Origin of the sequence: Sphingomonas qilianensis (assembly GCF_039614825.1) — a bacterium.
Lineage (GTDB): Bacteria > Pseudomonadota > Alphaproteobacteria > Sphingomonadales > Sphingomonadaceae > Sphingomonas > Sphingomonas qilianensis.
Window position 1 is genome coordinate 1 of the sequence record NZ_JBDIMF010000004.1, and the last position, 113,978, is coordinate 113,978.

Consider the following 113,978-nt stretch of genomic DNA (forward strand, 5'->3'; position numbering starts at 1 on the left):
TGACCCCCACCAAGCCACGCCCCTCTGCGCAAAAAAACCCCCCCCCCATCTCGCAGCAGCCGCCCGGCGATGCGCGGCGTGCCGCGCGCGCGGCGGGCAATCTCCTGTGCACCATCGGGCGTGATGCCCAAGCCGAGCAACCCGGCGGCGCGGGTGACGACGCGGACCAGTTCCTCGACGGTATAGAAATGCAGCCGCACCGGGATGCCGAAGCGATCGCGGAGCGGCGTGGTCAGCAGCCCCTGTCGCGTGGTCGCGCCGACCAGCGTGAAGCGCGGCAGATCGATCCGCACCGAGCGCGCCGAGGGGCCCTCGCCGATCATCAGATCGAGCGCGCGATCCTCCATCGCCGGGTACAGCACTTCCTCGACTGCAGGCGCGAGGCGGTGGATCTCGTCGATGAACAGCACATCGCCATCTTCGAGATTGGTCAGCAAGGCGGCCAGATCGCCCGATTTGGCGATCACCGGGCCGGACGTGGCGCGGAACCCGACGCCCATTTCACGCGCCACGATCTGCGCCAGCGTCGTCTTGCCGAGCCCGGGGGGCCCAAAGAACAGCACATGATCCAGCGCATCGCCGCGCGCCTTGGCGGCGGCGATGAACACGCGCAGGTTTTCGCGCGCCGCCTTCTGCCCGACGAAATCGTCGAGAGACTTGGGGCGCAATGCGGCATCGACATCATCGGGCGTGCGCGCGGGAGTGAGGAGGCGATCAGTATCAGTCACGGTGTTCACCCATGGCGCGCGGCACATCTCTTGCCTGATGCAGGATGCGAACCACCACAATGCCTGCCGGATCGAGCTGGTAATAAATACGGTGCGATCGGTAAGCGTAGCTGCGGATGCCATCACCCAAATCACGCTCGGCAATGTCGATCAGCGGGCTCCCGGCGATGACCCCAAACACCTCGCGCAACCCGAGCAAGTAGGCGCGGGCGGCCGCCGCGCCAAAGGCCGATTTACTGTAAATCCGGATCTTGCGGAGATCGCTCAGTGCCCCCGGCGCCATCCGTGCGCTAGGCACGGAGATCGGGATCCTCATCGATGATCTCATCGAGCACGTCCCTGGGGTCGCGATCGATGACGCCCGATGCCAGCCCCTCGTCGATCATCGCCTTAAGCCATTGCCGATCGCCAGCCGCTTCCGCCTGGTCACGGCGCACCAGATCGCGCAGATAGTCCGCCGCGTCGGCATAGCTGCCCTCTGACAAACGCGCATCGACCCAGGTCTGCAAGGCGGGCGGCATGGAAATCGAAAGCTGTGTCATTGCTGAACTATATCCCTTCAGCATTGCCAGGCCAACGCCTCGTGCAAGGCGGCGTCACTTCGCCGCCTTGCGCAGCGCCAGCCGAACCAGTGCATCGAGCGTCGCGCCAGCGCCCAATTCCTCTTCCGCCGCGGCCACCGCGGCATTGGCCTCGGCCGGGCGAAAACCGAGATTGAGCATCGCCGACACTGCATCCGCCCCTGCCCCGCTCGGCGCGGGCAGGCCCGGCGTGCCCAAGGCGACGCCGCCGATCTTGTCCTTCAGTTCGCGCACGATGCGTTCGGCAAGCTTGGGGCCGACGCCGTTGGCGCGCGCCACCATCGCCTTGTCCTGCGCGGCGATGGCGCGGCTGAGATCGGTGGGTTCGAGCGCGGAGAGGATCGCCAGCGCGACGCGCGCGCCGACGCCCTGCACGCCGGTAAGCAAGCGGAACCAGTCGCGCTCGGCGGCAGTGGCGAAACCGACCAGGCGAATGAAATCCTCCGCCACCAGCATCTCGGTATGCACCATGCATGCCTCCCCAACCGGGCCGATCGCCGACAAGGTGCGCGACGACGCGCCGACGAGATAACCGACCCCGCCGACATCGATCACGGCATGGTCGATATCGGTCGCGCTGAGGATGCCTTTGAGATGTGCGATCAAGCCTAGCCACCATCCGTCATGCCGGGCTTGTTCCGGCATCCACCGGGCCGCAAGCGCGACGCCGGGATCCTATGCGGCACGGTGGACCCCGGAACAAGTCCGGGCTGACGGCCGGTTATTGTGGGATGCGGCGCGCGCTGGCCAGATGATGTGCGTGGCAGATCGCCACCGCCAGCGCATCGGCGGCATCCGCACCATCGATCTTCACGCCCGGCAGCAATCGCGCGACCATCGCATGGACCTGCGCCTTTTCCGCCGCGCCGGTGCCGACCACCGCCTGCTTGACCAGTCGCGCGGCATATTCGCCGGGCGCGATGCCGTGGCGCGCCACCGCGCACAAGGCGACGCCGCGGGCATGCGCCAGCTTCAGGGTCGATTGCGGATTGGTGTTGACGAACACTTCTTCGATCGCCGCCCCGTGCGGGCCATGATCGGCCAGCAAGGCGGCAATCATCGCATCGAGATGCGACAGGCGACGGGCGAGCGGCTCCTTGGTGTCGGTCTTCAGCTTGCCGTTGGCGAGATGCGACAGGCGGTTGCCCTCGGCGCGGATCAGGCCCCAGCCGGTCGTGCCGAGGCCGGGATCGAGACCGAGGATGATCAAGAGGTTTTCTCGCGAAGGCGCGACGGCGCAAAGGTCAGAAATAAGGTTGGTTCGCGCGGAGACGCGGAGGCGCGGAGATGGTGCGTGGGGGGCGAAGGCTGCGCGTTAGCGCAATGAGAAGCTTGCCGGGCAGGGGAGGAGAGCATCGGTCGCAGACGCGCAAGGAGTAGAGCTTCCTTCTTCTCCGCGTCTCCGCGCCTCCGCGCGAACCCACCTTCTTTTCTGCCTTTTCTGCTTCCCGCCTTGGCACCGTCGCGTGAAATATTATTCGACCAGCGCAAGTCGCGAATGGCGTGCCATGCACCAAGGGCGTCATTGACACGCGACTTCGCCCCAACCCCTCCCCCGAAGGGAAGGGGTCTAGAACTGATCAACCCAATTTCTCCATCACCTCATCGGAGATTTCGTAATTGCCCCACACCGTCTGGACGTCGTCATCGTCATCCAGCGTGTCGAGCAGCTTGAACAATGTCGCGGCATCGCCCTCGCCCACATCGACCATGATCTGCGGCCGCCAGGCGAGCTTGGCACCATCGGGTTCGCCGAGCACCGGGGTCAGCGCCTTGACCACTTCGTGCAGCGATTCGTTCGAGGTCCAGATTTCGTGGCCATCCTCGCTCGACGTCACATCGTCGGCGCCGGCCTCCAGCGCCGCTTCGAACACCGCATCGGCATCGCCAGCGCTCGCCGGATAATTGATCAGCCCCAGGCGATCGAACGCATGGCTGACCGAGCCGCCGGCGCCGAGATTGCCGCCATTCTTGGCCACCGCCGTACGCACGTTGGTCGCCGTGCGGTTGCGATTGTCGGTCAGCGCCTCGATGATGAGGGACACGCCGCCGGGGCCAAAGCCCTCATAGCGGATTTCCTCATACGTCTCGGCATCGCCGCGCGATGCCTTGTCGATCGAGCGCTGGATATTGTCCTTGGGCAGCGAGGCCGCCTTGGCCGCGTTGACCGCCATGCGCAGCCGCGGATTCATGTCCGGATCGGGCAGGCCCATCTTCGCCGCAACGGTGATTTCGCGGCTGAGCTTGGAAAAGAGCGACGAGCGCTTCTTATCCTGCGCACCCTTGCGGTGCATGATGTTCTTGAATTTTGAATGGCCTGCCATGATACTCTCTTCGGCGAGTTGATGGCGCTGCTCTTAGCCCCGTGACGTGGCAGATGCCAACCCGTCGAGCTTCGCCTCCGCCGCGCGAACCATACGATCACCTGGGCATCGAATTAAGCCCGCCTTGCATCGCGGGCGCCGCATGTCCAAAATGCAGTGAGTGACCAGCGGACCCGAACTATCACAGAGTTTTTTGCCGCAATTGGTGGGCGATGTGATCGTCGCCGCCGAGCGGTTGAAAAGCCATGACGTGGCAGGAAATCGGCGAGATCTTGTCCGCACTACATTTGCTGCGATCGAAGGCGCTATCTGGACGATGCGAGAAAGCGTCCGCGAAACGACGGCGGGTGTTGGCCTCCTCACGCCCATGGCCGACATGGCGTTGCGGGAACTAACCATACACGTTGATGACAAGGGACGTGTGATCGAACAAGTCCGATTTCTCACCCTACCAACGGTCATCCGGCTGACGATCAATCAAGCGCAGCTATTGGACGAAACTTTCCAACCGTCATTCGGCGACAAGGGTTGGCAGGATCTACAGATCGCCATCAAGGTACGCCACCGCATCACCCACCCTAAGACGACGTCTGACTTGATGATCGCCGACAGCGACTTGAGCGCCGTCAGATCCGGCTTCTCCTGGCTATTGGCGCTGGTCGAGGAAACGCTGCTCCGAACGCTCGTAGCGAGCAAAATGCACGTGAAGTTAGGGAGGGAATTGCTGGATGAGCTGAAGCGCGGCGACCCGGCCGCGCTTCAGCTATACCATCAAAAATTGTCCGAACCTGACCCGATCACGTAGGCAGCTGAATACGATCAGATCATCCCGAGCGCCTGCATATATGTCTCGAGGATCATCTCCTCCTCCTGATATTCTTCTTTCTTCTTCTTTCGGATCGATAGAATTTTCCGGATCGCCTTGGGATCGTAGCCACGGCTCTTCGCCTCGGCCATCACGTCCTTGATATCGTCGGAAATCCCCTTCTTTTCTTCCTCAAGCCGCTCCGCGCGCTCGATCAACAATCGCAGTTCGTCTGCCGCGACCTTGCCGCCACCCATTCCTTCGCCACGCACGTCGGTCATCACATTTTCCCTGAAAGATCGAAAGACCGCGCCACAGAATTGCGGCGCCTGGTCATTGAGCAGCGGCGTTTATGAAACGCACAGCGTACGATCAATCGCTATCTCGGATTGCCTACGGCGACCACCCCGCGGTGCATGACGAAACCGACATGCTCCAGCACGCGGACATCGTCGAGCGGCGAGGTCGCGACGGCGATGATGTCCGCCGTCTTGCCCACCGTCAGCGTGCCGATGTCCGTGCGCCCGAGCAGATCGGCGGCGCCGACCGTGGCGGCACGAATCGCCTGCATCGGGGTCATGCCGGCGCCGACCATCAGCGCGAATTCCTGCGCATTGTCGCCGTGCTTGGAAACGCCGGTATCGGTGCCGAAGGCAATCTTCACGCCGGCGGCGATCGCGCGTTTGTGGCTCGCCAGCATCGCCGCCGCCGCTGCTTCCGCCTTGGGGATCGTCGCTGGCGGCAAGGCGCCGCTGCGCGCCTGGGCGAGTGCCGCGACCGGCGCCATCTCGGTCATCACCAGATAGGCGCCCTTCTGCTTGAACAGAGCGATCGCTTCGTCGTCCAGAAACGTGCCATGATCAATCGAATCCACGCCCGCCGCCAGCGCCGCCTTGGTGCCCTCGGCGGCATGGCTGTGCGCGGCGACCTTGCGGCCCATGGCATGCGCGGTATCGATGATCGCCTTCATTTCCTCGGGCGTCATCGCACGACCGAGCCCGCCGGCGACATTGGACAGCACGCCCCCGGTGGCGGCGAACTTGATCACTTTCGCGCCCAGCGCGATCTGCGCGCGCACCGCGCGGCGGCAATCGTCCGGGCCGTCGCAGAGGTTGATCTCGGTCGCGTGCACCGCATCGGCAAAGGTTTCGGCCAGACCATTGCCGCCATCGCCATGCCCGCCGGTGACCGAGACCATTTCGCCGGCATTGGTGATCGACGGGCCTGCGACATCGCCGGCATCGATCGCATCGCGCAACGATCGCACGCCGCGCGGATCGCCGCCCAGATCGCGCACCGAGGTGAAGCCGGCCTCCAGCGTGGTGCGCGCGTTGACCACGGCGGTCATCATATCGTCGAAGCGATCGCGGTTGAGCGCATCCAGCCGCGCGCGCATCGGATCGCCGCCAATGCCCCACAGATGGACATGCGCGTCGATCAACCCGGGCAGCACGAACTTGCGCGACAGATCGACCAGCGTCGCGCCGGCCTCGGGGGATGAGAAGCCGTCGCGGATTTCCGCGATCTTGCCATCGCGCACGATGATCGTGCTGTTGCCGCGGGGCGTGTCGCCGGGGCGATCGAGCAGCGTGCCAGCGTGGATATAGGTGACGGCGGACTTCGCGGTGTTTGGCGCGGGCGCGGTTTGCGCGCTGGCGATCGTCCCGGTGAGCAGCGCGACCGCTGCGAGCATGCCGAATTTCATGAAAAGCTCTCCCCTGTTGCCGCCTGTGTCGCGCGAGCGAGGGGAGTGGGTCAAGAGCAGGGCCAACGCCACGAGCGTCACCCCAGCGCAAGCTGGGGTCTCATGCGGTTCTCGCCCCACGATTGCCGGTTGAGATCCCAGCTTGCGCTGGGATGACGGGTGGTGGGCTCTTCAGGCCGGGTTTTTCTTCATGCTCTCCGCCATCCGCGCGAGTTGCTCGGGCGTCGCTTCCGCCTGATGCTCGGCTTTCCACTGCGCATACGGCATGCCGTAAATCACTTCGCGCGCCTCGTCCTTCGTCAGCGCGCCATCCGCTTCCTGCGTCCATTCCGACAGGCAATTGCGGCAGAAGCCGGCCAGCCCCATCAGATCGATATTCTCCGCATCGTCGCGGTGGCGCAGATGCAGCACCAGCCGGCGGAATGCCGCTGCGGCAACCTTGTCGTCAATCGTCTCCAGCGTGGGCATTTTTGCGTCTCCAAGGTTGATCGGTCCGAGATAGCCATTAGAGCCGACGCGGCAAGGCGAGGACGATTTATATGACCAAGGCAATCAGCCCCCGCGCACGCAAGGTTCGCGTGCTGGCCACATTGGGACCGGCGAGCAGCACGCCCGAAATGATCGCCCGCTTGTTCGAGGCGGGCGCCGATGCCTTCCGCGTCAACATGAGCCATGGCGATCAGGAATCGAAGGTCGCGGTGATCCAGGCGATCCGCGGTCTGGAGAAGATCTATGGCCGCCCGACCACGATCCTGGCCGATCTGCAGGGCCCCAAGCTCCGCGTCGGCAAGTTCGCCGCGGGCAAGATCGAGCTCGTCACCGGCAGCGTCTTCACGCTCGACCGCGACCCGACCCCCGGCGACGCGACGCGCGTGGAACTGCCGCACAAGGAAATCTTCGCGGCGATCGAGCCCGATGCGCGGTTGCTGCTCGATGATGGCAAGCTCGTGCTGCGCGTCACCGCGCATGATGAGACTCGTATCGTGACGCGCGTCGAGGTCGGCGGGCCGCTGTCCAACAACAAGGGGCTCAACGTGCCCGACGTGGTCATCCCGATGGCCGCGCTGACGCCCAAGGATCGCAGCGACCTGGCCTTCGCGGTCGATCAGGGCGTCGACTGGATCGCCTTGAGCTTCGTCCAGCGGCCCGAGGATCTGGCCGAGGCACGCACGCTGATCCGCGGCAAGGCGGCCTTGCTAGCCAAGATCGAAAAACCCTCGGCGATCGACCGGCTCGAGGAAATCATCGAGCAATGCGATGGCGTGATGGTCGCGCGCGGCGATCTCGGCGTGGAATTGCCGCCCGAAACGGTGCCGCCGCTGCAGAAGCGCATCGTCGAGGTATCGCGCCGGCTCGGCCGCCCGGTGGTGGTGGCGACGCAGATGCTCGAATCGATGATCGTCTCGCCCTCCCCCACGCGCGCCGAAGTGTCCGACGTGGCGACCGCGATCTATGACGGCGCCGATGCCATCATGCTCTCCGCGGAAAGCGCGGCGGGCGCGTGGCCGATCGAATCGGTGGCGATGATGAATTCGATCGGTCAGGCGGTGGAGGGCGACCCCACGCATGGCGACCGCGTGCATTTCACCATCACCCGCGCCGATCCGACCACTGCCGATGCGCTCGCCGAGGCCGCCAAGAACATCGCCGCGACGATCGGCGCCAAGGCGATCGTGTGCTTCACCACGTCGGGCTCGACCGCCCGGCGGGTAGCACGCGAACGGCCCGGCGTGCCGCTGATGGTGCTGACGCCCAAGCTGGAAACGGCCCGGCGGCTGGGGCTGCTATGGGGCACGCACGCGGTGCACACGCGCGACGTCGATTCGTTCGAGGATATGGTCGCCAAGGCCAAGCGCATGGCGCTGCGCCACAATCTGGTGAAGGCGGGTGACAGCATGATCGTGATTGCGGGCGTACCGTTCCGCACGCCCGGCTCGACCAACGTGCTGCACGTCGTGCGCATCATCGGCGACGAGCTGAAGGGTTATTCGGCCTAGGCCGATATGGCCAGCGGATGATCGAGCAGCTTGGTGTCCCGGGTCAGGAGTTTGACGCCGAGATATTGCGCGTGGATCAGCAAGAGCTCGTCGAACGGATCACTATGCGACATCGGCGTGTTCAGCGCCGTTGCGCAGACATCCCCCGACAAGGCCAAGAGTTCCAGCCCGTAGCTGCCGACATAATCCAGCGCCTCTGCCGGATCGAGCAGATCCCTCAGACGATGCGGGCTGCGGGCGAACTTTTCCTGTTTGATCCGTAATTCCAGGATCGAGGCGGCCGATACCAGCAGGTCGCTGCGCGACATCAATGCCATCTCGCCACGCCCGATCTTCTTCGGTGCCAGCACGAGCCAAGACAAAAAATGCGTATCGATCAACAATCTCACGCAGGCGAGACATCCTTGTCGGATCTGTCGAAATATATCCCCCAGAATTCGCGGCTTGCTGCATCGTCATCGAAATCTTCGAGCCATTTTTCATCGCGCGGGAGATGGTCATATTTGTCCAACCCAAGCTTTTTCCGGACCGCCTCATTATGCTCGAAATCGAAGCCGATCTTCTTCGCCTTCGGCGGGCCAAGCTCTGCCACGGTCTTTCCGTTACGCGTGATCAGCACCTGTTCGCCGCGCTCTGCCGCGTCGAGCGCGTGGGCGAAATTGGCGCGGGCTTCGCGGACGGACATTTTCATGTGACCACTCCAGATTGTGTACGCATTGTACACAAATCGGGTGGTCTAGACAAGAATACCCAAGTCGCTGAGATCGCGCCGCAAGATACTGCCGTGGGAAAATTGCAGCCCAACCATGCCGACCGCTTCCGCGCCGGCAACGTTTTCCGGGCGATCGTCGATAAACACCGCTTGGTCTGCCAACAGCCCGAATCGCTCCAGTGCCAGGCGGTAGATTGCGGCGTCCGGCTTGGTCAGCTTTTCATCGCCCGACACAACGATGCCGCGAAAGCGATCGAACACGTCCGCTTCGCGCGCGCGGAACGGCTGCCAGAATTCTCCGGAGAAATTGGTGATGGCATAAAGCGGCACGCCCGCCGCATCGAGATCGCACACAAGGTCGCGCATCCCCGGCATCATGCCGGTGATGCTGTCGGCAAAATGCGATCCCCAGCGCGCGATCAGCGCTGCGTGCTGGGGATGCGCGGCGGTCAGCTCGGCCGAAGTCTCGGCGAACGGGCGGCCGGCATCGTGCTGGAAATGCCACTCCAGCGTGGTCACATCGCGCAGGAATGCATCGAGCGCCCGATCATCGATCAGACGCTCGTACAGAACCCGGGGGTTCCACGCATACAGGACGTTGCCGACGTCGAAGACGACGGCAGACGGCCGGGGCAAGATCAGCCCTGGCGTGCCTTGAAGCGCCGGTTGGTCTTGTTGATCACATAGGTGCGACCGCGACGACGGATCACGCGGTTGTCGCGATGGCGGTCCTTGAGGGACTTCAGGCTGTTACGAATCTTCATGATCTGAATCGCTTCTTGATTCTGGTGTTCGGAAATGACGTGTTCGCCTATAGTCGGGGTGACATCAAGTCAACCCGCGCGGCCCACGGATCGTCGCGCGGGATAGAGCGTTACACCATCACAACAAGATTCCCCAGGCGGAGCATGAACACGATGAAATTTGCGGCATTAGGGTTGGCATTGGCCGCGGCGACGCTCGGCGCCTGCACCACCACGACGACGAGCGGCCCCGTCGATGTCACGCGTTTCCATCTCGGCGCGCCGCTTGAGCGTGGCTCGGTCACCGTCGAGCCGCTGCCCGGTGGTGCCGGCCCCAGTCTTGAATTCCAGACCTATGCCGATGCCGTGCGCGAGCAATTGCTCGCCTCGGGCTACACCGCCCCCGCCGCCGGCCCGGCGCAATATCTCGCCGTGGTGAGCTTCACGCGCGCCGCGCGGGAGATCGAGCCGCGTCGCTCGCCGGTATCGATCGGTCTCGGCGGCGGCGGGTTCAGCGGCGGCGGGCGCCGCGGCGGTGGTGGCGTGGGCCTCGGCGGCGGCATTTCATTCCCGATCGGCAAGGCCAAGGCGCGCGCCGCGGTGGCCACCGAACTGGCGGTGCAGATTCGCCGGCGCACCGACGGTACGGTGATCTGGGAAGGCCGCGCACAAACCGATGCACTCGATACTGCGCCGGAAGCGCAGGCCAATATGGCCGCGGGTAAATTGGCCCGCGCGCTGTTCCAGGGCTTTCCGGGTGAATCGGGCCGCACTATCACGGTAAAATGAGCATCACCATCAACGCCGCCTTCGATGGCGGCAATATCGATCTCGTCGCCATCACCGGCGACATGGTCGATCTAGCCATTCGCCGCGACCGGGAATCGGACTTCTTCCAGTGGTTCTATTTCCGTGTCGCCGGCGCGGCGGGCCGCACGCTGACCTTCCGCATCGTCAATGCCGGGCAATCGGCCTATCCGATGGGCTGGCCCGGTTACAGTACGCGCGCCTCGACCGATCGGCTGGCCTGGCGCCAGACGCCGACGCGTTATGCCGATGGCGCGCTCGAATGGGACTGGACCGGCTCGGACGAGCTCGTCTGGTTCGCGTATTTCGCGCCCTATACGATGGAGCAGCACGAGGCGCTGATCGCGCGCACCGCGGCGCTGCCCGGCGTTACGCACCGTGAACTGGGCGTCTCGCTCGATGGCCAGGCGATTGATTGCCTGACGATCGGCAACGGCCCCAAGCCGGTATGGCTGTATGCCCGGCAGCATCCCGGCGAATCGATGGCCGAATGGTGGATGGAAGGCGCGCTGGAGCGGCTGACCGATGCCGCCGATCCGGTCACGCAGGCGCTGCTCGCCAAGGCGACGTTCCACGTCGTGCCCAACATGAACCCGGATGGCACGCGGCGTGGGCATCTGCGCACCAATGCCGCGGGGGTGAATCTCAACCGCGAATGGCACGCACCCACGGCCGAGCGCAGCCCCGAAGTGCTGTGCGTGCGCGATGCCATGGACGTAAGCGGCGTGGCCTTCGCGATGGACGTGCATGGCGACGAGGCGATCCCGGCCAATTTCTTCGCCGGGTTCGAAGGCATCCCCAACTGGTCCGACACGCAGGGCGAGAAATTCTATGATTTCGGTCGCCGGCTGGAAGCGCACACGCGCGATTTCCAGACCGCGCAGGGCTATGGCAAATCGGCACCGGGCAAGGCCAATCTCAGCATGTCGACCAATCAGGTCGCCAACCGCTTCGGCGCGCTGGCCTTCACGCTGGAAATGCCGTTCAAGGATCATGATCCGAACGCGGATGCCGAATTCGGCTGGTCGCCCGCGCGCAGCAAGCAGCTGGCGCATAGCTGCCTCGAAGTGCTCGCCGACGTGATCGACGATATCTGACCGTCCCCCCAGCGAAAGCTGGGGTCTCGCGGTAACGAAGCGCCCTAGCGGCACGAGATCCCAGCTTCCGCTGGGATGACGAAGAAGGAAGCCCATGCCCACCCTAGTCCTGATCCGCCACGGCCAGTCCAGCTGGAACCTCGAAAACCGCTTCACCGGCTGGTGGGACGTCGACGTGACCGACAAGGGCATCGAGGAAGCGCGCGCCGCGGGGCGCCTGATGGCGGAAAAGGGCCTGGATTTCGATCAGACCTTCACGAGCCTGCAAAGCCGCGCGATCAAGACGCTCAATCTGGCGCTGGAGGAAATGGGGCGGCTGTGGCTCCCGGTGGAGAAGGATTGGCGGCTCAACGAGCGGCATTATGGCGGCCTCACCGGACTCAACAAGGCCGAGACCGCGGCCAAGCATGGCGATGCGCAGGTGCATATCTGGCGCCGCAGCTTCGATATCCCGCCCCCGCCGCTCGAGCCGGGCAGCGCCTATGATCTGTCGCAGGATCGCCGTTATGCCGGCATCATTATTCCTCAGACCGAGAGCCTCAAGGACACGATCGCCCGCGTCCTGCCGTATTGGGACGGCCGCATCGCCCCGGCGCTGAAGGACGGGCAGCGCGTGCTGATCTCGGCGCACGGCAATTCGCTGCGCGCGCTGGTCAAGCATCTGTCGGGCATCCCCGATGACGAGATCACCTCGCTGGAAATCCCCACCGGGCAGCCGATCGTCTACGAACTGGACGCCGACCTGAACGCGACCGACCGCTATTATCTGAGCGAGCGGTAGGCCCCTATCCCAATCGTCACCCCGGACTTGGTCCGGGGTCCACCAAGCGGCATGCGATGGCCGATGATGCCGATCGTCGAGATACCGGCACGGCAGACCCCGGACCAAGTCCGGGGTGACGACGGGGTTCGACCGGGTGGGCGTGTGCTCATGCAACCCCACATCGCCGTTGCCCTCGCCCCCCGCCCCCGCTAACCGCACATCATGACGCACCCCCTTGTCGGCATCATCATGGGCAGCACCTCCGATTGGGAGACGATGCGGCATGCCGCCGAGGCGCTCGATGCACTCGCCGTCCCGTATGAAACCCGCGTCGTCTCCGCGCATCGCACGCCGCAGCGCTTGTACGATTATGCGCTGCACGCCGATGATCGTGGCCTCAAGGTGATCATCGCCGGGGCGGGCGGCGCGGCGCATCTGCCGGGCATGGCGGCGTCGATGACGCATCTGCCGGTGCTGGGCGTGCCGGTCGAATCCAAGGCGCTGAAGGGCATGGATAGCCTGCTGTCGATCGTGCAGATGCCGGGCGGCATTCCCGTCGGCACGCTGGCGATCGGGCCGGCGGGCGCCAAGAATGCCGGGCTGCTCGCCGCCGCGATCCTCGCCACGTCGGATGCGATCCTGGCCGAGCGATTGAAAGCCTGGCGGCAGGCGCAGACCGACAGCGTGGCGCTCGATCCGGCATGAAGACCCCCATGACGGTGTTGCCCCCGGGCTCGACGATCGGCATTCTGGGCGGCGGCCAGCTCGGCCGCATGCTGGCCAGCGCGGCCGCCGAGCTCGGCTATCGCACGCATGTGCTGGCGCCCGACCGGCAGAGCGTCGCCGCGCAGACGGCGTCCAGCCTCACGCGCGCGGATTATCACAACCGCATAGTGCTGCGCGATTTCGCCGCCGCGTGCGACGTGGTGACCTACGAGTTCGAGAATATCGATGTCGTGCCGGTCGAATGGCTGGCCAATTACGTGCCCGTCCATCCCGGCCCCAAGGCGCTCCGCGTGTCGCAGGAGCGCGTCGCCGAGAAGACCTTTGTCGAGGGGCTGGGCGGGCGCCCGGCGCGCTGGGCGGCGGTCAACAGCCGCGACGAGCTGGAGGCCGGGCTGGCGCATACCGGCACGCCCGCGGTGCTCAAGACGGCGCGTTTCGGCTATGACGGCAAGGGCCAGACGGTCATCGCCACCGCCGCCGACGCCGACGCCGCGTGGGAAGCGATCGGCGGTCCCGCCGTACTCGAGGCGTTTGTCGACTTCACCCACGAATTCTCCGTGCTGATCGCGCGCCGGGAAGATGGCGCGGTGGTGCGCTATCCGGTGCCGCATAACGTGCATGAAGATGCCATCTTGCGCCGCTCCACGCTCCCCGCCCCCGCCGTGGTGCTGGCGCAAGCCGAGGAGGCGAGCGATCTCGCCGTGCGCATCGCCGAGGCGCTCGCGTATGTCGGCGTGCTGGCATGCGAGTTCTTCGTCGGGGCCGACGGCCCGGTGTTCAACGAAATGGCGCCGCGCGTGCACAATTCGGGGCATTGGACGATCGAGGGCGCGGTGACCTCGCAATTCGAGAACCATATCCGCGCGATCTGCGGGCTGCCGCTGGGCGATACCGCGCTCTCCGCGGGCAGCGTGGCGATGGACAATCTGATCGGCGAGGATGCCGAGCGCTGGGCGGAGATCCTGGCCGAGCCCGGCGCGCACCTGCACCTGTACGGCAAGGATCTGCGCCCGGGGCGCAAGATGGGGCATGTGACAAGGTTGAGCCGCTAAACTCCTCCCCGAGCTTGCCTCGGGGAGGTGGCACGCGCAGCGTGCCGGAGGGGTAGGCCACACCTGCAGCGCTGGCGGTAAGTACCCCTCCACCACCCGGCTGAAAAAGCCGGTTGGTCCCCCTCCCCGAGCGCCGCTCGGGGAGGAATAAGAAAAGGCCCGCCTCCTCATCGGAAGCGGGCCCTCTCAAGTCACCACGGCGGAAGTGGCTTATGCCACCCGCGTACCCGACATCGGGAAGCTGCCGAACGCGCCGGCACCGACGCTGCCGGTGATCGTGTCGCCATCGATCGTCGCGGTGCAATCCAGCGTCATCGGCATCGGCACGGTCATGTTCATCTTCCACGCGATCGTGTTGCCATCGACGGTGCCGTCGGTGATGTCGACCGAGCCCATCGCGCCGGCATTGCTGCCGGTGAAGGTGGTGCCATCGCTCTTGACCGTCAGCGTGCTCTTCTGATCGCCGAGCGGCGATTTGACGATCGTTTCGTAAGTGCCATCGACATCGGCCATCATTTCTCTCCCGAAGCTGGTGCGCCGCCCGCCACGGACGCCGCGGCAATCACCTCGACGGGCAGGCCGACACTGTCAAGCTGCGGCCGCACCGTCTTGGCATCGCCCACCACCACCCACACGATCTTCGTGGGGTCGATCGCCTTGCGTGCCGCAGCGTCAAGCTCCGCCCGCGTCAGCGCGCGATATTTTTGCGTGATCGTGGCGTAATAATCGTCCGGCCGCTTGAAGAGATCGTTCTGCTGCATCGCGCTCAGCACATCGCCCGAGGTTTCGAACGTGCCCGACAGCGCGCGTGTCGCGCCGTTGATCGAGCGTTCGAATTCGGCATCGGTCAGCGGCTTGGTGCTGACGAACTCGGCGATGTCCTGGCGCAGCGCCTTGATCGACTCGCCCGTCTTGTCGGCCTGGACTGGCGCGCTGATCACATAGGGCGCGCCATTCTCGCTGCGCTGAAAATAGCCGCTGACGCCGTAGGACCAATGCTTGCCCTCGCGCAGATCCATGTTGATGCGGCTGAGGAAGCTGCCGCCCAGCGCATCGTTGGCGGTGATCACGGCGAGCAGATCGTCGCTGCCGTTGAGCCCGGTGACGAGCCCGGCCGAGATTTGCGACTGCGGCGAATCCGGGCGATCGACCAGGATGATCTTGGGGCCCGCGGTGCCGCTGATCGGCCCGAACGTCTTGTTGCCCGCCAGGCCGGTGCCGGCCCAGTCGCCAAAGCGCTGATCAAGTGCCGTCTTGACGGTGGCGAGCGGCAGATCGCTGACCACGAAGATCTTGGCTTTCTCCGGCCGCAACCAGGCCTGCTGAAACGCCACCAGATCGGCGCGCGTCAGCGTCGCCACCGCCGCCGGATCGCCGCCGCCCGACGATTTGGCGTAGGGCGAGGCGGGGCCGTAGATCAGTTTGGGCAACACGCGGTTGGCAAGGCCGCCGGGGCTGGTCAGCTCCTGCGCGATGCCGGCCAGTTGCTGGTTCTTCACGCGCGCCACTTCGGCCGGCGCAAAGGCGGGGTTGCGCGTCACATCGGCGAACAGCGCGGTCGCCGCGCCGAGATTGGCGCTCGGCGCCGCCATCGACACATAGGTGCGATCGAGGCTCGCGCCGGTGCCGATATCCACGCCCAGCCGCTCGCGCGCCTCGGCCAGCTTGGTGGAGTCCAGCGTCGTCGTGCCCTCATCCATCATGCCCAGCGTCAGCTGCTGCGTGCCGAGCTTGCCCGCCACGTCCGCCGCCACGCCGGCATCGAAGCTGATCACCGCCTGCGTGATCGGCACCGCGCTGCGCTGCGCATAGACCAGCTCGATGCCGTTCCTGAGCCGCGTGCGCTCGACCTTGGGGAAGGTCAGCCCGGCCACCTCGCCCACCGCGGGCAGCGCGCCGCGCGTGCCCTTGGGCGCCGCCACCGCCGCCTCGACGATCTTGACCTCGGCCGGCACCTGCGCCTCGGCATAGGCATCGCGCGGGCCGTTGACGACCGACAGGCTGTATGACGGCCTGGTCAGCCACGTCGCCATCGCCTGCGTCACGCTGGCGGGCGTCTGCGCGGCGAGCGCGGCAAGCTGCTTCTTGTAGAAGCCGGGATCGTCCGAATAGAGCGCGCCCTCGGCCAGCGCGACCGCCTTGCCGCCAAATCCGCCGACCGATTCCAGCCCCTCGATCCGGTCCACCGTGGTCTTGGTGACATAACGGCGCACCTCATCCTCGGTCGGGCCGGTTTTAATGAAATCGGCCACGATCTGGTCGATGCGCTTGGCCACCGCCGCGGCATCCACGCCCGGGCGCACCACCGTATAGATGTCGAACGTGCCGACCTGCGCGAAGCTGGAATTGTTGACGCTGACCTGCACGGCAAGCTTTTCCTGCCGCACCAGGATGTTCTGCAGCCGCGAGCTGGACAACCCGCCCAGCACGCCCGCCGCCACGTCGAGCGCAGTCGAATCCTTGTCGTTGAGCCCCGGCACCGGCCACGAGCGCACCAGCAAGGTCGCCGCTACCCGGTCCTTCATCACCTCGGCCTTGGGCGCCGCCAGCGTCGGCACCGGCGCGTTGGGGCGCTGCGATTGCGGCCCGCGCGGGATCGCCGCGAAATTCTTCTCGACCAGCCGCTTGGCGGTGGCGAGATCGACATCACCGGCCAGCACCAGCACGGCATTGTTCGGTCCGTAATGATCCTTGAACCAGCCCTTCACATCCGCCAGCTTGGCATTGTCCAGATCGGCCATCGAGCCGATCGTGGTGTGGCCATAAGGATGATCCGCGGGGAACAGCCCTTCGTTCAATTTATATTCGATCAGCCCGTAGGGCTGGTTGTCGCCCGCGCGCTTCTCGTTCTGCACCACGCCGCGCTGCTCATCGAGCACGCTTTGCGTGATCGCGCCGGTCAGATAGCCCATGCGATCGGATTCGAGGAACAGCGCACGGTCCAGCGCCGCGGTCGGCACCGTCTCGAAATAATTGGTGCGATCGAAATAGGTCGTGCCGTTGAAATCGGTCGCGCCAACCTGCTTCAGCGGCTCGAAGAAATCGTTCGGCGCGTTCTCGCTGCCGTTGAACATCAGATGCTCGAACAGATGCGCGAAGCCCGATTTGCTCTTGGGCTCATGCTTCGAGCCGACATCGTACCATACCGACACCGCGACGACGGGCGCCTTGCGATCGGTATGCACGATCACGCGCAAGCCATTGGGGAGCGTGAACGTCTGATAGGGAATATCGACCTGTTTGACGAGCGCGGCGACCGGCGCGGGCGCGGCGGTGGGCGCCGCGGCAACGGGCGTGGCGAGCGCCAGCAGCGCCACGCCGGACAGAGCGAGGATCTTGTTCATGCAGCGAAACGTCCTTCAACGAAATGTACCGCCACAGCCTAGCATCCGGATCGCGCCGCGCAATCCGTGCGCCCATCTCCCGCGAGTGCGTCGCCCGACTGCAATTTTCGCTGTCCTACACGAACCTTGCAGGCTTACCCTTGGTCGGCCCGCGACTCGAACGGCCCGCCAATGTTGAGAAAACCCCGCCAGCGTCTCAACATTGACAACATTCGCGAACGTGTGACTGCTTGTGTTGCCCAAATACCACACTACATCACAGCGATACTCAACAGGGCAGACCCCAATGAACATCGAAAAATTCACCGATCGCGCGAAGGGCTTCCTGCAATCCGCGCAAACCGTCGCGATCCGCATGAGCCATCAGCGCATTGCGCCCGAACATATCCTGAAGGCGCTGCTCGAGGATGAGCAGGGCATGGCCGCGGGGTTGATCGCCGCCGCCGGTGGCGATGCCAAGAAAGCCGTCAGCGAGACCGATCTCGCTTTGTCCAAAATTCCCGCCGTCTCCGGCGGCGGCGCTCAGCAAACGCCGGGCCTGGATAACGATGCCGTGCGCGTCCTCGACCAGGCCGAGCAGATCGCCACCAAAGCGGGCGACAGCTTCGTCACCGTCGAGCGGCTGCTGGTCGCGCTGGCGTTGTCGCTCAATACCGTCGCCGGCAAGGCGCTCAAGACTGCGGCCGTCACGCCCGAAGCGCTCAACACCGCGATCAACGAAATCCGGGGCGGCCGCACCGCCGACAGCGCCGGCGCCGAGGACAAGTTCGATGCGCTCAAGAAATTCGCGCGCGATCTGACCCAGGCGGCGCGCGACGGCAAGCTAGACCCCGTGATCGGCCGCGACGAGGAAATCCGCCGCACGATCCAGATCCTCGCGCGGCGTACCAAGAACAATCCCGTGCTGATCGGCGAACCCGGCGTGGGCAAGACCGCGATTGCCGAGGGCCTCGCGCTGCGCATCGCCAATGGCGACGTGCCCGATACGCTCAAGGGCCGCAAACTGATGTCACTCGACATGGGCAGCCTGATCGCGGGCGCCAAATATCGCGGCGAATTCGAGGAGCGGCTGAAAGGCGTGCTCGACGAGGTGAAGGCCGCCGAGGGCGATATCATCCTGTTCATCGATGAGATGCACACGTTGGTCGGCGCGGGCAAAGGCGAAGGCGCGATGGATGCATCCAACCTGCTCAAGCCCGCCTTGGCGCGCGGCGAACTGCATTGCATCGGCGCCACCACGCTCGATGAATATCGCAAGCATGTCGAGAAGGATCCGGCGCTGCAGCGGCGCTTCCAGCCGGTCTTCGCCGACGAGCCGACGGTCGAGGACACGATCTCGATCCTGCGCGGCCTGAAGGAGAAATACGAGCTGCATCACGGCGTGCGCATCACCGATGGCGCGATCGTCGCCTCGGCCACGCTCTCCAACCGCTACATCACCGATCGCTTCCTGCCCGACAAGGCGATCGATCTGATGGACGAGGCCGCCAGCCGCATCCGCATGGAAGTGGAGAGCAAGCCCGAGGAGATCGAAAATCTCGATCGCCGCATCATCCAGCTCAAGATCGAACGCGAGGCGCTGAAGCGCGAAAGCGATCAGGCGTCACGCGACCGGCTGACCACGCTGGAGGGCGAGCTTGCCAATCTCGAACAGCAATCCGCCGAACTGACCACGCGCTGGCAGGCGGAGAAGGACAAGATCTCCGCCGAGGCCAAGCTCAAGGAACAGCTCGATGCCGCGCGGCTCGAACTCGAACAGGCGCAGCGCGCGGGCGATCTGGCCAAGGCGGGCGAGCTTTCCTACGGGCGCATCCCCGAGTTGCAGCGGCAGGTCGACGAGGCAGCGGGCGCGGCCAAGGGTGCGATGCTGCGCGAGGAAGTCACCGCAGATGACATTGCCGGCGTGGTCAGCCGCTGGACCGGCATCCCGGTCGATCGCATGCTGGAGGGCGAGCGCGCGAAGCTGCTCGGCATGGAGGAAGCGATCGGCAAGCGCGTGATCGGGCAGCAACAGGCGGTGCGCGCGGTTTCCACCGCGGTGCGGCGGTCGCGCGCGGGCCTGCAGGAAGCCAATCGGCCCTTAGGCTCGTTCCTGTTCCTCGGTCCAACCGGGGTGGGTAAGACCGAGCTGACCAAGGCGCTGGCCGAATTCCTGTTCGATGATCCGAGCGCCATGGTGCGCATCGACATGAGCGAATTCATGGAGAAGCATGCCGTCGCGCGACTGATCGGCGCGCCTCCCGGCTATGTCGGCTATGAGGAAGGCGGCGTGCTGACCGAGGCGGTGCGGCGCCGGCCCTATCAGGTCATCCTGTTCGACGAGGTCGAGAAGGCGCATGGCGATGTGTTCAACATCCTGCTGCAAGTGCTCGATGATGGCCGGCTCACCGATGGCCAGGGCCGCACGGTCGATTTCAGCAACACGCTGATCATCCTGACCTCGAACCTGGGGAGCCAATATCTGACGGCCATGCCGGACGGCGCGGACGTCTCGACGGTCGAGCCGCAGGTGATGGAAGTCGTGCGCGGCCATTTCCGCCCCGAATTCCTTAACCGGCTGGACGAGATCATCCTGTTCCACCGGCTGGGGCACAGCGAGATGGCGCCGATCGTCGATATCCAGGTCGGCCGCATCGGCAAGCTGCTGGCGGATCGCAAGATCACGCTGGATCTCACCGACGGCGCGCGCGCCTGGCTGGGCCGCGTCGGCTATGATCCGGTATACGGCGCACGCCCGCTGAAACGCGCGGTGCAACGCTATCTGCAGGACCCGCTCGCCGATCTGATCCTGCGCGGGGATGTTAAGGACGGCGCAACGCTGAAGGTCGAGGAAGGCGATGGGAAATTGCAGATCGCCGTGGCTTGATCGCCAATGCTAGTCAGCGACCTGCACGCGCAGATCATTTCCGCTGGCATCGGCCAGCGGGAAGAACTGCCGGAGCAACGCGCGTTCTTCGGGTTCGATATGTGGGTTCCACACGTCGAAGATCAGGATGGCACGCATCGCGTCCGAGCGGTTCCACGCTTCATGCTCGATTGTGTCATCAAACGCCCAGGCTTTGCCGACCTTCCAGTCCCGCATCTCCCCGCCGACGCGAAAGCTGCACCCCGGCGGGACGATCAATGGCAAGTGGATGATCGCGCGCACATTGCTCACCCCGGTATGCGCGGGCAAATGCGCGCCGGGCTTGAGGACGGAGAAGAATACCGTCGGCGCGCGCCCGGGCAGATCGCAGAGCGGCAATCGTTCGAGCGCGGTCACGGTCTGCGGGCATCGGGCGCACGCCGCCTCGTCTCGCCATCCGTTCTTCCACAGATGGAACGCGCCCCATTCCAGGCTGTGATTCAGCGGCGACCATTTATTGGCCGGCGTGCCGGGTTCCATCGCGACATAGGGAAGAAAGCTTGCCGCATCGGCAGCGACCAGCGCTTCGAATTCGCCACGGATGACATCCGTCTGCGCCTCAATTTCGCCGAGCCACGGGAAATGATCGCGATCAAAGAATTCGTCCGCTGGCAAAAACGGAAAATGCAGTCCGGCACACTGGTTGGCGTAGATCTGGCGCCGCCCCATCGTCGCATCGATACACGCATCAAAACGCCGTCGGCGATGTGCCGGCACTGCCGCGCGCGCGGCCGACAAACCGCTGTCGATGGCAGCGGCGAACGTTGTCCGCTGACGCATCACATAGTCTCGCGCGTGGTCCAGCAGGGCGTCGATGGCCGGGCCGCGATCGTCCAGCATGGCCGACATCGCCAACACGCCGGACCAGCGCTCCGCCGCGTGCGCGTCCTCGCCCATTCTCTCCAGCAGTTCGGCCATCCGCACCAGCGCCATGAAATGACGCTGATCAATCGCCAGCGCACCCTCCAGGGCGTCGCGCTCGCGCGCATCGTCCCGCGCGAGCCGGTAGGCGCGCGCCAGGTTCATAAACAATTCGGGAGAATGCGGGTCCGCACCGATTGCACGACCAAATAATTCTGCAGCACGCACCGGATTATTGGCCGCAAGTGCCTGCATTCCAAGTATATTAAGAGCCAGTGGTTGTTCACCGCCCCGCGCCAATACTTCATGACACAGACGGCCCGCTTCCTGCGCTCGCCCACCGCGCTGTGCCAGTACGGCGGCATCAAGGAATTGCTGCAGCTCTGACTGAATCATCGTTACCCCCGCAACGACTATATCTACCCGTCATTGCGGGACAATGCCCTTGGTATTTGCCAGCAAATATCGCATGATCAGCGGGACGATGCTGATCCCGACCAAAAGTGCGCCCCTTGCAACGATCGTGCGCGACGCGAACTGGTTGCCGCATCGCTACGATCCCGACCACGATGCGGTGCATTTCCTGCCCGTATCGCGCGCCATGCACCGGGCGGCGACGTTCATCACCGACGAGCATCTCCCCCCCGGCCTCGACCCCACGATCTTGCGCCGCACCGAGGCGATGGGCAGCGTACCCGCGGCAGCCCCTCTTCATTTCGTATTCCATTCCGCCTTTTGCTGTTCGACTATGCTGGCACGCGCTTTTGATCGCCCTGGCTGGGCAATGGGCCTGAAAGAACCAGTCATTCTCAACGATATCATCGGCTGGCGCCGTCGTGGCGGGCGCGGGCCCGATATGGCCAGCGTGCTGGACGATGCCTTGACCTTGCTTGCCCGCCCTTTCGGCACCGGCGAAGCAGTGATCGTCAAGCCGTCCAACGCGGTCCACGGCCTTGCCGCCGCGATGCTGGCGCTGCGCCCCGACTCCCGCGCTGTCCTGCTCTACGCACCGCTCCGCACCTATCTCGCCTCGGTTGCCAAGAAGGGCATGGATGGGCGGCTGTGGGTGCGCGTCCTGTTGCTTGGCCTGATCGACGATAAACTGATTGATCTGGGGTTCACACCACGCGACTATCTGGGCCTGAGCGATTTGCAGGTAGCCGCAGTCGGGTGGCTTGCGCAGCACATGCTGTTCTTGGCTATGATTGAACGCTTCGGGGCCGGGCGGGTTCGAACGCTCGACAGTGAAACACTGACGACACGTCCTGCCGACACTATGCGCGCCTTATCGAAATTATTTCGTCTGCCCTTATCCGATGCCGCCCTGCAGGCCATCGTGGCGGGGCCAGCCTTCACACGTCACTCGAAACTGGACGCAGCATTCGACATGTCCGCCCGCGCTCAAGAGGACCGCGCCGCGCAAGCCATGCACGCCGACGAGATCGAAAAGGTAGCGCAATGGACCGAGGCGGTGGCCCGAACATTTAAGGTGCCGATGGGAAGTCCAGCCACGCTGGACACGCGATGACGCCCGCAGATCCCGATCTTTCGGCTATCGCCCAGGCCGGTGTTGCGGCGTTGCGGAGAGGCGATGGACAGGAAGCGCGCGCGGCGTTTGAACGGGTCGAAGCGGCGGGACGGGCCACCCCGCAATTGCGCCTTTTTCTGGCGCAGGCATGCCAGATGCTTGGCGATCATCCGGCCGCCCACCATGCGCTGGATCAGGTATTGAGCGTTGAGCCGGATAATCTGTATGCGCTGATCCTGCACGGGGACCTGCATCGTAGCGCGGGCAACCCACGTGCCGCGGTGAGTTGGTATCAGACAGCGATCACGCACGCGCCCCGCGCTGGTTCGCTGCCGCCGGACCTGATCAAGGCACTGCACCGTGCGGAGGCCGCGGTGGCCGAAGAAAGTGCTAATTTCCAAGCATATCTCGACCATCAGTTCGTCGTTGCCGGCATTGCGCCGCCCCAGGTTTCCCCGCGCTTCGTCGAGGCGCTCGATATCCTTGCCAGCCGCGCCGCGCCGCAATTGCAGCGGCCGACCAGTTTCTATTACCCGGCGCTCGCACCGCGTCCCTTTTTCGATCGCGACGACTTCGCCTGGGTGACCGGACTGGAAGCCGCCGCTCCTGCGATTCGGGCAGAGTTGGCCGTGCTGCTGGCGGACAATGATGCGGTGGCGCCTTATGTCGTTGCCGATCCTAGCCGGCCGACGAAGCGCCACGTACTGCTCGACGACGATCGCTGGAGTGCCGTCCACTTGCTCCGCGATGGGGTACCGGTGCGGGAAAACGTCGCGCGCTGTCCGCGCACGATGGAGGCGCTAGCCACTGTCGGAATACCAACCATCCGGGGTCGCTCACCGACGGCGATGTTCTCCGTGCTGCGGCCACACACGCACATCCCGCCGCACACCGGCATGCTCAACACGCGGCTGATCTGCCATCTGCCGCTGATCGTGCCCGAAAACTGCCGGTTGCGGGTCGGCAATGAAACGCAGCAAGTGATGGCAGATCGAATGATGATCTTCGACGATTCGATCGAACACGAAGCATGGAATGATAGCGATGCGACCCGCGTGGTTCTACTGTTCGAAATTTGGCGCCCTGATCTCGATACAGCAGAACGCGCCGCGCTGACCACTTTATTTGAGGCAATCGGTCGCTACGCACCCGCACCGCACGATCAGGGCGGCGCCTAAGGCGCGCTCAATATGTACAGGCTGCGCCATTCCCCGCTAGACGGCACGTCGCGCCGCCCGAATTCTGGCGGATGTTATCCCGGTCGCGGTCCCAATCCGCTTTTGTTTTGCACACTCGCGTCTTGGCAACCAGCGAGCCTGTTTCGGTGAAGCGCTTGCACAGCAGTTTATCGCGGGGTTCGGCAGACTTTTCCGCCTCCTCGCGCTTCGGCTGTTCAGCCGACGCGGACGCCCCCATTACCAAGACCAGCGCGGCCGCCATCCAACGCCACATAAATTCCTCCTCTTGCAAAGCTTTGTCATTGTACGACAAGGCCCGGGCCTAAGAAAGACGGTTCAACATTCTATGCCACCGAACAAGCATCAAGGGCGGCCTGATCCAATTGCCGCGACGCGCCTGAAGATCGAGCAGTTGCTCGCGCGCAATGCCATCGCGGAGGCGGCGGCGGTGGCTGAGGCGGCATTATCGCGTAAGCAGGTCGATCCGATGTTCTTGAACCTTGCCGCCTGGCGGCGCGAGGAAGCGGGTGACTTTGGCGGCGCGCATCGCTTGCTTGGTCAGGCACTCGCGCTGGCGCCGGGCGATGTACTGGTGCTGGGTGCGATTGGCGCGGTGCTGCGCAAGCAAGGGCAGTTTGACGAGGCACTTGTGGTGCTCGACCGCACGCTTGCCGCCGCGCCTGGCCACGCCGCCGCCTGGCTCGAGCGCGGCTATGTCCTGGATGCGTTGCGCCACGACGAGAAAGCGCGCGATAGTTATGCACGGGCGGTCGCGCTCGACCCGAATATGGCGCCAGCGCTTGGCAAGCTTGCCGACGCAGCGGCCAAGTCGGGCGACGCGGCAACCGCACGCCCGCTGGCCGAGCGCGCGCTTGCGCTCAGCCCGCAGGAACCAGCCGCGGTCTGCGCTTTGGCCACGATCGAAATCGAGGCGCGCAATGGGGCGGCGGCAGAGCGTCTACTTTTGCCCTTGCTGGCCTCACCCATCCAGGATGAGGATCGCACCCGTGCCCTGACGCTGCTGGGCGACGCGCTTGATCGTCAGGACCGTACGAGCGCGGCATTCGGGCTGTACCAGCAAGCCCAGGTCAACTTCCGCACGCGCTACGCCGCCGATTTGGCGCCCTGCCCCGACCGACCATCGCATCGTCGCTTTATCGAAACGATCCGTGACCAGGTGCTGCGGGGCCCAAGCTTGGCGACATTGCCCCGTCACGCGCCAATCGAGGGCGAGGCGGACCGCCATGTGTTCCTGCTCGGTTATCCCCGCTCGGGCACAACGTTGATCGAAAACGTGCTGGCCAGTGCGCAGGATGTGGTAGCGCTGGAGGAACGCGATACGCTCGCCGCGACCGACGACGTGCTCGTCGCCAACGACGGCACCATGCCCGATCTCGACGCGATTGGGCCAGACAGGGTCGCGCAATTGCGGACGGCGTATTGGCGGCGCGTGCAGGATTATGCCGGCCCGGTCGCAGGCAAAACCTTCGTCGACATGAATCCGTTTAACGGCATCAAACTGCCCGTTATCGCCAGATTATTTCCCGCCGCTCGGATCGTCATTATGCGACGTGACCCACGCGATGTGGTGCTGAGTTGCTATCGCATCAATTTCACACCTAGCCCCGCGGCCTGGTCTTTCAGTGACCTGGAGGAAACCGCGCGGCATTATGCCGCGCTGATGGCGCTGACCGAGGCGGCCCGCGAACGATTGCCGCTGGCCTATCACGAGGTGCGCTACGACCGCGTCGTCGCCGATTTCGAGACCAGCATCCGCGCGCTCGCTGCGTTTATCGGGCTGGAATGGACCGATGCGTTCCGCGAGTTCGATCGCACCGCGCAAACCCGCGGTGTGCGCACCGCCAGCGCGACGCAGGTCCGCCGCGGCCTGTATGACGGTCGCGGACAATGGCGCCGCTATGCGGACGAACTGGCGCCAATATTGCCGATCCTGGCGCCATGGGTGGAGCGGTTCGGCTTCGAACAATGAATCGCCAATGCGGCGGCGCAGATTCGATCCAATACGGTCGAGTGAGATCCTGACCGCCTAGCGGTGCGCCATCGAACCGCGCCGCACGGCGGCAGTGGCTACCCCTGCAGTTGCAATCTGCAGCAGATAAAAAAGGGGCGAGCCGAAGCCCGCCCCTCCTTAAAGGACCATCGCTACGATCAGAACTTCAGACGGACACCTGCCGCAAAACGACGACCGATCGCATCGTAGGTCGACGGATAAGTGTTGCCGCTGTTGAAGGTGGTCGTGCCGATCGTGCCACCGACAATCGGCGGCTTCTTGTCGGCGATATTGGCCACGGTGAAGGTGAAGTCCATATTGTCGTTGACGCCGAACCGCACTGCCACGTCGAAGTAGTTGTAGGCAGGAATCTTGGAGAAATTATACGTTTCTCCATTCAACGAGCCACCAACGATCGTGCCGTTGAAAATGGTTCGGCCACCCTCAGCCTGCATACCGTCAATATGGCGCCACAGCAGCGACACATCGGCTGGCCCGAAGGTCAGCGTGGTGCGCTGGTTCCAGCTGAACTCCGGCTGCATTGACCCCGGAGTCGAGTTTGGACCCGCCGATGCGGGTGAACCGCAGTTCGTACCATACAGACCAACGCAGCTCAGACGCGTCGTATCGTCGCCGGCCACCGAGTAGAAGATCGAGCGATTGGTCCAGTTCCCCTGGAAGCTGAAGTTAAGCTTCGCAAAGCCGAGATCGCGACGATAGTTTACACCGAGATCGATGCCGTCGGTCAGCACCGAGCCCAGGTTGCTCGGCAGAATGAGCAGGCCTGGCGTGGTGGCGGCGTCGCCGTCGAGCGCGCCAGTGTCCGGATTGCGGCGGATGACCGTGCATGCCGCTGACGTAGCGCTAGCGGCGGTGATGTTACCGAAGCAGGCGTTATAGGCCACCAGCGCGGGCGGCTGCGAAATCGCATCCTTGATCTTGATATGGTAGTAATCGACCGTGATCGACAGGCCCGGCACGACGTTGCTGGGCTGAAGAACCACACCGAGCGTGTAGGAATCGGATTTTTCAGGTCGCAGCGCGATATTGCCACCGCCGGTGAAGTTCGCCTGAGACGCGGTTGGCCGTTCGATATTGCCGATCTGCGCTGCGGTAGCGCCCTGCGCGAGGCAGACCGCGCGCAAGTTGGCGTTCGTCACGGGGCCTGTGCCGGCGCAAGCATCGACCGACAGGTTGGTCAGCGCAGTGCTGATCGGCGAGAACAGCTCGTTGATGTTCGGCGCGCGAACGGCGTGCTGGTAGTTGCCGCGGATCTTCAGACCGTCGACCGGCTCCCAGCTACCGCCACCCTTATAAGTGGTAGTGTTGTAGCCGTCGCTCAGATCGGAGAAAACGTTGTAGCTCGAATAGCGGATACCGCCCTCGACCGTCAGGCTCTTGAAGAACGGCCGGTCCGAAACCAGCGGTGCGATCAATTCGCCATAGCCTTCATAGACGTCATAGCCGCCCGCATAGGTCGGTGCAGCGCCACCAGCGCCGCCCAGTTCGCCAGGGGTCTGCGACAAGATATCCGAATCCTGCGAGCCCCTATACTTGCGATACTCGGCGCCCGCAGCGAAGCTGATCGGCTGCGATGCGAATGGGGATGCAACACCGAAATCGCCCGACAGCAACGCGTGGGCCTGGGCCAGCGAGGTGCGGTTGGTCGAGGTGCTGTTCGCGGTAAGATACTGAACCTGCGACGGCGTGATCGAACCGTCTGCACCGAACAGGTTGAGCGGCACGCAGCCGCCAGCGGCAGTGATATCCGCACCGCCCGGTGCGCCGCCGAGGCAGGTCGTGGTATTGGTCGCGAACGCTGCCGAACGCGCGCGCGACGTCAGCACATAGTTGCGGATCGTCTGCTGGTTTTCGGACTCACCGTAATTGCCGCCGACATCAAGGCTGAGCGCTTCGGTGAGGTTGATCTTCGCGCCCACCTTGAAGTCGAACACCTGCGTGACATAATCGGAGATACGCGGGCCGACTTCGCTCGTGCGACGGTTTGTCGCCACCGTGAAATAGCGGAAGTTCGGGTCGGTGATCGATGTCGCAGTTGCGGCAGCGGCGCACTCGGCGGCGGTCAGCTGCGCCACACGAACGTTCTGAGCGTTGAACGTCGGGTTATTGGCGCAGAAGGTTCCGCGTGCAGCCGCGGGCAGATACGGGTTCGAGAAGGGCACGGCGAGCGACGAACCGAAGATACCCGATGGCGCAATGATCGTGCTGACGGTGTTCTTCGAGAACAGCCCACGGCCATATACTTCGATCTTATCGGACACTTCGTAATGCCCGGCGCCGTACATGTTGAAACGCTGGAACGGTGTCTGAAAAATGTTATATGGATTGAAGTTGAACGGCACGACCGGGGTCTGCAAGGCACCCGTCGTCGGGTTGATCTGCTGGTTGCCCTGGCCCGTGACGGAGAAGCGCGACGGGACGGTGGTGCCCGAACCGCCGATGCCGCCCGAGGTCGAGGTGTAGTTGTTGACCGAGAACTTGCGTGCGCCCTGATAGATCGGGTCGGAATTCTGATAACCGACCGAGAAGACCACGTTGCCGCGGCCGTCATCGAAGTTCGAACCCAGCGTCAAATCGACGCGAGTCTGCTCGCCATCGCCCTGCCCGGTGATCTGCTCGCCGACATTCAACTCCATGCCCGAAAAGTCCGAACGGGTGATAAAGTTGACGACACCCGAGACGGCGTCCGCACCATAGGTGGTGGCAGCGCCGCCGGTCAGCGTGTCGACGCGCTCGATCAGCGCCAGCGGAATGTTGTTGAGATCGACGCGACCGACCGTGCTCGAGGGAGAGATACGCGAACCATCCAGCAGCACGACGTTACGGAAGTTACCGAGACCACGAAGATCGGCATACGACGCGCCGCCATTGCCGTTATTGACCTGTGCGCCGATCGACGGAACCACGCCCGGCAGATCGCGCAGGATCTGCTCGGCGTTGTTGGACTGGCGAAGGTTGATTTCTTCCTGGCCGATCACCGCGACCGGGCTCGACGAAACGAGGTTGGGATTACGGATCAGCGTGCCGGTGACGACGATGTCACCCTGCGTGTTCTCGTCCGCCGGTGGCGCCGATTCCTGGCTCGAAATCCCAGCGGCGGGTGCCGCGGCGTCGGTACTCTGCACCCCCGTCTTGGGCTGGCTCGCCGGATCGGCGTCCTGCGCGAAGGCCGGGCTGGCGGCGAATGCCGCGCCGACCAGCAAAGTCGAGGTCAAGAGGCGCGAACGATAGGATGCGAGCATGGATTTCCCCTTTGAGTGATCCGGTTGCGGATCATCGACCGACGTGACGCCGGTCCGATGTGCTCGATTAATCGACTTATTGCGCGAACGGCAACGGGATCGTTACGAAAGTAACAAATTTTGTCCCATCTGTATCATCTACGCCACAGTGAGGGGATGCGCTTGTCTGCCAGGGCGCGCATCCATAAACCGGCGCAAGACCAAGGGGAGATGACGCGTGCATAAAAGAACAGCCCTGATTACAACGACGTTACTGTGCTGCAGCAGTGCCGTCGCGGCCCAGACGCGCTCCTCGGACGGCGTTTTACAATCCTTTACATCATGTCGCGCGATTGAAACGGCGGCGGCACGGCTGGAATGTTTCGACAAAGCGGCGGCAGCGCTGGAGGGTGCGGTCAGGGCGAAGGAAATCACCATCGTTGATCGGCAAGAGGTCCGCCAGGCGCGCCGTTCGCTATTTGGATTCGCGATTCCGCGGATCGGCCTTTTCGATGGCGGGCGCGATGACAAGGATGCCAAGGAGGCAGAATTTGCCGAACTTAACACAACCGTCGTCAGCGCCAGAGCCACCGCCAATGGCCGTGTGGAACTGCGCCTCGCCGAGGGCGCGGCGGTGTGGGTGACGACTGACCCGGTGCCCTTCCCGCCACGCCCGGGCGCCAAGGTGCGCATCAGGCGGGGCGCGCTTGGCAACTATTTCATCGCCATCGACGGACAACGCAGCGTCCGCGGCATGCGTGTGCGCTAGCGACGCTTAATTGATTAGCGCGGCGCCGGCGAGAATGGCGGCGGCCGGCGTCGCCCCGGGCTGCCGCTCGATCCAGCGCTGCGCTGCCGCCAGCTCATCCGCCAACGCTGTCTCAATGGTCGCGCGCCGCGCTAATCGCGCGTTATTATCGAATTGTACCGTCGGATCTTTCGAATAGCGCGTAAACAAAGCGCCCCCGGCAATGGCGTCGCTATCAGCATCGTCGAGCGGCATCCGAAAAAGTCGTGCCGTCGCCGCTAAGACCGGCGCCGGCGCGGTGAAGAAGATTTCCGCGTCCAGGCTGCGGGCCTGCGGCATCTGCTCCAGTGCGACGGCAAAACGCTCGGTCTGCGCCAGCCACAAGGCGGCCGCGCGGTCGGCATCCGGCCACCCCGTCATGTCACCCAAATGCGACGCGAGCAATGTCGTCACGCGCCGCAGCCACGCACGGTGATTGTCGCTGCGCAGGATGGCGGACAGATAATCACGCAGGCCGAGATGCAGGAAGATCGCGGGAGCATGAGGGGCCATCACCGCCAGCTCGGGCAGCAGGAAATTGACCGGCACGTTGGCCTTGACGATAGTCAGCAGGTCAGACTGATACCGTTTGCCCAGCATGGCCGTTACGATCGGCAAGCGCGCAGCGTCGGCACTAATTGCGCATTGGCGCAGCGCGAGCGGCTCACGCAACACCAGATTGCCCGATAATTGATCGAGCGCGCGCGCCAGCAAGGTCGATCCACAATGGGCGACATGGAAAATCCAGGCGGTAGGTTGGATCGGCATGTCCACGCCGTCAAAAGCGGCTACCGGAACGCGCATCGATCCCTCGGCCGCGGGCATTATCCGGGCATCGAGAAAGATCGACCGATGATACGCGGCGCGATCCATCGGTACGAATACTGCCGTTTCGCCATCCAGCGAATGAAGATAATGGTCGGGCGATGCGCACAGGTCGGCCAGCGTCAGGGTCATCGCAAGGGTATAGCTCGAACGAATATTTGCCGCTATCCCGCCCGTGCCATGCCCAGGATCCATCTGCCCGAACCCGGCCGCCCTCAGGTGCTGATCGAAGCTGTAGCGGGCGAAACGATCCTCGACATCGCGGCTGACGAGATCATCGCGCTGTACAAGGCGCACGGCGCGCTGCTGCTGCGCGGTTTCGGCGCCGATGTCGCGCACTTTACCGCCTTCGCACGGCGCTTCTGCCCTACCTCGGTCATCAACGAGAGCCCTGGGCGCAAACCGCTCCACAGCGAATACAATGTTCACACCGTCGATGGCGGCACCAAGGCGTTTTCGTTTCACCCGGAATTGTCACGCGAACCGTGGAAGCCCGACGCGGCATTTTTCGGTTGCCTGTCGCCACCGAGCCAAGGTGGCGCAACGACGATCTGCGACGGCGTCGCGCTGGTCCGCGCGCTTCCCGCCGCGCTGCGCGAACGGCTCGAGCACCGCCGGCTGCTTCACATCATGGCGACCTGGCCAGCGTTGCTCGAATATTGGCTGGGCAGCGCGAATCCAAGCGACGCGCAGCTGGCCGCGCCGCCACCCTCCTGCCCGTATTTCTTTCGCCGCATCGACGGCCATCTTGTGCGCATCTTCACGCGCCCGGCTTTGCACCGTCCGATGTTTATCGATGCGCCAGCGTTCGGCAATTTTCTGTTGTTCGCGCGGTTCAACAACAACCGCCACGATTTCCCGCTGCTCGATGATGGGCGTCCAGTACCGGAGGAATGGATGCACGCGATCAAGGCCGCGGGCGATTCGGTCGGCGTGGCGGTAAGCTGGCAGGCCGGCGACGTGCTGATGCTCGACAACACCCGCTTCATGCATGGGCGCACCGCTATCCTTGATGCAAGCGAACGGCTGATCGCGACATTTTTCGGCTATGTCGGGTTCGCGCTGCCCAATCCCGAGGAGCCCCCCAACCCGATTTGGCGGCAGCGCGCTTTCTATCCGCCGCTGTCGCCGGCCTTGCCGCGCTGATCTCACCCCGCCGGCATCGCCCCCGCCAGCAGCAGCGGATCGATCCGCGCGTCGCGCCATTTCAGGCTCCAGTGCAGATGCGGTCCGGTCGCGCGGCCGCTCATCCCCACGGCACCAACCAGTTGCCCCCGCGTCACGCGATCGCCGACGCGCACGTCGATGCGCGAGAGATGCAGGAACGCGCTGTTCAGGCCCATGCCGTGATCGATCATCAGCAGATTGCCCTCCAGCGTGAAGGGATGATCGGCGGCGAGGATCACCACGCCATCCGCCGGCGCCAGCACCGGTGTGGCCGTCGCGCGGGCGATGTCGATGCCCGAATGATAGGCGCCCGCCTCGCCATTCCGATACACGCGCTGTGCCCCGAACAGCGTCGAGATGCGGCCCATGGTCGGCCACAGAAAGCGTTGCCGCCAGCCCATCGTGTCCGCCGGCGTGCCGCGCGCCGCGGCGATCTGCGCCAGTTCGCCAGGGCGGATGCGCGCGAATTCGGCAGCGGGGACGGGATATTTGGGCAGGCTGTTGAGCCGCGAGATATTCCAGGCGCGCGGCGCGATGGTCAGCGTGTCGCTGACCTGACGGCCATCCGCCAGCGTGGCGATCACCGTCGCCACGGGCCCCGCGTCGCGATCGAAAGCGATCAGGAAGCGGCCATCGGGCGCCACGGGGACGGCTGCACCGTCAAGCGTCAGCGCGCGCGTGCCGGCGGGAGCGATGCCGATCACCGCGCCGCCTTGCGTCCGTGCGCCGCTATAGCTGAGCGCGGTCGGCGCGGGCTGCTGAACGGCTCGTACCGCAGGCGCGGCGGCAGCGCCGCACAGCATAACCGCTCCGGCGATGACAACACGTAGGCGCCGGCAGCGCCCGGTGCGCTGCATCAATGCGCCGGGCTCATCGCACGCGTGGCGATCTCCGCCGAGGCATAGGCCTGCTGCGCGCCGACGCTCCAGTAGCGCAGATCCTCCAGCGCGATCCGCTCGCCCGATACCGCGCAGACGACATGATCGCCGGGCGCCAGCACGCGGAAGCCATTGGCCATATAATGAAGCCGCGCAGGGCGATCGGTGTTCGACATCAACATGGGCAAGGTCCGAATTATAACAGGGTCGGCTGATCGACCGTCACTTTGTCATATGCCTTGGCGCCGCCACGCTCAACCCGCGCATCGACGGGCCCGTCGCGGAAGTGCAACGTCACCGCGCCCGCGCCGCGCGCCGCTGCGGCGGTGGAGATCACCTTGCCGCCGGGCCGCCCCTCAATCCAGGCATAACCGCGCTCCAGCGGGCGATTGGGGTGGACCGAATCGAGCAGCCGCCGCACGCCTTCCAGCCGCTCGCTGGCGCGCAGCAGCCGCTGCTCGAGCATCGCGGGCCTGAGCGCACCGCCAGCGCGATCGAGCTGGCTGCGGGCCATGCCGATGCGCCGCTCCAGCCCGCGATCGAGCCGCGCACCGGCATCGTCGGCGCGCTGGCGCTGCGGCCCGAGCAGCGCATCGCGCTTGGGCAGCACGCGCACCAGCGCCTCCAGCCTTTCGCGCCCGCGGTCATGATAGCGCCGCGCGCAGCGCTCGGTGCGCTGGGCGTGGGCATCGAGCGTCAGGCGCAGATCGGCCAGCACCGGCACAGCCATTTCCGCCGCCGCGGTGGGCGTCGGCGCGCGCAGATCGGCGGCGAAATCGCACAAGGTGGTGTCGGTCTCATGGCCGACGGCGGAAATGATCGGGATGCTGCACGCCGCCACCGCGCGGACCACGACTTCCTCGTTAAACGCCCACAGATCCTCGATCGAGCCGCCGCCGCGCGCGACGATGACCAGATCGGGGCGCGTTTCCGCCGGCATCGCATCGAACCCGCGCACGGCGGCGGCGATCTCGGCCGCGGCGCCGTCGCCCTGCACTTTCACCGGCCAGACCAATACATGGCTGGGGCAGCGATCGGCCAGCCGGTGCAGGATATCGCGAATGACGGCGCCGGTCGGCGACGTCACCACGCCGATCGTGCGTGGCAAAAAGGGGAGCCGCTGCTTGCGTGCGCCTTCGAACAGCCCCTCGCCCGCCAGCTTGGCCTTCAATTTTTCCAGCAACGCCATCAGCGCGCCTTCGCCGGCAAGCTCCATCCGATCGATGATGATCTGGTATTTGGAGCGGCCCGGATAGGTGGTGATCTTGCCGGTGGCGATCACCTCGATGCCGTCCTGCGGCTGGAACGGCAGCATGTTCACCTGCCCCTTCCAGATCACGCCATCCAGCACCGCGCTGTCGTCCTTCAACGACAGATAGGCATGGCCCGAGGCGACGCGCTTATAGCCCGATATCTCGCCGCGCAGCCGGACATGACCGAACTCGCCCTCGACCACGCGTTTCAGTTTCTGCGCGAGTTCGCCGACGCCCATCGCGGCGGCGTTGTCGCCGGGGGTCTCCTCGGCTACCAGCCGGTGGTTGGTATCGAAAAAGGGGTCGGCCATGAATGTCCTGCTGATCGGCTCCGGGGGCCGTGAACATGCGCTTGCCTGGCGGCTGGCGCAATCGAAAGGGCTGACAAAGCTCTATGCCGCACCCGGCAATCCCGGCATCGCCGAGCATGCCGAGCTGGTCGCGCTGGATGCGGCAGATCACCGCGCGGTGATCGATTTCTGCCACCGTCACTCGATCGGGCTGGTGGTGATCGGGCCGGAAGCGCCGCTGGTCGATGGCCTGGCGGATAATATCCGCATGATGGGGCTGCCGGTGTTCGGCCCCAACAAGGCGGCGGCGCAACTGGAGGGATCGAAGGGCTTCACCAAGCAAATCTGCACCCGCGCGAATATTCCCACCGCGGCCTATGCCAAAGTGACGTCGCGCGATGGCGCATTGGCGGCGCTCGGCGATTTCGGGCTGCCCGTCGTGATCAAGGCCGATGGGCTGGCGGCGGGCAAGGGCGTGACCGTCGCGATGACGCGTGCCGAGGCGGAAGCCGCCATCGCCGATCTTTTTTCAGTGCCCAGGGCGGAGGCGGTGATCGAGGAGTTCCTCGAGGGCGAAGAGGTCAGCCTGTTCGTGCTGACCGACGGCACCGCGCTGATGCCGTTCGGCACGGCGCAGGATCACAAACGCGTCGGTGATGGCGATACCGGGCCGAACACCGGCGGGATGGGCGCCTACAGCCCGGCGCCGGTGCTGACGGCCGCGCTGGAGCAGCAGGCGATCGACGAGATCGTCGCGCCGACCGTGGCGGCGATGGCGGCGGCGGGCATGCCCTTTTCGGGCGTGCTCTATGCCGGGCTGATGCTCACGGCCGAGGGCCCCAAGCTGATCGAATATAATGCGCGCTTCGGCGATCCCGAATGCCAGGTGCTGATGCTGCGTTATCAAGGCGATCTGCTGGCATTGCTGCTCGCGGTCGCCAATGGCACGCTGGCCGATCAGCCCGCACCGGTCTTCGCGCCCGACACCGCGCTCACCGTGGTGATGGCGGCCAATGGCTATCCGGGCACGCCCGAAGCCGGCGGGCGCATCGCCGGGATTGCCGCAGCCGAGGCCGGCGGCGCGCAGGTTTTCCAGGCCGGCACACGCCGCGACGGTGACGCGCTGGTGGCCAGCGGCGGGCGCGTGCTGGCGGTGACGGCAATGGCGCCGGAGATCGCGGCGGCGCAGCAAGCCGCCTATGATGCGGTGGCCAAGATCGATTTTCCCGGCGGGTTCAATCGCCGCGATATCGGCTGGCGCGAGATTGCCCGGCAGGGCTAGGCCACGCCCGATAAAAAGCGCTACGGCCAGGCGAAGCGAGCAGCGCCCAAGATCGTTGATGGACGCGCCGTGAATCCTGGTGATACTCGCCTGTAACCTTGCGTATCTGGAGCAATCGATGACGGAAATGCCCATGGACGTCACGTCCTTCACCGTTGCGCAGTTCGTGGTGATGGGCATCTTTGCGCTGCTCGCCATCGCCGGCATCCTGTTTGGCATGGGGCTGAAACGCGCACGCCGTGCGGCGCGAGCGGAAACGGTGGAACGGCGCGAGGCTGCGGGCGTCCCCGAGACGACCGCAGAGACTCCATCGCCAACGCCGCCCGCCGTGGTCGATGACGCGATGGCGCCGATGAATTATGCCGCACCGGTGGCGACACCCCGGGCCACACCGCCCGCCTTTGCCCCTGCCCCGCCACCGCTCGGCAATCCACTGCCGGTCGACGTCAAACCCACGCCCGACCGCACCGAAACGGTCGCCGCTGCGCCAGCGCCGCTGGCGCGCGATATCCGGCAACTCAAGGGCCTGGGCCCCAAGCTGGCCGCCGCACTGGCCGAGCTCGGCATCACCCGCGTCGAGCAGATCGCGGCGATGAGCCCGGCTGAGCTGGACGATCTGGATATACGCCTCGGCGCCTTCCGCGGCCGTCCGGCGCGCGACCGCTGGGCCGAACAGGCACGTTTGCTGTGCGCAGGCGACAAAGCGGGCTATGAGGCCGAATTCGGCAAGCTTGGGAACTGAGGCGCTTGCACCGTCATCCCAGCGAAAGCTGGGATATCAGGCGGTATGCGCGGGCCAGAGCCGCCGGGGACTCCAGCTTTCGCTGGGGTGACGGCGGCGAGGCCGCGACGCGTGCGCCGTCTCAGCCGGCGCTGACCGCGCTGACCAGCAACTTGTCGATCCGCCGACCATCGAGATCGACCACTTCGAATTTCCAGCCCTGCTGCACAAAGCTTTCGCCCTCGCCCGGCAGATGGCGAAACACCGCCAGCGCCAGCCCTGCGACCGTTGCATAGTCACGATCTTCGGGCAGCTCGATGCCGAGCCGCTCGGCCAGCGCATCCACCGCCATCTGGCCCGAAACGAGCAGCGAGCCATCGTCGCGCACCACCACTGATGGGCTGTCCTCAGGATTGCTGTCCGAGGCGAACTCTCCGGCGATCGCAGCGAGCAGATCGGTCGGTGTGACGATGCCTTCGAAATGGCCATATTCGTCATGCAGCAGCGCCATCGGCACTTCCGCTTCGCGCAGGGCGACCAACGCATCCAGCGCATCGAGCTGATCAAGCACCACCGGTGCCTGACGCATCAGCGTGCGCAGATCGAGTTCGTGCCCGCCGAGCAGCGCGGCGGCGATGTCGCGCGCCTGCACCACGCCGATCACCGCATCGACCGATCCTTCGGCCACCGGCAGCCGGCTGTGCGGCGCTGCCAGCAAGGCAGCACGGATGCCGTCCGAATCGAGCGCGACATCGATCCACACGATATCGGTGCGCGGCGTCATCACTTCGCGCACCGGGCGATCGGCGAGGCGCACCACGCCCGAGATGATCGAGCGCTCATGTTCCTCGATCACGCCCGATTTGCTCGCCTCGGCGACGATCAGGTGAAGTTCTTCGGCGGTGACGTGATCCTCGGTCTCGCGCTTCAGCCGCATCAGCTTGAACAACAAGGCGCTGGTCGAATCGAGCACCCACACGACCGGTGCGGTGCCCCAAGCGAGCCAGCGCATCGGCGCGGCCATGAATGCGGCAATCGGTTCGGGCGCGCGGAGCGCAATCTGCTTGGGCACCAGCTCGCCGACGATCAGTGAGGCATAGGTGGTGACGCTGATGACCAGGATGAAGCCCACAGTTTGCGTTGTTTCCGCGGCCAGGCCCAGCCAGCCAAGCCGCGCCGCCACCGGCCCGCCGAGGCTCGCGCCCGAATAAGCGCCGGCGAGAATGCCGATCAGCGTGATGCCGATCTGTACGGTCGACAGGAACTTGCCGGGATCGGCGCCCAGCAGCAGTGCGGCGCGCGCGCCGCGCTTGCCGGCCCGCGCCATCGCCTCAAGCCGCGCCTTGCGCGCCGATACGATGGCGAGTTCGGACATCGCGAACACGCCGTTGAGCGCGATCAATGCCATGATGATCGCTACGTCGATCCAAGGGAAGGGGGGAAGCGGTGCCATGACGCTGGATCGTCCTTGCCGCACATTGCCGGGCATAACAACCATGCGACGCAATTATGTGATCAAATCGCAGCCGGAACAATCTATGGCGGGGCTGGTTGAGTGGCCAACCAAAGGGGGCGCAGCGTGCGCGCCGCATCGTCAAGGAGTATAGTATGCGATCGAAATTCATGATCGGCGCGGCACTGACCGCGCTCATCACCACCAGCGCCTGCGTCACCGATCCGGAAACCGGGCGGCAGACCATTTCCAAGACCGCCATCGGCGGCCTGGGCGGCGTGCTGGGCGGCTATCTGCTCGGCGACATCGTCGGCGGCCGCAATGATCGCACCGCCAAGATCGTCGGCGCCGGGCTTGGCGGCATCGCCGGGGCCGGGATCGGCGCCTATATGGACAAGCAGGAGCGCGATCTGCGCGCGCGCACCGCGGGTACCGATGTGCAGGTCATCCGCCAGGGTGACGATCTGATCCTCAACATCCCATCGGGCATCAACTTTGCCTATAACAGCGCCGCCGTCGCGCCGCAGTTCCAGCGCACGCTTGATCAGGTCGGCAGCGTACTGGGCCAGTATCGCGACACCTATATCGACATTTACGGCCATACCGATTCGACCGGCTCGGACGATTACAACCAGGGCCTGTCCGAACGCCGCGCCATCTCGGTGGCGGATTACCTGTCGGGCCACGGTGTTCAGTCGGCACGCATTGCCACACGTGGCTTCGGCGAATCGCAGCCGATCGCAGCCAACGAGACGCCCGAAGGCCAGTCAGCGAATCGCCGCGTCGAAATCAAGATCGTGCCGATCTCGCAGGACGATCTGCGCTAGAAGATGCTTCTTCGTGGCTTCGTGCGAAAAATCTAAGCGCACGAAGCCACGAAAGCACCAGGGCTTAGCGTCGCTCAGCGAAAAACGCGCGCAGCAGCCCCGCGGCTTCGTCTTCGCCAATGCCAGAATACACCTCCGGCCGATGATGGCAGGTCTGCTGCGCGAAGAAGCGGGGCCCGTGCGCTACCGCGCCGCCCTTGGCATCCTCCGCCCCATAATAAAGCCGCGCGATGCGCGCATGGGCGATTGCACCGGCGCACATCGCGCACGGCTCCAACGTAACCCACAGATCGCACTGCTCGAGCCGATCGCTCCCCAGCACTTCCGCCGCGGCGCGAATCGCCCGAATTTCGGCATGCGCCGTCGGATCATGCAACGTGCGCGGCGCATTGGCCGCGACCGCGATGATCGCGCCGTTCGCCACCACCGCCGCGCCAACCGGCACTTCGCCGGCGTTGGCGGCGGCGCGCGCGGCGTCCAGCGCGGCGCGCATCGGGGCAGGCATGGGAAACACCGCCTCCCTATGCCCGTCCGGGTGCGCCCAGGCCAGTCCGGCGCTTTACGGGCCGGCGCAATACTGCGCCAGCCCGGGCGCTCTGCGCTTATTGCGCGGTGGAGTTGCCCTCGGGGCGGTTAAGCTGGACGGTGGGCACGCTGATCGTCTTCTGCGTGGTCCCGACTGTGGGCACATCGACCGTCTTGTTTTCGGCGCCGACCGACAATGTTGCCATATCGGCCTTGACCTTGGGCGCCTCGCCACCCTGGACGCTGACATTGGGAAGCGACCCCGGCGTGGTATTGAGCTTGAGCAGGCCAACCGACATCAGTCCGACAACGACGAGGGCAACCAGCCCAATCAGGATCAACAGTGCGCGCATCAGCAATACTCCCGGGGAAAAAAATCGGATCGATAGCGTAATAACGTCGTATTACGGGGCTTGGTTGCATGCTAACGGCTGAATCGGTTGACGCCCAGCGCGGAGCGGGCTATCCGCGCCGCCTTTACGGGACACCGAACAGGGGTCCGAAACTCAGGAATAGCGAACATGTCGCGCATTTGCGAACTGACCGGCAAAGGCCGGATGGTGGGTAACAACGTTTCCCACGCGAACAACAAGACCAAGCGGACCTTCCTGCCCAACCTGCAGAACGTGACGCTGATGTCCGACGCACTTGGCACCAGCGTTAAGCTGCGCGTCTCGACGCACGGCCTACGCTCGGTCGAGCATGTCGGCGGCCTGGATAACTGGTTGGTCAAGACCGGCGATGACAAGCTCTCGCTCAAGGCACGCCGCCTGAAGCGCGACGTGCGCAAGAAGCTGGACGTTTCCGTCGCCGCCTAAACCCCTTGGGGTTTCGCGCAGTCATCGGCCCGCCCTCCCTGTGAGGCGCGGGCCGTCGGCGTCTATCGTGATGATGCGGTGACGGCATCGCACGATACGGCGCTTAGCGCGGCAGCGAATCGATCCTGAACTTCATTAGCAACGTGCGTTCGAACATGAACTGATTGTCGTCCGAAACGAGCCAGATCACCGTTGCCCGGCCCTCCTGTGCCACCACCAGCCCCTCGAAATTGTCGCGCGTCAGGGGCGCGTCGATCATGGCGATCTCCACGCCGCCCACGCGCGCACCGGCCCGGATCGCGCGCGGATCGACCACGGTCAGCTTGGCGGTGAAATCGAACGGCGCGGAAAATCGGCGATTGAGCATCAGGATGCGACCGTCCGGCAGCAATGCGGCGTCGCTGGGATCATATCCTTTAGGCGGCACATAGACGAAGCTGAAATTGGCCTCCGGCGCGCGGGTTGGATCGCCGGCAAAGCTCAGCGCGAGGCGGCCCGGCTTGCGTTTTGACGGGGTCGATTCGGCAAACACGATCGTGCGTCCGTCGGCCAGCCGCACCATCGCTTCCGATCCGCCATTTTCGTCCCAGCGTCGCATTGCCCTGGGGCCGCTATGGCCGATCGCCCGGGTCAGCCCGGCATCATACCGCCAGATCTCGTTGGCGCGTTCGAAGCCGATCAGCAGGTCGCCCGTGGCCGCATCGATGATCACCGATTCGCTGTCGCGATCGCGCTTTTCCCAGCCGGCGCCAGGGCCATCGGGGAGTTCGGCGATGGAGGGCGTGCTGATGCGCCCCTGCGCATCGAGCCCGAACCGCACGATCCCGCCGCCATCGCTGATCAACGTGAACCGGTCCCCCTGCAGCGTCATCGCGGAAAACCCGCCGAACACCGGATCGCGGCTTTCGAGCGCAACGCCGCCCAGATAGGTCAGCCGCCCCACGCGGCGCTGGTGCGGGTGCTCCGGGTCGAGCGGCACGCGCGTTGCCGTGATCGTGGCGTTGCGATCGAGCAGTCCCAGCCGCTGCGGCCCATCCCAGTGCGGCGCGATGATCAACAGGGACAGGATGGAAAGCCAGGCACGCACGCGCCCTCATTAACGGCCCGCGCGCTGATCGCCACCCCATGGCGGGCGATGAACATCGCATAACAAAGGCATTCAGGCTCGGCTCAATGCGGCGCCCCTAAAAAGACATCAACGAGGAAGTGAAGCCGCTCCTCCGATCCCAGGAGATACGCCATGTTCAAGAAAGTAACGCTCGCCCTCACCGCGCTCGCCATGGGCTCCACCGCCATCGTCGCGGCGCCGGCCTCGGCGCAGCGCTATGATCGTGGCTACAGCCAGTATGATCGGGGCGACCGCGGCTATGACAATCGCGGTTATCGTAACGATCGTCGCTACAACAACGATGACCGCCGCTATTATCGCAACAACCGCGTCAGCCGTAACGATCGCTGCGATGCGGTGGGCGGCACGGTGATCGGCGCGATCGCCGGTGGCCTGCTCGGCAACACGGTCGCCGGTCGTGGTGATCGCACGCTGGGCGCCGTGCTCGGTGCCGGTGCCGGTGCCCTCGCCGGCCGCGCGATCGACAAGTCGGACGATCCGCGCCGCTGCCGGCGCTAAGCGCGGCCCCACGAGTTTCACGAGATCCCTCCCGTTGCGTAACAGGGGGTAGGGCCGGCGCCTTCGGGTGCCGGCCCGCTTTTTTTTTGCGCGGAGCGGTCAAAATAGCGGCGAGCCGCCGGCCGTACCGCCCCCGCCCGTCAGTACATATGCTGCCCGCCATTGATGCTGAGCGTCGATCCGGTGATGAACCCGCCCTCTTCCGACACCAGAAACACCACGCCGCGAGCGATTTCGCTTGCCTGGCCCAGCCGCCCGACCGGGATCTTGGCGACGATCTTCTCCAGCACGTCCGGCGGCACCGCCGCGACCATATCGGTATCGATATAGCCCGGCGCGATTGCGTTGACCGTCACGCCGGCGCGCGCGCCTTCCTGCGCCAGCGCCTTGGTGAAGCCGTGAATACCCGATTTCGCTGCGGCATAATTGACCTGGCCATATTGCCCGGCCTGCCCGTTGATCGAGCCGATATTGACGATCCGCCCCCATTTACGCTGGCGCATGCCAGGGAAAACCGCCTTGGCCATGTTGAAGCAACCGCCCAGATTGGTGTCGATCACCTCTTTCCAGTCGTCATAGGACATTTTCAGGATCGTGCCGTCGCGCGTGATCCCGGCATTGTTGACCACGATATCGACCTCCCCCAGGTCGGCTGCAACCTGCGCGCAGCCGGCCTGGCAGGCGTCGAAATCGCAAACGTCCCAACGATAGGAGGGGATGCCAGTGCGCGCCGTGAAATCGGCCGCGCGCGTCGCGTTCCCGCCATAGTTCGCCGCCACGGTGATGCCGAGATCACGCAGCGCCAGGCTGATCGCCTCGCCGATTCCGCGCGTGCCTCCGGTGATGATCGCAACGCGTGCCATAGCTCTCTCCTCGCTTGTTTTCGAGGAGTGACGCTACGGCTTGGCGACCCAGCCTTCAAGCTCTCGCCCGAGCAGGGTGCGCAACATTTCAATGCCGACCGCGCTGTCATTTAGACAAGGCAGATAGGCAAAGTGCGTGCCCCCCGCCTCAACGAAGCTCTCGCGCCCGCGGATCGCAAGTTCCTCCAGCGTCTCCAGGCAATCGGCAGAAAAGCCGGGTGCGAGGATCGCCACCTTCTTCACGCCCCGGCCGGGCAACTCCTCCAGCGTGGTGTCAGTCGCTGGCCCCAGCCATTTGGCCCGCCCGAACCGCGATTGGAACGAGATCACCACTTCCCGCCCTAGCGCTTCGGACAGCAGCCGCGCGGTTTTTTGGCAGTGGCAGTGATAGGGGTCGCCAAGTTCGAGCGTACGTTCGGGCATACCGTGGAAGCTCGCCACGATCGTATCGGGGGCGAAATCGAGCGCGGCCAGGCCCTGTTCGATCGTCGTTTTGAGCGCGCCGATATACGCGGGATCGTCATAATAGGGCGGGAGCGTGCGCAGCGCCGGGTGCCAGCGCATCTGGGCCAAGGCGGCGAACGCCTTGTCATTGGCCGTCGCCGTCGTCGCCGCGCAATATTGCGGATAGAGCGGCGCAACCAGAATGCGTTCGCAGCCTGCCGCCTTCATTGCCGCCAGCCGATCAGGAATCGAGGGATTGCCGTAACGCATCGCCCAATCGACCAGCACGCCTGGCCCGAACGCGTCCTTGAGCGCAGCGGCCTGCAGCCGCGTGATCGCGGCCAGCGGCGAGCCATCCTCGCGCCACACCAAACCATATGCTTCAGCGGACTTTTTCGGACGTGTGTTGAGAATGATGCCGCGCAGGATCGGCTGCCAGGCGATCGCCGGGATCTCGACCACGCGGCGATCGGACAGGAATTCGCCGAGATAACGCTTCACCGATTTGACATCGGGGCCATCGGGCGTGCCGAGATTGGTCAGCAACACGCCGATCTGGGGCTTGGGGATGGCCGGGTGGCCCGCGGGTAACATCATTAATCTCCGGGTCGCAGCGGCAGCCGGCGCAGCCGGACGCCGGTGGCAGATTGCAGGGCATTGGCGATCGCGGGAGCGACCGGGGGGACGGCAAGTTCGCTGACACCGCCGGGATCGGCTTCGCTGCGGATCAGTTCGATCGTGATATCGGGTGTGTTGGACAATCGGGGAAGAGCAAGATCGCCAAAACCGCGCGCATCGGCAAGATTTTCGGTCAATCCGGTCGACGCGCCCAGCGCCTGCGCCAGGCCGAAGATCAGCCCGCCCTCGATCGCCTGGCGCACCACATCGGGATTGACCTGCCGCCCGCAATCGACGGCGGCGACAAGGCGATCGACCTGTAGACGTTGACCGTCACCAATGCTCGCCTCGGCCAATACGGCGATATAGGAGCCGCGAAAGGCATGACAGGCGATGCCCTGCCCGCTGCCCGGCACGCCGCCCTCCCACCCGCCAAGCGACGCCGCAGTGGACAGACACCGCGCCAGCCGCGCGTTACCGCCGAGCATGCCGATCCGGTATGACAACGGCTCGGTGCCGGCGACGTGCGCCAGCTCATCGAGAAAGCATTCAGTGAAGAAGCAGGTGTAGCTGTGCGCGCCCGAGCGCCAATGCCCGGTTGGCACGCCGATTCCCGCGGGATGATGATCGATCGCGAAGTTCGGGATCGTATAGATCGGCCGCGCACCACCGACGGCGTAAGGATCGCCCTTGCCGCCAAGCGCCAGCGTCGTCTGCACCAGCCGATCCTTTGCGAGCAAGCGGCCGGCCAGCTCGCGGCCGGTTGTCGGGGCAGCGATCTTGGCCAGCCAGCCTTGAATTTGGCCGTTCGCCCCGAGCCGCGCAGTCATCCGCGCCGCGGCGGGCGGGCGATAGCGATCGTGCAGCAGATCTTCGCTGCGCGACCAGACGAGTTGCACCGGGCGCTTGATCTCCCGCGCGATCAGGGCCGCCTGTTCGGCGACACGGTGATCGAGATTGGCGCCGAACGAACCGCCGGCCAGCATCGGATAGATCGTCACCGCCTCCTCGGCGATGCCGAGCGTCGCGGCGGCGGCTGCGCGGGTCAGCCCGGGCGCGGGGGTGGGCAACCACAATTCCAACCGGCCATCCTGATACTGGGCGGTGGCGGTGGTCGTCTCGATCGCGGCATGCACCGCAAGCCCCGCGCGATACTCTGCAGTAACGACGCTGGCGCCCTTGAACACCGCCGCAAGATCGCCTTGTGCCGCCATGCGCACGCCCGGGCCATCCAGCGCCACGGAGAGCGCGGCGGCAATCGAATCGCTGTTGATGATCGCGCCGGTGGTGGCGAACCGGGGGCTGAGCGCATCGAGCGCCTTGTTCGCCGCCCACCAGCTATTGGCGATCGCCGCCACCCAACGGTCGTTGATCACCACCTGGCTGACCCCGCGGATGCGATCGGCGGCGGCGCGATCGACGCGGATCAGCCTGGAATCACCCACCGGCCCCTGCCGGATGCTGGCATAGACCATGTCGGGCAGCCGCACATCGCCGGCGAAATTGGCCGATCCATCCACCTTGGCGGGCACGTCGAGCCGCGGCAGCGACTGGCCGTAGAGCCGGCTGTCGTCATTGGCGCGGAGCGGGATCGGGGCCGGCACGTCTCCTGCCACCGCCTCGGCGGCGAGCGTGGCGAAGCGCAGCTTATCCGTGCCGTGCGTGACGAACCCGCCGGCCGCGCCGCACGCCTGCCATTCCACGCCCCAACGCGCCGCCGCCGCCTTGGTCAGCAAGATGCGCGCCGCCGCACCCGCTGCGCGCAACGGCGCCTCGAACGCGCGCACCGAAGAAGATCCCCCGGTGAGCATCAGCGCGCGGCGCTGCGCATGCCCGGCGCGGAGCGGCGCCGGCCACGCGCTGAACGTGCCTTCGAACAACTCATCGAGCGCCAGCACATTGGCATAAAGCGGGTTCAGCGGCGCCGGCTGCACGGCGATCGTCCGCCAATCGGCACCGAGCTCGTCGGCCAGGATTTGCGGCAGCGTGGTGTACACACCCTGGCCATGTTCCGATTGCGGCACCGCTACCGTGACCTGCCCGTCCTCGCCCACTTTCAGCCAGGCGCTGAACACGGTCTCGCCCGGCGCGGCGGTCAAATTGGCGGCATAATCGCGCGGCCACAACGCCAGCGCGACGACCAGCCCGACGCCAGCGCCTCCACCGATCAGCAGGCTGCGCCGGTCGAGGGTGAAAGTGTCGCGTGCCGCCATGGCCTGCGCTCTATCGCGGGGGAGGGAGTGGGGGAAGGTTCAACTGCTCCCACCCTCGAAGGGTGCGACCTGGGCGTTGGTAGCGCCATCGACCTCTTTACCGTCACCCCGCACTTGTTAGGCACTTATTCCTCTCGGATATGTACAACCGTCATCCCCGCGCAGGCGGGGATCCATGTGCTTGGCCGTCACAGTCGATCGGCTGCGGCAGCCAGTATGGATCCCCGCCTGCGCGGGAATAACCAAGACATGCTCTAAGGGGACAATCGCCGACTTGTTCCGGGGTCCACTGCTCCGGAAAAACAACTGCTTTTGGGATGCGGCACGGTGGACCCCGGAACAAGTCCGGGGTGACGACCAGTATGCGATGGCCCCTGTAGAGAGTCGGATTATGCGACCGCCAACGCCCGATATTTCGCCTTCAGCGCCACCTTGTCGATTTTCTCCGTTCCCAGCCGCGGCAGCGGCGCGTCCGAAATCCAGATTTTCTGCGGCACCTTGAACGCGGCAATATGCGCGAAGAGATAGGCGCAGAGCTCGTCCGCGGTCATCTCCTCGCCCGCGCGGAACACGACGACCGCGCCGGGGACTTCGCCCATCCGCTCGTCGGCCAGCCCGAATACCGCCGCCTCGGCGACGCGCGGATTCTGGTAGATCGCCGCCTCGACCTCCAGGCACGAGATATTCTCGCCGCCGCGGATGATGATGTCCTTCTTGCGATCGACGATGAACAGATACCCGTCCTCGTCGAGATAGCCGATATCGCCGGTGAGGAAATAACGATCGGGCGTAAAGGCCTGCGCGGTCGCTTCCGGCTGGCCCCAATATTCCTTGAAATTACATACCGAGCGGATGCCGATCTCACCGCGATGCCCCGCCGCCACCGGCTTGCCGAAGGCGTCGAGAATGGCGAGATCGACCAGCGGCGGGGAGGCGCGGCCGGTGGAATTGGGCTTGGCCAGATAATTGCTGCGCCAATTGCCGCAGCCGATGCCGTTGGTCTCGGTGAGCCCATAGCCCAACAACGGCGCCCCGCCCCCCATCTCCTCGTTCAAGCGGCGGACATGCTCGACCGGGCGCGGTGCGCCGCCGGCGGCGAAATCGGTGACGGTGGAGAGATCATAGGCGCCGCGATTGGGGTGTGTGAGGATCTCGAAGCTCATCAACGGCACGCCGACAAAATACGTCACGCCCTCGGCCTGAATCAGCCGCATCGCTTCCTCGGCATCCCATTTCGGCATCAGCACCAATTTGCGGCCCATGGCGAAGCTCTGCAGGAAAACGGGCACTTCGGCGGTGACGTGAAACAGCGGCACGTTGAGCAGGGTGGCCGGCTGCGTGGTCGGCGGATTGCCGTCCTGCGTTGCAATGCCGAGCATCACCAGCGCCTGCGCCAGATAATTGAACACCGCCTGGACCACCGCGCGATGATCGCTGAGCGCCCCTTTCGACTGGCCGGTCGAGCCGCTGGTGAACAGGATCGTCGCCGCGTCGTCCGCGCCGATCGCGGGCAGCGCCACATCGCCCGCGCGATCGGTGATGCCCGACAGCGCCTGCGCCAGCGGCGCGGTATCGTCGATTTCCACCACGCGGATGGGGAAGCCCTCGATCGCCGCCAGCCGCCTGGCGCGCGGCGGATCGGCAAAGATCAGCGTGCAATCGACCTCGCTTACCGCATCCTTCATCTCGTCCGACTGCCACCAGCCATTGAGCAGGCAGGCGATCCCGCCGGCCATGACGATGCCCATGTATAGCGTGATCCAGCTCGGCGAATTGCGCATCGCGATGCCCACGCGGTCACCCTTGGCGATCTTGTCGCCGACCAATGCCTGCGCCACCTTTTTCGCCTGCGCATAGACCTCGGCAAAGCTCAGCCGCTCGTCGCCGGCGACGAGAAAGGTCTTGTCGTGATGCTCGGCCGCATAATGCGCGAAATAACCCGGCAGGCTGGGCGGCGCGGCGGCGATCATCGGCAGAGTTACGCCGTTCAGATCGATCGTGCCCAGCGGCAGCGCGGTGCCGGTGATCGCGGCGAGGCCGTCGTCCATCCGCTGGTCGAGCTCGGTGCGCATTCTCTCTCTCCGCTTGGTCTTGTGCCTTGTCGCCCTTATGGAGGCGACAAAGCCTGGGGAAAAGCCTTGATCCTGACCGCCATCACGGCCGCAACGCCGCACATCCGCTTCACCGATCTCGGGCTAGACCCGGTCGCGCTCAATCTGGGCTTCTTCCAGATCAAATGGTATTCGCTGGCCTATATCAGCGGCATCCTGCTCGGCTGGTGGTATCTGCTCAAGCTGCTCGCGCAGCCCGGCGCGCCAATGGCCCGGCGGCATGCCGACGATCTGGTCTTTTACGTGACGCTCGGCATCATACTGGGCGGACGGCTCGGTTACGTGCTGTTCTACGCCACCGACATGCTGGCCAATCCCTTACGCGTGCTCAGGCTGTGGGATGGCGGCATGTCGTTTCACGGCGGGGTCATCGGCACCAGCATCGCGCTGATCCTGTTCGCGCGGAAGCACCAGCTGAACTGGCTGCGCATCCACGATTATATCGCCTGCGTCGTGCCCTTCGGGCTGTTCTTCGGGCGGCTGGCCAATTTCGTGAACGGCGAATTGTGGGGCAAGCCGAGCAACGTCGCCTGGGCGATCATCTTCCCGCGCACCGGCGAGGACGTCGCGCGCCATCCGAGCCAGCTGTACGAGGCCGGCCTTGAGGGGGCGCTGCTGTTCGCGATCCTGTGGTTTGCCTTCTGGAAGACCAAGGCGCGTTATGCCCCGGGCCGGCTGGTCGGCATTTTCGTGCTGGGCTACGGCGTGGCGCGCTTTGTCGTCGAATTTTTCCGCGAGCCCGATGCGCAGCTCGTCGAATTCGCCCAGGCCACTGGCTTGCACATGGGGCAATGGCTGTGCGTGCCGATGATCCTGGGTGGCGGCTATCTGATCGCCACCTCGGCCGGGCGGCGCCAGCGCATCGAGCCGATCGCCGGGTCGGAGAGCGTCGCCTGACTACGACTCTCCCGCAAGCGGGAGGGGCGTCTAACCACTCCCCTCCCGCTTGCGGGAGGGCGCCTAACCACTCCCCTCCCGCTTGCGGGAGGGGCTGGGGGAGGGCATGTGCACCGCACGATGACCTCGACACCCCCTCCCCTAACCCCTCCCGCCAGCGGGAGGGGAACAGAAGCCCCCCTCCCCGATCGCCTTGCCCGCGCCATCACGCTGGCCGGGCCGATTTCGCTGGCGCAGTATATGGCCGCCGCCAACGCGCATTATTATGCCACGCGCGATCCGCTCGGTGCGGCCGGCGATTTCACCACCAGCCCCGAGATCAGCCAGATGTTCGGCGAGCTTGTCGGCCTGTGGTGCGCCGATCTGTGGGATCGCGCGGGGCGGCCCGATATCGCCTGGGTCGAGCTCGGCCCGGGCCGCGGCACACTGGCGGCGGATGCGCTGCGCGCGATGGCCAAGGCCGGGCTCCGTCCGTCCGTGCATTTCGTCGAAACCAGCCCGACCTTGCGCGCGGCGCAGGCCGACCGCGTGGGCGCGGCGACCTGGCATGACGACACCACCACCCTGCCCGCCGATCGCCCGCTGATCGTTGTCGCCAACGAATTCTTCGATGCGCTGCCGATCCGGCAATTGGTGCGCACCGCCGATGGCTGGCACGAACGGCTGGTGGCCTGCCAGGACACGCTGTTCCTGCCCATTGCCGGCAAGCCGGTGCCCGAGAGCGTGCTGCCGCCCCAGCTGCAACAGGCGCCGCCGGGGTCGATCATCGAGACCTCCCCGGCCAGCGTCGCCGTGCTGCGCGATCTGGCGCAGCGCATCGTGGCGCAGGGCGGCGCGGGCCTGGTGATCGATTACGGCTATCTGGGCCCGGCGATCGGCGACACCTTCCAGGCCATGCGCGCGCATGCGTTCGTCAATCCATTCGAAAACCCGGGCGAGCAAGACCTGACCGCGCATGTCGATTTCGCGACCCTGCTGGCGGCGGCGATCACCGCGGGGGCGACGCCGCATGGCCCGGTGACGCAGGGCGCGTTTCTCTCGGCGCTCGGCATCGCCGCACGCGCCGCCACGCTGGCGACGGCATCCCCCGACCGCGCCGAAACCATCGCCGCCGATCGCGATCGGCTGATCGAGGCGATGGGCGAATTGTTCAAGGTCATCGCCTTCACCGCGCCACGCTGGCCGCAACCGGAAGGCCTGGCATGATTACCTATCGCGACGCGCGCGCGATCGACGGTCCGGCGCTGTCCGCCATGGCGCGGCGCAGCTTTACCGAGACGTTCGGCACGCTCTATCGTCAATCCGATCTGGCCGCTTTTCTCGATGACGCGTTCGGCCCCAACGGGCTTGCCGCGCAATTGTCCGAACCCGATTTCGCCATTCGCCTCGCGCTTGAGGACGAGCAGATCATCGGCTTCGTCAAGATGGGTCCGGTGACCTTCCCCGGCGAATGGCGGCCCGACGCAATCGAGCTTTATCAATTCTATGTGCTGAGCCCGTGGCACGGCCAGGGCGTGGCGCAGGAACTGATGGCCTGGGCGCTCGAGCATGCGCGCTCGCACGGAGCCAAGGAGATCATCCTTAGCGTCTATGTCGACAATCACCGCGCGCACCGCTTTTACGAGCGCTACGGTTTCCAGGATATCGGGCGCATCGCCTTCCGCGTTGGCGAAACGGTGGACGACGACAATCTCATGCGGCTCGTGCTGTGACGGTCGAGGTGATCCGCGCGCGTGCGCTCGGCGCTGTGGCGCACGGCTTTTTCGGGCGGCGCGGCGGCGTGTCGAGCGGTATCCTGAGCGGGCTCGATATGGGCCGGCGGGGGCAGGAGCCGACGCCCGAGCTGATCGAAAACCGCGCGCGCGCGATCGCCGCCGTGCTGCCCGGCGCGCGCTTGCTGACCGTCTATCAGGTGCATTCCGCCAACGTCGCCACCGTCACCGAGGCGTATGACGAGGATGCCCGGCCGCATGCCGATGCGCTGGTCACCGATCGCCCCGGCCTCGCACTGGGCATCCTTACCGCGGATTGCGCGCCGGTGCTGTTTGCCGATGCCGCTGCGGGCGTGATCGGCGCGGCGCATGCCGGGTGGAAAGGCGCGCTGGGCGGCGTCACCGATGCGACGATCGCGGCGATGGAACAGCTCGGCGCCAGGCGTGAGCGCATCGCCGCCGCCATCGGCCCGTGCATCGCGCGCGCCAGCTACGAAGTCGATGACGGCTTTGCGCGCGCGTTCGGCACGCACGACCCCGCCAACGAGCGCTTCTTCGCCCCGGGCAAGCCCGGGCATCATCAGTTCGATCTCGAAGCCTATGTCGTCCACCGCCTCGCCGCGGCCGGGCTGACGCGGATCGAAGCGCTGGGGCTGGACACCTATGCCGATGCGGATCGCTTCTTCAGCTTTCGTCGCGCCACGCATTCGGGCGAACCCGATTACGGCCGGCAGATTTCGATCATCGGACTTGGCGGCTAACTCTGCCCCCGGGATAGTATAGAACGATACCAGTTCGCCTGCGTTAGACAGGTAACCGTAGGAGTTTTTCATGCCCGATTTCCCCACCGAAGACGATCTCACCGGCGGCGCGCCCGTCCCCGCAGGCCGCAAGAGCGTGGAAAAGATCGGCGATCGCAAGCTCAAGCCGGCCACCATGATGATGGGCCACGGCTATGATCCGATGCTCTCGGAAGGCGCGCTGAAACCGCCGATCTTCGCCACCTCGACCTATGTTTTCCCCAATGCCGCGGCGGGCAAGCGCCACTTCGAAGGCGTCACCGGCAAGCGCCCCGGCGGCTCCGCGGGCCTCGTTTATTCGCGTTTCAACGGCCCCAACCAGGAGATCCTCGAGGATCGCCTCGGCGTATGGGAGGAGGCCGAGGACGCTTTGGTCTTTTCCAGCGGCATGTCGGCGATCGCCACCCTGTTCCTGTCGATGGTCAAGCCCGGCGACACGATCGTGCATTCCGGCCCGCTTTATGCGGCGACCGAAACGCTGATCGCGCGCATCCTCGGCAAGTTCGGCGTCAACTATCTCGATTTCCCCGCCGGCGCGACGCGCGAGGAGATCGATGCCGTGCTGCAGCAGGCATCGAACGCGGGCAATGTTGCGCTGATCTATCTGGAAAGTCCGGCCAACCCAACCAACGCCCTGGTGGATATCGAAGCGGTGGCGGCCAGCCGCGATGCGATCTTCGGCGACGCCAAGCCGCCGATCGCGATCGACAACACCTTCCTCGGGCCGTTGTGGCTGCAGCCGCTCAAGCATGGCGCCGATCTGGTGGTATACAGCCTGACCAAATATGCCGGCGGGCATAGCGATCTCGTCGCCGGTGGCCTGCTTGGCTCCAAGGAGCATATCAACATGATCCGCTCGATGCGCAACACGATCGGCACGATCTGCGATCCCAACACCGCCTGGATGCTGATGCGCAGCCTGGAGACGCTCGAGCTGCGCATGAGCCGCGCGGGCGAGAATGCGGTGAAGGTGTGCCAGTATCTCCGCACGCATCCCAAGGTCGAGCGCGTCGGCTATCTCGGCTTCCTCGCCGACACCCCGGGGATGGAGCGCCAGGCGGACATCTATCGCCGCCATTGCACTGGCGCTGGCAGCACTTTCTCGCTGATCATCAAGGGCGGCGAGATGGAGGCCTTCGCGTTCCTCGACGCGCTGAAGATCGCCAAGCTCGCGGTCAGCCTAGGCGGCACCGAGACGCTCGCCAGCCACCCCGCGGCGATGACGCATCTGTCGGTGCCCGACGCGCGCAAGCAGGCACTGGGCATCACGGACAATCTCGTGCGCATCTCGATCGGCGTGGAGGATGCCGACGATCTCATCGCCGATTTCACTCAGGCACTCGACGCGATCTGATGCGTTGAACAGGGGATCAGCTTCGTGATGCGAGACGAAGCCTCCCCTCTGGCGTACAGGTAAGCCGATGAAACGTACGATGATGACGATCGCCGCCGCAACGCTGGCGATGCTCCCCGCAGCAGCGCTGGCGGCACCGCCCAAGGGCGTGTGGACCAACCCGCAAAAGTCGGTGCGCGTGGTGTTCCAGCGCTGCGGTCAGGCGATGTGCGGTAAGGTCGTGTGGGCCAGCCCCAAGGCGCAGGCGGACGCCGCAGCGGGCGGCGGCGGGCCGCTGGTCGGCACGATGCTGTTCCGCGATTTCGTGGAGGAGGAGCGCGGGCTGTGGAGCGGCAGCGTGCTGATCCCCGATATCGGCCAGACCGTGTCGGGCACGATCGAGCAGACCGGCCCCAGCACGTTGGTGGGCGAAGGATGCGTGTTCGCCGGGATCGGCTGCAAGAGCCAGACTTGGACGCGGATGCGCTGAACGCTTGCCCGTCAGTGGCGATCGGGCGATGATGCGCGGATGACCGAACCCGATTTCATCGCCGGCCTGCCCAAGGCCGAACTCCATTTGCATATCGAGGGTAGCCTGGAGCCCGAACTGATGTTCGCGCTGGCCGAGCGCAACGGCGTGGCCATCCCCTTCGCCAGCGTCGAGGATGTCCGCGCGGCCTATGATTTCTCCAATCTGCAGGACTTTCTCGATATCTATTATGCCGGTGCCGATGTGCTGCGCACGAGCGAGGATTTCCGCGATCTGGCGGTGGCCTATTTCGATCGCGCCGCAGCCGATGGCGTAGTCCATGCCGAGATCATGTTCGATCCGCAGACACACACCGCGCGGGGCATCGCCTTTGGTACGGTGATCGAGGGGCTACTCGCCGGCATGGCCGATGCGCAGGCGCGGCACGGCATGACCACCAAGCTGATCATGTCGTTCCTGCGCCATCTCGACGAGGACGACGCCTTCGCCACGCTGGAAGCGGCACGGCCGTGGCTCGACCGGATCGACGCGGTCGGGCTCGATTCCTCCGAAATGGGCCATCCGCCGAGCAAGTTCGCGCGCGTCTTTGCCGCCGCCCGTGCGGCGGGCCTCAAGCTCGTCGCGCATGCGGGCGAGGAAGGCCCGCCGGAATATGTCTATGAAGCGCTTGATCTGCTTGATATCGATCGGCTCGATCACGGCAATCGCAGCCTTGAGGATCCGGTGCTCACCGCGCGGCTCGCGCGCACCGCGATGACGCTGACGGTGTGTCCGTTGTCCAACCTCAAGCTCTGCGTGGTCGGCGACATGAACGATCATCCGATCGATCGCATGCTGCGCGAAGGGCTGCGCGCCACGATCAATTCGGATGATCCGGCCTATTTCGGCGGCTATATCGCGGACAATTACCGCGCCGCGGCCGCCGGCCGCGCGCTCGACCGCGACGATCTGGCGCTGCTGGCGCGCAATTCGTTTCTCGGTTCGTTCCTGCCCGATGCCGTGGTGGCGCAGCATCTCGCCACGCTCGACGCCTATGTGGCTGAGGCGGCATGACGATCTACACGCATGTGCCGCAGGGCGAGTTCGTCGCCGCCATTCGCACGCTAGCGGATGTGCTGGCGGCGGACGATTGGCAGCCCGATTTCATCATCGGCGTCGGACGCGGCGGGCTGGCGCCGGCGGTATTTCTCAGCCACGCCACCGGGTTGCCGATGCTGTCGGTCGATTATTCCAGCCATGTGAAGGATTTCGCCGACGCGCCGCTCGAAAAGCTTGCCGCGCGCACGCAGACCGGTGAACGCTTGCTGTTTCTCGACGACATCAACGATTCGGGCCGCACGATCGCGCATCTGCGCGAAAAACTGGCGGCAAGCGGCGCGGTGCCGGGCACCATCCGCTTCGCCACCTTGATCGACAATGTCAGCTCCGAGCAGACGGTCGATTACCGCGCGCGCACGATCGACCGGACGGTGACGAAGGACTGGTTCATCTTCCCCTGGGAAGCCGTCGCGCCAGACGTGGCCATCGCCGCCGATGCGGCCGCGGTGCCGGAGCGGATTGCTTAAGCCCGCCCCAAATCCGTCATGCTGAACTCGTTTCAGCATCCAGGCGCGGCCATCCTCATCACTGGCACGATCAATTAGGCAGCCGACCGCGCCTGGATCCTGAAACAAGTTCAGGATGACGAGAATGGGGAGGGGGCGACCCCTCCCCGTTCGCTTACGCCAGCATGCGCACGCCCGGCTCGCGCGCGTAGAAGCGCTTTTTCGCCGCCTCGATGAAGTCATCGCCGATCCCGGTAATGCCTTCATCCGGCTCCACGCCAGCCTTGTCGAGCAGCGGCTGCGCCGCATCGGTCGCGCCGATCGCCTTCAAATGTCCGAAAGCGTTCATCACGAAATCGACCGCCGCGGCTTCCTTGAGCAGCGACGCGCACCCGTCCTCGGACAACAGAATCGCCACCGCGTCGAACAGTTGCGACGGCGTGCCCGCAAGCTGGCCATCGGCCTGGAACTTGTCACCATCGGACAAGGTCGCACCGCCCACCTTGGGCGCGACGATCACCGCCTTGGCCTCCGCCGCCTCGATCGCCTCGATCAGCGCATCAAGCTCATCGGCATCGGTGCCATCGGCGATCAGGATGCCGATCTGGCGCCCCTCCAGCGTGCTCTTCATGTTCTTGTGAATCGACAGCGCATCGGAGGGCGGCATGTCGATCGGTGCCTTGGCCGCCTCCGCCTTTTCGGGGAGATCGATACCCAAGCCATCGGCAACGCGCTTGGCCAGATCCTCATCGACATTGCGCAGATTGGCCACCATGCGCGGCGGCACCTGATCAAGCAGCCCGACCTTGGACAGTTCGAATACGAACGACGACGCGATATGCGCCTGTTCGTTCTCGGTCTGTGACTTATAGAAAAGTCGTGCCTGGCTGTAATGATCGGCAAAAGTACCCGCGCGGACGCGCAACTTGTCGCCCTGCTCGTCCGGCCCCGTTGCGGCGTTGGTCGTGGCAAACCCGGCCTTGCTTTCGCGCGGGCCGCCTTCCTCGCCATGCGCGGCCAGGCTGTTCGGCTCGTAATTGGCGCGGCCCTTTGGCACCATCGTCTGCATGAGCCCATCGCGCTGGAAATTGCCAAACGGGCAGCGCGGCGTGTTGATCGGAATCTGATGGAAATTCGTCGTGCCCAGCCGTGACTTCTGCGTGTCGAGATAGCTGAACAGCCGCCCCTGAAGCAGCGGATCGTTGGAGAAATCGATTCCCGGAACGATATTGGTCGGCAGGAACGCGACCTGCTCGGTCTCGGCGAAGAAATTGTCGACGTTACGATCCAGCACCATGCGCCCGATGATCCGCACCGGCACATCCTCTTCCGGGATCAGCTTGGTCGCATCGAGCACATCATAGGGCTGTGCCTCGGCAAAGGCCTGATCGAACACCTGGATGCCGAGCTCCCATTCGGGGAACGCGCCGGTATCGATCGCCTCGAACAGATCGCGGCGATGATAATCGTTGTCAGCCGCCTGCAGTTTCAGCGCCTCGTCCCAGATCGTCGACTGCAGACCGAGCTTGGGCTTCCAGTGGAATTTGACGAAGCTCGATTTGCCCTCGGCGTTGACCAGACGGAACGTGTGGACGCCGAAGCCCTCCATCGTCCGGAACGAGCGCGGCAGCGTGCGATCGGACATCGCCCACATCAGCATATGCGTGCTCTCGGGCATCAATGACGCCCAATCCCAGAACGTATCGTGCGCGCTGCCCGCCTGGGGATAGCCGCGATCGGCCTCCATCTTCACGGCATGGACGAGATCGGGAAATTTGATCGCATCCTGGATGAAGAATACCGGGATATTGTTGCCGACGAGATCCCAATTGCCTTCGCGCGTGTACATCTTGACGGCGAAGCCGCGCACGTCGCGCGGCGTATCGACCGAACCCGCGCCGCCGGCGACGGTCGAGAAGCGGACGAACACTTCGGTCTTCTCGCCCTTGGTAAACACCGCCGCCTTGGAGAGATCCGAAATATCGTCGGTCGCCTCGAAAAAGCCGTGCGCGCCCGAGCCGCGCGCGTGGACGATGCGCTCGGGAATACGCTCATGATCGAAGTGAAAGATCTTCTCGCGCAGCACGAAATCCTCGAGCAGCGTCGGCCCGCGCGCGCCCGATTTCAGGCTGTTCTGATTGTCCGAAACGGGCATGCCGTGATTGGTCGTCAGCACCGGCGTGTCGCCGACCGCCAGCTGATGCGTTTCGCCACCATTGCCCGGATTGCGCGGAGTGTCGGTCATGGAAGATCCTTCGGTTGTAGGCGTTCAGGACTCCAACGGTCAGGATCGGGAGAGGGTCCCGCACAAGGTGGGATCGGCGCATTTCGCGCACGCTTCGTCACCCCGGATGCGTTCCGCGGGTGACGGCGGCGATCACCCGTCGCCGGCGCGCTCGATATCTGCCCCGACCGCGCTCAGCTTTTCCTCGAGCCGCTCATAGCCGCGATCGAGATGATAGACGCGGCCGACCTCGGTCTGCCCGTCAGCCACCAGCCCGGCGATGATCAGGCTCATCGAGGCGCGCAGATCGGTCGCCATCACCGGCGCGCCGGTCAGCCCCGCCACGCCGCGCACGATCGCGGTGCGCCCGCTGACCTGAATATCGGCGCCCATCCGCGCCAGTTCGGGCACGTGCATGTAGCGATTTTCGAAGATCGTCTCGGTCAGCACGCTCGCGCCATTTGCCAGCGTGAGCATGGCCATGAACTGCGCCTGCATATCGGTGGCAAAGCCGGGGAACGGCGCGGTCGATAGGGTCAGCGGCCCCAGCCGATCGGGCGCATCGATAAACAGGCTGCCGGCGCGTTCGTCGACCTTGACGCCGGCCTCGACCAACGCCGCGACCGTAGCGCGCATATTGTCCTTGCCCACGCCGACCAGCTCGACCGACCCGCCGGTGATGGCAGCGGCACAGGCATAGCTGCCCGCCTCGATGCGATCGGGCATCACGCGATACGTCGCGCCGTGCAGCCGGTCAGTGCCCTCGATGGTCAGTGTTTCGGTGCCGATGCCGTCGATCTTTGCGCCCATCGCCACCAGGCAGTTGCACAGATCGACGATCTCCGGCTCGCGCGCGGCATTTTCGATCACCGACGTGCCCTTGGCCAGCACCGCCGCCATCACGACGTTCTCGGTCGCGCCGACCGACACGATCGGGAAGGTATAATTGCCGCCCGGCAACCGACCGCCCGGTGCGCTGGCTTTGACATAGCCGGCCGCGAGTTCGATCTCGGCGCCAATCGCTTCCAGCGCCTTCAGATGCAAGTCGATCGGGCGGTTGCCGATCGCGCAGCCGCCGGGCAGCGATACGGTCGCCTCGCCGGCACGCCCGACCAGCGGCCCGAGCACCAGGATCGACGCGCGCATCTTGCGCACGATGTCGTACGGCGCTTCGGTGGAGGTGAGCTTGCCGGCGCGGATCGTCATCACGCGGCCGAAATCCTCCGGACGACTGCCCTCGATCTGCGTCGACGCGCCGAGCTGGTTGAGCAGATGCCCGAAGCTGTCGACATCGGCGAGCCGCGGCAAATTGCGCAACGTCAGCGGTTCGTCGGTGAGCAAGGCGCACGGCATCAGCGTGAGCGCGGCGTTTTTGGCACCGGAGATCGGCAGGCGTCCGGAAAGGCGGTTGCCACCGCGAATGAGAATTCTATCCATCGGGGGGCTTTATCGCGTGTGCGGGGCCATGCAAGTATGTGCATCCGTACATTGCGTTAATTGATCGACTTTAATGCAGTAGTTCCCGTGCGATGCTCTGGGAGTAAACCACCGGGGGGACATTTTCTTGTCATTAAGTTGTTTTGCGGAACGCCTGAACGGTTTGGTACCGCTCACAGCGCGCGAGCATGCGGCACTCGACCGGCTGGAGGAGCGCGAGCGCCCGTTGCGGCGCGGCGGCGCCTTGGTGCGCGAAAAGGACATTGGCGGTGAGATGTTCGTGCTGCGCGAGGGCACGATGATGAGTTCGGTGCTGCTGGATGATGGCAGCCGGCAGATCCTGCGCTTCCTGTTCCCCGGCGACCTGCTCGGCATGTCCAGCCTGGCATATGGCGAGGCGCCCGAAACGCTGACCGCGTTGACCGATTGCATGGTCGCGCCGTTCGACCGTGCCGCCATTGCCAACGTGGTGGCCGAGCATCCGCGGCTTGCGGCGCTGATCATGGTCTATAATCAGATCGAGCGCGCGGCGCTGACCGACCGGCTCGCCGCGCTGGGCCGCACCTCGGCCAAGGCGCGCGTAGCATCGATCCTGCTCGAAATGCGCAACCGGCAGCGCATGGTGGATCCGCAACTGGGCAGCAGCTTCGCGCTGCGGCTCACTCAGGAGGAAATTGGCGATGCCACGGGGCTGACCGCGGTGCATGTCAATCGCATGCTGCGCCAGCTGGAAGAGGAAGGTCTGATCGCGCGGGAAGCAGGCCGCATGACCTTTATCAACGAGCGCGGGCTGGCGCGCGAAGCAAATTATATCGATCGGTATGTCGGGCTAGATCTTTCCTGGCTGCCGCCCGCGCAATGAGCGCCGCCTAGGCCTTTTCCAGCGTGCATTGCAGCGGGTGCTGATGCTGGCGGGCGAATTCGGTGACTTGCGCCACCTTGGTCTCCGCCACTTCATAGCTGAACGTGCCGCACACGCCCACGCCCTTTTGGTGGACGTGCAGCATCACGCGGGTCGCCGCTTCCATATCCATGCGGAAGAAGCGCTGCAGCACCAGCACGACAAATTCCATCGGCGTATAATCATCGTTGAGCAGCAGCACGCGGTACGGCGTCGGCTGCTTGGTCTTTGCGCGCGTGCGGGTAACGACGCCGAGGCCGGTGCCATCCTCATCGTTGCCATCGCCATCGCGGCGCTCGGCCATCGCCGTGGGGGTGTGAAGGTCGATCATGTGTCCGCAAAATATGGCATGCAGGGCCGTTAGGGCAAGGGGGCGTGTGGCGCCGGCAGCCGATAAGTGCTGCCATCAACAAAAAGGGCAGCACCTCACGGAGCCGCCCTTCGTGTTTCGTCGGGGGAAGCGTGGCTTAGGCGGCGACCTTCACCTTTTCGACCGCCACCGCGACACGGTTCTGGATCGGCTGAGCGACCTCGCCGGCCAGCTTGAGCATCGTCTCCGTGTTCTTCGAGGTCTGCGCGACCATCGAATCGAGCACGGTGCGGAAATAGTCGCTCTGCAGCTTGAACAGATCGGTCGGCGACTTGATTGCCGACATATTCTTGAACGCGGCAGTCACGCCTTCGAACTGCTGGCGACCATATTCGGCAGCGTCCTGCCCCATCGCTTCGATGCCCTTGGCAGCGATCTTGCTGCTTTCGACGATCGCTTCGATATTGCCTTTGCCGAAATCGTTGATCTCGACGAACGCCTGCGTGCTCTTGGCATTGGCATCGGCGAACATGGTCTTGGCCTTGTCGGCCGCGTTTTTGATAGTTGCTTCCATGATGTTCTTTCCCTTGGCTGAGACGGGGACCGGCGCGCTGGCGGGGGCGACCGTCGTGATGGTTTCGATCGGGGCCTTGGCTACGCGCTTCGCTGCGGCTTTCACGACCGCCTTTTTCTTGGCCGGCGGCGTCAACGCCGCGGCAGGTACAGGAGGCTTGGCGACTGCAGACTTAGCGCCAGCTCGGCGCTTCGGGGACTGGGACTGGATCATTGCCGGCTCGGCGGCCTCAGCCGGCGTAGGGCCAGCCCGGGCCGGTGCGACAACCGGCGCCGGCGCGAGGGGATCCGCCTGAGCGATGGGTTCTTCGGTCGGCGTTGCGCTGGCCACGATACTCTCCTGACGAGTCGTTGTGCGATGCAGTGTAACTCAGAGCAATAGGTTCGCAAAGCGATTTATGCTGCACTGCAGCATAAGATTCAGGATGGCGTGGCACCGCATCAACGCGCCTTCACATACTCGCCCGGCGCATCGGCAATCGCCGCGAGCATGCCCTTGCCTGGCCGACGGGGGGCATCGACAGGTACCGTCGTCGCATCCCGCGCGCGCAGCCAATCCATCCAGTCCGGCCACCAGCTGCCCTTGGTCTCGTGCGCGCCGGCGACGAACTCGGCCAGCGTGTCGACCGGCTCGGGGTTGAGCCAATATTGATACTTCTGTTGCGCCGGCGGATTGATCACCCCGGCGATATGCCCTGAGCCCGCGAGCACGAACTTGAGCGGCCCGGCAAAGTGCCGCATCATCTGCCACACGCTCTCCGGCGGCGCGATATGATCTTCCTTGCCGGCCTGGATATAGGCCGGCGTCGCAACTTTAGTCAGATCGATCGACGTGCCCCCCACCGACAGCGCCCCCGGCGTCGCCAACAGGTTGTCGCGATACAAATCGGTGAGATAGCTCAGATGCCATTTCGCCGGCAGATTGGTCGTGTCGCCATTCCAGTGCAGCAGATCGAACGGCACATAATCCTGCCCCAACAGATAATTGTTGGTGACGTAATTCCAGATCAGATCGCGCCCGCGCAGCATGTTGAAGGTCAGCGCCATATAGCGCCCGTCGAGAAATCCGTCTGGGGTAAGGCTGGCCATCGCGGCGAGTTGCTCGTCATCGATGAAGTTGAGCAATTCGCCGGCCTGCGCGAAATCGACCTGCGCGGTGAGGAAGGTCGCGCTTTTGACTTTCTCCGCCTCGCCTTTGGCCGACAGCACGGCGAGCGTAGCCGCCAAGGTGGTGCCGGCGACGCAATAGCCTATCGTGTGCACCGCCGGCACGTCTAGCGCCGCGCGGACGACATCGACCGCCTCGATCTGCGCGGCGACATAATCGTCCCATTGCACATGGGCGAGGCTGGCATCGGCCGACTTCCACGACACCATGAACACGGTGACGCCCTGCTCAACGACCCAGCGGATGAAGCTTTTCTCCGGCGTGAGATCGAGGATGTAGAAGCGGTTAATCCAGGGCGGGAAGATGACCAGCGGAACTGCGAGCACCGTCTCGGTGGTCGGCGTGTATTGGATCAGTTCGTAGAGTGGCGTGCGATGGACGACCTTGCCCGGCGTCATGGCGAGGTTACGACCGACCTCGAACGCATTCGGATCGGTATGCGTCAACTGCCCCTTGGCGATGTCGGCAAGCATGTTCTGCAGGCCCTTGAGCAAATTCTCACCGCCCGTCTCCAGCGTCTTTTCCAACACCACCGGGTTGGTTGCTGGGAAGTTGCTCGGGCTCATCGCCTCCAGGAACCCGCGCGCGGCGAAGCGCATACGCTCCTTCTGCTTGGCATCCACGCCGTCGAGCGCATCGATGCCTCGCAGCATGTGATCGGAGATAAGGAAATAGCTTTGCCGGATCCAGTCGAACACCGGATTCTCCCAGGCCGGATCCTTGAAGCGCTTGTCGCGCGCCTGGTCGGACGATTTTTCGGCGGGCGGCGCCGTGGCTGGATCCAGGAAGCGCTGCCATAATGTGAGGCTGTCGCTCCAGAAGCTCTGCGCGCGCGCCAGCGTGGCAGGATCGGTCAGGCCGGGGATCGCAGGCAGTGCGGTCGCGGCGGGCGGGCCAAAGCCTTGCTCCAGCATCATCTGTTGCGCGCGGCCGAGCACCCAGGTCCAGTGCTGCATCTCCCCGAGGCTCGGGAGCGTCGGGGTGCCTGTGAGATCTTGAGCCATGCGTCTCTCCTAACGCCTCCTAGCCCCAACCGTCATGCCAGCGAAAGCTGGCATCTCCAGTTCGGGGCACGATGCTGCGAAAAGCATGAGACCCCAGCCTGCGCTGGGGTGACGGAAACGGCGCGGTGACGTAAGACCAAGTCTCCTCAAAGCCGGAACCCGCTATGTCCGAAGAATTCTACCGCATGAAACGCCTGCCGCCCTATGTCATCGCCGAAGTGAACGCGATGCGGGCCGCGGCGCGCGCGGGCGGGGAGGACATCATCGATCTCGGCATGGGCAATCCCGATTTGCCGCCACCGCCGCACGTGATCGAGAAATTGATCGAGGTGGTGCGCAAGCCCGATGCGCATGGTTATTCGCAATCCAAGGGCATTCCCGGGCTGCGCCGCGCGCAGGCCAATTATTACGGCCGCCGCTTCGGCGTGGACGTGGATCCCGAAAGCGAAGTTGTCGTCACAATGGGCTCCAAGGAGGGCCTCGCCAGCCTCGCCACCGCGATCACCGCGCCCGGCGACGTCGTGCTCGCGCCGAACCCGTCCTATCCCATCCACACGTTCGGTTTCATCATCGCCGGCGCGACGATCCGCGCCGTGCCGACCACGCCGGATGAGCATTATTTCGAGTCGCTCGAACGCGCGATGGCCTTCACGGTGCCGCGCCCGTCGATCCTGGTGGTCAATTACCCGTCCAATCCTACCGCCGAGACGGTCGATCTCGCATTCTACGAACGCCTGGTCGCCTGGGCGAAGGACAATCAGGTCTGGATCATCTCCGATCTAGCCTATTCCGAGCTCTATTATGACGGCAAGCCCACCGTCTCGATCCTGCAGGTCAAGGGCGCCAAGGATATCGCGGTCGAGTTCACCTCGCTCAGTAAGACTTATTCGATGGCCGGCTGGCGCATCGGCTTTGCGGTCGGCAACAAGACGCTGATCGCCGCCATGAGCCGCGTAAAATCGTATCTCGATTACGGCGCCTTCACCCCGATCCAGGCCGCCGCCTGCGCCGCGCTCAACGGCCCGCAGGATATCGTCGCGGCCAATCGCGAACTCTATCACAAGCGCCGCGACGTGCTGGTCGAGAGCTTCGGCCGCGCCGGCTGGGACATCCCCTCCCCCCGCGCGAGCATGTTCGCCTGGGCGCCATTGCCGCCGGCGCTCGCGCATCTCGGCAGCCTCGAATTCTCCAAGCAGCTGCTGGCACACGCCAAGGTCGCGGTGGCGCCGGGCGTCGGCTATGGCGAAAATGGCGAGGGCTTTGTCCGCATCGCGCTGGTCGAGAATGAACAGCGCCTGCGCCAGGCCGCGCGCAACGTGCGCAAATATCTGCAGAGCATGGGCGTCAACACGCCCGCCCGCTCCGCCTGAACCTGAGAGAGATACGATGACTGACCGCGTTGATACCAAGCTGGCCGAACTTCGCCTGACCCTGCCGCAGGCCGCCGCGCCGATCGCTTCCTATGTACCAGCGGTGGAGGCGGGCGGGTTGCTGCACGTCTCCGGACAATTGCCGTTCAAGCAGGGCGCGGTGATGACCGGGCGGCTGGGCGAGGATCGTGATCTGGTCTTCGGGCAGGAAGCGGCGCAGGCCTGCGCGCTGATGGTCGTGGCGCAGGTCAAGGCCGCGCTCGGCGATCTCTCGCGGGTCAAGCGCATCGTCAAGCTCGGCGTGTTCATCAATTCCGCCGCCGATTTCACCGATCAGCCCAAGGTCGCCAACGGGGCGTCGGATCTGATGGTCGCCTTGTTCGGTGATGCCGGAAAGCACGCTCGCGCCGCCGTCGGCGTCCCCGCGCTGCCGCTTGGCGCCGCGGTCGAGATCGACGCGATCATCGAGATCGGCTGACCCAACCCACGATTGTCATCCTGACGCAGGTCAGGATGACGTTGATTACGAGCCTACGCCTTGGCCTGAGCCCCCAAGCCCCCTACCTGTACCGTAATGACCGCCGTCACCGCCCGTATCGCCGACGGCGTCGCCGCCATCCCCGCCGCCGATTGGGATGCCTGCGCCGGCGCCGACAATCCTTTTCTCAGCCACGCCTTCCTCTCGATCGTCGAGCAATCCGGCAGCGCCACGCCGCGCACCGGCTGGCAACCGGTGCCCGTGGTGATCGACGGCCCCGATGGCCGCCCCGCCGCCATCGCGCCGGCTTATGCCAAGAGCCATAGCCAGGGCGAATTCGTCTTCGATCACGGCTGGGCCGATGCCTGGGAGCGCGCCGGCGGCCGCTATTATCCCAAGCTGCAGATCGCCGCACCCTTCACGCCCGTGCCCGGCCCGCGGCTGTTGCTGCGCGATCCCGCCATGGCCGCGCCGTTGCTGGCGGCGATCGAGGCGGTGACCGATCAGCACGGCCTGTCCTCCGCGCACGCGACGTTCATCGCGCCCGATCAGGTGCCCTTGTTCGAAGCCGCCGGCTGGCTGATCCGCGCCGGCACGCAATTCCATTGGCGGAACGAAGGCTATGCCCAGTTCGACGATTTCCTCGCCGCCCTGGCCAGCCGCAAGCGCAAGGCGATCCGCAAGGAGCGCGCCGCCGCGGTCGAGGGGCTGACCATCCGCCATATCAGCGGTGCCGACATCACCGAAGCCGATTGGGACGCGTTCTGGGTGTTTTATCAGGACACCGGCAGCCGCAAATGGGGCAAGCCCTATCTCACCCGCGCGTTCTTCTCGTTGCTCGGCGAGCGCATGGCGCACCGCGTGCTGCTGATCATGGCCGAGCGCGATGGCAAACCGATCGCCGGCGCGCTCAACCTGATCGGTGCGGACACGCTGTACGGCCGCTATTGGGGCTGCACCGAGGACGTGCCGTTCCTCCATTTCGAGTTGTGCTATTACCAGGCGATCGACGCCGCCATCGCGCGCGGCCTCGCCACGGTCGAGGCCGGCGCGCAGGGCGAACACAAGCTCGCGCGTGGCTATGCCCCGATCACCACCTGGTCGGCGCACTATATTCCCGACCGCAATTTCCGCCGCGCGATCGCCGATTTCCTCGAGCGCGAACGCGAATCGGTCGCGTCGGATCAGGAATATCTGTCGGAGCTGACGCCGTTCAAGAAGGCCGCCAGCTAAGCCTCAGAACGGCGCGCGCCAGATGATCCGCGGATGGATCTCCGCGTCACTGACAAACACGCCCGGCTTGCTGTGATCGATGCGATACAACACGCTCGTCCCGTCGCGCCACACCTCCACCAGCCCCTGGTTGAACTTGGGATCGTAAGCCGGCGGCTGGATCAGCCAGACATAGTCAAACGCATTGCGCGGAAACCGCGCCAGCGCCCGGTTGATCGGGCGCCACCATTCGCGCGGGCATTGGATGCTCGTCACGATCTGCGACGGATCATGCGCAAAGCGCCCGGCGGGCAGATATTTGACGGTCAGCAACTGCGCGCCGGCCATCGACCATTGATCGTTCGAATAGGCCAGCCGCCGCTCCAGCGCCAATGCCGGGAAATGTTCGACTCGGCTCATCAGCCAGCGATTGCCGCATTGCTCGCCGACAAAGGTGATCAGCCGCGCGCCGATCGGCACGTGATCCAGCGCTTTCAATTCACGGTCGTAGCGCTCGTCGAACATCCAGTAGCTCACCGTCCCCGCACCGATCCGCACCAGGAAAAAGGCGCAACCGAGCACCGCCACCAGCGTTGCGCCACGTACTGACAGGCCGGGCCGCGGGCGCAGCGCGATCAGCGCGATCGCCAGCATGAACGGCACAAGCCGCATATCGGCATAGGCCGATCCGAACACGATGCGCGGCAGGGCGATGAACACGGCGAGCAGGAACAACGCGGAGAGCGCCAGATTGCGCGAATAGCCGAACGCCGGGTTGCGCAGCCCCTTGGCCAGGATCACCAGCAGCAACGCGATCGAGGCGATATCGAACGTTTGCCAGCGATCCTTCAGCACCATCGTCAGCCAGCCGAACTTGGCCCGCCAGTTGAACCAGTCCGCCGTCTGCCCGGTGACATGATCCCCCGACCGCCACACGATCATCAGCACCATCGGCAGCGCCAGCGGAACGCAGTGCAGCCCGGCCTTGCACCAGGCGGCGATCCAATGCCCGCGCCGGATGCGATCCCACAAACCGGCGGCGCCACGCCGTTCGGTCATCAGATCATGCTGACGGATCATCTCGGCGGAGAAGGCCAGCACGCCGAGCACGCCCCAGCCGAACGTGTGGCACAACCACACGAGGCAGGAGAGCGGCACGAAGATGATCGCGCGCAAGCGCAGCTTGCCGAGCCGCGCCAGCCGCAGCCACAAGGCAAAGGCGTTGAGCGCCAGCGCCATCGACAGCGCGAAATTGATGAAGCCGAACTGGAACGGAAAACTGTACGCCAGCGGCAACGCAAACAAGGCGGTCGCCGGGATCCGCCCATGTACTTCGCGCGCGATCCAGAGCAATCCGAGCACGGTAAGCGCGGGGATCGCCATCACGATCAGCTTGACGGCCAGTTCAAGCCCGAACACCGGCGCCAGCGGCACGACCAGCAGATCGATGCCGAGATTGCCGATCAGCGACCATTGAAAATTGTACCAGTCGGCAAGCCACGGCACCTGCCCGATCTCGAGCTGCACACGAAACCGCCCCATATGGCCGGGCAGATCGACCAGCGGCGGGATATCGGGCTTGATCAGCGGTATGATCGAGACGAGCACCATCAAGGCGACGAACCAGCGCGTCTGCCACCAGTGAAGTTTGTCGCCGGTCATCCACGCCCGCCTTGTTGGCCACTCTGCATTCAGTGCTGCGTGATCCGATAAAGCCGTAAGCTGGTGCCGCGCAAGGGAAGTCGTTTCAGCCAAGGCGGCGGGCGGTTCTGATGGAGCAGTGTGGCGAGGCTGGTTGGGTAGTGCGTATAAGCCTTCATTTCATCAAAATCTCCCGGGCAGAATGCCACGTATTTGGCCTGCCACTTGGCGGCGATCGGACGGCCCTGCTTCGGTGTGTGCAAAAAATAGCGGTAGGTGTCCATGATACCGTCATTATTGCGATGATACCCGGCGCCGACGGTGGCCATTTCCGTCCCTCCGATCAGATACGGCGCAAGATCGGCCGCCGCCAGAATGACGCCGTTTGGGTAAAGGCCGATCTGATGCCAGACATCGCCGGTCTTGCACTCTCCACCCAACGAAGCAGATTTCTCGACGGTTGACGACTTACTAGCCAGCAGGGTCGCCGACACGAAGCCATACAATATGCCTGCCGAGACCAGCCATGCACCGATCAGCGCCGCCGCCCGCCCATGCTCCCGTCGACGCGCAGCCAGCACAAGTCCAGCCAGGATCGGTGCGCACAAAAGCGTACCGATATAGGTACCGCGGACCTGGAAAAGCGTAATTGACGCAGACACGATGACGATCGCCGCCGGTGGCGCAAGCAATGGCCATATCCGAGGGCTGCGCCACAACATCCAGATTGTAGTGGAAAAACCGGCCATCAGCAGTCCGCCCAACCCGATCGAGTACACTTGGGGCCGTTGCTTCAACAAGCCTTGTGCCTCGGTGATATGCGCCAGGAACTCGCGCTGTAGAAACGGGTCCATCGCGCCGTAGGGACCGGCGAGACACGTAGGAAACGCGATCAGCACGATGCCCGCCGCCCCCGAAGCTAGGATCACCGCCATGCCGAAGCGCCAGCGCCAGTCGCGAAGATATGGCGTTGCCTGCGCCAGCGCGCCCAGCGCGACACTCACCAGCAGTGCAGTGCTGGCCGATGCCGGGGTGAAGGCGTCACATAAAGCCGCCGACCAATAAGACGGCCTCAGGAATGCCAGGCTGAATAAGGTCGCTGCCGCCATACCGCTCGCCAGGCCGGCCAGCCGCCGACGCTCCGTGATGCCGCACGCAACCCAGATCAGCCCCGCCACCGCGATCAATGTCGCGACGTGGGGCGCGGTTTCGAGCCCAATGACCAAACTGATGGCCAGCGCCACGCCCGCCGCAAGACCGTTGCGCAGCGACGGTCCGCGCACCATTGCCAAGACGGCAAGTTCAATCATCACCGTCTGCAACGCATGATGATCGATCCGGCCGGGAACGAACAGATTGGTGCCGGGAACTGCCAAGGCGGCTAACACCGCCGCAACGGTAGCCGCCTCGGGCGACCACAAGTGCCGGGCGATGCGCGCCGACAAGAAGATGCTGATGATGAACAGCAATCCTGGATAAGCAAGAACGGCGATCAACTCCGCCTGATGGCGCCCGACCAATGGAGTAGCGGCCAGAATGATGGCCGCCAGCCCAAGGTCATTGATCCGCGACCAATGCATTGGCACGCCATGCGGCGGGGCTAGCCGATACTGCGTCCAGTTGTTGAACGCCTGCCCATTCAGCCAATCCCGAACCTGTGCCAGACGCATCATATCATCGGTATCGGGGAGCGCCAGCCACCGTAGTTTAGACCAATCATTGGCGGCCCAGGCCGTGCTCAGCATGACGCCCAGCAATACCGCTACGATCAGGTCGATCACAATGGCCCGGCGCTTCGTAGCGCGGGAAAGTGATAAATTGGAAGCCGGCGGATCGATAAGCAACGGTGCGACGGGCAGCGATTCCGACATGCAGGAATTTCCTTGGGCGTGAGCATGTCGCCTAACAGGCAATGGTTAACCTTCTTTTTATGGTTCGCCCCTAGCGTAATACTTAGGGAGAATTTCCGGTGCGGACATCCACGGCGATCGAGCTCGACAAGACACTGCCGGCGCGTGCGCCGGCTCGCGGTCCAGCACCCGATTCGATCGAACTGTCGATCGTCATGCCCTGCCTCAACGAAGCAGAGACGTTGGCCGTATGCATTCGCAAGGCGCAACAATATCTCGAAGTAAGCGGCGTCCGCGGAGAAGTCATCATCGCGGACAACGGCTCGACGGACGGATCGCGCCAGATTGCCAATGCCATGGGCGCGCGGATTGTCGCGGTCGAGGCGCGCGGTTATGGCGCGGCGCTGATCGGTGGGATCGCCGCCGCCCGCGGGACCTATGTGATCATAGGTGACGCCGATGACAGCTACGACTTTAGGGCGTTGCAACCGTTCGTCGATGCACTGCGCGCCGGCGGCGAACTGGTGATGGGCGACCGTTTCTTGGGCGGCATTGCCAGCGGCGCTATGCCGTCGCTGCATCGCTATATCGGCAATCCCGTGCTCAGCTTCCTTGGACGTGTGCTATTCGACAACAAGATCAGTGATTTCCACTGCGGACTGCGCGGCTTCCGACGTGACGCAATTCTTGCACTTGGTTTGCGGTCCACCGGCATGGAATTTGCCAGTGAGATGGTCGTCAAGGCGGTGATGCACCGGCTCGACGTGTGCGAAGTGGCGACGACACTGTCACCCGATGGCCGCAGCCGCGCACCGCATCTGCGCACGTGGCGCGATGGCTGGCGTCATCTGCGCTTCCTGCTCACCTATGCGCCGCGCTTCCTGTTCGTATATCCTGGCCTTGCCTGCGCCGCCTTCGGCGTGGCAGGCATCGCAACGCTGGCGCCTGGCAGTGTGACGCTCGGCCATATCGAGCTCAGCGCGACGACGATGCTGTTCGCGGCCATGTTGCTATTGCTCGGTAGCCAGCTGATCAGCTTTGGCGTGATCGCGAGGCTTTACGGCGTGGCAAGCAATTTGTGGCCGTCCAGCAGACGGGTCGAATGGTTTCGTGCGCGCTTCAGCGTTGAGCGTGGTGCGCTCGCCGGCGGGGTACTGACGCTGGCCGGGATCAGCGGCGCTACCTTGCTGATCGGCGGCTGGGCTACCACCGGGTTCGGCCCCATGGACGGTATTGCCCTGATGCGGCTCGCCATCCCGGCGATGGTGGCGACCCTGCTCGGACTACAGACCGTATTTACCAGCTTCCTGATTGGATTGGTCGATACGCGGATCACCTGAGGCGTAAGCCACATTGATCGTCCAAGACGCAGAATTGAAACGGGCGCGCCTTCCCGCGCGCCCTTTTGTACGCTGCGCTAGGTTAACGGGACAGGATCGTCACGAAATGCAACTGGCGATCGAACAGCCAGCTAAAGGGTCGCGGGTACAGTGCCAATTTTGTGCTAAACTGACGCGTGTGCAGCCCCAGTCTATCCCAGATCCCGGCCCATTCGCGGCGTGACAGATAATTATAGGGGAGGCGCACGCCGTGGGCGGCGTTACCGACCCAATCCATAAAACTCAGCGTCAAGCTCGCACCAATACCGTCGCGCAGATGATCCTTGACGATCACGACCGGCGCGACGCGCGCAATCTCGGTCATCACTGCCGCGGGATCGTCGGTGTGATGGAGTACATCGACGACGATCGCGGCATCGAAAGCATTATTGGCAAACGGGATCGTCTGCCCATCATATTGGTGCACCGTGATCGCCGTATCCGGGCGGATCAGCACGTCGATGCCCTCGATCTTCACGTCAGGACGCAACTGCATCAGCAGCTGTGCGAGATCGCCACTGCCACAGCCGACATCCAGGACCCGCGCGCCAGACGGAAGGCGTTCGGCAATCACCCGCCCGAGCGTGCGAATCCGTCGGCCGAAGACAAGTTTGTCATGAACGGCACCAAGCATCTATTCATCCCCCACAGATCGGACAGAACCACCTTGGGGGACATTCGACTGACATTTGGTTAACGTTGCGTCAGTTCTTGGCTTACCGATCCCGCCGCCCCAGCAGCCGCAGCCTGAGCGCCTGCAGCTTGATGAAGCCCGCGGCATCGCGCTGGTCGTAGGCGCCCTGATCGTCCTCGAACGTCACGACCTTTTCCGAATACAGCGAGTTGGGCGATTTGCGCCCGACCACCGAGACATTGCCCTTGTAGAGCTTAAGCCGCACGGTGCCTGACACCTTTTCCTGGCTGTGATCGATCGCCGCCTGCAGCATCTCGCGCTCGGGGCTGAACCAGAAGCCGTTATAGATCAGTTCGGCATAACGCGGTGCCAGTTCGTCCTTGAGATGCGCCGCACCCCGATCGAGGGTCAGTTGCTCGATGCCGCGATGCGCGAGATTGTAGATCGTGCCGCCCGGCGTTTCATACATGCCGCGCGATTTCATGCCGACAAAGCGGTTCTCGACCAGATCGAGCCGGCCGATACCATGCGTGCGGCCATAATCGTTGAGCGTGGCCAGCAGCGTCGCAGGGCTCATGCCCACGCCATTGATCGCCACGCCATCGCCGCGCTCGAAATCGATCGTGATATATTCGGGCGTGTCAGGCGCGTCTTCGGGATTGTTGGTGCGCGAATAGACATAGTCCGGCACCTCATCCCACGGATTTTCAAGCACGAGGCCCTCGGACGAGGTGTGCAGGATGTTGGCGTCGGTCGAGAACGGCGCTTCGCCGCGCTTGTCCTTGCTCACCGGAATCTGGTGCTGCTCGGCGAATTCGATCAGCTTGGTGCGGCTGGTCAGGTCCCATTCGCGCCACGGCGCGATCACCTTGATATCGGGCGCGAGCGCGTAATAGCCGAGCTCGAAGCGCACCTGATCATTGCCCTTGCCGGTCGCACCATGGCTCACCGCATCGGCGTTCAGCATGCGCGCGATCTCGATCTGGCGCTTGGCGATCAGCGGCCGCGCGATCGACGTGCCGAGCAGATACAGGCCCTCGTACATCGCGTTGGCGCGCATCATCGGGAACACGTACTCGCCGACGAATTCTTCGCGCAGATCGTCGATGAAGATATGCTCGGGCTTTACGCCCGCCATCTCGGCCTTCTTGCGCGCGGGCTCCAGTTCCTCGCCCTGGCCGAGATCCGCGGTGAAGGTCACCACTTCGCACTTATAGGTCTGCTGCAGCCATTTCAGGATGACGCTGGTGTCCAACCCGCCCGAATAGGCCAGCACGACGCGATTAATGCCGGCGTCGCCGGCGGGACGGTTGATTTCGTCGGTCATAGATTCCATCCTCAGCTACAGGCCCCGCGCCCTATGCGAGCGGGCAAGCGCGCGCAACCGGAGAGGTATCGTGGCGGCAAACAAGACCCAGGCGACGGAAATGAGCGTCGCCGACTTCCTGGCGGCGGTCGAACCGGCGCAGCGCCGCGACGATGCGCGCGCGGTGTGCGACATGCTCGCGCGGGTGAGCGGCGAGCCGGCGCGCATGTGGGAGCCGGCCATCGTCGGCTTCGGCACCTATCACTATCGCTACGACAGCGGGCGCGAGGGCGAGATGTGCCGCATCGGCTTCTCGCCGCGCAAGGCGCAGACCGTGCTCTACATCCCCGGCGGCTTCCCGCGCTACGAAGATCTGCTCGCCCGGCTGGGCAAGCATTCGACGGGCAAAGGGTGTCTTTACATCAAGAAGCTCGCCAACGTGGATACGGCGGTGCTGGAGATCCTGGCCGGCGAGGCGTTCGACTATATGCGCACCGCTTATCCCTGAATGGGTCGACCACCCGGAGCGCTCAAGCTCCGCGCAACCGCCGCTCTTCTTCCACCATATAATCCCGCGTGATCGGCAACTCCGTGCGCGAGCGCGACATCTGCAGCTGGTAATTGACCAGCCCGCCATAGCGAAACGCCTGGCTCGCGCCGGCGAGGTAGAAGGTCCACATGCGATAGAAACGCTCGTCGTACAACGCGACGATCTGCGCCTTCGCCGCCACCGTCCGGTCGTACCACAGGTCCAGCGTATAGGCATAATGCAGCCGCAGCACCTCGATATCGGTGGGGAACATCTTGAGGCCTTCATACCCCTTCACGATTTCCGACAGCGCCGGATTATAGCCGCCGGGGAAAATGTATTTCGCGGTGAAATCGTCGGTCACGCCGGGGCCGTTCATCCGCCCGATCGTGTGCATCAGCAGCACGCCCTCAGGCGTCAGCAGCTCGCGGCATTTGCGGAAGAAGGCCTTGTAATGCGCCGGGCCGACATGCTCGAACATGCCGACCGAAACGATGCGATCGAACGTGCCGGTCACGTGGCGATAATCGATCAGTTCGAATTTGACCTTGTCGGCCACGCCGGCTTCCTCAGCGCGGCGCTTGGCGACCTTGATCTGCTCTTCGGATAGCGTCACGCCCAGCACCTCGGCGCCGGTCTTGGCGTGCAGATACAGCGCCATGCCGCCCCAGCCGCAGCCGATATCGAGCACCTTCATGCCGGGCTTCAGCGCCAATTTGGCGGCGATATGCGCCTTCTTGTCGTCCTGCGCCTGTCCCAGGCTGTTGCCTGGATCGGTAAAGTAGGCGCAGCTATATTGCCGGTCGGCATCGAGAAACAGGTCGTACAGCCGATCGCTCAGATCGTAGTGATGCGCCACGTTCTGCTTCGATTTGCGCGTCATGTTGATGCGGTTGAGCCGGTGCGTCACCGAGGCGACCGCCTCGCGCAGCGGATGCGGCTTCAGCGTGCGCTTGCCGTCCTCCCATTTGCCGTTGCCCGACAACAGGTTGACGAGATCGCGGATATCGCCCTGCTCGACGATCAGCCGCCCATCCATGAACGCCTCGGCCGCGCCCAGCCCGGGGTTGCGGACGATGAGATTGGCCGCCCCCTTGTCGGTGAAACGGATCGTCACATCGCGAAATTCGGGGTCCGGCGTGCCGAACTGCGTAATCTTGCCGTCGGCGTGGTGGACGGTGAGGTGGCCGCGTTTGACGCGGCGGGCGAGGAAGAGATCGATCAAAGCCATGGGGCGTGCGTAATGGTTTAAATGCCGGCATACCAATCGTAATCGACCGTATCTTCCCAAAAACCGCCCTTGCCGCGGCCGATCCCGGCCAGGCTCGCCACGGCATCGATGCGCATGACATATTTGGCGTGCTTGTAGCCCAATTGCCGCTCGACGCGCAGCCGCAGCGGCGCGCCATGCCCGATATCGAGCAGCCGATCGTTCAGGTGCCACGCCAGAATGGTCTGCGGATGCCGCGCATCGATCAGGTCGATCGATTCATAATAGGGCACGCCATTATAGAGATCGGCACAGGTGAAGACGATGTAGCGCGCGCGCGCGCTCAGGCCGGCGGTGTCGAGGACGGTCGAGAGCTTTGGTCCGCCCCATTTGCCGATCGCGCTCCACCCTTCGACGCAATCGTGCCGCGTGATCTGCGTCCGCTGCGGCAGCCCGCGGATGTCGGCCATCGACAGCGTCAGCGGCCGCGTCACCAGCCCCTGCACGATCAGCCGCCAATCGGCGAAGCGTGTGGCCGCCTGCGCGGTATATTCGGGCGTGTTGGGGTTGCGCGTGCCATTGGTGCGAAACACCGGCGACATCTGATCGGGGCGAAATTCAGGCGCGAGCGCGGCGCGATTGGTCAAGGCGCGCTGCAAACCCTCGTTCATCTTCTCGCCCGAAAACAGGATTTTGCGGAACTGCTCGTTCTGCGCCAGCTTGTCGCACCCGCTGAGCAGCAATCCGGCGGAGGCCGCCGCACCGCCGATCAGGCCGCGCCTGGTGATCAGGCTCATGCCTCGTCCCCCGGCACGCGCCATCGGCCGGTGATCATTGAACGCAGCTCGTTCCCCGCCCCGGCCAGGATCACCAACGTCAGATGCACGACGATGAAGACGGTGATGCCGAAGGCCGCGATAAAATGCAGCGAGCGCGCCGATTGCCGCCCGCCGAACAGCTCGAGCAGCCACGGCCACGCCGCGTTCAGCGCCGGCGACATGGTCAGCCCGGTCAGGATGACGAGCGGCAGCGCCACGAAGATCACGCCGACATAGGACAGCTTCTGGAAGATATTATACGCGCTGGGATTGGCCGGATCGTGAAAGCGCAACGCGAGATGCTCGCGCAGATCATGCAGCACGTGGCGCGGTGCCAGCTCGCCGGCGCGCACGCGCAACTGGCGCTGGAAATGGCGATTGATCAGGCTGACGATCATGAACGCCAGCAACGCGAAGGACAGCACCAGCGCGAACAGCAGATGCCAGCGCCGCGACAGCGCGAGATTGTAGCTGCTCGGCAACGTCAGGATGTTGAGCCCGGTGCTCACCCATGGCGGCATCCAGCTGAGCGACAGCCACGGCGTATCGAAATTGGCGCCGTAGCGCCCCCAATAGAGATGCGGGTGCGCTTTCAGGATGCCGATGCCGCTGCCGATCATGATGAACATCGCGATCGCCGTCACCCAGTGCCACAGCCGCGTGGCCAGCGCATGGCGGTAGATCGTCGTGCCGGGCGCCGCCGGCGCGCCGCTGGGGGATGTCTCGATCATAGTGGTTGCATATCGCGTTCTGCGCCGTTCTAGAACTGCCAATTCCTCGATCGCGGGTACGATTTTATGACCGATCCCTATTTCTACGAGCCTGCCAACGGCCACGGCCTGGCGCATGATCCGCTGAACGCGATCGTCGCGCCGCGCCCGATCGGCTGGATCAGCACGATGAGTGCCGCGGGTATTCGCAACATCGCGCCCTATTCGTTCTTCAACCTGTTCGGCTATCGCCCGCCACTGATCGGCTTCGCCTCGATCGGCTGGAAAGACAGCGTCGCCAATATCGCCGAGACCAAGGAGTTCGTGTGGAACCTCGCCACGCGCCCGCTGGCCGAGGCGATGAACGCAACCGCTACCGATTCAAAGGTCGATGAATTCGACGCGGCGGGGCTGGAGACGCTGCCCTCGCGGCTGATCGCGCCGCACCGTGTCGCCGCCAGCCCGGTAACGTTTGAGTGCCGGCTGACGCAGCTGATCCAGCTGGAAACGAAGGAGGGCCGTACGCTTGATCAGTGGCTGGTGATCGGCGAGGCGATCGGCGTGCACATCGATCCCGCGATGCTGGAGGACGGGGTGTACCAGACCGCTCGCGCCCGCCCGATCATGCGCGGCGGCGGGCCGGCGGATTATTTCGAGGCGGGCGAATTGTTCCAGATGCGCCGGCCGGGATAGGCCGCAAAGTTCCCCAAACGTCACCCCAGCGCACGCTGGGGTCTCATGCGGCTCTCGTCCCGCAATGCCGCTGGAGATCCCAGCGTTCGCTGGATGACGCAGGCCTCAGGAATACGCCCGCCAGAAAAACACCGCGGTCGTGGCCCCGGTGACGAACAACGTCCAGCCGCGCACCGCCCAGGCGGGCAATCTCTTGCCCACCTTCGCTCCCAGCCAGCCGCCGAGCACCGCGCCCACCAGCATCGGCACGGCGGCGGCCCAAGCAACCAGCCCGGCCCACACAAACACGATTGCGGCCGCGGCATTGGCGAGTGCCAGCATCAGCGTGCGCGGGGCGAACAAGGCGCGCGGGCTGACATTGGCCAGCAACCCGTACATCGCCGTCGTCATCATCCCCACGCCGCCGCCGAAATAGCCGCCATAAATGCCCAGCAACACCTGCCCGGCGACCAGGCTGCGCCGCCCGATCGAGACGCGCGCATGCAGCCAGCGCGCCGCGCTGGCGCCGAACGCGATAACCACGAAGGCGAGCAGCAGCAGCCAGGGTATGATCAGATCGAACGCATCGCTTGGCGTGACGACGAGCAGACCGCTTCCCGCCAGCCCGCCGATAAAGGTGATGCCGCCCAGCAGCCGCACATCGACCCCGCCCACCGGCCCCAATTCGTCGCGAAAGCCCCAGGCGCTTGTCGCGGCGCCGGGGAGCAACGCGACATTCGACGTCGAATTGGCGACATTGGCCGGCAGCCCCAGCGCGATCAGCGCAGGCAGCGTGGCAAACGTCCCGCCCCCGGCCAGCGCGTTCATCGCGCCGCCCAGCACGCCCGCACCGGCCATCAGCGCGATCGTCGCCAATCCGATATCAGCCAAGCGCGGTCAGCTTTTCCTCGGCCTGGCGATCGAGCTCGGCACGCGACATCTTTTCACTCGCGGTCTTCAGCTGCCCGCATGCCGCATCGATATCGCGCCCGCGCGGCGTGCGCACCGGCGCCGAAATGCCGGCGTCGAAGATGATGTTGGAGAAGGATTTGATCCGCTCCGGCGTCGAACATTCATATGGCGCGCCGGGCCAGGGATTGAACGGGATCAGATTGACCTTGGCCGGCAGATCATAATGTTTGAGCAGGCGCACCAGTTCGCGCGCGTCGGCATCGCTGTCATTCTTGTCCTTCAACATCACATATTCGAAGGTGATGCGCCGCGCATTATTGGTGCCGGGATAATCGGCGCAGGCCTGGAGCAGCTCCTCGATCCCGTATTTGCGGTTGATCGGCACCAGCTCGTCGCGCACCTCCTTGGTCACGCCGTGGAGCGAGATGGCGAGGTTGACCGAAATCTCTTCGCCCGCGCGCGCCATCATCGGCACCACGCCAGAGGTGCTCAGCGTAATGCGGCGGCGCGACAGGCCAAGCCCTTCGCCGTCCATCACGATCTTGAGGCCATCGCGGACATTGTCGAAATTATAAAGCGGCTCGCCCATGCCCATCATCACGATGTTGGTAAGCATCCGCCCCTCGGGCTGGCTGGGCCATTCGCCCAGCGCGTCGCGCGCGAGCATCACCTGCCCGACGATCTCGCCGGCGGTGAGGTTGCGTACCAGCCGCATCGTGCCGGTGTGGCAGAAACGACAATTGAGCGTGCAGCCGACCTGGCTCGAGACGCACAAGGTGCCGCGATCGGCATCCGGGATGAACACCATCTCGTAATCCTGGCCGTCATCCGAGCGCAGCAGCCATTTGCGCGTACCATCGGTCGACACCTGCGCCTCGACCACCTGCGGCCGCGAGATAACGAAGCGATCGGCCAGCCAGGGATGCATCGTCTTGCTGATATCGGTCATCAGCGCAAAATCGGTCACGCCGCGATTATAGATCCAGTGCCACAATTGCTTGGCACGCAACTTGGCCTGCTTGGGCTCGAGCTGCGACGTCTCCAGCGCCATGCGCAGATCGAGCTTGGACAGGCCGAGCAGATCGATCCGCCCGTCGGCGCGGGGCTTGAGCGCGCGGGGCACGGGTACAGGATCGATATGCCCCGGAATGGGCATGAGGGTCGTCGCATGATTGGGCATGGCGCGCATGTAGTCGAAAATGCCGGCAAATTCCAGTTCGGCGATTCTGCGCTGTCGCGCGCCCCACCCCCCAACGTCACCCCGGACTTGTTCCGGGGTCCGCCGGGCGGCAAGCGCAGCCCGCCCTGATTACGGGCAAGCCGCGCGGCGCAGCGGACCCCGGAACAAGTCCGGGGTGACGACACTGGCTACCGCGCGCAGCCGATCGATGCGGCGTCGATCGCCGTCGCCGCGCCGCGCAACGTATACACGTCGGCGAAGGGCCGCCCGTTCTTGCCCAGCGATTCGACGCTCATGCTGCGCCCCGAGCGGATCGCCGCGACCACCGCGGCGTCGGTGCGCCGATCCGGTGACCAGGCATCGGCACGCCCCGCGACCAGGGCAAAGCGGCGCTCGCCGACCGACAGGGTCACGCGTGCCCGCGCATCGCGCTCGCGGCTCAGGCGGATGTGCAGCTGGTTGCGCACGCCGCGGCCCGGCCACGTGGCGATGCTGGCAAACGGGCGCCAGCGTGCGGCGCCGCCCGCCTGGATCGGCTGCGCGATCGCATAACAGCGCCTTGGCACGGAATCGCTGAACGCGCCCCAGCGATCGAACACCCCGAGCGACTCCCTGGCCGCCGCGGGCGCCGACACCAGCACCGCCAGCAGCAGCAAGCGCCTCACGCCCCGCCGCCGCCCGTGCCGCGATGCACGAGCCGTTCGACGCCGCCAGCGATCATCACCACCGACCCCTGCGGCAATCCCGGCAAGGCCGGCGCGCCAAAACCCGCCACCTCTCCCGCGCCGGTCATCACGCCGCGCAGCACACGGCTGGAGATCCCGTGCATGATCACCAGCCGGTCGCCATCCTCTGCCGCCGTATCGGCCAGCCAGCCGCCGACGCGCAGCGCGATCTCGCTGTACGATTCGCCGTCGGGCGCCTGGCGCAGCAAGCTGCTGACCGGATCGAACACCGGGCCGACATCAGCGATCACCTCGGCATAATAACGCCCGCCCCAACTCCCCATGCCGATCTCGCCCAGCCGCGCATCGGTCTGCGCCGCATGCCAATCGAGCTCGAGATGTTCGGCGATCACCGCCAGCGTCTGCAGCGCGCGCCCGGTCGGCGACGCCCACAGGCTGAGCGCCGGTTTCGCCCCCAGTTCGGCGCGCAAGGCGTGGCCCATCTCCTCCGCCTGCGCAAAGCCGGCGCGCGTCAGCGGGGTATGCGCGGCATCGCCCTGCAGCCGCTGCGCCGCATTGAACACCGTTTCGCCGTGCCGGGCGATGAAATCGCGGCCACTTCTGGGCGGCAATGGGGCGTTGGCATCCATGCCCCGGCATTCAACCCCATGTGGCGCAAAAGCAACGTTTTTTCGTGTTTATCTGAGGTTCATGCAAAGCCCGATCGGCGCGCCTATTTACCCCTTCCCAGCCGCGCAGACGGCGGGATTGTCCAACTGGAGTTACACCAATGCGTAAATTTGCTCTGTCCGCCGCGACCGGCGTCCTCGCTCTTGGCCTTGCCGCACCGGCGTTCGCGCAAGACGTGCCGGTCGAAGCCGCACCGTTCACGGGCCCGCGCGTCGAAGCGATTGCCGGCTATGATCATCTCGGTGGCGAGAATGGGTCGGACGGCGTCGTCTATGGCGGTCAGATTGGTTATGACGCGCAGGTCGGCGGCGTGATCCTTGGCGTCGAAGGCGAACTGACCGGCGCGACGACCAAGTCGGATGACGCCAACGTGCTGGCGGCCGGCGATCGGTTCCGCGTCAAGGCGGGCCGCGATCTTTATGCCGGTGCGCGTCTCGGCTATGCCATCTCGCCGGTGGCGATGATCTACGCCAAGGCCGGTTACACCAACGCGCAGATCGAATCGCGCTACACCGCGGGCGTCGTCACGATCCGCGACAAGGAAGATGCCGAGGGTTATCGCCTGGGTGCCGGCCTCGAGTATAAGATGAGCGGCAATGCCTATGTGAAGGCCGAGTATCGCTATTCGAACTACAACAATCTGGACGGCGGCGATGTCGATATCGATCTCGATCGTCACCAGGTGCTCGCCGGCGTGGGCGTGCGCTTCTAAAATAGAATGCGAGCGGGCGGCCCTGGCCGCCCTATGTCGGACAGCAGGAAGGGCTGGAGCGCTTGCTCCGGCCCTTTTTTTCGTTAAGGTTGCAGTACGGACAATACCCCCGACTCTACACGTTTGGCGGGTTGCAAAATTGGCGGACGGCACGCATTTCCGGCGGCCGGCCCGGGGGAATTGAGAATGAAGGCGACGATCGAACGCGCAACCCTGTTGAAGGGGCTGAGCCATGTCCAGTCCGTGGTCGAGCGCCGCAATACGATACCGATCCTGTCCAATGTGCTGATCGAGGCGACCGCCGAGGGCGGTTTGAAGCTGATGGCCACCGATCTCGATCTTCAGATCAACGAAACGATCGCCGCCGCGGTTGATCAGCCCGGCGCGACCACCGTCTCGGCGCACACGCTGTTCGATATCGCGCGCAAATTGCCCGAAGGCAGCCAGGTCAGCCTGGCCGCCGCCGACGGCAAGATGACGATTATGGCCGGCCGCGCCAAATTCCAGCTCGGCACGCTGCCGCGCGACGATTTCCCGGTCATCGCCGAGGGCGAACTGCCCGTGTCGTTCGAATTGCCCGCGGAGACGCTCAAGCAACTGATCGACAAGACGCGCTTCGCCATCTCGACCGAAGAGACGCGTTATTATCTCAACGGCATTTTCCTGCACGTCTCGGACGATCCCCTGCCCGTGCTGAAGGCCGCAGCCACCGATGGCCACCGCCTCGCCCGCGTCACCATGCCGCGCCCCGATGGCGCGGAGACGATGCCCGACGTGATCATCCCGCGCAAATGCATCGCCGAACTGCGCAAATTGCTCGACGAGATCGATGGCTCGGTCGGCGTGTCGCTCAGCCCGACCAAGATCCGCTTCGATCTCGGCCAGGCCTTGCTTACGTCGAAACTGATCGACGGCACGTTCCCCGATTACAGCCGCGTCATCCCGACCGGCAATGACAAGATCCTCAAGATCGATCCGCGCAGCTTCGAGGAAGGCGTTGATCGCGTATCGACCATCGCCACCGAAAAGACCCGCGCCGTGAAGATGGCGCTTGATCGCGACAAGATCATCCTGTCCGTCACCAGCCCGGAAAACGGCACGGCGGCGGAAGAAGTGCCCGGCGAATATGTCGCCAGCGGGTTCGAGATCGGCTTCAACAGCCGCTATCTGCTCGATATCCTGGGGCAGCTCGATGGCGACACGATCGAAGTCCATCTCGCCGACGCCGCCGCGCCGACCTTGATCCGCGAGAATGACAAGAGCTCGGCACTGTACGTGTTGATGCCGATGCGCGTGTAGGTCGCAGGCGAAGCGCGGTATAAGGCAGGCGAAGCGGAGAGGGTCCGGCTCGATGCGCTAAAGCATTGAAACTAAGTAATTTCGCTGATGTTTTGGTAAACGTCGGCGTGGTAACGGTCGCCATGAGAGATCGGGAAGCGGCGCGGCTAGCCGGCGGTGAAAAGTGTAAAGGAAGACCGACCTCGTCGCGGAGTTCCGCCTCGCAAACGGCGAAGTGGTCCCATTGTGGTGCGACGATCGACGCGCCTGCCCGACACATTTGCCCTTCGGTGGGCGCTGGGGACCTATCGCTCGCCAGGCCTTAGCCCTTACTCGATGCGCAACGCACTTCAGGGTGTTGGGATTGGCCTATCCTTCTTTGAGGGGTGACAGATCGACCTTACGCAGAGGTTGGCGTCGGGCCTGATGTGACCCCCGTTTTTCCTAAAGTTGGAGCTAGAGTCCGACACCGGAAAAGGGACGGACAGATGAAGCGGAAGCAGTTTTTCCGAAGAGCAGACCATCGGCCTCCCGAAGGAAGCCGAAGCGGGCGCGGTGGTAACGGATCTATGCCGGCGGCAGCGGCGAAGCGGGGAGCGGTCACACATCTTCAGACGGCGCTGGAGATGAGCGAGCGGCAGGCGGAGCAGCCCAAGGTTCCGGCGATGCGAAGCATCGTTAGCATCACTGCGGAGGGGTGTGGTCGTCGGGGCGGATCGCACAAGCATGCGGTATCGCTCGTGGGCACCGAGCTGACCTCGAACGCGGCGCTGGCGTGGTCAGGCGATTCCGGGATGGCGTAGCACTATATTGCGCCGCGCAAGACGACGCAGAACGGTTCGTCGATAGCTGCAACGGTCGCAGGCGCGACGAGCTGCTCAATGAAACACTGTTCTTCACAGTTTGCCAGTCGCGCGATTCCCGCACACTGGGTCGACGACTACAACACCCGAGCGGCCATATTCGTCATTCTGCGGCCGCGCGTTCAGAATCCTCCCCGAACCACCTTTCCGGGCGCCAGATAGCATGCTTGGCCGACCAATCCGCTCGCTGTGCGCGATCGGCGTCATATAGCTGTCGCACATCGGCCCCAAGGGCATCGGCGGGCTGTTTTTGGAGGATGTGTGAACCGACGCGCAACGCTTGTTCTGTTGTCGATGCTGGGGCTTGCCGCGCCCGTTACGGCGCAGTCGGTTGAACCGCGGCGCTGGCTCGCGGGGGACCATCATGTGCACAGCGTGTACAGCGCACGCTATTCCCTTGATCCCGCCAGGCCCGATCAACCGCCCGCGCCGATCATAGGCGGCGATTCGGCGCACACGATTCAGCAGAACGCACAAATGGCACGATCCTTCGGGTTAGACTGGATCGTCGCTACCGATCATGGTGGGCCAGGGCATTCGGCACTGAACCATGCGCGCGCCTGGCCCGATGTCATCGCCGCGCGTCGTGCGGTGCCGGGCCTCACGCTATTCTATGGCGCGGAATTCGACGTGCCCGGGGGGGAGCATGCCACGCTGATCCTGCCGATCGATGCGGGAGAACGCGACGCCCTGCGCCGAATCGAAGGCAGTTTTGGCAAGCGCGAGGCGTTTCCTGCCGATCCTGCGCAAAACACCAAGCCACGCATGATCGAGGCGCTGCATGCGATGGCGGCCCTGCCGGGCGTGCCGGTACTGATCGGCAACCATCCCTCCCGTACCGCGACCGGGCTCGGCCGCTGGGGCATGCACACGCCGACCGAGTATCTGGCGTGGCACAAGGCTGCCCCACGCGTGGCGATCGGCATGGAGGGTGCGCCAGGCCATCAGGCAGCACGGCCGAAGCCAGGGCTGGACGCAGCCCATGGCTCGCGCGGCCTGTACGGCGGCTTTCCGACAATGGGCGGTTATGACCAGATGGTGGCGACGCTGGGCGGGGCATGGGACGCGATGCTGGCTCAGGGGGTGCATTGGACGATTACCGCAAGCTCGGACTCGCACGGCCATTGGCGCGAGGGCGGCGCTGATTTCTGGCCCGGAGAATATACCAAGACCTGGGTCTGGGCGGCCCCCAATTCCACCGACATCCTCGATGGCCTGCGCGCAGGCCGGGTGTTCGTGGCGACGGGTGGGCTGATCGACCGCCTCGATGTGACGGCAGCGGGCGCGAAGGCACCGTCGCGGCGGGCCGCCGCGGGCGATACGCTGATGGTCGCGCCCGGCGAGGCGATGAGTGTAACGATCCGCTTTCGTCCCGCGCGGGCGGCCAATGCCAGCGGCGCGGTGCCAAAGGTCGATCATATCGACCTGATCGCCGGCAGCGTGACGCACCAGCCCGGCGACCACAATCCGACGCATCTCGTGCATCGCTTCGGGGCCGGGGAATGGCGCCGCGAGGGGGACGACTATGTCGTTGATTATAGCATGTCCGCTCCGCAGGCCGCCGGCTATGTGCGGGTCCGCGGCACGAGCACCCGCGAGGGCGAACCGGCAGTCGATACGCCGGGAGAGGACCCGTGGCAGGACCTGTGGTTCTATTCCAATCCGATTTATATTCGCAATTGACGGGCAGCGTCACCTGGAATGCACCGGACTGTCACGAAACCGTACCAGAAAGCATTTAGCCGCCACGCCATGGGCGTGCGGGAACCTTCAGGTTGTGCGGGGATGCTAGGCGCGGGCTGGTCGCGGCTGCGCGAGCAGATTGCCCGCATGACCCGGCGCGACGATGCCGAGGATCTGCTGCATGATGCCTGGATCGGCCTGGCGGAGCGCAAGACGGTCGCGGAGAATGCCCCGGCAATGCTTGCCCGCGCTGCCGCCAATCGCGGGATCGATGCCTATCGTCGCGAACAGCGCAGGGGGGTGTCCGTCTCGCTGGAATTGGCCGAAGCCATGGTTGCCGATGCCAGGCCGCTGCAGGACGAAGCGCTGATCGCGCGGCATCGCCTGGAACGGCTGCGGGGCGGTGTGGCGCAGCTAAGCCCGCGCACCCGAGAGATTTTCTTGATGCACCGGCTGGGTGGTCGTAAGTATCGTGAAATCGCGTCAGAGCTCGACATCAGCCAGAGCGCCGTTGAGAAGCATATCGCGCGGGCAATGGCGCATCTGACCGACTGGATGGAGGATTGGTGACGTGAGCTTTCGCCGCGGGCCGGAAAATACGAACCGGCAGGCGGCAGAATGGCTGGCGCGATTGCATGCCGATGATCGCACGCCCGACGACGAAACGGCGTTTCGTGCCTGGCTGAACGCGGATCCGCATCATGCCGCGGCGTTCGAACGTGCGTCCACGATCTGGGAATCGGTGGGTGGGCTGGGTGTTTTGCCGGCGACCAGCACCCCGCACGTATCGCGCCGAACCGTGCTGGCCAGCGCCGCCACGATCGTCGTGGCGGGCGGCGCGGGGTTTGGCTGGCGGGAGGCCGTGGCTGGTGTGTATCAGACGGATGTGGGCGAGCAGCGTCGTCTGCTGCTGGAAGACGGCACCCGCGTCATGCTCGACACGGCCACCCGCTTCCGCTTCCGTCCCCATGCCAATACCCGCATCCTGTCGCTCAGCAACGGGCGCATCGACCTGAACGTGGCAAAGGATGCCCGTCCCTTTCTGATCGAAGCAGGGGCACAACGCGCGTCGTTGCCAGCGGGGCACGTGGACGTACGGCGCGATGGCGCACGAGTGGCGTTCACGGCGATCGAGGGCACCCCGCAGATCCTGGCCGGCGGGGCCACGCTTGCGTTGGAGTCCGGGCACCGAATGGTGATGACCGATGGGCGCACCGACCGGGTAGACCGGCCCGACCTGCAGGATCTGATCGCCTGGCAGGACGGTCGCCTGGCATTTCGCGACGAGATGCTGTCGCAGGCCGTCGCCGAGATGAACCGCTACACGAACCGTCCACTGGTAGTGGCCGACGCGCAGGTGGGCGGGTTGCGGTTGAGCGGAATGTACCGCGTCGGCGACCCCGAGGCTTTTGCCCGGTCTATCGCCATTTTGCTGCCCGTGCGCGTGCAGGCCGACGCCAAGTCCGTGCGGATTTTTCATATGGCCTGATCTTTTTTTCAGCAGGGGGTGAGGAATCCCGCCTGCTCGTCGTCGAGGAGGGGGCGCTCGCGGGGAGCGCGAAACGGGGACCTTCCATGACGAGTTTTAAACGACAGCTTCGCCGGTCGGCGGCGCTTGTGCTCGTGTTGACGGCTTGTTCGGTATCGGCTGCGGCCGAGGCGCAGAACAGCGCGCGACGCGCCCGCATCGATATTGCCGCACAGCCCATGGACCGGGCGCTGGAGCAGGTTGCCCGGCAGAGCGGCAACGACATCCTGTTCACGCCGACGGCCGTAGCGGGACTGAGCGCGCCTGCGCTGTCAGGCGAGTTCGATACCGAAACGGCAGTGCGCCGCCTGATTGTCGGGACGTCGCTGAACGTTACCCGCGATGCTGCGGGCGCGCTGATCGTTCGCCCTCGGTCGGCGGCGGCCGTCGGAACGCTGCCGGCCGCCCCCGAGGACGCCCCCGCCGGTGACGATATCGTCGTGACCGCGAAGTTTTCGAACGGCGTCGAACGCGCGCTGGACGTAAAGCGCAATGCCGATTCGATCTCCGACTCGATCGTCGCCGCCGACATCGGCAAGCTGCCCGCATTCAACGTGGCCGAAGCGTTGCAGCGCGTGCCCGGCGTCACGATCGTGCGCGAAGCCGGCGAAGGCCAGTTCATCAGCGTGCGGGGCCTGGGGCCCAATTTCCAGGCCGTGACCTTTGACGGGATGCCGCTGGCCTATAACGAGAACATCCGCAATTCGGGCCAGTCTGGCCGCCAGTTCCGCCTGCAGGTGCTGCCGGCGACGCTGATCGACAGCATCGTCGTCACCAAGTCGCCGACCGCCGATCTGGTCGAAAACGGCATCGGCTCCACGGTCGACATCCGGCTGATCAAGCCGCTGAATCGCGACTCGTTCGTCGCCGCGACGGCCTTTGCCGGGTATGAAGAACGCACCGACACGGTCAATCCGAACGGCAGCCTGTCGGCCAGCTGGCGCAATGCCGACAAGACGTTCGGCATCGTCGGAGGCGTTTCCTATTCCAAACGCGAGGTGCAGTTCGACCGCGTCCGCGGTTATTGGCAGGACCTGGCGATTCCGGGGCTTGGCACGGTCAAGGCGCCGGGTGACTTCCAGCCCTATCTCGAGCAGGAAAATCGCGAGCGGATCAGCGGCGTGATCGGCGTGCAGTGGCGTCCCGCGCCCAATCTCGAATTCGACATTGACGGGCTGTATTCGCGTTTCAACAACGAAACCTATGAGCGGCGCCTGACCTATTACATCGCGGGTCAGATCGCACGCCTCGACCGCGCAACGGCGGTGGTCGAGGACGGCCGGCTGGTGGCGGGCACGATCCGCGGCGCGCGTATCCGCAACTACAGCGAATATCTCGACCAGTCGCACGAGAATATGCAGTTGAACGGCACGGTGCGGCTCGACCTCGGCGGCTGGCGGATCGAGCCGCGGGTCAGCTACGCCCGCGCCCGCAGCGACCTCGATACACCGATCCAGCGCGTGCAGTATCGCACCGCCGATGGGGCCGGCGGTGACCTGACCTTCGATTTCCGTGGGATCCGCGACGATGCGCGTATCAAGGTACTGCAGACCAGCCTCGACCTGACCGATCCGTCGAAAATGCGCTATGAAAGCTTTGCGGTGCGGCCGATCAATTCGGAAGATCAGGACAAGACGGGGGTGCTCAACATCTCGCGCGACGTCGATCTCGGCGGGGACGGCTTCCGCTTCACCCGCGTTGCCTTCGGTGGCCAGTATTCGGATCGCTCGCGCGATTACCAGCGCCGCGACCGCAGCACGACCCAGCTTCGTCCCGGCACCACGCAGACGGGTGCGTTCCTCGGCTTTCCGGTGCCCGCCAACGCCTTCGACCAGTCGATCGCGCACTTTCAGCGGTGGACCAATGTCGACTGGGGTCTGTTCAATAGTGCCTATGTCCTGAACGGCGAGTTTGACGGCGTGAATCCGCGTGCCAGTGATCTCGCCCCGACGGCGGCCGATCTGCAGAACTCCTATCGCATCGGCGAGGAAATCGTCGCGGGCTATGGCCGGGTCGATTTTGCTTCCTCGGTCAGTACGATCCCGGTCACCGGCAATGTCGGCTTGCGCTATGTCCGGACGTCCACAGCCGTCGATGGCACCACGGTGTCGCCCGTGCTGGGGGCAAATGGCAGGGTGACCACCGAAGTCACGCCGCTGACCACCAGGGCCCACTATGCCGAATGGTTGCCGAGCGCGAACGCCAACTTCAAGATCACCGATGGCGTGCAGTTCCGCCTCGCCGCCGCGCGCACGATGACGCGCCCGTCGCTGTCTGAGCTGCGCAATTCGATCAACACCAACAGCGTGACGGTGACCAGCATCTTCAACGAAGGTGCAGCAGCGCTCAGGGATCCGTCGATTAACCTGACCGCGGCCGCGGGTAATCCCAATCTCCGGCCTTATACGTCTTGGAACCTGGACGCGTCGTTCGAATGGTATTTCCCCAGGTTCGGCGCATTCACAGCGGCGGCGTTTTACAAGAACATCAGCGATTACATCGCGTCGGATTTTGAAACCCGCTCGCTGGCGTTCGCGGTGCGCGACGGGACGACGCTGCCGGTCGATGTTCTGGTCGCCACCCCCACCAATGTCGGCGACGCGAAGATCTCGGGCCTCGAATTCGGCTATACCAACAAGCTGCCGTTCGGCCTGGGCGTGACGGCGACGGCAACCTTCGCCACGTCGAAGCTGGAACTCAACCTTGCCGGGCGCGGCGTCCAGAATGCCGGGATGCAGGGTGTATCGGACATCAGCTACTCCATCACCCCGTTCTTCGAAAGCGGGCCGTTTGAAATCAACGCCAGCTATACCTATCGTGGCAAGTACCTGACCGATGCGGGCGCGACGGTGACGTCCCTGCCGACGATCGAGGACGTGGTGGGCAACTACCAGGATGCGTTCGGCATCGTCGACATGGGAGCCAGCTATCAGATCCGCCAGAATGTCGAGGCCTTCGTGCAGGCTACCAATGTCCTGAACGCCCGGCAGATTTCCTACGCCGGAACCCGCGATGACGTGAGCGAGATCCACACCTTTGGTCGCAGCTTCAATTTCGGGCTGCGCGCCAAATTCTAAACGAAATACGCCCCGATGAATGCAAAGCCAGCCGCGGCGGACAATGCTGTCTACCGCGGCTGGCAACTGGGGGTACTACCCCAAAAGGGAGCTTTACGCGCGCTCGCCCCCAATGAATGGCGAACGACCATTACAGATGCACTGACCGTATCGATCCGATGGCTCCGGGGCGGCGGGTCGCGAGTAGTACTAGCGGGGCATGGGTATCGCGAGCCGCGGTCCGTTTGTGCGGCTTGGTAGCAGCGTCTCTTGCTCAGTTGATCGAGGTGACCCGCCTCGAAGGCGCAGCGGCGCGGCGCGCTTCGTTTGGCGCCGGATCATCCCCCCCGCGAGGCCAAAGCCGACCAGCAGCAGCGCCCAGGTCGAGGTTTCGGGCACGGCCGACGCCACTGCCTCACCCGTGAGCTGGAAGGCGAAGTCACCCCCGGCAGTCCCGAAGCTTTGATATTTTTCCGACCACACAAGGCTGCCGGGCGATCCCGCGATGTTGGACGGGAGCGACGTATCGGCAAACTGCCAGAGCATATAGGCGTCAGGGGCACCATAGACCCCGACCAGAATATTGCGGTCGCTTGGCAAAATCACGTCGATTGCCATGTCGAACCGACGAGGAATCCAGCCGCCGCCCGAAATTTCAACATCAGCCGTGCGCATGTACTCAAGATAAAACCAGTCATCCTCGCCCTGAATCCAGAACTCCACGGTGAACGGCGCCACTGCATCCCATCCCCACCAGGTAAACTGGGTGATGCGGCTGGTGGTCTCCAAGGTGAAATCATCATATAGAAAGACATCAGGGGGCAGCGCGTGGTCGACCGCCCACTGCTGTTTCGGAAGCTGGGCAACCAGCGTGGCGGCACGTGCCTCGATCGCGGCAACGGGCGACAGCGCAAGCAGCGCGGCGAGCGCAATGATCCATTTCATCGTAACGTCCTTCCCCCCGGCTGCCGTAGCGGCGCCCTTCCTGCGGGGATTGTAGCGGACGCGCCGGCCGGGCGTCGATCCGCTGCCTGTGTCTTTGGTATGGTATCGGTGTCTCTCGCTCAGTCGATCGACGTGACCCAGCTTCGGAAGCGGAGCGGCACCGCATGATCGGGCACGGGCGCATCGATCGCTTCGCGATGCTGCGCGCGATAGCCGGCCGGCGTGACCCCGAACGCGTCGCGGAACACGCGGCTGAAATGGGATGCGTCGAAGAAGCCTGCAGCGCGGGCAAGCACCGCGATCGAGCGCTGCTCGGCCGGATCCTCCAGCCAGCGCCGCATCCGCCGCAGCCTGCGCGCCTGCAGTTCGCGCTGCACGCCCGTTCCGCTGCCGAACGCACGGTACAGGCTGGAGCGCGAGACGCCCAGCAGGCGGGCGATCACCGACGCGGTCAGCACCTCGCCCAGATGATCGTCCATCAGTGCGCGGGCGTGGTTGACGAGCGCGTCGTTGCACGGGGCGATGCGTTGCCGCCGCCCCAGCGCGTCGAGCAGCGTATCGACCACCAGATCGGCAATCTGGCGCTCGATCACCGCCGCGTGCGTGACCGGCAATTGCGGCAGCGCGCGTTCGATCGCCGCGATCTGCGCCGCAAACAGCGGCACCAGCCCGCCATCATCGACCAGCCCGTGCGGATCGAGCGCCCCCAGCCGCGGGATCACCGCCGCGCGCGGGATCGCAACCGAAATCTGAGACGTCGCCGTGACCGACAGGCGGCAGGGCTGGCGCATATCGATCGCGAGCAGCGCGCCGCTTTGCGCCGTGCCGATCGGCCCGTTTTCGCCGTCGATCCGCACCGATCCGCGATGATGATAATTGACGTAGAGGTGATCGGTGCCGTCTCCGGCGATCTGCCGCGCGGTGCGTTCGTAGATGGCCGGATCAGCGGCCAGGCGGGAAAGCACCGTGCCGCCGATCTTCCATACGTGCGCCACCGCGCGAAACGGCGCCTGCTCCTCGCGGGTGACGTGGAAATTGGGCATTGCCGACGCAAAAGTCGCGAAGCGCGATGCCGGCGGAAGCATCGCGCTGTCGAATTCAAGCGGCGTGAACGAGCTGTCGGACATCGACTCCCCCCCCGGGTTACCCCTCGTGGCAGCAATGACGGTGCGCTGGCAAGCGGCGGGCGCGTTGCCCACTTTCGCCTTAATAGCCCACTTCCACCAGGCAGTTCGCATGCCCCGCTTAATTTGTGCCGCACGGGGCGCCGACACCGCAGACTGCCCGCAAGCTTGCAAGGAACAGGCGACTGTGCACGGGATCGCAAACGTGGTCGCATCGAATTGGGATGGACATCCAACGCGGTCGCGATACCGTTAGCGCTATCAAAATAAAACAGGAGAAGGTGCTTGGTAGATGTTACCCGACGCGATGGGATATCGATGCTCGCCGGACTTGGCCTGGTCGGCGCGACAGCAACCGGCAGGGCATTTGCGCAAACCCCACATCCCGCGCATCCCGGATCGACCGGTCTGAACGCACTCGCGGCTGCGAAGGGCATGCGACTCGGATCCTGCTTTGCATACGGCCAGCCCGGCGCCGATCGCGGATCGTTCGCGAACCCGGCCTATGCGGCGCTGCTGAAGCGCGACTGCGGGCTGCTGGTCGGCGAGAACGAGATGAAGTGGCAGGCGCTGCGTCCCAGCGCGACGCGCTTCGACTTCGCGCGGTTCGACGCGATGATGGCGTGGGCGACCGCCAACGCGATGCCGGTGCGCGGGCACAATCTGTTGTGGCACCAGCCGAAATGGATGCCGCGCTGGGAAGAGACACACAATTTTGGCGCAACCCCGGTGCGTGCCGCCGAGCGTCTGCTGGTCGATCACATCACCACCGTCTGCCGCCGCTACGGGACGCGGATCCCCAGCTACGACGTCGTCAACGAAGCGGTGAACCCGGCGGACGGAGCGCTGTACCAGACCGCGCTGTCGCGCGCGATGGGCGGGGCGGAGCCGACGCTCGACCTCGCCTTCCACACCGCACGCGCCGCCGCGCCGCATGCGCAGCTGGTCTATAACGACTATATGAGCTGGGAACCCGGCAACGCGACGCACCGCGCCGGCGTGCTGAAGCTGCTCGAGGGGTTCAAGGCGCGCGGCGTGCCCGTCGATGCACTGGGTGTGCAATCGCACCTCGTCACCCAAGGGACCGACACGCGCGCGACGATCGCCGCGCTCGACGGCGACTGGCGTCGCTTCCTCGATGCGGTGACGGGGATGGGCTATGGGCTGGTCATCACCGAGCTCGATGTCCGCGACAACGGCCTGCCCGCCGATATCGCGGTCCGCGACCGGGGGGTGGCGGATTTCACGCGCGGCTATCTCGACCTGATGTTCGCCTATCCCGCAGTGCGCGATGTGCTGCTGTGGGGCATGACCGATCGCTACAGCTGGATCGAGGGGTTCGAACCCCGCAAGGACAAGGTGCCGCGCCGGCCCTGCCCCTATGACTCCGCATTCAAGCCCAAGCCGATGCACGCCGCGATCGCCGCGGCGCTGACCGCCGCCCCCGCACGCGTCTGAATGCACCCTGCCCCGCCTGCCGTAAGAGCAAGGGGGGCCAACGAGGAGGGGAAGAATGAAGGGCCTGCTTCTGGCGAGCGCATTGCTCGCAACCCGGCGGTCACCGCGGCGCAGACCGCGCCGGCGCCCGCTAAACCCGCGCCGAACTACTCGATCGCGCAGTAAATACCCCCGCGACCAACTGGTCGATCTCTGGCGCGGGCCAGACGTCGAAACTCGGCACGACGCAGGGCGTGCCGGGCAACCAGGCGATGCGCGTCGCCGTCGCCGCCAAGCGCGCGAATGCTTGGGACGTCGGCGCGCAATCGCCGATCCAGAAGGCGATCGGCGCGGGTGATCGGCAACCCGGTGACGGTCACCAACGCGTGGAAGCTCTATTACGCGTCGGGCAAGACCGGGCGGGCGTTCGCGGCGGGATCCGCGAACGTCGCGGCACATCTGGCGGCGGCCAAGCATGTCATCGAGCTGGGACCGGTGTTCGTGCTCGATTTTGGGCCCGATTACGATCCCGCCAAGCTGCCGAAGAACTGACCGGCGCGCCGCCCTGCGCGCACGCTCGCCCAGCGCGCGACCTGGCCGCGCAGCACGATCGGCGTAGCGCACGGCGCGATCTCGGCAGCAAACGTCGCAGCATCGACGGCGTCGCGTTCTTCGACGCGCGCATCGGTGGCGGCAGGATGATCGATCTTCATGCCAGCGGAGATATCGCAGCCGCCGAGCAGCACAAGCGCCTTATTATCCGCGCCGACACATCGCCGCCAGCGGGCGGCAACGGGTCGCTTGTCAGGATCTTGTCAGGATGTCTCCGTATGCTTGGCATCGTAGTTCGAGTATCTGGAAGCCATGGCCCGCATTCTGATCGTCGAAGACAATGCGAGATTGGCCGAGCTCGTCTCGACGGGGCTGCGCGAACAGGGGCATGTCTGCGATCAGGTCCCGACGCTCGCCGCAGCGACCGACGCGCTTGCCTCGTTCGCCTTTGATGGCATCATCCTCGATCTCGGCCTGCCCGACGGCGACGGTATCGACTGGCTGCGGCGCCGGGCGGGTGGGGAGCCGCCGGCGCTGATCCTCACGGCACGCGACGCTTTGGAAGATCGGGTGAAGGGGCTCGATGCCGGGGCGGACGATTATCTCGCCAAGCCGTTTGCGATGGACGAGCTGGCGGCGCGGCTGCGCGCCATGTTGCGGCGGCCGGGGTCGCGTCGACAAACCCGGCTGCAGCTGGCGAACGTCGCATTCGATCCGGCAACGCACGCGGTGGTGATCGCGTCGAACCCGCAGGAACTGACCCGTCGGGAGGGCGCATTGCTGGAACTGCTCCTTCGCCACGCGGGCGAGGTGGTCCGCCGCGGCCTTATCGAGGACGGTCTCTACAAATTCGACGAGGCGGTCACGCCGAACGCCGTCGAGGCCATCGTATCGCGCCTTCGCCGGCGACTCGACGATGCCGGCGCCGAACTGGACCTCCATACGGTGCGCGGGGTCGGGTATATGCTGAGAGAACGCGCAACGTGACCCAGGAACCGTCGATAACGCGGCGCCTCACGCGCAGCCTGGCGATCGTCGGCGGGCTCGGCGCGCTGTTGCTCCTCCTCGTCATCGGCATCGAATATCGCCTGTCGTTCAACCATTTAGCGAATGGCGATGCCGTGCAACTTGCGCTGCACGAGCTCGCCGAACACGTTTTGCTGCCGATGATCGTGCTCATCGTGCCGATGGCGCTGGCCGGGCGGTGGGCGATCCGCCGCGCCATGCAGCCATTGCGGACAGCCGCCGACGAAATTGACGCGCGCGCCGACGATGTGCGCGGCGTTCGCGTCGCCGCCGCCTCGCTGCCCCAGGAGGCCCGTCCGTTCGCCGATGCCATCAACCGTACGCTCGAACGGGTCGACCGAGCAGCATCGATGCATGAAGCCTTTGCCGCCGACATTGCCCACGAATTGCGCACGCCGCTGACGCTGTTGTCGCTCGAGCTCGATCGTCTGCAGCTGCCCGAGGCCATCCCGCTGCGCGAGGACGTCGCGCAGATGCGCCGCCTGATCGACCAGTTGATGCTGTTGGCCCAGGTCGAGGCCGACGCGGCTGCGTCGATGCCGCCCAGCCGGATCGACCTCGTCGATCTGGCCGGCGACGTCATCGCGCGGATGGCGCCGCTCGCCTTGGATCGGGCGGCCAATCTCGAGCTTGCCGCGGATGCGCCCGTGTGGACCTGCGGGCGCCGCGAGGCGATCGGCGCGGCGCTTCGTAATCTGTTGGAGAACGCGCTGCGCGTCACGCCCCCCGGGGGCACGATCCTGGTGCGCGTGGCTGCCGATGGAACAATGGCGGTCCGCGACGAAGGACCTGGGCTGGATGCCGCGTCTCTGGCCGCTCTGGTCGGTCGTCATCGCCGCGCCGATCACGCAAGCGCCGATGGTGCCGGCCTGGGGCTGGCGATCGTCGATCGCATCATGAAAGCGCACGGTGGCACGCTGAGCGCGGCGCCCGAGGCCCGGGAAATTCGACTGGGGCTGCCGCTGTCAGGTTGACGTCAGGCTGGGGCGATAGCGATGCGGGTCATGAAGCATCAACGCCTGATCCTTGGCGGCGGCGGCGCCGCGGTGATCGCCGCCGCGATATGGCTGGTGATCCCGGCCAACCCTGCCAAGCCGCCGGTCGCGCCCGCGATCCAGCCCGCCAGACCTGCGGGAATGGTCCCGCTAACGGACGCGCAGGTCCGCAGCCTCGGCCTCCAGGTCGCCACGGTCGATAGCGCCGCAACGATCGCGTTGGCCACCTTGCCGGCACAGATCATGCCGCCACCCAATGCCAGGGTTGCCGTGGCCGCGCAGCTGCCGGGTGTCATCACGCGCATCTTCGTGGTCAACGGCCAGGCGGTGACGAAGGGGCAGAAGCTGGCGACCATCGCCAGCCGCGATGTCGTGAGCCTGCGCGCCGATCTGGCCCGCGCGCGCTCGCGCCAGGCGGTGGCGAGCGCCCAGGCCGGCCGGCTGCGGCAATTGTCACGCGAAGGCATCATCGCTCCCGCCCGATCGGATGAAGCCACCGCGCTGGCGGCACAAAGCGCCATCGACGTCAGTGAGCAGAACCGGCTGATCGCTCTGCTCGGCGGCGGGCGCAGCGCGGGCGCGGGCTACACGCTGACCGCGCCGATCGCCGGACGGATCAGCAGCATGTGGGCGGAAACCGGCAAGATGGTTGATCCCGCAACGGCGCCGTTCGTGATCGATGGCATGGGGGCGCTGCAGGTCATCGCGCAGGTTCCGGAGCGGCTGATCGGGTCGGTTCGTCCGGGCATGCGGGTCAGGGTCGGGGCCGATGCGCTCGGCACGGTACTCGCCGTCGGCACGACGCTCGATCCGCTGACGCGATCGGCCACGCTGACCGCCAATGTTGAGCCGGCACCGGGTATCTCGGCCGGATGCGCGACGAGCGTCGTCATCGAAGCACCGGCACCCGCGGGCGCGGTGCACATTCCGGCGGCCGCGGTCACCGAAATCGACGGCCGCAAGGTCGTCTTTCTGGTCGTGCGGGGCGGCGTTTCGGTCCGTCCCGTGGTGATCGCGGAGGGCACCGGCGATCGGGTGGTCGTCACGCGCGGTCTGGCCCGCGGGCAGCGCGTCGTCACGAGCGGCATCAGCGAGCTCAAGACGCTCGCCGGCGCCAACTGACGGGATCGCAAACGATGCTCCGCGATCTGCTTGCCCGAGCGCTGTCCTACCGCCTGTTGGTGATCGTCGCGGCGATCACACTGGCGGGTCTTGGTGCGTGGGCGTTCGTCTCGCTCCCGATCGATGCCTATCCCGACATCGCCCCGACCCAGGTCAAGATGATCCTGAAGGCTCCGGGCATGACGCCGAACGAGGTCGAGACGCGCATTCTCGCGCCGATCGAACAGGAAATGCTGGGCATTCCCAAACAGTCGATCCTGCGCGCAACCGCGAAATATGCCATTGCTGACGTCACGATCGATTTCGCCGACGGCACCGATATCTATTGGGCGCGGCAGCAGGTGAGCGAACGGCTTGCCGGGGTGATGGGCGATCTGCCGGCGGGCGTCACGGGCGGACTCGCGCCGATCTCGACCCCGCTGTCCGAGATGTTCATGTTCACCATCGACGGGCCGCAGTCGCTGCAGGAACGGCGCACGTTGCTCGATTGGACCATTCGCCCGGCACTGCGCACTGTGCCCGGTGTCGCCGACGTCAACGCGCTCGGTGGCTTTGCCCGGACATTCGAGGTGCGCCCGGATCCGATCGCCACCGCCGCTGCCGGGCTGACCACCGCGGATATCCGTTCCGCTATCAACCGCGGCAATCGCAACGATGGCGCGGGCCGGCTGGCCAATGGCGAGAATGCGCTGATCGTCCGCGCGGTCGGTGCCGTCGCCACGATCGAAGACCTGCGCGCGCTCGTGTTGCGCAGCGCCGATGGGCGGGTGCTGCGGCTGGGCGATGTGGCGACGGTGACCATCGGCAGCCTGACCCGCTACGGCGCGGTCAGCTCCGACGGGCGTGGCGAAACCGTCGAGGGACTGGTCATCGCGCTGCGCGGGTCCGATGCGCGGCAGGTCGTGGCCGGGGTCAAAGCCAAGATCGCCGAACTGTCCCGCACCCTCCCCGCCGGCACGTCGATCAACGTCTTTTACGACCGGTCCGATCTCATCAGCCGCGCGGTCGGCACAGTCGAAAAGGCCCTGGTCGAGGCGACGATCCTCGTCGTCATCCTGCTGATCCTGTTCCTGGGCGACTGGCGGGCGGCGGCGATCGTCGCGGTAACGCTGCCGATGGCGGCGCTGATGACGTTCATGCTGATGCGCGGCTGGGGGCTGACCGCCAATCTGATGAGCCTGGGCGGGCTCGCCATCGCCATCGGCATGCTGGTGGATGGCGCCGTCGTCGTCATCGAAAACGTCGTCGAGCGGCTGGCGCGGGCAGATCACGGCGATGCGACACCCCGGCTTAACCAGATTTTTCGCGCGACGAACGATGTCATCGTTCCCGTCTCCGCCGGGCTGCTGATCATCGCGCTCGTCTTCCTGCCGCTGGTGTCACTCGAAGGGCTTGAAGGCAAATTGTTCGCGCCGGTCGCGTTGACGATCATGTTCGCGCTCGCCGCCGCGCTGCTCCTGACGCTGACATTGGTCCCCGTGCTGGCCTCGCTGGGCCTGAAATCGCAGGCGCATGGCGAACCCTGGATCATGCGCCGGCTGTCGCCGCGGTATCACGCGCTGCTGGGCGGGGCGTTCGCGCGCAAGCCGCTGGTCTACGGCCTTTCAGTGGCCGGTCTGGTCGTCGCCGTGATCGCCTATGGCGCCGTCGGCAAGACCTTCATGCCCCAGATGGACGAGGGCTCGGTGGTGATGCAGCTGGTCAAGAACCCCAGCATCGGGCTCGATCATTCGGTGCGTGGGGACCTCGCCGCGCAGCGTGCCCTGCTGACCAGCGTGCCCGAGGTGCAGCGGGTCATCGCGCGGGTCGGATCGGATGAACTCGGGCTCGATCCGATGGGGTTGAACGAAACCGATACGTTCATCGCGCTCAAGCCTCGTACCGACTGGCGGGGCGACAAGCAGGCGGTGGTGGGGGCGCTGCGCGAAGCGATGAACCGGCTGCCGGGGATCGAGGCCAGCTTTACCCAGCCGATCGAAATGCGCGTGTCGGAAATGCTGACCGGCGCGCGCGGCGATCTGGCGATCAAGATCTTCGGGTCGGACAGCGCGACGCTGGCGACGCTCGCGGGCAAGATCCAGGTAGTGCTCGAAGCCACGCGCGGCGCGACCGAGGTAATGACGGTCGCCAATGATCGCGTCGATTACCTTCAGCTCGACATCGACCGGCTTGCCGCCGGCCGCGCCGGGCTGACGGTGGACGAGATCGAGGACGGTCTGCGCGGCCAGCTCGAAGGCATGCGCGCGGGCATTGTTGCCGAGAGCAATCGGCGCACGCCGATCGTCATCCGCGGTGCCGAGGGCGTGAGGAGCAGCCCGGCCCTGTTCGCCGACCTGTTGCTGCGCGCGCCGACGGGTCAGACGGTCAGGCTCAGCGATATCGCGGCGATCCGCCCCGTTGCCGGCCCCGTGAAGATCGATCACGAAAACGGTGCGCGCTACGCGCTCGTGCAGGCCTTCGTCTCGGGTCGCGATCTCGTTGGCTATGTCGAGGAGGCCAAGGCCGGGGTCGCTGCAAAGGTCGCGCTGCCGGCCGGCTACCGGCTGGTGTGGGGCGGGCAGTTCGAGAACCAGCAGCGCGCGGCGGCGCGGCTGTCGCTCGTGGTGCCCATCGCGGTGCTGCTGATCTTCCTGGTCCTGCTCGGCACCCTGCGATCGCTCAGGGCATCGTTGCTGATCCTCGTCAACATCCCGTTTGCCATGGTCGGCGGCATCGTCGCCCTGTGGATCACCGGACAATATCTGTCGGTGCCGGCGTCAGTCGGCTTCATCGCACTGTTGGGGATCGCGGTGCTCAACGGCCTCGTCCTCATCGCCTATTTCCGGCAATTGCGTGACGAGGGCGTGCCGATGGCCGAGGCGGTCCGCGCCGGTGCCGAACGACGGCTTCGCCCCGTCTTGATGACCGCGAGCATCACCGCCTTCGGGCTCGTGCCGCTGCTTTTTGCCAGCGGGCCGGGATCGGAAATCCAGCGTCCGTTGGCGATCGTGGTGATCGGTGGGCTCGTCACCTCCACGCTGCTGACGCTGATCCTGCTGCCCATCCTGTTCGAACGCTTCGGCGAAAGCCGCTTGGAGATGGCTGATGGCTGAGCTGCTGCTGACCTTTCACAGCGCCACGGTCGACGCGTCGGCGATCGGCGATGCGCTGCGTGTCGCGCTGCGGATCCCGGTGCATGTCCGCAGCGAGGCGGTGCTCGGGCTCGCCTTCTCGGATGCAACGACCGCCGAACGGGTGAGCGGATCGCTGAACCGCTCGGCGATCGAGCTGATCGTCGCTGCTGGGGCGCTGCAGGACGCGGTCGCCATCGTCGCGCGAACCAAGCGCAGTGGTCCTGTGCGGTGGCAGGCCATCCCCCTCCAGGCACGAGGCAGGTTGCCATGATCCGTCACACGATAGCCTTGAGCGCAATCCTGTCGGCACTGGCCAGCCCAGCGGCAGCCCAGCAACTGGACGTTCGCCCCGATCTGCCGCCGCCGGCGATGGTGACCGCCGCGCTGGACGAGCATCCCTCGGTGCTTGCCGCAGGCGCGCGCGTTACAGCGGCACAGGCGCAGGCCGGCGCGCTGGCGAAGGGCCCGCACGAGATCACCGTCACCGGATCGGCGATGCGGCGCAGCGTCGATCGCGAGGGAGGTTATCAGGAGTTCGATGCCACCGTCTCACGGCCGTTTCGATTGCCGGGCAAGGCGGCGCTCGACCGACGCACCGGTACCGCGGGGGTATCCGCGGCTCAAAACCGCATGGCCGATGCGCGGCACCAGGCGGCGTTGGAGCTGGCTCGCCTCTGGTTCGATTGGATCGGCGCCGGCGCCGTCGCGGCGACCGATGCGCGCAGCGTCACCAATCTCGAACAGGCGCTTGCGGCTGTCCGCCGCCGCGCGCAGTTGCGCGACGCAGCAGCCCTGGATGTCGAACAAGCGCAATCGGCCTTGTCCCGGGCACGCGGCCAATATGCCGATGCGCGCGCGCTGATGGCCGAGGCGCAGGCCCGGCTGCGCGCGACATTCCCCTCCATCCTGCTCCCCGTCGCGCCGCCGCCCCCCGGTTTGCCGGCCGAACCACCAATCAGCTTCACGGCGCTTGGCCGGTTGGTGATCGAGCGCAGCCACGAAATCGCCGCCGCCCAGGCCGATGCGGATCGGCTCGCATTTGCGGCGCAGCGCATCCGGGCGGATCGGATCGCCGATCCAAGCTTGGGCATCCGCGCGTTCAGCGAGCGCGGCGGCATGGAGCGTGGGCTCGGCATGGTCGCGACGATGCCGCTGGGTGGCGGATACCGCCGGTTCGTCGCTCAAGAGGCAGGCGCGCAATCCGGCGCGGCGTTGCACGACGTGGCAGTGGTCCGCCGCTCGGTCGAAGCGACCGCGGCGGCAGACGTTGCGCTTGCCAAGGCGCGGCTGGAAAGCTGGGTTGCGGTGCGCGAGGCAGCGAGCAGCGCGGAGTCGGTGGCCACGCGAACGCGCGCCGGCAACCAATTGGGCGCTATCGATCTCGCCGATCTGCTTTATGCGCAGCGGCAGGCGAACGAGGCTCGCCGCGAGGAGGTGCGGGCACGGATCGAGGCGCTCCGCGCGATCCTGAAGCTCGAGATCGATTCGCATGTCATATGGATCGACACGGACGACCATGGCGTCTGAACGGCCAATGCTCGTCCAGTTCCGAGCACGATCCTGCGGCAAACCCGCATAGCGCACCGGTGATCGAACGCCATACGGCTGTCAGGCCTAGGTCAGGAACTTCGGGCATTCCTGTCTCCTGAAGGAGATTGCGCATGAACCGAGCAGCGATCGCAACGACCCGGACGAAAAACACCATTCAGGTGTGGGATCTGCCCGTGCGGCTGTTCCACTGGCTGCTGGTCGCGACGATCCTCGTCGCGTTCCTGTCGGCCGAGGAGGAAAGCGCGCTGGCGCCATGGCACGTGCCCGCCGGGTGGCTCGCCACGCTGCTGATCGTGTTTCGCCTCATGTGGGGCTTTGTCGGCGGCGAGCATGCCAGGTTCGCACGCTTCGTGAAGCCGGGCCAGATCGGTCATCATCTCACGGCCATGCTGTCGCCGGATCGGCAACGCTCGGTCGGGCACAACGCGCTGGGCGGTGTCGCGATCCTCGCGCTGCTCGCGACGGTCGCGGCGGTGGTCTACACTGGGGTGACCATGAACGGGGACGCCGGCGAGGGCTTGCACGAAACGCTGGCCAACATCCTGCTCGGCCTGATCGCGGTGCACGTGCTGGCCGTGGTGATGATGTCGCTGCTCACGCGCGACAATCTGATCGGCGCGTTTGTCACCGGCCGGAAGCGTGCGGACCTCCATCCGGGAGTCACCGATGCCGCGCCCCCGATGACGATCGCCCTGCCCCTCGCGGGCGTCGCGCTCGGCCTGGCGGCCTATGGCGTCACGACGCTCGACCCGGTTGCATTCACCCCCGGCGCACATGTCGAAAGCGCTGAGGCCGGTGACGAGAGCGGTGACGATGATTGATCGAGCCCCCCCTCGCAACGATCCGCGTCCCATTGCCGGGCGCGCTGGCCGTGGCCCCAGCCCACCCAACGTCTCATGCACCAGGCCACGGTGACCGCGGGCGAACTTCTCGGATACATATCCGCAGCGCTGCTCACACAGCTTGTGGCGGCCTGTATCTTCATCGCCTTGAGACACAGATGGGTGGTCGCACCGAGCGATGGCATCGGGGCCGCGCCGTTATGCGTCCCCGAAGGCGCATGGCCCGGTTGGCGCGCCTTTCGGGTGCGCGTACGCGACGACGAAGACGATGCGCTGAGCCAGGCCTCGTTCTATCTGGAGCCCGTCGATGGGCAACCGCTCCCGCCTTACCGGGCCGGGCAATTCCTCACTCTGCAGGTAGATGTGACAGACGCACAGGGCGAGCGTCGTCCGGTTACGCGCTGCTATTCCCTGTCCGACCGCCACGATCCGCAGGCCTACCGCATCACCGTCAAGCGCCTTTCGGCACCGCGTGGTCGGCCCGATGTCCCGCCCGGCCTTGTGTCCAGCCATTTGCACGATCGCGTCGCGCCCGGCGCCATCCTGCAGGCGCGCGCGCCAGCGGGGGCGTTCGTGCTGGACGATGATGCGCGCGTTCCTGCCGTGCTGATCGCGGGCGGGATCGGTGTCACGCCGCTGTTCGCAATGGCCCGCGCGGCGCTCGCCACGCAGCCCGATCGCGCCATCCAGCTGATCTACGGCGTTCGCAACAGTCGAGAAATCGTGTTCGAAAACGCGCTTGGCGCGTTGCAGTACGGCCATCCCAACTTCCACGTCACGATCGTGCAAAGCGCGCCCCTGCCGGGCGAAACCACCGGCCACGGGTCGTCGGCAACGGGCATCATCGACGTCGCTTTGCTGCGTCATCTCGTGCCGCATGGCGAGCATCATTTCTACGTCTGTGGCCCACCGCCGATGATGGCCAGTTTGATCCCGGCGCTGCGCGATTGGGGCGTGACCGACGCGGCGATCCATTTCGAGGCGTTCGGGCCGGCCTCGGTCGACCCGCCCGCTTCCCCGGCCGCGGCACTGGCAACACCGATTGCGGTGCGCTTCGCGCGTGCCGGGCGCACGCTCAGCTGGACCGGAGAAGACGCCAGCCTGCTCGATTTTGCCGAGCGCCACGGCGTTGCGGTCGAGTCGGGGTGCCGATCGGGCAGTTGCGGCACCTGCGAAACCAGGATCGTCGCAGGCACGCTTCGTGTGGCGCGTGCACCGGCGTTCGCGGTGGCGGCAGGATGCTGCCTGCTGTGCATGTCCGCACCAACCAGCGATCTGGTGCTCGACGCATGACAGGCATCCGCACCAGCCTGATGCGCCGTGAGGTCATCCCCTTCTATCTGTCGCTGGCGGTTCTGGGCGGCGCGGCGCTGGCGCTCGATGCCGTGCTGCATCTGTCCGATCTGGTGTGGATCGGGCGGTATCTCGGCATCCCCGGTGTGCTGCTGATCCTGGCGTCGTCGGGCTATTCGATGCGCAAGCGCAAGCTGATCAAATCGGGCAATCCCGCGGTGCTGTTGCGCTGGCACGAGCGGCTCGCCTGGGCGGGGTCATTGCTCATCCTGGTTCATGCCGGCATCCATTTCAACGCGATCCTTGCCTGGCTGGCGGTGTGGGCGATGCTCATCAACATCGCCAGCGGGCTCACCGGGAAATACCTGCTCGGCCGCGCGCGCAAGCGGCTCGAGGCGACGCGGATGCGGCTGCGCGCGCAGGGCCTGACGGCCGCGGCGCTCGAGGAACAGACTTATTGGGACAGCCTGACATTCGATGTCGTCAAGGCATGGCGCGTCGTTCATCTGCCCATCACGCTCGCGTTTGGCGTGCTGGCGCTGGCGCATATCATCGCAGTTGCGCTGTTCTGGGGGTGGCGGTGATGCGCCGCTGGGGCGTGTGGCTGATCGTCGTCAATCTGTGCGCGCTGATCGCGCTCGGCGTCGCCTGGCCGCATTTGATGATCGCGCCAGGAGCGCTGATCCCGGCGCATGCCGGCATCACCCGCAACTGCTTCGCCTGTCATGCCCCGTTCCAGGGCGCATCGGCGAACCGCTGCACGACGTGTCACAAGATCGCCGATATCGGCATCAGGACAACCGATGGCGCACCGCTGCCGAGCGAACGCAAGCCAATCGCCTTCCACCAGTCGCTCGGCCAGGCGAACTGCATGGCGTGCCATACCGACCATAGCGGGCCACAGTTGGTGAAACGACCCCACCAAAGCTTCGCCCATGCGCTGCTCCGGCCCGCAGTTCGCGGCCAATGCGCCACGTGTCACGCCGCGCCACAGACTCCACTCCACGCGCAAGCTGGCGGCAATTGCGCCACATGCCACCAGACCACCGCCTGGCGACCGGCGACATTCGACCATAGCCGCTTCTTTGCGCTGACCGGGCCGCACAATACGTCCTGCACGACCTGCCACAGCGGCGGGGATTTCACGCGCCACACCTGTTTCAGTTGTCATGCGCATCAGCCTGCACAGATTCGCGCACTTCACGCCGAAGAAGGCATGCGCAACGTCGAAAACTGCGTACGCTGCCACCGCAACGGCGTCGGTGAAGGGGGCGAGCAAGAGGGCGATGACTGAGCACAGCGAGCCTAGTGGGCTATCCGCCGAAGAGGCGGCCGCGCGGCTGATTGCCGTCGGCCCGAACGAGATCCCACACACCAGCAAGCGTTCACTGCCCCGGATCGTGCTGAGCGTGCTGCGCGAGCCGATGCTGGCGCTGCTTCTCGTCGGTGGCATCGCCTATCTGGTGCTGGGCGACCTAACCGAAGCCCTGGTGCTGATGGGCTTCGCCACCTTCTCGGTCGGGGTCACGGTCATTCAGGAAGCGCGCACGGAACGGGTCCTCGATGCCTTGCGTGACCTGTCCACCCCGCGGGCAATGGTCATCCGCGACGGCCAGCGCCGCTCTATCGCCGGACGCGAGGTGGTGCCCGATGATCTGCTCGTGCTCGAACAGGGCGATCGCATCGCCGCCGATGCAATGCTGGTTGCGGCGAGCGACTTCCAGGCGGACGAGTCGCTGCTGACCGGCGAGTCGCTCCCAGTGGGCAAGCGCGTGCACGCCGTCGGTGATAGGCCAGGCGCTCCGCGTCCGGGGGGCGACGATCAGCCCTTCGTGTTTGCCGGCTCGCTTGTCACCCGCGGCAGCGGCATTGCGCGCGTGCTGGCGACCGGCGCGCGCAGCGAGATCGGCAGGATCGGTCAGTCGCTGGCGTCGCTCGACAGCGAAGCGCCGCGCCTGCGCCGCGAAACCACGCGCATCGTCACCTTGTGCGCGATTGGCGGCGGGCTGGTCGCGCTGCTCGTCGTGCTGCTGTACGGCGTGCTGCGCGGTGGCTGGATGGAAGCGATTCTGGCCGGCATCGCGATCGGCATGTCGATGATCCCGGAGGAGTTTCCGGTGGTCCTGACAATATTCCTGGCGATGGGCGCGTGGCGGATCGGCAAGGTGGGCGTGCTCACGCGCCGCGCTGCCGCGATCGAGACGCTCGGGTCGGCAACCATCTTGTGTACCGACAAGACGGGGACGCTGACCGAAAACCGCATGTCGGTGGCCGAACTCTGGGTGCCGTCGGGCAAGACGCTGACCGTCGAACTCGACGGCATCATCCCGGATGATTTCCACGGCGTGGTCAGAACCGCGGCGTTGGCCAGCGCCATCGTGCCAAGCGATCCGATGGAGATCGCGCTGCACGCGGCGCACGGCGCCATCGCAGCGAGCGATGCGCGGCAGGCCACGCTGGCGCACAGCTATGCGCTGCGCCCGGATTTGCTGGCGATGTCCAACATCTGGGACGATGGCGACGCGCTCGTGATCTCTGCCAAGGGCGCTCCGGAAGCGATCGCTGCGCTATGCCGCCTGTCCGCACCGGACCACGCCGCCATGACGACCGCGGTCGATGCGATGGCGAAGCGCGGCATCCGCGTGCTGGCTGTCGCGACAGCGACGTCGCCCGACCGAGTCTGGGCGCCCTCGCAGGTCGGCTATCAATACGCGCTGAGCGGTCTGGTCGGATTGGCCGATCCGTTGCGCGCCAGCGTGCCGCGCGCCGTCGCGCAATGCCGCCAAGCGGGCGTCCGGGTCGTCATGATCACCGGCGATCACGCCGCGACGGCGCGATCGATCGCTGCCCAAGCGGGGTTGGCGGAAGGCGACGTGCTGACCGGTGTTGATCTGGCCGGGCTCGATGACGCGCAGCTCGCCGAGCGGCTCAAGACCGTCACCGTCTTTGCCCGCATCATGCCTGAACAGAAACTCCGTATCGTTGAAGCGTTCAAGGCCGATGGCGAGATCGTCGCGATGACGGGCGACGGCGTCAACGACGCCCCATCGCTCAAATCCGCGCATATCGGCATCGCCATGGGCAAGCGCGGCACCGATGTCGCGCGCGAGGCAGCCGCCATCGTCCTGCTGGAAGACGATTTCAGCGCCATCGTCCAGTCGATCGTCCTCGGCCGGTGCATTTACGACAATATCCGCAAGGCAAGCGCGTTCATATTTGCCGTGCACGTGCCGATCGCGGGATTGGCGCTGCTGCCCCTTTTTCTGGGAGCACCGCTCTTGCTTGGCCCGATCCATATTGCGCTTCTGCAGATGGTGATCGACCCGGTCTGCGCGCTGGTTTTCGAGGCAGAGCCGGCCGAGGCCGATATCATGTCGCGCCCGCCGCGCCCGTCGACCGAACGCCTGTTTTCACCGCCGATGATCGTGTGGAGCGTTTTCCAGGGCGCGCTTGCCTTCGCCCTTCTTGCGGCGATCTTTCTGGTCGAAAACTGGGCGGGGATGCCGGCGCGCGAACTGCGCGCCCTCATCTTCTTCGCGTTGGTATCGGCGATCGTTGCGCTCATCCTGATCAATCGATCTTTTAGTGCCTCGCTCGGGGTGGCGCTGGTTCGCGGCAATACGACGCTGCGCTACGTGTTCGCTGCCGTCGTCGGCGGGACGGCCTTAATCCTGGCGCTTCCCGCCGCCCGGGATCTGCTCAAGTTCGGGCCGCTCGCCTGGAGCGATATGGCGCTGTCGATCGGCTTGGGCCTCGGACTGTTATTGTTACTGGAGAGTGGCAAGCCATGGGTCCGCCGCTTCCTCGCATCTGCCAGGCGCGGTCCTCGAACCGGTGTGAGCGCCTGAGCGCTGCACAAGGGAAACGCAGCAGCGGGCGGCGGCGACATAGCGGGCACCTGCGCAACCGAAGCCGCGCGCTCGCGGCGCCCAGCCCGCGCCACCATCGCTTATGCCACCAGTCTGGCGCTCGGCAACGTGATCCGACACACAATCCCCTCGGCCGGATATTCCATGATCACGTCGTGTCGAAAGGTCATCTGGCCCATCTGTTTGATGAACGTCGTGCCAAAGCCCTGCCGGGTCGGCGGAACTACCACTGGCCCGCCGGTTTCGCGCCATTCGATCGAATATTGATCGGCATCAGCAATCAGCGCTGACGTGATGGTGATACATCCGTCGTCCACGCCGAGCGCGCCGTACTTCGCGGAGTTCGTCGCCAGTTCGTGAAAGATCAGCGCCAAAGTCTGCGCCGCGCCAGCCGCCACCGAAACATCGGGACCCGCCACGACGATGTTGGCCCCATCGCTGCTCCGGTATTGATCGAGTTCCGCGCGCAACAGTGCCGACAAGGTCGTGCTCTGTTGCGCGCCAAATCCAAGCACGGCCTGCGTCGCGGCAAGAGCGCTCAGCCGCCCCAACAACGATTCCTTGAACGTTGCGACATTGTCCGCGTTCCTGGCGCTAAGCGACACCAACGCCCTTACCACGGAAAGCACATTGCGGGTGCGGTGATCCAACTCGCGCGAAATCGCCTCGCGTTGGTCCTCGATTGCTTTGCGTTCGGTGATATCGCGGTGAACGACCGTAAGGACCGTCCGGCCGCCGATCACGTGGCGTGACACCATTGCCTCGGCAGGAAACTCCTCTCCCGTTTTGCGACGCCCCACCACCTCTCTACGCCGTCCCATGAACCGCGCCCTTTCACGGTCGTCCAACGCGAAGCCCTGGACCTGGCGGGCATGTTCAGCACGGTGACGCTCAGGAAGCAGTATTTCCAAGTATTTCCCAATTACGTCGTCAGCGCTATACCCAAAAGACTGTTCGGCAGCACGGTTGAACAGCACGATGCGTCCGCTGGCATCGGCACAAATCACCGCATCAGCGACCAATTCGAGAATATCGACGCTCATCAAATTCGGCATTGGCTCGAAAATGGTCGAGGTCGGCATGCTCTTTCCCGACGATATTTTAGATATATGCTGCAATACTATGCCCCTCCCCACTATACCCCTCCACGATCAGAGTCGAATTCGGTGTGTCATCATTTTTTTCAAAGACTTCGCCGCCCGTCACCTGGACGGGCGCAAGGCGTTGCGTGGAGCGACCTCGCTGCTGCTTGGCAAACGCTTGTCAAAGATCGCGCGGTGGCGGCACCGCGCCGCACTCAGAAGCGATCGAGGTTCATCACCTTGGTCCAGGCGGCGACGAAATCGTTGACGAACAACCCCTTCGCATCGTCAGATGCATAAGCCTCCGACACCGCCCGCAATTCGGCATTCGACCCGAAGATCAGGTCAACCGGCGTGGCGGTCCATTTCACCTTGCCCGTCGCCCGGTCGAGCCCTTCATATAGCCCATCGGTCTTCACCGATTTCTGCCACTTGGTCGACATGTCGAGCAGATTGACGAAAAAGTCGTTGGTCAGCGTACCCGGGCGGCTGGTGAACACGCCGTTTGCCGAGTGCCCGCTATTGGCATCGAGCGCGCGCATACCGCCGAGCAGCACCGTCATCTCGGGAACGGTGAGGTTCAGCATTCTGGCCTTGTCGACCAGCATCTTCGCCGGCGCGAGATCGCTGTCGGTACCGTAAAAATTGCGGAAGCCGTCGGCGCGCGGCCGCAGATAGGCGTAGGAGGCGACATCCGTTTGCGCCTGCACGGCATCGACCCGGCCCGGTCTAAACGAGACGGTCACGCTATGACCGGCCTTGGCGGCGGCCTGCTCGATCGCCGCGGTGCCGCCCAGCACGATCAGATCCGCCAGTGAGACCTGCTTGTTGCCGGTCGCCGCGCGATTGAAGTCGCGCTGCACGCCCCCAAGTGTGGTGACGACCTTGGCCAGTTCAGCGGGATCGTTGACGGCCCAGCTCCTGGCCGGATCAAGCCGGACGCGCGCGCCGTTGGCCCCGCCCCGCATATCGGTGCCGCGGAAGGTCGATGCGGAGGCCCAGGCCGCCTTGATCAACGCGGGCCCGGTGAGTCCCGTCGCAAGGATCTGCCCCTTGAGCTGCATCACATCCGCCGCATCGACGGGCGCATACGCCGCCTTGGGCAAGGGGTCCTGCCACGAAAAGGCTTCCTGCGGGGCGTCCTTGCCAAGATATCGCGCGCTCGGCCCCATGTCGCGATGGATCAGTTTGAACCACGCCCGCGCAAAGGCATTGGCGAATGCCTCGGGATTTTCGTGGAAGCGTTTGGAAATCGCCCGGAAGCCCGGGTCATCCTTGAGTGCGATGTCGGTGGTGAACATGATCGGCGCGTGCCGCCGGCCCGCGACATGCGCGTCGGGCACCAGCCGGGCGGCATATTCGGTGGTGGGAATCCACTGCACCGCGCCTGCCGGGCTTTTCGTCTTGGCCCAGGTGAACCCAAACAGATTGTCGAAATACTGCGTCGTGAAGGCGATCGGATTGGTCGACCAGGCGCCCTCCAGCCCGCTGGAAACGGTGTCTTCGGCATTGCCCTTGCCGCACGTGTTGCTCCAGCCCAATCCCTGCTGCTCGACGCCGCTGCCGGTCGGGTCGGCACCGACGCAGCCGGTCGGCTTGTGCGCGCCATGCGCCTTGCCAAACGTGTGTCCCCCGGCGATCAGCGCGACGGTGTCCTCATCGTTCATCGCCATGTTGCCGAAGGCGATACGAATGGCTTTCGCCGCCGCAATCGGATCGGGATTGCCGCCCGGCCCCTCCGGATTGACATAGATCAGCCCCATCTGCGTCGCGGCCAGCGGGCCTTTGAGGTTGCCCTGCGTGTCGAAGCGACCGGCCGCCAGGAATTTCGATTCCGGCCCCCAGAACACCAGATCGGGCTGCCACGAATCGATGCGACCGCCGGCAAAGCCGATGGTCTTGAAGCCCATATTTTCCAGCGCGACATTGCCGGTGAGCACCATCAGATCGCCCCACGATAGCTTGCGCCCGTATTTCTGCTTGATCGGCCAAACCAGGCGGCGCGCCTTGTCGAGGCTGATATTGTCAGGCCAGGAGTTGAGCGGCTCGAACCGTTGTTCGCCGCCGCCCGCACCACCGCGTCCGTCCCCCACCCGGTAAGTGCCCGCGCTGTGCCAGGCCATGCGGATGAAGAATGGTCCATAATTGCCATAGTCGGCCGGCCACCATGGCTGGGACGTGGTGAGAACCTTCGCGATGTCCTTTTGGACCGCCTCAAGGTCGAGTGTGGCGAATTCCGCGGCGTAGTTGAAATCGCGGCCATAGGGGTTCGCGTCCGGATCGTTCTGGCGCAGCGGGCTCAGGTCGAGCCGGCTGGGCCACCAATCCTGATTGGACATGGTCTTTTCTTGCGCCTGCGCCGGAAGCGCCACGAGTGCCGGTGCCATCGCGGCGGCGAGAACGACTAGGATCGAGACCGACTTGCGGACCATGACATCTTCCTAACAGTGACAAAGCGAAGAGTAAGGAGCAAATGGAGTGCTCTTTCGGCCAAGTAGGAACAATAGGTAGATTTCCGGAAGATTTTACCATTCTTGGCCCGCTTACCGCTGCTTATCATAATGGTCCGGACGCACTGTACTTGGCATGGTCATTCTGATCGACCGCGCAACATGCCGCTGGATCACCGCGGCAAGCTGCATTATTATCGCGCAACCCTTTCATCTGCATGGGGTTTGCGCCGATAGTGCGGCACTGCGACTCTTACGTATGGCTGGGGGCGACCGACTGCGCCAAGGTAATCACGTGCGCAGCTTCGATCTCCGCTGTCGCACAATCGCGTCGCGCTCGTGAACGGGGAGTGGGGCGTGAACGGCCAGGAGATGCGGTACATATTTTCGGTCAGGATAGTTGCGCAATGAACGATACGTCAGCTGAAGCTCGGCTGGTTGCGGCGGTGCCGTCGTCGCTCAAGCCGGATGCGCACGGCCAGCCGGGTGAGCCGGACGCGCACGGGCAGGCAGCGCTGCTTCTTGCTGAGAGCATCCTCCACGCCCTTGTCGAATCCAAGACACTGTCGGTGGATACTGCGCTTTCCGTCATTGAGACGGCGTGCGAGGTGAAAACCGAAATGGCTGCGCTATCCGACGAGTCGCGCGGTCGGATGCGGGAGTCACTCGAGCTACTTCGGGCAATTTCCGGCAGCTTTAGCATCGATGCTCGCTGAACCTGACCCCACGATGAAACCGGCAACAATCATGGTCGTGTCGCCCGGCGACCGAGCGCGAACGCCCGCGTAAAGCCCGCTTCATCCAGCGCGCCCGAACTGAGCAGGGGGCCAGCCAGATAGGCAGGCGTCCCGGCGATTCCGAGGGTGAAGGCGTCGCGGCGATTGCGGCTGAGCTGGCTGTCAATCTCCAGCGCAAAGGCGCGCAGATCGCGTTCCAGGCGAGACCAGCTGCCCCCTGATCGTTCGACGGCGTCACGCAGCACCTGTGCGTTCAGCGGGCGCCGCTCCGCCATCAGGCGACGATGGACCGCTGGATACAGACCTTGACGGTCGGCCGCGAGAGCGACGCGCGCTGCCTGTTCGGATGCGGCGCCGAAGATCGGCCAGTCCCTGTAAACAACCCGCACATGGCCGTCGCGCGCCACCGCAGCGTCCATTGCCGGGCTGGCCAGCTTGCAGGCCGGGCACTGATAGTCGGTAAATACCACCAGCGTCAGCGTTGGATCCTTCGCCTCGCGAGACGGGGAAGTGCCATCGCGCAGCAGGGCCTGTACGGTCATGTTGCTGCCAAGGTCGCGGCCGATCGGCGCGGTGCGTTGCAGCACCTGCCCGATCCCCACGCCGATCAGCACGACGATGAAAAGCTGGATCAGCTGCTGCCGAGAAATGCCGCTCGCCACCGTCACCGCGCCTGGGGCGGACCAGCGGGATTCTTGCGCGCCGCCACCACCGCCTTGCGCAAGGTCGCCAGATCGCGTGCGCCGGGCAGGAGATAGGGGCCGACAATGAACGCGGGCGTGCCTTGCAGGCCAAGCGCCGGTGCCTGTTCATTGGTCCGCGCGAGCAGCCCATCGATGGCGGTCTTGTGCCGGACGAGATCGGCCTGCAATCGCGGCCAGTTTACGCCAGCCCGGCCTGCCGCCGTGCGGATCGCTGCGGAATCGAGCTTGCCGATGCCCGCGTTAAGTTCCGCATTGAAGGCCGCATGTTTGCCCTGCCATTGGCTTGCGATGGCTGCCCGCGCCGCCTCGACCGATGCAGGTCCAAAAATCGGCCAGTCTCGATATACCAGCCGAATCTTCTTGTCTGACGCGATCAGCGCCGCGACGACGGGATGCATCTGCCGGCAATAGGGGCAATTGTAGTCGGCAAACGCAACGATCGTGATGTCGTAGCCCTTGGGCGCCACCTTGGGCGCGACTGGATCTTCGAGGATCGCAGTCTTGGTGATCGCCGCCGCAGCCGCCGCCCTTGGCCCGATGCCCGCGCCGGCGAGCATGGCAAGCAGCGCAGCCGCGGATAAAAGGTGTCTTTTCATGGGCGTTTCTCCAGGTCGTCGATGCCGTCGTCAAGCGCGGCGCGTGAAATTTCGCCGGCATGATGTGCGCGGATCATCCCGTCCCGTGCGACAAACAAGGTGGTTGGCAGCGCCCGCGAGCCGGCGACGCGGCCAAAGTCCTGGCTGCGGTCAATCAGCACAGAGGGGGATGCCAGCCCTTTTGCGGTGAGAAACGCGGTGACGGTATCCGGCGTCTCGCCCTGATCGATAAACAGGATCGGCACCGCGGGGCGGGCCGCTGCGGCACGAACAAGCATCGGCATTTCGCGCTGACACGGGCCGCACCACGTCGCCCACAGGTTGATGACGAATGGCTTGCCCCGCAGCGTGTCGATGGCGATGGGCGCGCCATCGATCGTATACGCGACCAATCCCCGGGGCAGAGGCGTCGCCTTGTCATCGACCATCAATTGCGTGGCAGCGACCCAGAGCAAGACTGCCACGCCAAGGCTGGCCAGCGACCGGTAGAGCGCAGTCGATCGGCCGAGCATTACGATGAGTGCTGCTGCCGCCCCCGCGATGCCGGCAATCGGCGAGAAGCCGCCCTGCCAGATCGCGAAAACCGCGGCCGGATCTTCCCTGAAGCTGGGCAAGTGTGCCGCGACATAGCCGATACGCCCTGTGCCCAGCCCTGCCAGAACGGCGATCGTCACGGCGTTCGATGTCGGCCGGGACGCGGCGCGCGTCAGCAGCGCGGCTAGGCCGATGAACGCCATGACGGCGACCAGTCCCAGCAGCCGATCGGTTGCCATCGCCAATGGGCCCAGCGTGACAATGCTCCCCATCGTTACAGCGCCGCTGCGCTCTTCCACAGCATATAGGCTGCGACGGCGAAGATCAGGATGGCGAAGACGGTCGTCAGCGTGCCGCGCCCCGAAAGGCGCTTTGCCACGACCGTCCCGATCATGCCGCCGGCGACCCCGCCGGCAATGAAGACGCCCGCCAGTGGCCAGTCGACCAGCCCGGACAGTGCGTAATTGGCTGCGGTCGCCAGCCCGAATGCCGCGACCGCCACGAGCGACGTGCCGACCGCATTGATCATCGGCATCTTGGTCGAAGCAATCAGGCCGGGGACGATCAAAAATCCCCCACCAATGCCGAAGAAGCCCGAGAACACACCGGTGCCCAGCCCGAAGCTCAGGACCTTCCTGGCGTTGCCGCGGTTGCACGCAGCACCCTCGATGCCGAGGTTGCGGCGGCCACGCAGCATCACGATGCCAACCACCACCATCACGATGGCGAACAGGAAAAGCAGATGCTGGCCATTGACCGCCTTGCCCGCCGTCGAGCCGGCAAAGGCGCCGAGTACGCCTGCTCCGGCATACATCAGCCCGCAGCGCCATTTCACCGTGCCGGCGCGCGCATGGCTGAGCAGCCCGGTCGCGGCATTCGCGGCCACGGCGAGCGCACTGGTCCCGATCGCGACATGCGGATTGGGCACGCCGACCAGATAGACCATCAATGGCACGGCAAGGATCGAGCCGCCGCCACCGACCAGGCCGAGGGTGAAACCGACAAGCCCTCCGGAAAGCGCGCCCAGCACATATTGAACGGTATCGAGCATAGCATTGGCCCTTGGGTGGCGCGGATGGCTTAGGCGGGTTCGCGATGCGCGGGCCGCGCCATCCACTCGCGACCCTTGAGCATGCCATTCCAGTAGAGCCACGGCAGCGCCTCGGCCTTTAACAGCCATGACAGACGCTGCGGTTTGGTGCCTTCGATGATCCAGCTCGGGAAACTCGGCAGCAGCTTCCCGCCATAGCCAAATTCGGCGAGCAGGATCTTGCCCCGTTCGACGGTCAGCGGGCACGAGCCATAGCCATCATACAAAGCGGTGGGCGTTTTGCCCGCCAGCACGGCCAGCAGGTTTTCGGCCACGATCGGGGCCTGTTTGCGCGCAGCCGCCATCGTCTTCGCGTTGGGAGTCGAGCCGCCATCC

109 protein-coding genes and 1 pseudogene (1 of these 110 running past the window's edge) are annotated in these 113,978 nt (G+C 65.0%); 54 read left to right on the top strand and 56 right to left on the bottom strand.

From position 1 onward, the window contains the following. From ruvB to ABC969_RS10245, 6 genes are all read right to left on the bottom strand, one after another. On the bottom strand, positions 1-728 hold a 728-nt coding region (ruvB, locus tag ABC969_RS10220), incomplete at its 3' end, for a Holliday junction branch migration DNA helicase RuvB (protein WP_345864644.1). Continuing rightward, a complete protein-coding gene (locus ABC969_RS10225; RefSeq protein WP_345864645.1) occupies positions 721-1,044 on the bottom strand; it encodes a type II toxin-antitoxin system RelE/ParE family toxin in 324 nt (107 codons plus the stop codon). The genes ABC969_RS10225 and ruvB, both read right to left, overlap by 8 nt. Next, entirely contained in the window at positions 1,019-1,270 is a 252-nt protein-coding gene (locus ABC969_RS10230; protein ID WP_345864647.1) for a ribbon-helix-helix domain-containing protein, read from the bottom strand. The genes ABC969_RS10225 and ABC969_RS10230 overlap by 26 nt, the downstream gene beginning before the upstream one ends. 54 nt (positions 1,271-1,324) lie before the next feature. Continuing rightward, a complete protein-coding gene (gene ruvA / locus ABC969_RS10235; RefSeq protein ID WP_345864648.1) occupies positions 1,325-1,915 on the bottom strand; it encodes a Holliday junction branch migration protein RuvA in 591 nt (196 codons plus the stop codon). A 115-nt stretch (positions 1,916-2,030) separates the two neighbouring features. Beyond that, entirely contained in the window at positions 2,031-2,519 is a 489-nt protein-coding gene (gene ruvC, locus ABC969_RS10240) for a crossover junction endodeoxyribonuclease RuvC (protein ID WP_345864649.1), read from the bottom strand. Between the two features lie 370 nt (positions 2,520-2,889). Continuing rightward, positions 2,890-3,633 carry a YebC/PmpR family DNA-binding transcriptional regulator gene (locus tag ABC969_RS10245; protein ID WP_345864651.1) on the bottom strand — a complete coding sequence of 248 codons (744 nt, stop codon included), beginning with the start codon at positions 3,631-3,633 and terminating at the stop codon, positions 2,890-2,892. 160 nt (positions 3,634-3,793) lie between these two features. Between ABC969_RS10245 and ABC969_RS10250 the strand changes: the two genes are divergently transcribed. Further along, positions 3,794-4,438, top strand: coding sequence for a hypothetical protein (locus ABC969_RS10250; protein ID WP_345864653.1), 645 nt, complete (start codon positions 3,794-3,796; stop codon positions 4,436-4,438). Between the two features lie 14 nt (positions 4,439-4,452). Here the strand turns inward: ABC969_RS10250 and ABC969_RS10255 are convergent, their stop codons facing one another. The 3 genes from ABC969_RS10255 to ABC969_RS10265 form a co-directional block, all read right to left on the bottom strand. Beyond that, the gene (locus tag ABC969_RS10255; RefSeq protein ID WP_345865148.1) at positions 4,453-4,719 is read right to left on the bottom strand and encodes a DUF2312 domain-containing protein; all 267 of its coding nucleotides are present in this window, start codon (positions 4,717-4,719) and stop codon (positions 4,453-4,455) included. 98 nt (positions 4,720-4,817) lie between these two features. Then, on the bottom strand, positions 4,818-6,143 hold the full coding sequence (locus tag ABC969_RS10260) for a metal-dependent hydrolase family protein (RefSeq protein ID WP_345864654.1): 1,326 nt from the start codon (positions 6,141-6,143) through the stop codon (positions 4,818-4,820). A 171-nt stretch (positions 6,144-6,314) separates the two neighbouring features. After that, complete coding sequence (locus tag ABC969_RS10265; protein WP_345864656.1) at positions 6,315-6,611, bottom strand: DUF1244 domain-containing protein; 297 nt, start codon at positions 6,609-6,611, stop codon at positions 6,315-6,317. A gap of 71 nt (positions 6,612-6,682) precedes the next feature. Between ABC969_RS10265 and pyk the strand changes: the two genes are divergently transcribed. Next, positions 6,683-8,140, top strand: coding sequence for a pyruvate kinase (gene pyk, locus ABC969_RS10270; protein WP_345864657.1), 1,458 nt, complete (start codon positions 6,683-6,685; stop codon positions 8,138-8,140). Here pyk and ABC969_RS10275 read toward each other — a convergent pair. From ABC969_RS10275 to ykgO, 4 genes are read right to left on the bottom strand one after another with little or no spacing between them, the layout of a single operon-like run. Beyond that, positions 8,137-8,529 (bottom strand): type II toxin-antitoxin system VapC family toxin, encoded by a 393-nt coding sequence (locus tag ABC969_RS10275; protein WP_345864659.1) that lies wholly within the window; start codon positions 8,527-8,529, stop codon positions 8,137-8,139. The two genes, pyk and ABC969_RS10275, sit on opposite strands and share 4 nt — an antisense overlap. Then, on the bottom strand, positions 8,526-8,831 hold the full coding sequence (locus ABC969_RS10280) for a type II toxin-antitoxin system Phd/YefM family antitoxin (RefSeq protein ID WP_345864661.1): 306 nt from the start codon (positions 8,829-8,831) through the stop codon (positions 8,526-8,528). The genes ABC969_RS10275 and ABC969_RS10280 overlap by 4 nt, the downstream gene beginning before the upstream one ends. Before the next feature lie 45 nt (positions 8,832-8,876). Next, positions 8,877-9,488: an HAD family hydrolase gene (locus ABC969_RS10285; protein WP_345864662.1), complete on the bottom strand. Its 612-nt coding sequence runs from the start codon at positions 9,486-9,488 to the stop codon at positions 8,877-8,879. Between the two features lie 2 nt (positions 9,489-9,490). Further along, entirely contained in the window at positions 9,491-9,616 is a 126-nt protein-coding gene (gene ykgO, locus ABC969_RS10290; RefSeq protein WP_003046794.1) for a type B 50S ribosomal protein L36, read from the bottom strand. 144 nt (positions 9,617-9,760) lie between these two features. On the opposite strand from ykgO, the gene ABC969_RS10295 reads away from it, so the two are divergent. From ABC969_RS10295 to ABC969_RS10315, 5 genes are all read left to right on the top strand, one after another. Next, positions 9,761-10,384: a DUF4136 domain-containing protein gene (locus ABC969_RS10295; RefSeq protein WP_345864716.1), complete on the top strand. Its 624-nt coding sequence runs from the start codon at positions 9,761-9,763 to the stop codon at positions 10,382-10,384. Further along, a complete protein-coding gene (locus tag ABC969_RS10300) occupies positions 10,381-11,499 on the top strand; it encodes a M14 family metallopeptidase (protein WP_345864718.1) in 1,119 nt (372 codons plus the stop codon). Before ABC969_RS10295 ends, ABC969_RS10300 begins: the two co-directional genes overlap by 4 nt. A gap of 94 nt (positions 11,500-11,593) precedes the next feature. Continuing rightward, on the top strand, positions 11,594-12,280 hold the full coding sequence (gpmA, locus tag ABC969_RS10305; protein WP_345864720.1) for a 2,3-diphosphoglycerate-dependent phosphoglycerate mutase: 687 nt from the start codon (positions 11,594-11,596) through the stop codon (positions 12,278-12,280). 204 nt (positions 12,281-12,484) lie between these two features. Beyond that, positions 12,485-12,967: a 5-(carboxyamino)imidazole ribonucleotide mutase gene (gene purE, locus ABC969_RS10310; RefSeq protein WP_345864722.1), complete on the top strand. Its 483-nt coding sequence runs from the start codon at positions 12,485-12,487 to the stop codon at positions 12,965-12,967. Positions 12,968-12,975: 8 nt separating this feature from the next. Then, positions 12,976-14,040, top strand: a complete 1,065-nt coding sequence (locus tag ABC969_RS10315; protein ID WP_345864724.1) for a 5-(carboxyamino)imidazole ribonucleotide synthase — start codon at positions 12,976-12,978, stop codon at positions 14,038-14,040. A gap of 210 nt (positions 14,041-14,250) precedes the next feature. On the opposite strand, the gene ABC969_RS10320 is transcribed toward ABC969_RS10315, so the two are convergent. Together ABC969_RS10320 and ABC969_RS10325 are read right to left on the bottom strand one after the other, a co-directional pair. Then, on the bottom strand, positions 14,251-14,553 hold the full coding sequence (locus tag ABC969_RS10320; RefSeq protein WP_345864726.1) for a hypothetical protein: 303 nt from the start codon (positions 14,551-14,553) through the stop codon (positions 14,251-14,253). Further along, complete coding sequence (locus ABC969_RS10325) at positions 14,553-17,384, bottom strand: M16 family metallopeptidase (RefSeq protein WP_345864727.1); 2,832 nt, start codon at positions 17,382-17,384, stop codon at positions 14,553-14,555. Before ABC969_RS10325 ends, ABC969_RS10320 begins: the two co-directional genes overlap by 1 nt. A gap of 286 nt (positions 17,385-17,670) precedes the next feature. Between ABC969_RS10325 and clpB the strand changes: the two genes are divergently transcribed. Then, entirely contained in the window at positions 17,671-20,250 is a 2,580-nt protein-coding gene (gene clpB, locus ABC969_RS10330; protein ID WP_345864729.1) for an ATP-dependent chaperone ClpB, read from the top strand. A 9-nt stretch (positions 20,251-20,259) separates the two neighbouring features. Here the strand turns inward: clpB and ABC969_RS10335 are convergent, their stop codons facing one another. Continuing rightward, positions 20,260-21,315: an aspartyl/asparaginyl beta-hydroxylase domain-containing protein gene (locus ABC969_RS10335; RefSeq protein ID WP_345864731.1), complete on the bottom strand. Its 1,056-nt coding sequence runs from the start codon at positions 21,313-21,315 to the stop codon at positions 20,260-20,262. A gap of 319 nt (positions 21,316-21,634) precedes the next feature. Here ABC969_RS10335 and ABC969_RS10340 point away from each other — a divergent pair, with 319 nt between their 5' ends. Both ABC969_RS10340 and ABC969_RS10345 read left to right on the top strand, forming a co-directional pair. After that, a complete protein-coding gene (locus ABC969_RS10340) occupies positions 21,635-22,678 on the top strand; it encodes a hypothetical protein (protein ID WP_345864733.1) in 1,044 nt (347 codons plus the stop codon). After that, the gene (locus ABC969_RS10345) at positions 22,675-23,856 is read left to right on the top strand and encodes an aspartyl/asparaginyl beta-hydroxylase domain-containing protein (protein ID WP_345864735.1); all 1,182 of its coding nucleotides are present in this window, start codon (positions 22,675-22,677) and stop codon (positions 23,854-23,856) included. The genes ABC969_RS10340 and ABC969_RS10345 overlap by 4 nt, the downstream gene beginning before the upstream one ends. Positions 23,857-23,863: 7 nt before the next feature. On the opposite strand, the gene ABC969_RS10350 is transcribed toward ABC969_RS10345, so the two are convergent. Continuing rightward, complete coding sequence (locus tag ABC969_RS10350) at positions 23,864-24,130, bottom strand: hypothetical protein (RefSeq protein WP_345864736.1); 267 nt, start codon at positions 24,128-24,130, stop codon at positions 23,864-23,866. 72 nt (positions 24,131-24,202) lie between these two features. Here ABC969_RS10350 and ABC969_RS10355 point away from each other — a divergent pair, with 72 nt between their 5' ends. After that, positions 24,203-25,846: a tetratricopeptide repeat-containing sulfotransferase family protein gene (locus ABC969_RS10355; RefSeq protein ID WP_345864737.1), complete on the top strand. Its 1,644-nt coding sequence runs from the start codon at positions 24,203-24,205 to the stop codon at positions 25,844-25,846. Between the two features lie 179 nt (positions 25,847-26,025). Here ABC969_RS10355 and ABC969_RS10360 read toward each other — a convergent pair whose 3' ends face one another. Further along, positions 26,026-29,130 carry a TonB-dependent receptor plug domain-containing protein gene (locus ABC969_RS10360; RefSeq protein ID WP_345864739.1) on the bottom strand — a complete coding sequence of 1,035 codons (3,105 nt, stop codon included), beginning with the start codon at positions 29,128-29,130 and terminating at the stop codon, positions 26,026-26,028. Between the two features lie 217 nt (positions 29,131-29,347). Here ABC969_RS10360 and ABC969_RS10365 point away from each other — a divergent pair, with 217 nt between their 5' ends. Then, positions 29,348-29,878 carry a hypothetical protein gene (locus ABC969_RS10365; protein ID WP_345864741.1) on the top strand — a complete coding sequence of 177 codons (531 nt, stop codon included), beginning with the start codon at positions 29,348-29,350 and terminating at the stop codon, positions 29,876-29,878. A gap of 6 nt (positions 29,879-29,884) precedes the next feature. Here ABC969_RS10365 and ABC969_RS10370 read toward each other — a convergent pair whose 3' ends face one another. Next, positions 29,885-30,853 (bottom strand): hypothetical protein, encoded by a 969-nt coding sequence (locus tag ABC969_RS10370; RefSeq protein WP_345864742.1) that lies wholly within the window; start codon positions 30,851-30,853, stop codon positions 29,885-29,887. Positions 30,854-30,901: 48 nt separating this feature from the next. Between ABC969_RS10370 and ABC969_RS10375 the strand changes: the two genes are divergently transcribed. Further along, the gene (locus ABC969_RS10375) at positions 30,902-31,867 is read left to right on the top strand and encodes a TauD/TfdA family dioxygenase (protein WP_345864743.1); all 966 of its coding nucleotides are present in this window, start codon (positions 30,902-30,904) and stop codon (positions 31,865-31,867) included. 2 nt (positions 31,868-31,869) lie between these two features. Here the strand turns inward: ABC969_RS10375 and ABC969_RS10380 are convergent, their stop codons facing one another. Genes ABC969_RS10380 through xseA form a run of 3 tightly spaced genes read right to left on the bottom strand, consistent with a single transcriptional unit; the run spans position 31,870 to position 34,330 of the window. Continuing rightward, positions 31,870-32,691, bottom strand: a complete 822-nt coding sequence (locus ABC969_RS10380; RefSeq protein ID WP_345864744.1) for a peptidoglycan DD-metalloendopeptidase family protein — start codon at positions 32,689-32,691, stop codon at positions 31,870-31,872. Positions 32,692-32,744: 53 nt separating this feature from the next. Then, a complete protein-coding gene (locus tag ABC969_RS10385) occupies positions 32,745-32,948 on the bottom strand; it encodes a DUF2093 domain-containing protein (protein WP_345864746.1) in 204 nt (67 codons plus the stop codon). 14 nt (positions 32,949-32,962) lie between these two features. After that, on the bottom strand, positions 32,963-34,330 hold the full coding sequence (xseA, locus tag ABC969_RS10390) for an exodeoxyribonuclease VII large subunit (protein WP_345864747.1): 1,368 nt from the start codon (positions 34,328-34,330) through the stop codon (positions 32,963-32,965). On the opposite strand from xseA, the gene purD reads away from it, so the two are divergent. Together purD and ABC969_RS10400 are read left to right on the top strand one after the other, a co-directional pair. Further along, positions 34,329-35,591, top strand: coding sequence for a phosphoribosylamine--glycine ligase (gene purD / locus ABC969_RS10395; RefSeq protein WP_345864749.1), 1,263 nt, complete (start codon positions 34,329-34,331; stop codon positions 35,589-35,591). The two genes, xseA and purD, sit on opposite strands and share 2 nt — an antisense overlap. 118 nt (positions 35,592-35,709) lie before the next feature. Then, complete coding sequence (locus ABC969_RS10400) at positions 35,710-36,333, top strand: helix-hairpin-helix domain-containing protein (protein WP_345864751.1); 624 nt, start codon at positions 35,710-35,712, stop codon at positions 36,331-36,333. Positions 36,334-36,454: 121 nt separating this feature from the next. Here the strand turns inward: ABC969_RS10400 and ABC969_RS10405 are convergent, their stop codons facing one another. Beyond that, positions 36,455-37,765 (bottom strand): hemolysin family protein, encoded by a 1,311-nt coding sequence (locus ABC969_RS10405; RefSeq protein ID WP_345864752.1) that lies wholly within the window; start codon positions 37,763-37,765, stop codon positions 36,455-36,457. Between the two features lie 155 nt (positions 37,766-37,920). Here ABC969_RS10405 and ABC969_RS10410 point away from each other — a divergent pair, with 155 nt between their 5' ends. After that, a complete protein-coding gene (locus ABC969_RS10410; RefSeq protein ID WP_345864754.1) occupies positions 37,921-38,592 on the top strand; it encodes a YiaD family glycine zipper/OmpA-like lipoprotein in 672 nt (223 codons plus the stop codon). A 64-nt stretch (positions 38,593-38,656) separates the two neighbouring features. Here ABC969_RS10410 and ABC969_RS10415 read toward each other — a convergent pair whose 3' ends face one another. Together ABC969_RS10415 and ABC969_RS10420 are read right to left on the bottom strand one after the other, a co-directional pair. After that, positions 38,657-39,097 (bottom strand): nucleoside deaminase, encoded by a 441-nt coding sequence (locus ABC969_RS10415; RefSeq protein WP_345864756.1) that lies wholly within the window; start codon positions 39,095-39,097, stop codon positions 38,657-38,659. Positions 39,098-39,194: 97 nt separating this feature from the next. Beyond that, on the bottom strand, positions 39,195-39,470 hold the full coding sequence (locus ABC969_RS10420; RefSeq protein ID WP_345864757.1) for a hypothetical protein: 276 nt from the start codon (positions 39,468-39,470) through the stop codon (positions 39,195-39,197). A gap of 168 nt (positions 39,471-39,638) precedes the next feature. On the opposite strand from ABC969_RS10420, the gene rpmB reads away from it, so the two are divergent. After that, entirely contained in the window at positions 39,639-39,935 is a 297-nt protein-coding gene (gene rpmB / locus ABC969_RS10425) for a 50S ribosomal protein L28 (protein WP_345864759.1), read from the top strand. A 103-nt stretch (positions 39,936-40,038) separates the two neighbouring features. Here the strand turns inward: rpmB and ABC969_RS10430 are convergent, their stop codons facing one another. Further along, positions 40,039-41,022, bottom strand: a complete 984-nt coding sequence (locus tag ABC969_RS10430; protein ID WP_345864760.1) for an esterase-like activity of phytase family protein — start codon at positions 41,020-41,022, stop codon at positions 40,039-40,041. A gap of 153 nt (positions 41,023-41,175) precedes the next feature. Here ABC969_RS10430 and ABC969_RS10435 point away from each other — a divergent pair, with 153 nt between their 5' ends. Further along, positions 41,176-41,562 (top strand): glycine zipper 2TM domain-containing protein, encoded by a 387-nt coding sequence (locus ABC969_RS10435; RefSeq protein ID WP_345864762.1) that lies wholly within the window; start codon positions 41,176-41,178, stop codon positions 41,560-41,562. A 140-nt stretch (positions 41,563-41,702) separates the two neighbouring features. Here ABC969_RS10435 and phbB read toward each other — a convergent pair whose 3' ends face one another. The 4 genes from phbB to ABC969_RS10455 all read right to left on the bottom strand — a co-directional run bounded on the left by phbB (position 41,703) and on the right by ABC969_RS10455 (position 47,772). Beyond that, positions 41,703-42,425 carry an acetoacetyl-CoA reductase gene (phbB, locus tag ABC969_RS10440; RefSeq protein WP_345864763.1) on the bottom strand — a complete coding sequence of 241 codons (723 nt, stop codon included), beginning with the start codon at positions 42,423-42,425 and terminating at the stop codon, positions 41,703-41,705. Positions 42,426-42,458: 33 nt separating this feature from the next. Continuing rightward, on the bottom strand, positions 42,459-43,466 hold the full coding sequence (gene hemH, locus ABC969_RS10445; protein WP_345864764.1) for a ferrochelatase: 1,008 nt from the start codon (positions 43,464-43,466) through the stop codon (positions 42,459-42,461). After that, positions 43,466-45,700, bottom strand: a complete 2,235-nt coding sequence (locus ABC969_RS10450; RefSeq protein WP_345864766.1) for a xanthine dehydrogenase family protein molybdopterin-binding subunit — start codon at positions 45,698-45,700, stop codon at positions 43,466-43,468. The genes hemH and ABC969_RS10450 overlap by 1 nt, the downstream gene beginning before the upstream one ends. 389 nt (positions 45,701-46,089) lie before the next feature. Next, positions 46,090-47,772, bottom strand: a complete 1,683-nt coding sequence (locus ABC969_RS10455; RefSeq protein ID WP_345864768.1) for a class I adenylate-forming enzyme family protein — start codon at positions 47,770-47,772, stop codon at positions 46,090-46,092. Positions 47,773-47,838: 66 nt separating this feature from the next. On the opposite strand from ABC969_RS10455, the gene lgt reads away from it, so the two are divergent. The 8 genes from lgt (at position 47,839) to ABC969_RS10495 (ending at position 54,608) form a co-directional block, all read left to right on the top strand. Beyond that, positions 47,839-48,708, top strand: a complete 870-nt coding sequence (lgt, locus tag ABC969_RS10460; protein WP_345864770.1) for a prolipoprotein diacylglyceryl transferase — start codon at positions 47,839-47,841, stop codon at positions 48,706-48,708. Positions 48,709-48,828: 120 nt separating this feature from the next. Next, entirely contained in the window at positions 48,829-49,914 is a 1,086-nt protein-coding gene (locus ABC969_RS10465; RefSeq protein WP_345864772.1) for a class I SAM-dependent methyltransferase, read from the top strand. Next, complete coding sequence (locus ABC969_RS10470; protein WP_345864774.1) at positions 49,911-50,420, top strand: GNAT family N-acetyltransferase; 510 nt, start codon at positions 49,911-49,913, stop codon at positions 50,418-50,420. Before ABC969_RS10465 ends, ABC969_RS10470 begins: the two co-directional genes overlap by 4 nt. Beyond that, positions 50,417-51,181: a peptidoglycan editing factor PgeF gene (gene pgeF, locus ABC969_RS10475; RefSeq protein ID WP_345864776.1), complete on the top strand. Its 765-nt coding sequence runs from the start codon at positions 50,417-50,419 to the stop codon at positions 51,179-51,181. Before ABC969_RS10470 ends, pgeF begins: the two co-directional genes overlap by 4 nt. A gap of 70 nt (positions 51,182-51,251) precedes the next feature. Next, entirely contained in the window at positions 51,252-52,574 is a 1,323-nt protein-coding gene (locus tag ABC969_RS10480; RefSeq protein ID WP_345864778.1) for a cystathionine gamma-synthase family protein, read from the top strand. A 67-nt stretch (positions 52,575-52,641) separates the two neighbouring features. After that, positions 52,642-53,043 (top strand): DUF2147 domain-containing protein, encoded by a 402-nt coding sequence (locus ABC969_RS10485; RefSeq protein ID WP_345864779.1) that lies wholly within the window; start codon positions 52,642-52,644, stop codon positions 53,041-53,043. A 39-nt stretch (positions 53,044-53,082) separates the two neighbouring features. Then, on the top strand, positions 53,083-54,096 hold the full coding sequence (locus ABC969_RS10490) for an adenosine deaminase (RefSeq protein ID WP_345864781.1): 1,014 nt from the start codon (positions 53,083-53,085) through the stop codon (positions 54,094-54,096). Continuing rightward, complete coding sequence (locus ABC969_RS10495; RefSeq protein WP_345864783.1) at positions 54,093-54,608, top strand: phosphoribosyltransferase; 516 nt, start codon at positions 54,093-54,095, stop codon at positions 54,606-54,608. The genes ABC969_RS10490 and ABC969_RS10495 overlap by 4 nt, the downstream gene beginning before the upstream one ends. Positions 54,609-54,762: 154 nt before the next feature. Here the strand turns inward: ABC969_RS10495 and ABC969_RS10500 are convergent, their stop codons facing one another. Further along, a complete protein-coding gene (locus ABC969_RS10500) occupies positions 54,763-56,832 on the bottom strand; it encodes a catalase (protein WP_345864785.1) in 2,070 nt (689 codons plus the stop codon). A gap of 132 nt (positions 56,833-56,964) precedes the next feature. Continuing rightward, the gene (gene murA, locus ABC969_RS10505) at positions 56,965-58,248 is read right to left on the bottom strand and encodes a UDP-N-acetylglucosamine 1-carboxyvinyltransferase (protein WP_345864787.1); all 1,284 of its coding nucleotides are present in this window, start codon (positions 58,246-58,248) and stop codon (positions 56,965-56,967) included. A gap of 163 nt (positions 58,249-58,411) precedes the next feature. Between murA and ABC969_RS10510 the strand changes: the two genes are divergently transcribed. Continuing rightward, positions 58,412-59,110, top strand: coding sequence for a Crp/Fnr family transcriptional regulator (locus ABC969_RS10510; RefSeq protein ID WP_345864788.1), 699 nt, complete (start codon positions 58,412-58,414; stop codon positions 59,108-59,110). Positions 59,111-59,117: 7 nt separating this feature from the next. Here the strand turns inward: ABC969_RS10510 and clpS are convergent, their stop codons facing one another. The 3 genes from clpS to ABC969_RS10525 form a co-directional block, all read right to left on the bottom strand. After that, a complete protein-coding gene (gene clpS / locus ABC969_RS10515) occupies positions 59,118-59,453 on the bottom strand; it encodes an ATP-dependent Clp protease adapter ClpS (protein ID WP_345865149.1) in 336 nt (111 codons plus the stop codon). 163 nt (positions 59,454-59,616) lie between these two features. After that, on the bottom strand, positions 59,617-60,033 hold the full coding sequence (locus ABC969_RS10520; protein WP_345864789.1) for a phasin family protein: 417 nt from the start codon (positions 60,031-60,033) through the stop codon (positions 59,617-59,619). Between the two features lie 440 nt (positions 60,034-60,473). Further along, positions 60,474-62,204: a PHA/PHB synthase family protein gene (locus tag ABC969_RS10525; protein WP_345864791.1), complete on the bottom strand. Its 1,731-nt coding sequence runs from the start codon at positions 62,202-62,204 to the stop codon at positions 60,474-60,476. A gap of 164 nt (positions 62,205-62,368) precedes the next feature. On the opposite strand from ABC969_RS10525, the gene ABC969_RS10530 reads away from it, so the two are divergent. The 3 genes from ABC969_RS10530 (at position 62,369) to ABC969_RS10540 (ending at position 65,285) form a co-directional block, all read left to right on the top strand. Continuing rightward, on the top strand, positions 62,369-63,574 hold the full coding sequence (locus tag ABC969_RS10530; RefSeq protein WP_345864793.1) for an LL-diaminopimelate aminotransferase: 1,206 nt from the start codon (positions 62,369-62,371) through the stop codon (positions 63,572-63,574). A 16-nt stretch (positions 63,575-63,590) separates the two neighbouring features. Next, on the top strand, positions 63,591-64,052 hold the full coding sequence (locus ABC969_RS10535) for a RidA family protein (RefSeq protein ID WP_345864795.1): 462 nt from the start codon (positions 63,591-63,593) through the stop codon (positions 64,050-64,052). A 96-nt stretch (positions 64,053-64,148) separates the two neighbouring features. After that, on the top strand, positions 64,149-65,285 hold the full coding sequence (locus ABC969_RS10540; protein WP_345864797.1) for a GNAT family N-acetyltransferase: 1,137 nt from the start codon (positions 64,149-64,151) through the stop codon (positions 65,283-65,285). 3 nt (positions 65,286-65,288) lie between these two features. Here the strand turns inward: ABC969_RS10540 and ABC969_RS10545 are convergent, their stop codons facing one another. Further along, positions 65,289-66,926, bottom strand: coding sequence for a hypothetical protein (locus ABC969_RS10545; protein ID WP_345864799.1), 1,638 nt, complete (start codon positions 66,924-66,926; stop codon positions 65,289-65,291). A gap of 29 nt (positions 66,927-66,955) precedes the next feature. Continuing rightward, positions 66,956-68,776 (bottom strand): hypothetical protein, encoded by a 1,821-nt coding sequence (locus tag ABC969_RS10550; protein ID WP_345864801.1) that lies wholly within the window; start codon positions 68,774-68,776, stop codon positions 66,956-66,958. A gap of 98 nt (positions 68,777-68,874) precedes the next feature. Here ABC969_RS10550 and ABC969_RS10555 point away from each other — a divergent pair, with 98 nt between their 5' ends. Next, the gene (locus ABC969_RS10555; RefSeq protein ID WP_345864803.1) at positions 68,875-70,095 is read left to right on the top strand and encodes a glycosyltransferase family 2 protein; all 1,221 of its coding nucleotides are present in this window, start codon (positions 68,875-68,877) and stop codon (positions 70,093-70,095) included. Positions 70,096-70,177: 82 nt separating this feature from the next. Here ABC969_RS10555 and ABC969_RS10560 read toward each other — a convergent pair whose 3' ends face one another. Together ABC969_RS10560 and ABC969_RS10565 are read right to left on the bottom strand one after the other, a co-directional pair. Further along, entirely contained in the window at positions 70,178-70,768 is a 591-nt protein-coding gene (locus tag ABC969_RS10560) for a class I SAM-dependent methyltransferase (protein WP_345864805.1), read from the bottom strand. An 82-nt stretch (positions 70,769-70,850) separates the two neighbouring features. Next, positions 70,851-72,095, bottom strand: a complete 1,245-nt coding sequence (locus tag ABC969_RS10565) for an argininosuccinate synthase (RefSeq protein ID WP_345864807.1) — start codon at positions 72,093-72,095, stop codon at positions 70,851-70,853. Between the two features lie 100 nt (positions 72,096-72,195). Between ABC969_RS10565 and ABC969_RS10570 the strand changes: the two genes are divergently transcribed. Beyond that, a complete protein-coding gene (locus ABC969_RS10570; RefSeq protein WP_345864808.1) occupies positions 72,196-72,582 on the top strand; it encodes a DUF1801 domain-containing protein in 387 nt (128 codons plus the stop codon). A 22-nt stretch (positions 72,583-72,604) separates the two neighbouring features. On the opposite strand, the gene ABC969_RS10575 is transcribed toward ABC969_RS10570, so the two are convergent. From ABC969_RS10575 to ABC969_RS10585, 3 genes are read right to left on the bottom strand one after another with little or no spacing between them, the layout of a single operon-like run. After that, positions 72,605-73,834, bottom strand: a complete 1,230-nt coding sequence (locus ABC969_RS10575; RefSeq protein ID WP_345864810.1) for a class I SAM-dependent methyltransferase — start codon at positions 73,832-73,834, stop codon at positions 72,605-72,607. Between the two features lie 17 nt (positions 73,835-73,851). Continuing rightward, complete coding sequence (locus ABC969_RS10580; RefSeq protein ID WP_345864812.1) at positions 73,852-74,610, bottom strand: molybdopterin-dependent oxidoreductase; 759 nt, start codon at positions 74,608-74,610, stop codon at positions 73,852-73,854. Continuing rightward, positions 74,607-75,362 carry a cytochrome b/b6 domain-containing protein gene (locus ABC969_RS10585; protein WP_345864813.1) on the bottom strand — a complete coding sequence of 252 codons (756 nt, stop codon included), beginning with the start codon at positions 75,360-75,362 and terminating at the stop codon, positions 74,607-74,609. The genes ABC969_RS10580 and ABC969_RS10585 overlap by 4 nt, the downstream gene beginning before the upstream one ends. 66 nt (positions 75,363-75,428) lie before the next feature. Between ABC969_RS10585 and ABC969_RS10590 the strand changes: the two genes are divergently transcribed. Continuing rightward, on the top strand, positions 75,429-76,034 hold the full coding sequence (locus ABC969_RS10590) for a flavin reductase family protein (protein WP_345864814.1): 606 nt from the start codon (positions 75,429-75,431) through the stop codon (positions 76,032-76,034). Between the two features lie 105 nt (positions 76,035-76,139). Here the strand turns inward: ABC969_RS10590 and ABC969_RS10595 are convergent, their stop codons facing one another. From ABC969_RS10595 to ABC969_RS10610, 4 genes are all read right to left on the bottom strand, one after another. Further along, positions 76,140-76,904 carry a sulfite exporter TauE/SafE family protein gene (locus ABC969_RS10595; RefSeq protein WP_345864816.1) on the bottom strand — a complete coding sequence of 255 codons (765 nt, stop codon included), beginning with the start codon at positions 76,902-76,904 and terminating at the stop codon, positions 76,140-76,142. Next, positions 76,897-78,105 (bottom strand): dual-specificity RNA methyltransferase RlmN, encoded by a 1,209-nt coding sequence (gene rlmN, locus ABC969_RS10600; RefSeq protein ID WP_380808374.1) that lies wholly within the window; start codon positions 78,103-78,105, stop codon positions 76,897-76,899. Before rlmN ends, ABC969_RS10595 begins: the two co-directional genes overlap by 8 nt. A gap of 188 nt (positions 78,106-78,293) precedes the next feature. Continuing rightward, on the bottom strand, positions 78,294-78,770 hold the full coding sequence (locus ABC969_RS10605; protein ID WP_345864818.1) for a hypothetical protein: 477 nt from the start codon (positions 78,768-78,770) through the stop codon (positions 78,294-78,296). After that, on the bottom strand, positions 78,767-79,420 hold the full coding sequence (locus tag ABC969_RS10610) for a histidine phosphatase family protein (protein WP_345864820.1): 654 nt from the start codon (positions 79,418-79,420) through the stop codon (positions 78,767-78,769). Before ABC969_RS10610 ends, ABC969_RS10605 begins: the two co-directional genes overlap by 4 nt. A gap of 140 nt (positions 79,421-79,560) precedes the next feature. Between ABC969_RS10610 and ABC969_RS10615 the strand changes: the two genes are divergently transcribed. The 7 genes and pseudogenes from ABC969_RS10615 (at position 79,561) to ABC969_RS10645 (ending at position 88,601) form a co-directional block, all read left to right on the top strand. Then, complete coding sequence (locus ABC969_RS10615) at positions 79,561-80,172, top strand: outer membrane protein (RefSeq protein WP_345864822.1); 612 nt, start codon at positions 79,561-79,563, stop codon at positions 80,170-80,172. Positions 80,173-80,358: 186 nt separating this feature from the next. Then, entirely contained in the window at positions 80,359-81,471 is a 1,113-nt protein-coding gene (dnaN, locus tag ABC969_RS10620) for a DNA polymerase III subunit beta (protein ID WP_345864824.1), read from the top strand. Positions 81,472-82,181: 710 nt separating this feature from the next. Further along, positions 82,182-82,419, top strand: a pseudogene (locus ABC969_RS10625) (integrase core domain-containing protein); the annotation flags it as partial. A gap of 371 nt (positions 82,420-82,790) precedes the next feature. After that, entirely contained in the window at positions 82,791-83,996 is a 1,206-nt protein-coding gene (locus ABC969_RS10630; protein ID WP_345864825.1) for a phosphoesterase, read from the top strand. A gap of 147 nt (positions 83,997-84,143) precedes the next feature. Beyond that, positions 84,144-84,566 (top strand): RNA polymerase sigma factor, encoded by a 423-nt coding sequence (locus ABC969_RS10635; RefSeq protein ID WP_345864827.1) that lies wholly within the window; start codon positions 84,144-84,146, stop codon positions 84,564-84,566. Position 84,567: 1 nt separating this feature from the next. Further along, positions 84,568-85,485: a FecR family protein gene (locus ABC969_RS10640; protein ID WP_345864829.1), complete on the top strand. Its 918-nt coding sequence runs from the start codon at positions 84,568-84,570 to the stop codon at positions 85,483-85,485. Between the two features lie 86 nt (positions 85,486-85,571). Next, on the top strand, positions 85,572-88,601 hold the full coding sequence (locus ABC969_RS10645) for a TonB-dependent receptor (RefSeq protein WP_345864830.1): 3,030 nt from the start codon (positions 85,572-85,574) through the stop codon (positions 88,599-88,601). Between the two features lie 189 nt (positions 88,602-88,790). Here the strand turns inward: ABC969_RS10645 and ABC969_RS10650 are convergent, their stop codons facing one another. Both ABC969_RS10650 and ABC969_RS10655 read right to left on the bottom strand, forming a co-directional pair. Continuing rightward, positions 88,791-89,525, bottom strand: a complete 735-nt coding sequence (locus ABC969_RS10650; RefSeq protein ID WP_345864832.1) for a PEPxxWA-CTERM sorting domain-containing protein — start codon at positions 89,523-89,525, stop codon at positions 88,791-88,793. 119 nt (positions 89,526-89,644) lie between these two features. Beyond that, the gene (locus tag ABC969_RS10655) at positions 89,645-90,652 is read right to left on the bottom strand and encodes a helix-turn-helix domain-containing protein (RefSeq protein ID WP_345864834.1); all 1,008 of its coding nucleotides are present in this window, start codon (positions 90,650-90,652) and stop codon (positions 89,645-89,647) included. Positions 90,653-91,084: 432 nt separating this feature from the next. Here ABC969_RS10655 and ABC969_RS10660 point away from each other — a divergent pair, with 432 nt between their 5' ends. Next, entirely contained in the window at positions 91,085-92,107 is a 1,023-nt protein-coding gene (locus ABC969_RS10660; protein WP_427916129.1) for an endo-1,4-beta-xylanase, read from the top strand. Positions 92,108-92,440: 333 nt separating this feature from the next. Continuing rightward, positions 92,441-92,638: a hypothetical protein gene (locus ABC969_RS10665; RefSeq protein ID WP_345864838.1), complete on the top strand. Its 198-nt coding sequence runs from the start codon at positions 92,441-92,443 to the stop codon at positions 92,636-92,638. Here the strand turns inward: ABC969_RS10665 and ABC969_RS10670 are convergent. Continuing rightward, the gene (locus ABC969_RS10670; RefSeq protein WP_345864840.1) at positions 92,608-92,799 is read right to left on the bottom strand and encodes a hypothetical protein; all 192 of its coding nucleotides are present in this window, start codon (positions 92,797-92,799) and stop codon (positions 92,608-92,610) included. The genes ABC969_RS10665 and ABC969_RS10670 overlap by 31 nt on opposite strands. A 151-nt stretch (positions 92,800-92,950) precedes the next feature. Here ABC969_RS10670 and ABC969_RS10675 point away from each other — a divergent pair, with 151 nt between their 5' ends. From ABC969_RS10675 to ABC969_RS10725, 11 genes are all read left to right on the top strand, one after another. After that, positions 92,951-93,625 (top strand): response regulator, encoded by a 675-nt coding sequence (locus tag ABC969_RS10675; RefSeq protein ID WP_345864842.1) that lies wholly within the window; start codon positions 92,951-92,953, stop codon positions 93,623-93,625. Further along, the gene (locus tag ABC969_RS10680; RefSeq protein ID WP_345864844.1) at positions 93,622-94,638 is read left to right on the top strand and encodes a sensor histidine kinase; all 1,017 of its coding nucleotides are present in this window, start codon (positions 93,622-93,624) and stop codon (positions 94,636-94,638) included. Before ABC969_RS10675 ends, ABC969_RS10680 begins: the two co-directional genes overlap by 4 nt. Before the next feature lie 30 nt (positions 94,639-94,668). Continuing rightward, positions 94,669-95,781, top strand: a complete 1,113-nt coding sequence (locus ABC969_RS10685) for an efflux RND transporter periplasmic adaptor subunit (protein WP_345864846.1) — start codon at positions 94,669-94,671, stop codon at positions 95,779-95,781. A gap of 14 nt (positions 95,782-95,795) precedes the next feature. Continuing rightward, positions 95,796-98,873: an efflux RND transporter permease subunit gene (locus ABC969_RS10690; protein WP_345864847.1), complete on the top strand. Its 3,078-nt coding sequence runs from the start codon at positions 95,796-95,798 to the stop codon at positions 98,871-98,873. Further along, positions 98,866-99,165: a DUF3240 domain-containing protein gene (locus ABC969_RS10695; protein ID WP_345864849.1), complete on the top strand. Its 300-nt coding sequence runs from the start codon at positions 98,866-98,868 to the stop codon at positions 99,163-99,165. The genes ABC969_RS10690 and ABC969_RS10695 overlap by 8 nt, the downstream gene beginning before the upstream one ends. Next, positions 99,162-100,421: a TolC family protein gene (locus ABC969_RS10700; protein ID WP_345864851.1), complete on the top strand. Its 1,260-nt coding sequence runs from the start codon at positions 99,162-99,164 to the stop codon at positions 100,419-100,421. The genes ABC969_RS10695 and ABC969_RS10700 overlap by 4 nt, the downstream gene beginning before the upstream one ends. A 134-nt stretch (positions 100,422-100,555) precedes the next feature. Then, positions 100,556-101,266: a cytochrome b/b6 domain-containing protein gene (locus ABC969_RS10705; protein WP_345864853.1), complete on the top strand. Its 711-nt coding sequence runs from the start codon at positions 100,556-100,558 to the stop codon at positions 101,264-101,266. Positions 101,267-101,530: 264 nt separating this feature from the next. Next, complete coding sequence (locus ABC969_RS10710) at positions 101,531-102,580, top strand: 2Fe-2S iron-sulfur cluster-binding protein (RefSeq protein WP_345864855.1); 1,050 nt, start codon at positions 101,531-101,533, stop codon at positions 102,578-102,580. Beyond that, positions 102,577-103,164, top strand: coding sequence for a hypothetical protein (locus ABC969_RS10715; protein WP_345864857.1), 588 nt, complete (start codon positions 102,577-102,579; stop codon positions 103,162-103,164). The genes ABC969_RS10710 and ABC969_RS10715 overlap by 4 nt, the downstream gene beginning before the upstream one ends. Further along, positions 103,164-103,874, top strand: a complete 711-nt coding sequence (locus tag ABC969_RS10720; protein WP_345865151.1) for a cytochrome c3 family protein — start codon at positions 103,164-103,166, stop codon at positions 103,872-103,874. The genes ABC969_RS10715 and ABC969_RS10720 overlap by 1 nt, the downstream gene beginning before the upstream one ends. Further along, positions 103,867-106,428, top strand: coding sequence for a cation-translocating P-type ATPase (locus ABC969_RS10725; protein WP_345864859.1), 2,562 nt, complete (start codon positions 103,867-103,869; stop codon positions 106,426-106,428). Before ABC969_RS10720 ends, ABC969_RS10725 begins: the two co-directional genes overlap by 8 nt. Positions 106,429-106,529: 101 nt before the next feature. Here the strand turns inward: ABC969_RS10725 and ABC969_RS10730 are convergent, their stop codons facing one another. Beyond that, positions 106,530-107,531, bottom strand: a complete 1,002-nt coding sequence (locus ABC969_RS10730; protein WP_345864861.1) for a sensor histidine kinase — start codon at positions 107,529-107,531, stop codon at positions 106,530-106,532. Between the two features lie 215 nt (positions 107,532-107,746). Further along, positions 107,747-109,963: a catalase/peroxidase HPI gene (katG, locus tag ABC969_RS10735; RefSeq protein WP_345864863.1), complete on the bottom strand. Its 2,217-nt coding sequence runs from the start codon at positions 109,961-109,963 to the stop codon at positions 107,747-107,749. A gap of 425 nt (positions 109,964-110,388) precedes the next feature. Between katG and ABC969_RS10740 the strand changes: the two genes are divergently transcribed. Beyond that, positions 110,389-110,697, top strand: a complete 309-nt coding sequence (locus ABC969_RS10740) for a hypothetical protein (protein WP_345864866.1) — start codon at positions 110,389-110,391, stop codon at positions 110,695-110,697. A 29-nt stretch (positions 110,698-110,726) separates the two neighbouring features. Here the strand turns inward: ABC969_RS10740 and ABC969_RS10745 are convergent, their stop codons facing one another. The 5 genes in view from ABC969_RS10745 to ABC969_RS10765 are tightly spaced (at most 29 nt apart) and all read right to left on the bottom strand, a layout consistent with a single transcriptional unit that may run on beyond the window. Next, positions 110,727-111,380: a DsbA family protein gene (locus ABC969_RS10745; protein ID WP_345864868.1), complete on the bottom strand. Its 654-nt coding sequence runs from the start codon at positions 111,378-111,380 to the stop codon at positions 110,727-110,729. 2 nt (positions 111,381-111,382) lie between these two features. After that, the gene (locus ABC969_RS10750; protein ID WP_345864870.1) at positions 111,383-112,018 is read right to left on the bottom strand and encodes a DsbA family protein; all 636 of its coding nucleotides are present in this window, start codon (positions 112,016-112,018) and stop codon (positions 111,383-111,385) included. After that, positions 112,015-112,824: a prolipoprotein diacylglyceryl transferase family protein gene (locus ABC969_RS10755; RefSeq protein ID WP_345864872.1), complete on the bottom strand. Its 810-nt coding sequence runs from the start codon at positions 112,822-112,824 to the stop codon at positions 112,015-112,017. Before ABC969_RS10755 ends, ABC969_RS10750 begins: the two co-directional genes overlap by 4 nt. Before the next feature lie 2 nt (positions 112,825-112,826). Further along, positions 112,827-113,603 (bottom strand): sulfite exporter TauE/SafE family protein, encoded by a 777-nt coding sequence (locus tag ABC969_RS10760; protein WP_345864874.1) that lies wholly within the window; start codon positions 113,601-113,603, stop codon positions 112,827-112,829. Between the two features lie 29 nt (positions 113,604-113,632). Further along, positions 113,633-113,978, bottom strand: partial view of a TIGR01244 family sulfur transferase gene (locus ABC969_RS10765; protein WP_345864876.1) — the 3' portion only. Its footprint extends 1,349 nt past the window's final position; only the last 346 of its 1,695 coding nucleotides appear in the window; its start codon lies off the right edge, out of view; the stop codon is at positions 113,633-113,635.

Coding starts and splice junctions, on each gene's coding strand:
- ABC969_RS10225 (WP_345864645.1), bottom strand. CDS start 1,044: ATGAGGATCCCGATCTCCGTGCCTAGCGCACGGATGGCGCCGGGGGCA.
- ABC969_RS10230 (WP_345864647.1), bottom strand. CDS start 1,270: ATGACACAGCTTTCGATTTCCATGCCGCCCGCCTTGCAGACCTGGGTC.
- ABC969_RS10245 (WP_345864651.1), bottom strand. CDS start 3,633: ATGGCAGGCCATTCAAAATTCAAGAACATCATGCACCGCAAGGGTGCG.
- ABC969_RS10255 (WP_345865148.1), bottom strand. CDS start 4,719: ATGACCGACGTGCGTGGCGAAGGAATGGGTGGCGGCAAGGTCGCGGCA.
- ABC969_RS10260 (WP_345864654.1), bottom strand. CDS start 6,143: ATGAAATTCGGCATGCTCGCAGCGGTCGCGCTGCTCACCGGGACGATC.
- ABC969_RS10265 (WP_345864656.1), bottom strand. CDS start 6,611: ATGCCCACGCTGGAGACGATTGACGACAAGGTTGCCGCAGCGGCATTC.
- pyk (WP_345864657.1), top strand. CDS start 6,683: ATGACCAAGGCAATCAGCCCCCGCGCACGCAAGGTTCGCGTGCTGGCC.
- ABC969_RS10280 (WP_345864661.1), bottom strand. CDS start 8,831: ATGAAAATGTCCGTCCGCGAAGCCCGCGCCAATTTCGCCCACGCGCTC.
- ykgO (WP_003046794.1), bottom strand. CDS start 9,616: ATGAAGATTCGTAACAGCCTGAAGTCCCTCAAGGACCGCCATCGCGAC.
- ABC969_RS10295 (WP_345864716.1), top strand. CDS start 9,761: ATGAACACGATGAAATTTGCGGCATTAGGGTTGGCATTGGCCGCGGCG.
- ABC969_RS10300 (WP_345864718.1), top strand. CDS start 10,381: ATGAGCATCACCATCAACGCCGCCTTCGATGGCGGCAATATCGATCTC.
- gpmA (WP_345864720.1), top strand. CDS start 11,594: ATGCCCACCCTAGTCCTGATCCGCCACGGCCAGTCCAGCTGGAACCTC.
- purE (WP_345864722.1), top strand. CDS start 12,485: ATGACGCACCCCCTTGTCGGCATCATCATGGGCAGCACCTCCGATTGG.
- ABC969_RS10315 (WP_345864724.1), top strand. CDS start 12,976: ATGACGGTGTTGCCCCCGGGCTCGACGATCGGCATTCTGGGCGGCGGC.
- ABC969_RS10320 (WP_345864726.1), bottom strand. CDS start 14,553: ATGGCCGATGTCGATGGCACTTACGAAACGATCGTCAAATCGCCGCTC.
- ABC969_RS10325 (WP_345864727.1), bottom strand. CDS start 17,384: ATGAACAAGATCCTCGCTCTGTCCGGCGTGGCGCTGCTGGCGCTCGCC.
- clpB (WP_345864729.1), top strand. CDS start 17,671: ATGAACATCGAAAAATTCACCGATCGCGCGAAGGGCTTCCTGCAATCC.
- ABC969_RS10335 (WP_345864731.1), bottom strand. CDS start 21,315: ATGAACCTGGCGCGCGCCTACCGGCTCGCGCGGGACGATGCGCGCGAG.
- ABC969_RS10340 (WP_345864733.1), top strand. CDS start 21,635: ATGCTGATCCCGACCAAAAGTGCGCCCCTTGCAACGATCGTGCGCGAC.
- ABC969_RS10345 (WP_345864735.1), top strand. CDS start 22,675: ATGACGCCCGCAGATCCCGATCTTTCGGCTATCGCCCAGGCCGGTGTT.
- ABC969_RS10350 (WP_345864736.1), bottom strand. CDS start 24,130: ATGTGGCGTTGGATGGCGGCCGCGCTGGTCTTGGTAATGGGGGCGTCC.
- ABC969_RS10355 (WP_345864737.1), top strand. CDS start 24,203: ATGCCACCGAACAAGCATCAAGGGCGGCCTGATCCAATTGCCGCGACG.
- ABC969_RS10360 (WP_345864739.1), bottom strand. CDS start 29,130: ATGCTCGCATCCTATCGTTCGCGCCTCTTGACCTCGACTTTGCTGGTC.
- ABC969_RS10370 (WP_345864742.1), bottom strand. CDS start 30,853: ATGACCCTGACGCTGGCCGACCTGTGCGCATCGCCCGACCATTATCTT.
- ABC969_RS10375 (WP_345864743.1), top strand. CDS start 30,902: ATGCCCAGGATCCATCTGCCCGAACCCGGCCGCCCTCAGGTGCTGATC.
- ABC969_RS10380 (WP_345864744.1), bottom strand. CDS start 32,691: ATGCTGTGCGGCGCTGCCGCCGCGCCTGCGGTACGAGCCGTTCAGCAG.
- ABC969_RS10385 (WP_345864746.1), bottom strand. CDS start 32,948: ATGTTGATGTCGAACACCGATCGCCCTGCGCGGCTTCATTATATGGCC.
- purD (WP_345864749.1), top strand. CDS start 34,329: ATGAATGTCCTGCTGATCGGCTCCGGGGGCCGTGAACATGCGCTTGCC.
- xseA (WP_345864747.1), bottom strand. CDS start 34,330: ATGGCCGACCCCTTTTTCGATACCAACCACCGGCTGGTAGCCGAGGAG.
- ABC969_RS10400 (WP_345864751.1), top strand. CDS start 35,710: ATGACGGAAATGCCCATGGACGTCACGTCCTTCACCGTTGCGCAGTTC.
- ABC969_RS10405 (WP_345864752.1), bottom strand. CDS start 37,765: ATGGCACCGCTTCCCCCCTTCCCTTGGATCGACGTAGCGATCATCATG.
- ABC969_RS10410 (WP_345864754.1), top strand. CDS start 37,921: ATGCGATCGAAATTCATGATCGGCGCGGCACTGACCGCGCTCATCACC.
- ABC969_RS10415 (WP_345864756.1), bottom strand. CDS start 39,097: ATGCCTGCCCCGATGCGCGCCGCGCTGGACGCCGCGCGCGCCGCCGCC.
- ABC969_RS10420 (WP_345864757.1), bottom strand. CDS start 39,470: ATGCGCGCACTGTTGATCCTGATTGGGCTGGTTGCCCTCGTCGTTGTC.
- rpmB (WP_345864759.1), top strand. CDS start 39,639: ATGTCGCGCATTTGCGAACTGACCGGCAAAGGCCGGATGGTGGGTAAC.
- ABC969_RS10435 (WP_345864762.1), top strand. CDS start 41,176: ATGTTCAAGAAAGTAACGCTCGCCCTCACCGCGCTCGCCATGGGCTCC.
- phbB (WP_345864763.1), bottom strand. CDS start 42,425: ATGGCACGCGTTGCGATCATCACCGGAGGCACGCGCGGAATCGGCGAG.
- hemH (WP_345864764.1), bottom strand. CDS start 43,466: ATGATGTTACCCGCGGGCCACCCGGCCATCCCCAAGCCCCAGATCGGC.
- ABC969_RS10450 (WP_345864766.1), bottom strand. CDS start 45,700: ATGGCGGCACGCGACACTTTCACCCTCGACCGGCGCAGCCTGCTGATC.
- ABC969_RS10455 (WP_345864768.1), bottom strand. CDS start 47,772: ATGCGCACCGAGCTCGACCAGCGGATGGACGACGGCCTCGCCGCGATC.
- ABC969_RS10465 (WP_345864772.1), top strand. CDS start 48,829: ATGACCTCGACACCCCCTCCCCTAACCCCTCCCGCCAGCGGGAGGGGA.
- ABC969_RS10470 (WP_345864774.1), top strand. CDS start 49,911: ATGATTACCTATCGCGACGCGCGCGCGATCGACGGTCCGGCGCTGTCC.
- ABC969_RS10480 (WP_345864778.1), top strand. CDS start 51,252: ATGCCCGATTTCCCCACCGAAGACGATCTCACCGGCGGCGCGCCCGTC.
- ABC969_RS10485 (WP_345864779.1), top strand. CDS start 52,642: ATGAAACGTACGATGATGACGATCGCCGCCGCAACGCTGGCGATGCTC.
- ABC969_RS10490 (WP_345864781.1), top strand. CDS start 53,083: ATGACCGAACCCGATTTCATCGCCGGCCTGCCCAAGGCCGAACTCCAT.
- ABC969_RS10495 (WP_345864783.1), top strand. CDS start 54,093: ATGACGATCTACACGCATGTGCCGCAGGGCGAGTTCGTCGCCGCCATT.
- ABC969_RS10500 (WP_345864785.1), bottom strand. CDS start 56,832: ATGACCGACACTCCGCGCAATCCGGGCAATGGTGGCGAAACGCATCAG.
- murA (WP_345864787.1), bottom strand. CDS start 58,248: ATGGATAGAATTCTCATTCGCGGTGGCAACCGCCTTTCCGGACGCCTG.
- clpS (WP_345865149.1), bottom strand. CDS start 59,453: ATGGCCGAGCGCCGCGATGGCGATGGCAACGATGAGGATGGCACCGGC.
- ABC969_RS10520 (WP_345864789.1), bottom strand. CDS start 60,033: ATGGAAGCAACTATCAAAAACGCGGCCGACAAGGCCAAGACCATGTTC.
- ABC969_RS10525 (WP_345864791.1), bottom strand. CDS start 62,204: ATGGCTCAAGATCTCACAGGCACCCCGACGCTCCCGAGCCTCGGGGAG.
- ABC969_RS10530 (WP_345864793.1), top strand. CDS start 62,369: ATGTCCGAAGAATTCTACCGCATGAAACGCCTGCCGCCCTATGTCATC.
- ABC969_RS10535 (WP_345864795.1), top strand. CDS start 63,591: ATGACTGACCGCGTTGATACCAAGCTGGCCGAACTTCGCCTGACCCTG.
- ABC969_RS10540 (WP_345864797.1), top strand. CDS start 64,149: ATGACCGCCGTCACCGCCCGTATCGCCGACGGCGTCGCCGCCATCCCC.
- ABC969_RS10545 (WP_345864799.1), bottom strand. CDS start 66,926: ATGACCGGCGACAAACTTCACTGGTGGCAGACGCGCTGGTTCGTCGCC.
- ABC969_RS10550 (WP_345864801.1), bottom strand. CDS start 68,776: ATGTCGGAATCGCTGCCCGTCGCACCGTTGCTTATCGATCCGCCGGCT.
- ABC969_RS10560 (WP_345864805.1), bottom strand. CDS start 70,768: ATGCTTGGTGCCGTTCATGACAAACTTGTCTTCGGCCGACGGATTCGC.
- ABC969_RS10565 (WP_345864807.1), bottom strand. CDS start 72,095: ATGACCGACGAAATCAACCGTCCCGCCGGCGACGCCGGCATTAATCGC.
- ABC969_RS10570 (WP_345864808.1), top strand. CDS start 72,196: ATGAGCGTCGCCGACTTCCTGGCGGCGGTCGAACCGGCGCAGCGCCGC.
- ABC969_RS10575 (WP_345864810.1), bottom strand. CDS start 73,834: ATGGCTTTGATCGATCTCTTCCTCGCCCGCCGCGTCAAACGCGGCCAC.
- ABC969_RS10580 (WP_345864812.1), bottom strand. CDS start 74,610: ATGAGCCTGATCACCAGGCGCGGCCTGATCGGCGGTGCGGCGGCCTCC.
- ABC969_RS10585 (WP_345864813.1), bottom strand. CDS start 75,362: ATGATCGAGACATCCCCCAGCGGCGCGCCGGCGGCGCCCGGCACGACG.
- ABC969_RS10590 (WP_345864814.1), top strand. CDS start 75,429: ATGACCGATCCCTATTTCTACGAGCCTGCCAACGGCCACGGCCTGGCG.
- rlmN (WP_380808374.1), bottom strand. CDS start 78,105: ATGCCCAATCATGCGACGACCCTCATGCCCATTCCGGGGCATATCGAT.
- ABC969_RS10610 (WP_345864820.1), bottom strand. CDS start 79,420: ATGGATGCCAACGCCCCATTGCCGCCCAGAAGTGGCCGCGATTTCATC.
- ABC969_RS10615 (WP_345864822.1), top strand. CDS start 79,561: ATGCGTAAATTTGCTCTGTCCGCCGCGACCGGCGTCCTCGCTCTTGGC.
- dnaN (WP_345864824.1), top strand. CDS start 80,359: ATGAAGGCGACGATCGAACGCGCAACCCTGTTGAAGGGGCTGAGCCAT.
- ABC969_RS10630 (WP_345864825.1), top strand. CDS start 82,791: ATGGCACGATCCTTCGGGTTAGACTGGATCGTCGCTACCGATCATGGT.
- ABC969_RS10635 (WP_345864827.1), top strand. CDS start 84,144: ATGACCCGGCGCGACGATGCCGAGGATCTGCTGCATGATGCCTGGATC.
- ABC969_RS10645 (WP_345864830.1), top strand. CDS start 85,572: ATGACGAGTTTTAAACGACAGCTTCGCCGGTCGGCGGCGCTTGTGCTC.
- ABC969_RS10650 (WP_345864832.1), bottom strand. CDS start 89,525: ATGAAATGGATCATTGCGCTCGCCGCGCTGCTTGCGCTGTCGCCCGTT.
- ABC969_RS10655 (WP_345864834.1), bottom strand. CDS start 90,652: ATGTCCGACAGCTCGTTCACGCCGCTTGAATTCGACAGCGCGATGCTT.
- ABC969_RS10660 (WP_427916129.1), top strand. CDS start 91,085: ATGCGACTCGGATCCTGCTTTGCATACGGCCAGCCCGGCGCCGATCGC.
- ABC969_RS10670 (WP_345864840.1), bottom strand. CDS start 92,799: ATGAAGATCGATCATCCTGCCGCCACCGATGCGCGCGTCGAAGAACGC.
- ABC969_RS10675 (WP_345864842.1), top strand. CDS start 92,951: ATGGCCCGCATTCTGATCGTCGAAGACAATGCGAGATTGGCCGAGCTC.
- ABC969_RS10685 (WP_345864846.1), top strand. CDS start 94,669: ATGAAGCATCAACGCCTGATCCTTGGCGGCGGCGGCGCCGCGGTGATC.
- ABC969_RS10690 (WP_345864847.1), top strand. CDS start 95,796: ATGCTCCGCGATCTGCTTGCCCGAGCGCTGTCCTACCGCCTGTTGGTG.
- ABC969_RS10695 (WP_345864849.1), top strand. CDS start 98,866: ATGGCTGAGCTGCTGCTGACCTTTCACAGCGCCACGGTCGACGCGTCG.
- ABC969_RS10700 (WP_345864851.1), top strand. CDS start 99,162: ATGATCCGTCACACGATAGCCTTGAGCGCAATCCTGTCGGCACTGGCC.
- ABC969_RS10705 (WP_345864853.1), top strand. CDS start 100,556: ATGAACCGAGCAGCGATCGCAACGACCCGGACGAAAAACACCATTCAG.
- ABC969_RS10715 (WP_345864857.1), top strand. CDS start 102,577: ATGACAGGCATCCGCACCAGCCTGATGCGCCGTGAGGTCATCCCCTTC.
- ABC969_RS10720 (WP_345865151.1), top strand. CDS start 103,164: ATGCGCCGCTGGGGCGTGTGGCTGATCGTCGTCAATCTGTGCGCGCTG.
- ABC969_RS10725 (WP_345864859.1), top strand. CDS start 103,867: ATGACTGAGCACAGCGAGCCTAGTGGGCTATCCGCCGAAGAGGCGGCC.
- ABC969_RS10730 (WP_345864861.1), bottom strand. CDS start 107,531: ATGCCGACCTCGACCATTTTCGAGCCAATGCCGAATTTGATGAGCGTC.
- katG (WP_345864863.1), bottom strand. CDS start 109,963: ATGGTCCGCAAGTCGGTCTCGATCCTAGTCGTTCTCGCCGCCGCGATG.
- ABC969_RS10740 (WP_345864866.1), top strand. CDS start 110,389: ATGAACGATACGTCAGCTGAAGCTCGGCTGGTTGCGGCGGTGCCGTCG.
- ABC969_RS10750 (WP_345864870.1), bottom strand. CDS start 112,018: ATGAAAAGACACCTTTTATCCGCGGCTGCGCTGCTTGCCATGCTCGCC.
- ABC969_RS10755 (WP_345864872.1), bottom strand. CDS start 112,824: ATGGGGAGCATTGTCACGCTGGGCCCATTGGCGATGGCAACCGATCGG.
- ABC969_RS10760 (WP_345864874.1), bottom strand. CDS start 113,603: ATGCTCGATACCGTTCAATATGTGCTGGGCGCGCTTTCCGGAGGGCTT.